General features: G+C 71.9%; 77 protein-coding genes and 1 tRNA gene. 35 read left to right on the top strand and 43 right to left on the bottom strand.

Features of this window, described 5'->3' with window-relative positions:
* Nucleotides 1-411: 411 nt before the first annotated feature.
* Together ACIBQ8_RS48915 and ACIBQ8_RS48910 are read right to left on the bottom strand one after the other, a co-directional pair.
* A complete protein-coding gene (locus tag ACIBQ8_RS48915; RefSeq protein WP_397195625.1) occupies nt 412-1383 on the bottom strand; it encodes a pirin family protein in 972 nt (323 codons plus the stop codon).
* A 65-nt stretch (nt 1384-1448) separates the two neighbouring features.
* The gene (locus tag ACIBQ8_RS48910; protein WP_352326109.1) at nt 1449-2087 is read right to left on the bottom strand and encodes a GntR family transcriptional regulator; all 639 of its coding nucleotides are present in this window, start codon (nt 2085-2087) and stop codon (nt 1449-1451) included.
* Nucleotides 2088-2199: 112 nt separating this feature from the next.
* On the opposite strand from ACIBQ8_RS48910, the gene ACIBQ8_RS48905 reads away from it, so the two are divergent.
* Genes ACIBQ8_RS48905 through ACIBQ8_RS48865 form a run of 9 tightly spaced genes read left to right on the top strand, consistent with a single transcriptional unit; the run spans nt 2200 to nt 13595 of the window.
* Nucleotides 2200-4146 carry a beta-galactosidase gene (locus tag ACIBQ8_RS48905; RefSeq protein ID WP_397195624.1) on the top strand — a complete coding sequence of 649 codons (1947 nt, stop codon included), beginning with the start codon at nt 2200-2202 and terminating at the stop codon, nt 4144-4146.
* Nucleotides 4143-5474: an aminomethyl-transferring glycine dehydrogenase subunit GcvPA gene (gcvPA, locus tag ACIBQ8_RS48900; protein WP_397195623.1), complete on the top strand. Its 1332-nt coding sequence runs from the start codon at nt 4143-4145 to the stop codon at nt 5472-5474. The genes ACIBQ8_RS48905 and gcvPA overlap by 4 nt, the downstream gene beginning before the upstream one ends.
* On the top strand, nt 5471-7027 hold the full coding sequence (gene gcvPB / locus ACIBQ8_RS48895) for an aminomethyl-transferring glycine dehydrogenase subunit GcvPB (RefSeq protein ID WP_397172186.1): 1557 nt from the start codon (nt 5471-5473) through the stop codon (nt 7025-7027). The genes gcvPA and gcvPB overlap by 4 nt, the downstream gene beginning before the upstream one ends.
* 3 nt (nt 7028-7030) lie before the next feature.
* Nucleotides 7031-8215 carry an ATP-NAD kinase family protein gene (locus tag ACIBQ8_RS48890; RefSeq protein WP_397172184.1) on the top strand — a complete coding sequence of 395 codons (1185 nt, stop codon included), beginning with the start codon at nt 7031-7033 and terminating at the stop codon, nt 8213-8215.
* The gene (locus tag ACIBQ8_RS48885; protein WP_352326115.1) at nt 8212-8967 is read left to right on the top strand and encodes an SDR family NAD(P)-dependent oxidoreductase; all 756 of its coding nucleotides are present in this window, start codon (nt 8212-8214) and stop codon (nt 8965-8967) included. Before ACIBQ8_RS48890 ends, ACIBQ8_RS48885 begins: the two co-directional genes overlap by 4 nt.
* Before the next feature lie 34 nt (nt 8968-9001).
* Entirely contained in the window at nt 9002-10291 is a 1290-nt protein-coding gene (locus tag ACIBQ8_RS48880; protein WP_397172182.1) for an ABC transporter substrate-binding protein, read from the top strand.
* A 3-nt stretch (nt 10292-10294) separates the two neighbouring features.
* Entirely contained in the window at nt 10295-11224 is a 930-nt protein-coding gene (locus ACIBQ8_RS48875) for a carbohydrate ABC transporter permease (protein ID WP_397172180.1), read from the top strand.
* A gap of 10 nt (nt 11225-11234) precedes the next feature.
* Nucleotides 11235-12056, top strand: coding sequence for a carbohydrate ABC transporter permease (locus tag ACIBQ8_RS48870; protein WP_397172178.1), 822 nt, complete (start codon nt 11235-11237; stop codon nt 12054-12056).
* A complete protein-coding gene (locus ACIBQ8_RS48865) occupies nt 12057-13595 on the top strand; it encodes an amylo-alpha-1,6-glucosidase (RefSeq protein ID WP_397172176.1) in 1539 nt (512 codons plus the stop codon).
* Here ACIBQ8_RS48865 and ACIBQ8_RS48860 read toward each other — a convergent pair.
* On the bottom strand, nt 13590-14951 hold the full coding sequence (locus tag ACIBQ8_RS48860; RefSeq protein ID WP_397195622.1) for a serine hydrolase: 1362 nt from the start codon (nt 14949-14951) through the stop codon (nt 13590-13592). The two genes, ACIBQ8_RS48865 and ACIBQ8_RS48860, sit on opposite strands and share 6 nt — an antisense overlap.
* A 133-nt stretch (nt 14952-15084) precedes the next feature.
* Between ACIBQ8_RS48860 and ACIBQ8_RS48855 the strand changes: the two genes are divergently transcribed.
* Together ACIBQ8_RS48855 and ACIBQ8_RS48850 are read left to right on the top strand one after the other, a co-directional pair.
* On the top strand, nt 15085-16827 hold the full coding sequence (locus tag ACIBQ8_RS48855) for a histidine kinase (protein ID WP_397172173.1): 1743 nt from the start codon (nt 15085-15087) through the stop codon (nt 16825-16827).
* Nucleotides 16820-17497, top strand: a complete 678-nt coding sequence (locus ACIBQ8_RS48850) for a response regulator (protein ID WP_397172171.1) — start codon at nt 16820-16822, stop codon at nt 17495-17497. Before ACIBQ8_RS48855 ends, ACIBQ8_RS48850 begins: the two co-directional genes overlap by 8 nt.
* 16 nt (nt 17498-17513) lie before the next feature.
* Here the strand turns inward: ACIBQ8_RS48850 and ACIBQ8_RS48845 are convergent, their stop codons facing one another.
* A complete protein-coding gene (locus ACIBQ8_RS48845) occupies nt 17514-18335 on the bottom strand; it encodes a spermidine synthase (protein WP_397195621.1) in 822 nt (273 codons plus the stop codon).
* A 49-nt stretch (nt 18336-18384) separates the two neighbouring features.
* On the opposite strand from ACIBQ8_RS48845, the gene ACIBQ8_RS48840 reads away from it, so the two are divergent.
* The 4 genes from ACIBQ8_RS48840 to lat all read left to right on the top strand — a co-directional run bounded on the left by ACIBQ8_RS48840 (nt 18385) and on the right by lat (nt 22548).
* Nucleotides 18385-19917, top strand: a complete 1533-nt coding sequence (locus ACIBQ8_RS48840) for a penicillin-binding transpeptidase domain-containing protein (protein ID WP_397195620.1) — start codon at nt 18385-18387, stop codon at nt 19915-19917.
* Between the two features lie 47 nt (nt 19918-19964).
* On the top strand, nt 19965-20612 hold the full coding sequence (locus ACIBQ8_RS48835) for a hemolysin III family protein (protein ID WP_357978428.1): 648 nt from the start codon (nt 19965-19967) through the stop codon (nt 20610-20612).
* A 58-nt stretch (nt 20613-20670) separates the two neighbouring features.
* Nucleotides 20671-21213, top strand: a complete 543-nt coding sequence (locus ACIBQ8_RS48830; RefSeq protein WP_397172163.1) for an HdeD family acid-resistance protein — start codon at nt 20671-20673, stop codon at nt 21211-21213.
* Nucleotides 21214-21279: 66 nt separating this feature from the next.
* Nucleotides 21280-22548, top strand: coding sequence for an L-lysine 6-transaminase (lat, locus tag ACIBQ8_RS48825; protein ID WP_397172161.1), 1269 nt, complete (start codon nt 21280-21282; stop codon nt 22546-22548).
* Nucleotides 22549-22599: 51 nt separating this feature from the next.
* On the opposite strand, the gene ACIBQ8_RS48820 is transcribed toward lat, so the two are convergent.
* Entirely contained in the window at nt 22600-23856 is a 1257-nt protein-coding gene (locus ACIBQ8_RS48820; RefSeq protein ID WP_397195619.1) for an NAD(P)/FAD-dependent oxidoreductase, read from the bottom strand.
* Nucleotides 23857-23943: 87 nt separating this feature from the next.
* Between ACIBQ8_RS48820 and ACIBQ8_RS48815 the strand changes: the two genes are divergently transcribed.
* Nucleotides 23944-24612, top strand: a complete 669-nt coding sequence (locus ACIBQ8_RS48815; RefSeq protein ID WP_397172157.1) for a helix-turn-helix domain-containing protein — start codon at nt 23944-23946, stop codon at nt 24610-24612.
* A gap of 12 nt (nt 24613-24624) precedes the next feature.
* On the opposite strand, the gene ACIBQ8_RS48810 is transcribed toward ACIBQ8_RS48815, so the two are convergent.
* From ACIBQ8_RS48810 to ACIBQ8_RS48775, 8 genes are all read right to left on the bottom strand, one after another.
* Complete coding sequence (locus ACIBQ8_RS48810) at nt 24625-24858, bottom strand: helix-turn-helix transcriptional regulator (protein ID WP_352325186.1); 234 nt, start codon at nt 24856-24858, stop codon at nt 24625-24627.
* A 155-nt stretch (nt 24859-25013) separates the two neighbouring features.
* Nucleotides 25014-25089 (bottom strand) — tRNA-His (locus tag ACIBQ8_RS48805).
* 68 nt (nt 25090-25157) lie between these two features.
* On the bottom strand, nt 25158-25751 hold the full coding sequence (gene orn / locus ACIBQ8_RS48800; protein WP_357978410.1) for an oligoribonuclease: 594 nt from the start codon (nt 25749-25751) through the stop codon (nt 25158-25160).
* A gap of 68 nt (nt 25752-25819) precedes the next feature.
* A complete protein-coding gene (locus ACIBQ8_RS48795) occupies nt 25820-27004 on the bottom strand; it encodes a DUF2510 domain-containing protein (RefSeq protein ID WP_397195618.1) in 1185 nt (394 codons plus the stop codon).
* Between the two features lie 46 nt (nt 27005-27050).
* Nucleotides 27051-28454: a hypothetical protein gene (locus ACIBQ8_RS48790; RefSeq protein WP_397195617.1), complete on the bottom strand. Its 1404-nt coding sequence runs from the start codon at nt 28452-28454 to the stop codon at nt 27051-27053.
* A gap of 21 nt (nt 28455-28475) precedes the next feature.
* Entirely contained in the window at nt 28476-30152 is a 1677-nt protein-coding gene (locus tag ACIBQ8_RS48785; RefSeq protein ID WP_397195616.1) for a protein kinase, read from the bottom strand.
* A 114-nt stretch (nt 30153-30266) separates the two neighbouring features.
* Entirely contained in the window at nt 30267-32612 is a 2346-nt protein-coding gene (locus tag ACIBQ8_RS48780; protein WP_397195615.1) for a protein kinase, read from the bottom strand.
* Between the two features lie 85 nt (nt 32613-32697).
* Nucleotides 32698-33336 carry a pyridoxamine 5'-phosphate oxidase family protein gene (locus tag ACIBQ8_RS48775; RefSeq protein WP_397172147.1) on the bottom strand — a complete coding sequence of 213 codons (639 nt, stop codon included), beginning with the start codon at nt 33334-33336 and terminating at the stop codon, nt 32698-32700.
* A gap of 71 nt (nt 33337-33407) precedes the next feature.
* On the opposite strand from ACIBQ8_RS48775, the gene ACIBQ8_RS48770 reads away from it, so the two are divergent.
* Together ACIBQ8_RS48770 and ACIBQ8_RS48765 are read left to right on the top strand one after the other, a co-directional pair.
* Nucleotides 33408-34802, top strand: a complete 1395-nt coding sequence (locus ACIBQ8_RS48770) for a PLP-dependent aminotransferase family protein (protein WP_397195614.1) — start codon at nt 33408-33410, stop codon at nt 34800-34802.
* 41 nt (nt 34803-34843) lie between these two features.
* Nucleotides 34844-35563 carry a hypothetical protein gene (locus ACIBQ8_RS48765; protein WP_397195613.1) on the top strand — a complete coding sequence of 240 codons (720 nt, stop codon included), beginning with the start codon at nt 34844-34846 and terminating at the stop codon, nt 35561-35563.
* On the opposite strand, the gene ACIBQ8_RS48760 is transcribed toward ACIBQ8_RS48765, so the two are convergent.
* Together ACIBQ8_RS48760 and ACIBQ8_RS48755 are read right to left on the bottom strand one after the other, a co-directional pair.
* Nucleotides 35535-36665: a DegT/DnrJ/EryC1/StrS family aminotransferase gene (locus ACIBQ8_RS48760; protein WP_397195612.1), complete on the bottom strand. Its 1131-nt coding sequence runs from the start codon at nt 36663-36665 to the stop codon at nt 35535-35537. The two genes, ACIBQ8_RS48765 and ACIBQ8_RS48760, sit on opposite strands and share 29 nt — an antisense overlap.
* Nucleotides 36662-37744: a GNAT family N-acetyltransferase gene (locus ACIBQ8_RS48755; protein ID WP_397195611.1), complete on the bottom strand. Its 1083-nt coding sequence runs from the start codon at nt 37742-37744 to the stop codon at nt 36662-36664. Before ACIBQ8_RS48755 ends, ACIBQ8_RS48760 begins: the two co-directional genes overlap by 4 nt.
* A 157-nt stretch (nt 37745-37901) precedes the next feature.
* On the opposite strand from ACIBQ8_RS48755, the gene ACIBQ8_RS48750 reads away from it, so the two are divergent.
* The 4 genes from ACIBQ8_RS48750 to ACIBQ8_RS48735 all read left to right on the top strand — a co-directional run bounded on the left by ACIBQ8_RS48750 (nt 37902) and on the right by ACIBQ8_RS48735 (nt 42560).
* A complete protein-coding gene (locus ACIBQ8_RS48750) occupies nt 37902-38939 on the top strand; it encodes a phosphotransferase family protein (RefSeq protein ID WP_397195610.1) in 1038 nt (345 codons plus the stop codon).
* A 16-nt stretch (nt 38940-38955) separates the two neighbouring features.
* Nucleotides 38956-39708 (top strand): SDR family oxidoreductase, encoded by a 753-nt coding sequence (locus ACIBQ8_RS48745; protein WP_397195609.1) that lies wholly within the window; start codon nt 38956-38958, stop codon nt 39706-39708.
* A 90-nt stretch (nt 39709-39798) separates the two neighbouring features.
* Nucleotides 39799-41190 carry a xylan 1,4-beta-xylosidase gene (locus ACIBQ8_RS48740; protein ID WP_397195608.1) on the top strand — a complete coding sequence of 464 codons (1392 nt, stop codon included), beginning with the start codon at nt 39799-39801 and terminating at the stop codon, nt 41188-41190.
* 590 nt (nt 41191-41780) lie between these two features.
* Nucleotides 41781-42560 carry a class I SAM-dependent methyltransferase gene (locus ACIBQ8_RS48735; protein WP_397172133.1) on the top strand — a complete coding sequence of 260 codons (780 nt, stop codon included), beginning with the start codon at nt 41781-41783 and terminating at the stop codon, nt 42558-42560.
* 55 nt (nt 42561-42615) lie between these two features.
* On the opposite strand, the gene ACIBQ8_RS48730 is transcribed toward ACIBQ8_RS48735, so the two are convergent.
* Nucleotides 42616-43191, bottom strand: a complete 576-nt coding sequence (locus tag ACIBQ8_RS48730) for a TetR/AcrR family transcriptional regulator (RefSeq protein ID WP_397195607.1) — start codon at nt 43189-43191, stop codon at nt 42616-42618.
* Between the two features lie 52 nt (nt 43192-43243).
* Between ACIBQ8_RS48730 and ACIBQ8_RS48725 the strand changes: the two genes are divergently transcribed.
* Nucleotides 43244-43705 (top strand): DUF2867 domain-containing protein, encoded by a 462-nt coding sequence (locus ACIBQ8_RS48725; protein WP_397195606.1) that lies wholly within the window; start codon nt 43244-43246, stop codon nt 43703-43705.
* On the opposite strand, the gene ACIBQ8_RS48720 is transcribed toward ACIBQ8_RS48725, so the two are convergent.
* From ACIBQ8_RS48720 to ACIBQ8_RS48655, 14 genes are all read right to left on the bottom strand, one after another.
* Nucleotides 43702-44676 carry an NAD(P)-dependent alcohol dehydrogenase gene (locus ACIBQ8_RS48720; protein ID WP_397195605.1) on the bottom strand — a complete coding sequence of 325 codons (975 nt, stop codon included), beginning with the start codon at nt 44674-44676 and terminating at the stop codon, nt 43702-43704. The genes ACIBQ8_RS48725 and ACIBQ8_RS48720 overlap by 4 nt on opposite strands.
* A 9-nt stretch (nt 44677-44685) precedes the next feature.
* Nucleotides 44686-44952 carry a hypothetical protein gene (locus tag ACIBQ8_RS48715; protein WP_352326042.1) on the bottom strand — a complete coding sequence of 89 codons (267 nt, stop codon included), beginning with the start codon at nt 44950-44952 and terminating at the stop codon, nt 44686-44688.
* On the bottom strand, nt 44952-45290 hold the full coding sequence (locus ACIBQ8_RS48710) for a winged helix-turn-helix domain-containing protein (protein ID WP_352351957.1): 339 nt from the start codon (nt 45288-45290) through the stop codon (nt 44952-44954). Before ACIBQ8_RS48710 ends, ACIBQ8_RS48715 begins: the two co-directional genes overlap by 1 nt.
* 75 nt (nt 45291-45365) lie before the next feature.
* Nucleotides 45366-46571, bottom strand: a complete 1206-nt coding sequence (locus ACIBQ8_RS48705; protein ID WP_397195604.1) for a DUF418 domain-containing protein — start codon at nt 46569-46571, stop codon at nt 45366-45368.
* 70 nt (nt 46572-46641) lie between these two features.
* On the bottom strand, nt 46642-49023 hold the full coding sequence (locus ACIBQ8_RS48700; RefSeq protein WP_397195603.1) for a hypothetical protein: 2382 nt from the start codon (nt 49021-49023) through the stop codon (nt 46642-46644).
* Nucleotides 49024-49823: 800 nt separating this feature from the next.
* Nucleotides 49824-51140 (bottom strand): lipopolysaccharide biosynthesis protein, encoded by a 1317-nt coding sequence (locus ACIBQ8_RS48695; protein WP_397172124.1) that lies wholly within the window; start codon nt 51138-51140, stop codon nt 49824-49826.
* Complete coding sequence (locus tag ACIBQ8_RS48690) at nt 51133-51936, bottom strand: polysaccharide deacetylase family protein (RefSeq protein ID WP_358288009.1); 804 nt, start codon at nt 51934-51936, stop codon at nt 51133-51135. Before ACIBQ8_RS48690 ends, ACIBQ8_RS48695 begins: the two co-directional genes overlap by 8 nt.
* Complete coding sequence (locus tag ACIBQ8_RS48685; protein WP_397172122.1) at nt 51933-52874, bottom strand: glycosyltransferase family 2 protein; 942 nt, start codon at nt 52872-52874, stop codon at nt 51933-51935. The genes ACIBQ8_RS48690 and ACIBQ8_RS48685 overlap by 4 nt, the downstream gene beginning before the upstream one ends.
* A gap of 11 nt (nt 52875-52885) precedes the next feature.
* The gene (locus ACIBQ8_RS48680) at nt 52886-53719 is read right to left on the bottom strand and encodes a glycosyltransferase family 2 protein (protein ID WP_357978338.1); all 834 of its coding nucleotides are present in this window, start codon (nt 53717-53719) and stop codon (nt 52886-52888) included.
* Nucleotides 53720-53869: 150 nt separating this feature from the next.
* A complete protein-coding gene (locus ACIBQ8_RS48675) occupies nt 53870-55000 on the bottom strand; it encodes a GNAT family N-acetyltransferase (protein WP_397172120.1) in 1131 nt (376 codons plus the stop codon).
* Nucleotides 54997-55365, bottom strand: coding sequence for a hypothetical protein (locus ACIBQ8_RS48670; RefSeq protein WP_352327059.1), 369 nt, complete (start codon nt 55363-55365; stop codon nt 54997-54999). Before ACIBQ8_RS48670 ends, ACIBQ8_RS48675 begins: the two co-directional genes overlap by 4 nt.
* Nucleotides 55366-55638: 273 nt before the next feature.
* The gene (locus ACIBQ8_RS48665; RefSeq protein WP_397195602.1) at nt 55639-57198 is read right to left on the bottom strand and encodes a sigma factor; all 1560 of its coding nucleotides are present in this window, start codon (nt 57196-57198) and stop codon (nt 55639-55641) included.
* Nucleotides 57199-57337: 139 nt separating this feature from the next.
* Nucleotides 57338-59110, bottom strand: a complete 1773-nt coding sequence (locus ACIBQ8_RS48660; RefSeq protein WP_397195601.1) for a substrate-binding domain-containing protein — start codon at nt 59108-59110, stop codon at nt 57338-57340.
* 134 nt (nt 59111-59244) lie between these two features.
* Nucleotides 59245-59883, bottom strand: coding sequence for a hypothetical protein (locus ACIBQ8_RS48655; RefSeq protein WP_397172115.1), 639 nt, complete (start codon nt 59881-59883; stop codon nt 59245-59247).
* Between the two features lie 141 nt (nt 59884-60024).
* Between ACIBQ8_RS48655 and ACIBQ8_RS48650 the strand changes: the two genes are divergently transcribed.
* The 3 genes from ACIBQ8_RS48650 to ACIBQ8_RS48640 all read left to right on the top strand — a co-directional run bounded on the left by ACIBQ8_RS48650 (nt 60025) and on the right by ACIBQ8_RS48640 (nt 62129).
* Nucleotides 60025-60810, top strand: coding sequence for a DUF4184 family protein (locus ACIBQ8_RS48650; RefSeq protein WP_397172113.1), 786 nt, complete (start codon nt 60025-60027; stop codon nt 60808-60810).
* On the top strand, nt 60803-61618 hold the full coding sequence (locus ACIBQ8_RS48645) for a TrmH family RNA methyltransferase (RefSeq protein WP_397195600.1): 816 nt from the start codon (nt 60803-60805) through the stop codon (nt 61616-61618). Before ACIBQ8_RS48650 ends, ACIBQ8_RS48645 begins: the two co-directional genes overlap by 8 nt.
* Before the next feature lie 61 nt (nt 61619-61679).
* Entirely contained in the window at nt 61680-62129 is a 450-nt protein-coding gene (locus ACIBQ8_RS48640) for a group II truncated hemoglobin (protein ID WP_397172110.1), read from the top strand.
* 4 nt (nt 62130-62133) lie between these two features.
* Here ACIBQ8_RS48640 and ACIBQ8_RS48635 read toward each other — a convergent pair whose 3' ends face one another.
* Nucleotides 62134-62427 carry a hypothetical protein gene (locus ACIBQ8_RS48635; protein ID WP_397172108.1) on the bottom strand — a complete coding sequence of 98 codons (294 nt, stop codon included), beginning with the start codon at nt 62425-62427 and terminating at the stop codon, nt 62134-62136.
* 196 nt (nt 62428-62623) lie between these two features.
* Here ACIBQ8_RS48635 and ACIBQ8_RS48630 point away from each other — a divergent pair, with 196 nt between their 5' ends.
* Nucleotides 62624-63208 (top strand): hypothetical protein, encoded by a 585-nt coding sequence (locus tag ACIBQ8_RS48630; RefSeq protein ID WP_397195599.1) that lies wholly within the window; start codon nt 62624-62626, stop codon nt 63206-63208.
* 38 nt (nt 63209-63246) lie between these two features.
* On the opposite strand, the gene ACIBQ8_RS48625 is transcribed toward ACIBQ8_RS48630, so the two are convergent.
* Nucleotides 63247-64047: a D-alanyl-D-alanine carboxypeptidase family protein gene (locus ACIBQ8_RS48625; protein ID WP_397172104.1), complete on the bottom strand. Its 801-nt coding sequence runs from the start codon at nt 64045-64047 to the stop codon at nt 63247-63249.
* Between the two features lie 156 nt (nt 64048-64203).
* Between ACIBQ8_RS48625 and ACIBQ8_RS48620 the strand changes: the two genes are divergently transcribed.
* Nucleotides 64204-64395 (top strand): DUF1508 domain-containing protein, encoded by a 192-nt coding sequence (locus ACIBQ8_RS48620; RefSeq protein ID WP_357978304.1) that lies wholly within the window; start codon nt 64204-64206, stop codon nt 64393-64395.
* Here the strand turns inward: ACIBQ8_RS48620 and ACIBQ8_RS48615 are convergent.
* Nucleotides 64392-64910, bottom strand: coding sequence for a DedA family protein (locus ACIBQ8_RS48615; protein WP_397172102.1), 519 nt, complete (start codon nt 64908-64910; stop codon nt 64392-64394). The two genes, ACIBQ8_RS48620 and ACIBQ8_RS48615, sit on opposite strands and share 4 nt — an antisense overlap.
* 154 nt (nt 64911-65064) lie before the next feature.
* Here ACIBQ8_RS48615 and ACIBQ8_RS48610 point away from each other — a divergent pair, with 154 nt between their 5' ends.
* Entirely contained in the window at nt 65065-65580 is a 516-nt protein-coding gene (locus ACIBQ8_RS48610) for a hypothetical protein (RefSeq protein WP_397172101.1), read from the top strand.
* Here the strand turns inward: ACIBQ8_RS48610 and ACIBQ8_RS48605 are convergent.
* The 3 genes from ACIBQ8_RS48605 to ACIBQ8_RS48595 all read right to left on the bottom strand — a co-directional run bounded on the left by ACIBQ8_RS48605 (nt 65549) and on the right by ACIBQ8_RS48595 (nt 70943).
* The gene (locus ACIBQ8_RS48605) at nt 65549-68953 is read right to left on the bottom strand and encodes a BTAD domain-containing putative transcriptional regulator (protein ID WP_397172099.1); all 3405 of its coding nucleotides are present in this window, start codon (nt 68951-68953) and stop codon (nt 65549-65551) included. The genes ACIBQ8_RS48610 and ACIBQ8_RS48605 overlap by 32 nt on opposite strands.
* A gap of 63 nt (nt 68954-69016) precedes the next feature.
* On the bottom strand, nt 69017-70075 hold the full coding sequence (locus ACIBQ8_RS48600; protein WP_397172098.1) for a lysylphosphatidylglycerol synthase domain-containing protein: 1059 nt from the start codon (nt 70073-70075) through the stop codon (nt 69017-69019).
* 49 nt (nt 70076-70124) lie between these two features.
* The gene (locus ACIBQ8_RS48595; RefSeq protein WP_397172096.1) at nt 70125-70943 is read right to left on the bottom strand and encodes a PIG-L deacetylase family protein; all 819 of its coding nucleotides are present in this window, start codon (nt 70941-70943) and stop codon (nt 70125-70127) included.
* Nucleotides 70944-70981: 38 nt separating this feature from the next.
* Here ACIBQ8_RS48595 and ACIBQ8_RS48590 point away from each other — a divergent pair, with 38 nt between their 5' ends.
* Complete coding sequence (locus ACIBQ8_RS48590) at nt 70982-72064, top strand: glycosyltransferase (RefSeq protein ID WP_397172094.1); 1083 nt, start codon at nt 70982-70984, stop codon at nt 72062-72064.
* Here ACIBQ8_RS48590 and ACIBQ8_RS48585 read toward each other — a convergent pair.
* The 4 genes from ACIBQ8_RS48585 to ACIBQ8_RS48570 form a co-directional block, all read right to left on the bottom strand.
* Nucleotides 72061-72852, bottom strand: coding sequence for an NAD-dependent epimerase/dehydratase family protein (locus ACIBQ8_RS48585; RefSeq protein ID WP_397195598.1), 792 nt, complete (start codon nt 72850-72852; stop codon nt 72061-72063). The genes ACIBQ8_RS48590 and ACIBQ8_RS48585 overlap by 4 nt on opposite strands.
* Nucleotides 72853-72883: 31 nt before the next feature.
* The gene (locus ACIBQ8_RS48580; protein WP_397195597.1) at nt 72884-74347 is read right to left on the bottom strand and encodes a DUF2079 domain-containing protein; all 1464 of its coding nucleotides are present in this window, start codon (nt 74345-74347) and stop codon (nt 72884-72886) included.
* Nucleotides 74348-74462: 115 nt separating this feature from the next.
* On the bottom strand, nt 74463-74831 hold the full coding sequence (locus tag ACIBQ8_RS48575) for a hypothetical protein (RefSeq protein WP_397172088.1): 369 nt from the start codon (nt 74829-74831) through the stop codon (nt 74463-74465).
* 89 nt (nt 74832-74920) lie between these two features.
* Nucleotides 74921-75484 (bottom strand): TetR/AcrR family transcriptional regulator, encoded by a 564-nt coding sequence (locus ACIBQ8_RS48570; RefSeq protein ID WP_397195596.1) that lies wholly within the window; start codon nt 75482-75484, stop codon nt 74921-74923.
* 50 nt (nt 75485-75534) lie between these two features.
* Between ACIBQ8_RS48570 and ACIBQ8_RS48565 the strand changes: the two genes are divergently transcribed.
* On the top strand, nt 75535-76629 hold the full coding sequence (locus tag ACIBQ8_RS48565; protein ID WP_397195595.1) for an FAD-dependent oxidoreductase: 1095 nt from the start codon (nt 75535-75537) through the stop codon (nt 76627-76629).
* A 63-nt stretch (nt 76630-76692) separates the two neighbouring features.
* The gene (locus ACIBQ8_RS48560; protein WP_397172082.1) at nt 76693-77805 is read left to right on the top strand and encodes an aromatic ring-hydroxylating dioxygenase subunit alpha; all 1113 of its coding nucleotides are present in this window, start codon (nt 76693-76695) and stop codon (nt 77803-77805) included.
* On the opposite strand, the gene ACIBQ8_RS48555 is transcribed toward ACIBQ8_RS48560, so the two are convergent.
* Nucleotides 77775-78329, bottom strand: coding sequence for a DUF1707 domain-containing protein (locus tag ACIBQ8_RS48555; RefSeq protein WP_397172081.1), 555 nt, complete (start codon nt 78327-78329; stop codon nt 77775-77777). The two genes, ACIBQ8_RS48560 and ACIBQ8_RS48555, sit on opposite strands and share 31 nt — an antisense overlap.
* A gap of 179 nt (nt 78330-78508) precedes the next feature.
* On the opposite strand from ACIBQ8_RS48555, the gene ACIBQ8_RS48550 reads away from it, so the two are divergent.
* Both ACIBQ8_RS48550 and ACIBQ8_RS48545 read left to right on the top strand, forming a co-directional pair.
* Nucleotides 78509-79441, top strand: coding sequence for an anti-sigma factor RsbA family regulatory protein (locus ACIBQ8_RS48550; protein WP_397172079.1), 933 nt, complete (start codon nt 78509-78511; stop codon nt 79439-79441).
* A gap of 10 nt (nt 79442-79451) precedes the next feature.
* Nucleotides 79452-80591 (top strand): low temperature requirement protein A, encoded by a 1140-nt coding sequence (locus ACIBQ8_RS48545; protein ID WP_397172077.1) that lies wholly within the window; start codon nt 79452-79454, stop codon nt 80589-80591.
* Here ACIBQ8_RS48545 and ACIBQ8_RS48540 read toward each other — a convergent pair.
* Both ACIBQ8_RS48540 and ACIBQ8_RS48535 read right to left on the bottom strand, forming a co-directional pair.
* The gene (locus tag ACIBQ8_RS48540; protein WP_397195594.1) at nt 80588-81562 is read right to left on the bottom strand and encodes an aldo/keto reductase; all 975 of its coding nucleotides are present in this window, start codon (nt 81560-81562) and stop codon (nt 80588-80590) included. The genes ACIBQ8_RS48545 and ACIBQ8_RS48540 overlap by 4 nt on opposite strands.
* Entirely contained in the window at nt 81559-81909 is a 351-nt protein-coding gene (locus tag ACIBQ8_RS48535) for a MerR family transcriptional regulator (protein WP_364329775.1), read from the bottom strand. Before ACIBQ8_RS48535 ends, ACIBQ8_RS48540 begins: the two co-directional genes overlap by 4 nt.
* Before the next feature lie 215 nt (nt 81910-82124).
* Between ACIBQ8_RS48535 and ACIBQ8_RS48530 the strand changes: the two genes are divergently transcribed.
* Nucleotides 82125-82742 carry a DUF998 domain-containing protein gene (locus ACIBQ8_RS48530; protein WP_397172073.1) on the top strand — a complete coding sequence of 206 codons (618 nt, stop codon included), beginning with the start codon at nt 82125-82127 and terminating at the stop codon, nt 82740-82742.
* Nucleotides 82743-82827: the final 85 nt, after the last annotated feature.

Raw genomic sequence — 82827 nt, 5'->3', positions numbered from 1 at the left:
TAGCTTCGCTTACGCGGCCGAGCAGGGAGCCTCGACGGAAACGGCCACCGCGCGATGCTCCGAGTACGACCAGTGCCAGGAGGTGTGCGGTGGCCCCCCGCAAGGTCGAGCGCGGCCGGCTCACCGGATGGATGCGGCTCACCATCCCCCTCGCCGAGGCCGTCGCCATCGCCGAACAGCCGTGCTCGATGCGCGTGTGGGAGCTGCTGCACGACGAGCTGGCCGTCGAACTCGGCGCCTATTCCCCCCCGGCCGGCCGGAGTACGGCGGAAACGGGCCGCGTGGTGGCGTCCGGCGGCTGGATGGTCGAGGACGAGGACGGGATGCCGTGGCTTCCCCGCCGGCGCGGCCGCCGTGCTCCCCGGCCTGCGAAGGCCCGCGCGGTGAGCGCGGGCCTTCATGGCAGGACGGTCAGGAGTGGGCGTGCTCGGCCGGGATCGTGCCGAGGCGGCCCGCCTGGAAGTCCTCGAACGCCTGGACCAGCTCGGCGCGGGTGTTCATGACGAACGGGCCGTGGTGGGCCACCGGCTCGCCGATCGGCTCGCCGCCCAGCACGATCACGTCGAGCGTGTCCTTGGCCTCGATCGTGACGGTCTCGCCCAGGGTGGTCAGGCCCGGCCGGTTGCCGAAGCCGTCGAAGACCGCGAGCTGGCCGCCGTGCAGCGGACGCCGCTCGGCGCCGACCGTGCCGCGGCCGGACAGGGCGTACACCAGGGCGTTGTAGTCCTTGCGCCAGGGCAGGGTCAGCCGCGCGCCCGGGGTGATGGTGGCGTGCAGCAGCGTGATCGGCGTCTGCGTGCTGCCCGGACCGGTGTTCCCGGCCAGCTCGCCGGCGATCAGCCGGACCAGCGCGCCGCCGTCGTGGCTGCTCAGCAGCGCGACGCTGGAGCGCCCGATGTCCTGGTACTTCGGCGCGATCATCTTCTTGGCGCCCGGCAGGTTGACCCAGAGCTGGATGCCGTGGAACAGCCCGCCCTTCTGCACGAGCCACTCCGGCGGCGCCTCCTTGTGCAGGATGCCGGAGGCGGCCGTCATCCATTGGGTGTCGCCGTTGCTGATCGTGCCGCCGCCGCCGTTGGAGTCGAGGTGCTCCATGACGCCGTCGATCATGTACGTGACGGTCTCGAAGCCGCGGTGCGGGTGCCAGGGCGTGCCCTTGGGCTCGCCGGCGGCGTAGTCGATCTCGCCCATCTGGTCCATCATCACGAACGGGTCGAGGTATTCGAGCTTGATCGCCGCCAGGGCGCGGCGCACGGGGAAGCCCTCGCCCTCGAACCCGCTGGGCGCGGTCTCGACGGCGAGCACCTTCCGCTCGGGGACGCCCGCCACGGGCGCGGGCACGCGGGGGAGGGTGAGCGGGTTCTCAACGGTGACGGCGGGCATGTCGCGCTCCTTCCAGCGGGATCTGCCCCATGCAACCAAGTTGAGATTTCAACTATTCCACCGCGTCACGGGATGCGGGACATCATCCGCTCCATGCCGTTGATCCAGTTGTCGCGCAGCGCCTGGACGGCCTTGGCCGGCTCGTCGGCCAGCAGGAACTCGGCGATGCGGCGGTGCTCGGCGGCCTCGCGCTCCAGGGGCGCGTCGTCGCCGGCGATCAGGTGCGCGTAGCGGCGCATGCCGGCCTTGACGCTGGTGATGAGGTCGAGCAGGCGCTCGTTGCGGCAGCCGCTCAGCAGCAGGTCGTGCCACTCGTCGTCGTGGCGCTCGATGACCTGCTGCTCGGCCACGTTGTCGGGGAAGTCCTGGGCCAGCTTGAGCAGGTCGGGGGCGATCGAGCGCAGGTGGGCCGGGTCGGAGCAGTCGAGGGCCAGCGACTCCAGGGCGGCCACGATCTCGCACAGCTCGCGGAACTCGCGCCGGCTCACCGGGGCGAACCGGAAGCCGCGCCCCTGGTTGCTCTCCAGGACGCCCTCGCCCGCCAGCGTGATCAGCGCCTCGCGCAGGGGAGTGCGGCTGACGCCCAGGTCGGCGGCGAGGGAGGCCTCGTTGATGTCGGTGCCGGCGGCGAAGTCGCCCCGGTCGAGCCGGCTCAGCAGCTCTTCCCTGATCTGCTCGCGCAACGGTCGCCGCTCGATCGGCATGGGGGACTCCCTCTCGTTCAGGACAACCGAATCTTAACCCTTGACGTGATGCAAAATACTGCACTATGAATTCGGCATACAAAATATTACATTGCATGATCGAGGAGTTCGAGTGGGGCTGACCCGGATACCGGGGCTGCTGTTCGGCGGGGACTACAACCCCGAGCAGTGGCCGGAGGAGGTGTGGGCCGAGGACGCGCGGCTCATGGCCGAGGCCGGGGTCAACATGGCGACCGTCGCGGTGTTCTCCTGGTCGCGCCTGGAGCCCGAGCGCGGGGTCTACGACTTCGGATGGCTCGACCGGGTCATCGACCTGCTGCACGAGCACGGCATCGCCGCCGACCTGGCCACCGCGACCGCGACGCCGCCGCCGTGGCTGGTGCGCGAGCACCCCGAGATGCTGCCGGTCAACGCCGACGGCGTGCGGCTGGAGTTCGGCTCCCGGCAGGGCTACTGCCCGAGCTCGCCGGTCTACCGCGAGCACGCCGTACGGATGGCCACCGCGATGGCCGAGCGCTACGGCGACCACCCGGCGCTGGCCATGTGGCACATCGGCAACGAGTACGCCGACCACACGCTGGAGTGCTTCTGCCCCGAGTCCGCCGCCCACTTCCGCCGCTGGCTGGAAGAGCGGTACGCGACCGTCGGCGGCCTCAACGCCGCCTGGGGCACCTCCTGCTGGGGCCAGCACTACACGTCCTTCGGCCAGGTCGAGCCGCCCAGGACGGCCCCGGGCCCGGTCAACCCCGCCCAGCTCCTCGACTGGCGGCGCTTCTGCAGCGACGCTCTCCTGGAGCTGTTCCTGGCCGAGAAGGCGGCGCTGCGCGCGATCACGCCGGACGTCCCGGTCACCACGAACTTCATGAGCATCCTGCACGGCCTCGACTACTGGAAGTGGGCCGCCGCCGAGGACCTGGTGAGCGACGACGCCTACCCCGACCCGGCCGACCCCACCTCGCACGTGCAGGTGGCGCTCAGCTACGACCTCATGCGCTCGCTGCGGCAGGGGCCCTGGCTGCTGCTGGAGTCCGCGCCGTCCGCGGTGTCCTGGCGCGAGGTGAACGTCCCCAAGCCGCCCGGCATGATGCGCCTGCACAGCCTCCAGGCGCTCGCCCACGGCTCCGACGGCGTGATGTTCTTCCAGTGGCGGCAGGCCAAGTACGGCCCCGAGAAGTTCCACTCGGCGATGCTGCCGCACGGCGGGACGCGTACCCGCGGCTGGCGGGACACCCTGGCGCTCGGCGCCGACCTGCGGCGGTTGTCGGAGGTCGCGGGCAGTGACACCCGCGCCCAGGTGGCGCTGGTGCTCGACTGGCCGAGCTGGTGGGCCCTGGAGGCGCCCGAGTCCATGCCGTCCAACCGGCTCAGGCTCAAGGAGCTGCTGCTCGCCTGGTACGCCCCGCTGCACGCCAGGGGCATCGCGGTCGACCTCGTGCCGCCCGGCCGGGACCTGTCGCCGTACGAGCTGGTCATCGCCCCGAACCTGTACATGTGCACCGCCGAGCAGGCCAAGGCGCTGGAGGCGTACGAGGGCAGGCTCGTCGTGGGCCCGTTCAGCGGCGTCGTGGACGACAGCGACCAGGTGCACGAGGGCGGCGCGCCCGGCCCGCTGGCCGGCCTGCTCGGCATCGCCGTGGAGGAGTTCTGGCCGCTCGCCGACGGGGACGTCCAGCGGACCGGCCTGGGCGAGGCCCGCACCTGGGCCGAGTGGATCAGGCTGGAGGGCGCCGAGCCCGTCGCGCTGTTCGAGGGCGGCGACCTGGACGGCCTGCCCGCCGTCACCCGCAAGGGCACGGTCACCTACGTCGGCTGCCTGCTCGACGACGTCACGCCGGTGCTGGAGCCGCTGCTGGACGGCATCGACCGCATCGACGTGCCGGAGGGCGTGGAGGCCGTCAGGAGGGGCGGCCACCTGTTCCTCCTCAACCACACCACCGCCCCGCAGCCGGTCACGCTCCCGCACCCGGGGACGGACCTGCTCACCGGGGCCGACCTGCGGGGCGGCATCGAGCTGGCCCCGCGCGACGCCGTCGTGCTCAGGATCGAAGGAGACAAGTGACGCACCCGTACATACCCAACGCCGAGCCGGGCGTACGAGCCGAGATGCTCGCGGCGGTCGGCGCGTCGAGCGTCGAGGAGTTCTACGCCGACATCCCCGCGGAGCTGCGGCTCGACCGGCCCCTCGACCTGCCGGCGCCCTTCACCGCCGAGCGCGACCTGGTGCGCCACATGAAGGGGCTGTTCGCCCGGAACACCGACACCGAGGAGGCGCTCAGCTTCCTCGGCCACGGCTGCTACCCGCACCACGTGCCCGCCGTCTGCGACGAGGTCAACTCCAGGAGCGAGTTCCTGACCGCGTACGCGGGCGAGCCGTACGAGGACCACGGCCGCTTCCAGGCCCTGTTCGAGTACGTCAGCATGATGGGCGAGCTGCTGGAGATGGACGTCGTCAACGTCCCCACCTACGACGGCTTCCAGGCCTCGGGCACCGCGCTGCGCATGGCCTGCCGCTACACCAAGCGGTCGAAGGTGCTGGTCACCGGGGCGATCGGCGCCGACAAGCTGAGCAAGCTGCGTGACTACCTGGCCCCCGACGTCACCATCGAGCTGGCCCCGGTGGCCGAGGACGGGCAGATCGGCGAGGTCGCGCTCGACGACACCTACGCCGCCCTGTACCTGGAGACGCCGAACGTCTACGGCGTCGTCGAGACCCGCGGCCGGGAGCTGGCCGACCTCGCGCACGCCGCCGGCGCGCTGCTGGTCGTCAGCGCCGACCCCATCTCCCTGGGCGTGCTGGCCCCGCCGGCCGCCTACGGCGCGGACATCGTCTGCGGCGACATCCAGTCGCTCGGCATCCACCAGAACTACGGCGGCGGCCACGCCGGCTACATCGCCACCCAGGACCACGAGCCGCTGGTCGCCGAGTTCCCCTCGCGCCTGTTCGGCATCGCGCCGACGAAGGTCCCCGGCGAGTACGGCTTCGGCGACGTCTTCTACGACCGCACCTCCTTCGCCCTGCGCGAAGAGGGCAAGGAATGGGTGGGCACGGCCGCCGCACTGTGGGGCATCACGGCCGGGGTCTACCTCGCGCTCATGGGCCCGCAGGGCATGAAGGAGCTCGGCGAGACCGTCCTGGCCCGCACCCGGTACGCGATGGACGCCCTGGGCCGGTCGGTGACCGTCCGGCACGCGGGCTCGGTGCACTTCCGCGAGTTCGCCATCGAGGTGGCCGACTCCGCGGCGCTGCTCGCCGCGCTGCGCGAGCGCGGCATCTACGGCGGCGTCCCGCTGGACGAGCGCACGGTGCTGGTCTGCGTGACCGAACGCCACACCATCGAGGACATCGACCGGCTCGCGGCAGCCGTACAGGAGGTTGTGCAGGCATGAGCGGGCATGGAGCCGAATCCTTCGCCGAGCTGCCGGTGGCGCCCAAGCCGCCGTTGCGCCGCTTCCACCAGGCGCGCTGGGACGAGCCGATCATCTTCGAGCTGTCGCGCCCCGGCCGCCGCGGCGTGGCCGTGCCCGAGCCGGGCGCGCCCAAGGTCGAGCTGCCCGAGGGCGTCGGACGGGCCACCCCGCCGAAGCTGCCCGAGATGTCGCAGCCGCACGTGGTGCGCCACTACCTGCGGCTGTCGCAGGAGAACCTGGGCGTCGACCTCAACATCGACGTCGGCCAGGGCACCTGCACGATGAAGTACAGCCCGAAGGTCAACGACCGGTTCGCCAACGCGATCGCCGAGCTGCACCCGCTCCAGCACGAGGACACCGTGCAGGGCGTGCTGGAGATCTACTGGCGGATGGAGCGCATGCTGGCCGAGATCTCCGGCATGTCGCGGGTGTCCCTCCAGCCCGGCTCGGGCTCGGCGGCCATCTACGCCAACATCGCCATGATCAGGGCCTACCACGCCGCCCGCGGCGAGAGCCACCGGGACCAGGTCATCACCACGATGTTCTCGCACCCCTCGAACGCGGCCTGCGCCAAGGTCGCCGGGTACGAGGTCATCACCCTCATGCCGGACGCCAACGGCCTGCCCGACATCGAGGCCCTGCGCGCCGCCGTCGGCCCGCGCACCGCCGCCCTGATGATCACCAACCCCGAGGACACCGGCATCTACAACTCCCGGATCAAGGAGTTCGTGGACCTGGTGCACGGCGTCGGCGGCCTGGCCTGCTACGACCAGGCCAACGCCAACGGCATCCTCGGCATCACCAGGGCCCGCGACGCCGGGTTCGACCTGTGCCACTTCAACCTGCACAAGACGTTCTCCACGCCGCACGCCTGCGGCGGCCCGGCGGCCGGCGCCTGCGGCGTCTCGCCGGAGCTGGAGCCGTTCCTGCCCGGCCCGGTGGTCTCCTTCGACGGCGACTCCTACGGGCTGGAGACGCCCGCGCAGAGCGTCGGCAAGATCCGGCCGTTCCTCGGCGTCACCCCGAACATCGTGCGCGCCTACGCCTGGATCATGGCCCTGGGCGCGGAGGGGCTGCGCGAGGTGGCCGAGACCGCGGCGCTGAACAACAACTACCTGATGCACAAGGTGCTGCAGATCCCCGGGGCCTCGGCGCCGTGGAACCAGCGCCGGATCGAGCAGGTGCGCTACTCCTGGCAGGAGCTGTCGGAGGAGACGGGGGTGCACTCGGAGGAGATCGGGGTGCGCGCCGCCGACTTCGGCGTCCACTACTGGACCAGCCACCACCCGTACCTGGTGCCGGAGCCGTTCACGCTGGAGCCGACGGAGTCGTACTCGCGGGAGGACCTGGACGAGTACGCGGCCATCCTGGAGCACGTCGCCTCGGAGGCGCGGCGGGATCCGGAGTTCGTCAAGGGCGCGCCGTACAACCAGACGATCCACAAGATCGACCCGACGCCGCTCGACGACCCCAAGCAGTGGGCGCCGACCTGGCGGGCGTACGTGCGCAAGCACCTGGCCGCGGGCGGCTGAGCCATGACGTCCGGAGGGAACGGCGTGATCGGGCTGGTCGTCAACCCGGTCGCCGGGCTGGGCGGGTCCGTGGGGCTCAAGGGCAGCGACGGCGCCGACGTGCAGCGCGCGGCCCTGGCCAAGGGCGCCGAGCCCAAGGCCGGGCGGCGGGCCGCGCAGGCCGTCGCCACGCTGCTCGCCCGCCGTCCCGGGGCCCGGCTGGTGACCGTGGCGGGGGCGATGGGCGAGGACAGCGCCCGCGCCGCCGGGGTCCCGTACGAGCTGGCGCCCTCCGGCGTCGAGGACGACGTGAGCACCACCGCGGCCGACACCCGGGCGGCCGTCGCCGCGCTCGCCGGCGTGGACCTGCTGCTGTTCGCCGGCGGCGACGGCACGGCGCGCGACGTGCTCGACGCCGTGCGGGAGCTGGGCGGCCAGGCGCCGCCGGTGCTCGGGATCCCGGCCGGGGTCAAGGTGTACTCGGGGTGCTTCGCGCTCAGCCCGGCCACCGCCGGGTTCGTGGCCGCCGATTTCGTGGCCCGGCCGGAGAGCGTCGAGGCCGAGGTGGTGGACCTGGACGAGGAGCGCTACCGCCGCGGGCTCGTCAGCCCCCGGCTTTACGGTAGCCTGCGCGTCCCGGCAGGTCGCGCGGCCCTGTCGGGGCGCAAGGCGGGCTCCTCGGACGCGGCTCCGGCCACGGTCGAGGGCATCGCCCGGGAGGTCGCGGCCCGGCTGCGGCCGGGGGCGCGCTACGTGCTCGGTCCCGGCGCCACCACGGCGGCCGTGGGCAGGGAGCTCGGGCTCGCCACCACGCTGCTCGGCGTGGACGTGATCGAGGCCCGCGCGGGCGGTGGCGCCGACCTGGTGGCCGCCGACGTGACCGAGGGGGAGCTGTTCGAGCTGGTACGCGGCCGGGAGACGGTCATCGTGCTGTCGGTGATCGGCGGCCAGGGCTTCGTGCTCGGCCGCGGCAACCAGCAGGTCTCGCCCCGGGTGCTCGACGAGGTGCTCGGTGACGGGTCCGGCGACCGGCTGGTCGTGCTGGCCACCCAGCAGAAGCTGGCCGGGCTCGGGGGACGGCCGCTGCTGGCCGACAGCGGAGACCAGGAACTGGACCGGAAGCTGGCCGGGCACGTACGGGTGATCACCGGATACCGCGAAAGCACGATTTATCGCATTTGTGCGGCAAGTGAGGAGTTCTACGGATGAACAGGCTCGATGGCAAGGTCGCGATCGTCACCGGCGGTGCCTCCGGCATCGGCCGGGCGACGGCGCTGCTCTTCGCCGAGGCGGGCGCCCAGGTCGTCGTCGCCGACATCGACGGCGCCGGGGCCGAGGCGACGGCCAAGGAGATCACGCGGACGGGGGCGGCCGCGGTGGCCGTCCAGGGGGACGTGTCCGCGGAGGAGGACTGCCGGCGCATCACCCGCACGGCCGTGGACACCTACGGCGGCCTGCACGTCCTGTTCAACAACGCGGGCATCATCCGCCGCACCACCGCGCTCGACCTCGACGCCGACGAGTGGGACCGCGTGATGGCGGTCAACGTGCGCTCGGTGTTCCTGATGTGCAAGCACGCCATCCCGCTCATGACCGAGGGCGGCTCGATCGTCAACACGGGCTCCGGCTGGGGCCTCAAGGGCGGCGGGAACGCGATCTCCTACTGCGCCTCCAAGGCGGCCGTCGTCAACATGACCAGGGCGCTGGCGATCGACCACGCCAAGGCCGGGATCCGGGTGAACTCCGTCAACCCCGGCGACACGAACACCCCGATGCTGCGGGACGAGGCCCGTCAGCTCAACGAGGACTGGGCCGCCTTCGAGGCCGACGCCGCCGACCGGCCGATGGGCCGCTCGGGGAGCCCCGAGGAGATCGCCCAGGCCGTCCTCTTCCTGGCGAGCGACGCCGCCAGTTATGTCACCGGTTCCGCTCTCGTCGTCGACGGCGGCGGGCTCGCGTAGCCCCAACAGCACCACCCCCCCGAAGGAGCCCATCATGAAGCGTGCGCTGGCCGTACTGGGTCTGCTCGCCACCGCCGCCACCGCCTGCAGCGGCGGTGGAGGGAACGTTCCAGGCGTGAGCGGGAACGCCGCCGCAGGGCAGGTCACCGTCCGCTGGTCCACGTGGGGATCGGCGGAGGACGTCAAGCTCTACGAGTCCTTCACCAAGGACTTCGAGCAGCGTCACCCCAACATCAAGCTCAAGCTGGAGTCCGTCGCCAAGTACGAGGACTACCACCCCAAACTGCTCGCCCAGCTCACCAGCGGCACCGCCCCCGACGTGTTCTTCGTGGGCGACGACAACATCGGGAAGTTCGTCTCCGCCGGGGTCGTCTCGCCGCTCAACGACCAGCTCGCGGGCCCGGACTCCAAGAGCAAGCCCGAGGACTTCTTCGAGGGCGTCTACGGCGGCGCCAAGAAGGACGGCCAGATCTACGGCGTCCCGAACGACACCAACCCCGAGGTCCTCTGGTACGACAAGAAGGCGCTGAAGGCCGCCGGCATCACCGAGGACCCGGCCGCCCTCAACGAGGCCAAGCAGTGGACCATGGCCAAGTACCTGGACATGAACGCCAAGCTCAAGGCCGCGGGCCTGGGCGGGTCCATCTTCTGGAACTGGTACGGCTCGACGTACTCGGTGGTCAGCGGCTTCGGCGGCAAGGTGTGGGACGGCGGCAAGTTCGTCGCCACCACCGACCCCAAGGCCCGCAAGGCGCTGGAGACCCTGGCCAAGGGCTACCAGGACAAGACGTTCCTGAGCGCGGACGTGCTGCCGGCCAGCAACACCGCGGGCACCCAGTTCATGAAGCACAAGGTCGGCTTCTACGCCGGCGGCCGCTGGGTGATCGACACCATCAAGAAGGGCGGCGAGCTGGACAACTACGACATCGTCCCGTTCCCGTCCGAGACCGGCGAGCCGATGCCCGGCGCCGTGGCGGCCTCCTACCTGTCGCTCAACAAGGGCACCAAGCAGCCCAAGGAGGCCTTCACCTTCCTGACGGAGTTCGTCAGCAAGGAGGGCCAGCTCCTGCGCCTCAAGGACGGCGGCGCGGTGCCCTCGATCAAGGGCGCCGAGCAGGTCGTGCTGGCCGGCAACTACCCCGCGCACGCCCAGACCTTCCTCGACGTGCGGGACACCGGCTTCGCGAACTACCCCGAAGAGGTCTCGGTGCCCGGCCTGACCGCCTCGATCAACGAGCACCTGATGAAGGTCTGGCAGGGCAAGCTCGGCTTCGAGCAGGGCATGACCGAGCTGCAGACCCTCGTCGACGGCAAGCTGGGCTAGCGGATGGCCGTGCTCGCCGGGCCGCGCGGCAAGACCGCCGCGCGGCCCGCCAAGAAGCTGCGCGACCGCGACGGCTGGTGGGCCGCGATCTTCCTCGCGCCGCAGGTCGGCGCGCTGGTGGTGTTCCTGGTGATCCCGCTCGGGTTCGCCGTGGTGCTGGCCTTCATGAACTGGGACGGGCTCGGCGAGAAGTCGTGGGCCGGGCTGTCCAACTTCGCCGCCCAGCTCACCGACCCGCTGTTCGGCCGCGCGGTGTGGAACACGGTCAAGCTGGCGCTGCTGACCGTGCCGTTCGGGCTCGCCCTGGCGGTGCTGATCGCGGTGGCCCTGAACAGCATCAAGGGCAGCAACGTCTATCGGGTCGTGTACTTCATGCCGGTCGTCACCAGTTCGGTGGCCGTCGCCCTGATGTGGCAGGTCATCCTGGCCGGCGACGAGAACGGCGTGCTGAACACCTCGCTCCGGCGGTGGTTCGGCGTCAGCGGCCCCGACTGGCTGCTCGACCCCGGCTGGGTCATCGTGGCGATCGCCGTGGTGACGATCTGGTCCTCGCTCGGCCTCAACGTGGTGATCTTCATGGCCGGGCTGCAGACCATCCCGCCGCAGGTCGTCGAGGCCGCCCGGATCGACGGCGCGAGCCCCTGGCGGATCTTCCGGTCGGTCACGCTGCCGCTGCTGTCGCCCACGATCTTCTTCTCCACCGTGGTCGCGGTGATCAGCTCGTTCCAGGCGTTCGACCAGATCTACGTGCTGGTGGACCCGAAGGACAACGAGGGCGCGCGCACGATCGTGTACCACATCTTCGATCTCGGCTTCAAGAAGTTCGAGTTCGGCCCGAGCAGCGCGGCCGCCCTGATCCTGCTGGTGCTGACGTTGCTCGTGACGCTGGTCCAGTTCGCCGCGCAGAAGCGCTTCGTCCACTACGACTCGTGAGGCGGTACGCATGAGATCACGGCAGATCGGACTGCACGCCGCGCTCACGGTCGGCGGGCTGCTGATGCTGTTCCCGTTCGTGTGGATGTTGCTCACCTCCGCCAAGGGCGTGCGGCAGATGATCAACGATCCGACGGCCTGGCTGCCCGACCCCTGGACCTGGCAGAACTATCCGGACGCGCTCTCGACCATGCCGTTCGGGCTGGCGTACTGGAACAGCTTCTACATCGCCGCGCTCAACGTGGTGCTCACCCTGCTCACCTCGGCCATGGCCGCCTACGCCTTCGCCCGGATCAGGTTCAGGGGCTCGGGCGTGCTGTTCGTGCTGTTCCTGGCCACGCAGATGGTGCCGTCACAGGTGACGATCGTGCCGCTCTACCTGATGCTGGCCAAGTTCGGCTGGATCGACTCGCACCTGTCGCTGATCGTCCCGACGATCGCGAACCCGTTCGCGGTGTTCCTGCTGCGCCAGTTCATCAGGGCGGTGCCGATCGAGCTGGAGGAGGCGGCCAGGATCGACGGCGCGGGCCGGTGGCGGTGCTTCTGGAGCATCGTCCTGCCCAACATCCGGCCGGGGCTCGGCGCGCTCGGCATCATCGTGTTCCTGGCGTCCTGGAACTCGTTCCTGTTCCCGTTGATCTTCCTGAACACGCCGGAGCTGTTCACCGTCCCGCTGCTGCTCAGCCAGTTCGCCCAGCAGCACGGCGCGACCGACTACGGGCAGATCCTGGCGGCCTCGGCCATCGCCGTGGTGCCGACGCTGATCGCGTTCCTGATCGGCCAGCGGAAGATCATCAACTCGATGGCCGCCTCCGGCCTGGGAGGAAAGTAAGTGCTGGACCTGCGCGAACGTCCCTTCACCGAGCGAGGCTCGCGGTTGCTCGTCATGGCGGCCGACGACGGCTCGCTGCGCGTCGCCCAGGCGCTCTACGAGACCCGGCTGGACGAGACGACCGTCCGCGCCGGGCTGCGGTTCTACGCCGGTTCCCGGGAACTGCGCGTCCGCCGGGCCCTGCCCCACCGGGTGGAGTTCGACGGTGACGTGACCCTGGCCTTCGCCGACCCCGACACCCTCGTCGCGGTCGGCGAGGGCGCCAGGGCCGTCTGGGACGGCGGCGAGACCGCCGTGGACGGCTGCGTCACCCTGGCCGGCGAGCGGACCGTCACCGACGGCGCGAAGGTGCTGGCCGAGGCCGCCGAACGCTGGGCGGCCTGGTTCGCCCGGATGCCCGCCGTCCCCGGCGAGCTGCGCGAACGCGCCGAGCAGGCCTGGTGGACGCTGGCCGTCAACCTGGTGCGCATCCAGGGCAGGGAATCGCTCATCCCCTCCAAGTACGGCTACGTCGGCCTGTGGAACTGGGACTCCTACTTCCACGCCATCGCCCTGCGGCACGCCGACCCGGCCCTGGCCAGGGAGCAGATCCGCATCCTGCTCGACAACCAGCGTCCCGACGGCCTGATCCCCGACGTGGTGCACGACCACGGCGTGCTCGCCGAGACCACCGACCTGCCCCGCTCCGACCTGGCCCGGCTCGCCCAGCACGTCGGCGGTGAGCCGATCCGGCACGTCGTGCCCGTCACCAAGCCGCCGCTGACCGCCTGGGCGGTGTGGAAGATCCACGAGGTGGACCCCGACCCGGGCTTCCTGGCCGAGGTCTACGAGCCGCTGGTCAGGTCGCAGCAGTGGTGGTTCGCCCACTCCGACCCGGACGGCGACGGCCTGGCCGAGTACCTGCACCCGTACTCGTCGGGCCTGGACGACAGCCCCATCTGGGACGGGGGCCCGCGCGCCGAGCCCCCGGACCTCAACTCCTACCTGGCCCTCCAGTACGACCGCCTGGGCGACATCGCCGCCGCGCTCGGCAAGGACGCCGGCGAGTGGCGGGCCAGGGCGCAGGCGCTCGTGGACCGCATGGTCGAACGCCGCTGGAACGGCCGCCGCTTCGTCACCAAGGTCGCCGGCGCGGCCGACGCCGACGTGCGGACGCCGCTCGACCTCATGCCGCTGCTCACCGGCCGCCTGCCGGACGAGATCGCCGACCGGCTGGTCCAGGACCTGACCTCGCCCGCCTTCTGGGGCGAGCGGCCGGTCCCCACGGTGGCCTTCGACGACCCGCGCTTCGACCCCGACGCCATGTGGCGCGGCCCGGTCTGGCTGAACGTCAACTACCTGCTGATCGACGGCCTGCGCCGCTCGGGCCACCCGGACGTCGCCGCCGAGCTCGCCGCCCGCACCCTGGCCATGGTGCGCGACGGCGGCGGCCTGTACGAGTACTGGAACCCCCTCACGGGACGGCGGGCGGGCCGCGCCACGACCGGTTTCGGCTGGTCGTCGGCCCTGTTCGTGGACCTCGCCCACGCCGCCCTATGAGGACGTGACGAGCCCGAACGCCCCCCGAGCCAGCACCAGCAGCTCCTGGCCCACCGGGCCCTGCTGGAGGGGGGCGTCCGGGTTCACGGCCGTCGTGGACACCACGTACGTCCGGCCGGCGGCCGTACGGGCGAGGAAGCTCATGGTCAGCAGGCCCGGCTCCGAGCCGCCCTTGTGCCACACGACGGGCCATTTCGCCTTGTCCAGCCGCAGCCCCGCGTCGGTGATCGACAACACCTCGCCGACGCGGGCGTCCTTCAGCCGGGCCAGCCCGGCGTAGGCGCGGCAGACCTGGGCGGGCGTGGCGAACCACTCCAGCCGGTCCAGGTCGCGCGGCTCGGCCCACGGCCGCACCTTCGACAGCGGCACCTTGTCCACGACCCCGGCCAGGTAGGCGCGGCGCGCGGGCGTGCCGAGCGACAGGTACCGCTCGGCGTGCCGGGGGTAGTCGGCGCCCTTGAGCACGAACAGCTCCCGGGTCGTCAGGAACGGCACGTTGCGCCGGTCGCCGCCCCACGAGCGCATGACCCGCTCGACCGCCTTGCGACCGGCCCGGTGGATCAGCAGGTCGGTGGCGGTGTTGTCGCTGATGGAGATCATCAGCCGGGCCGCCTCCAGCACCGTGACCTTGCTGTTGTCCGGGCGGTCCTGGAGCTCGCCGCTCGGCAGGCTCTTCAGCTCGGGGCTGATCGTCAGCTCGGTGTCCCAGCCGAACGCGCCGCTCCTGATGCGCTCGGCCACCGCGCCCAGCACGTACAGCTTGAACATCGAGCCGAGCGGGAAGCTCTTGTCGCCGGCCACCGCGTGGACCGGGCGGCAGCGGCCGTCGCCGGTCAGCTCGGCGGCCAGGAAGCCGGCCCGCGGCGCGGCCCGGCGCAGCCGCTGGTCCAGCTCCGACCAGCTCGCCGGCGCGACGCCGGTGAACTGGATGTAGTCCACCTTCCCGGTGCCGTCCACCCCGAGCGCGAGGGTGAACGCCGTGCCGGCCGCCGTGACGGTCGCCGACAACGTCCGCTCCTGGGCCTGGTCCAGCCGGTCCAGGCGCATGTCCTGGAACCCGGCCAGCGCCTGGTTGAGCTGCGCAGGGGGGATGTGTTCGAGGAAGGTCGGCGCGAAGTGCCCGGCCAGCTCGGCGTCGCCGACGGGCAGCCGGGTGACCGCCTCCATCAGCCAGCGCAGCTGCCGGCCGACGGGGGTGTCGGGGATCTCGACCACGGCGCTCGCCGTCGGCGCGGCGGTGGCGGACCCGGTGATGGTGGCCAGGGCGGGCACGGGCTGCGTCGCGCAGGCCGTGACCGCCGTGACCGCCGCGGCCACGACGGCGGTGGCCAGTACGGGGAACCTGTTGTGAGACATGTGCCCAGCCAACAGCCGCGGCCGGGCCCGCGCCCACCTGATGGGCCGCCGTCCTCGCAGGTGAGGCTGTCCGTACCGAATGTGCGGCTAACCTCATAGACGCCCATAAGGTTCCCCCTGACGATGGTGGTTCATGAGTTCCAGGCTGCTCGCAGGGTCGCTGGCGACCATCGGGGCCGGGGGCGCCCTGGCGGGTGCGCTGCTGGAGTCCGGGCTGTCCGCGCCGCCGCAGGAATGGGCCTTCGGCGTCCTCGGCCTGGTGCTGCCCGCGCTGGGCTGGCTGCTCACCGTCCGCCGTCCCGACCTGCGGTACGGCTGGCTGTTCCTGGCGGCGGGCGCCTGCCTCGGGCTCGGCGCGCTGGGCACGGGCGTGGCCCTAAGGTTCCACCACAGCGGGCCGGTCGTCGTCTGGCTGTCCGCGCTCTACGCCGTGTTCTACGGCCTGACCTGGATCTTCGTCCCGCTGCTCTTCCCCGACGGCCGCCTGCCGTCCCGGCGGTGGCGGGCCGTGGCCTGGGTCGGCGGCGTCGCGATCGTCATGCACACGGTGGGCCTCGGGCTGTTCGGCGCCGATCCGGCCCGGCCCGGCGAGCCGCGGGGCGGGCTGACGCCCGGAACGCTGTTGGCGGCCCTGGCCGGCGGTCTGGGCCAGGTGCTCGTCTTCCTGACGGCCGTCGTCGTCCTGGCCGGGCTCGTGCTGCGCTGGCGGCGCGCCGAGCCGCCCGAGCGCGGCCAGTACGCCTGGATGGTCGCCGGCACAAGCGTCCAGCTCTGCGCGGGCGTGCTGCTGCTGGTCCTGCTGGACGCGCGGTGGTGGGGCGCCGCGACCGTCGGCCTGCTCGCGGCCATGTCGGCGCTGCCGGCCGCCGTCCTGGTGGGGATCGTGCGGCACCGGCTGCTCGACATCCGGCTCGGCCTGCGCGGCTCCCGCCTGCACCTGATCTTCGACGTGCGGCCCACCGTGGACGAGGTGCTGTCCGGCCTCGGCACCGCCCTGGCGGCCACGCCCGAGCCGGTCGAGCAGCTCGGCAGGCTCGCCGCCGCCGTCCGCGACGGGCTGGAGGCCAGGTGGGCGGCCGTGACGCTGGCCGACGGCACCCGGGTGGCCGCGGGCGAGGAGGAGGGCGGGACGGCCCTGACCGTGCCGGTGCGCGGCGGCCTCGGCCGCATCGAGCTCGGCCCGCGCCGCGCCGGACGGTACGACCGGGAGGACCGGCGCTTCCTGGAGGCCCTGGCCGTGCCCGCCGGGCTGGCCGTCCAGAGCGCCGGGCTGGTCGCCCGCCTGGTCAACGCCCAGGAGGCCGAGCGGCGGCGGATCGAGCGCAACATCCACGACGGCGTGCAGCAGCAGCTCGTCGCCCTCATCGCCGGGCTGGAGCTGGCCCGCGTCACCGGCGCCGGCCCCGACGCGCTGGCCCGCCTGCGCGAGCAGGCCCGCCAGACGCTCACCGACCTGCGCGAGCTGGCCGCCGGCATCCACCCGTCGGCCCTCAGCCAGGGCGGCCTGGTGGAGGCCGTCGAGGAACGCTGCTCCGGGCTGCCGGTGCCCACGACCGTCATCGCCGACCCCGGGCTGCGGGCCCGCCGGTTCGCCGACGAGGTCGAGGGCGCGATGTACTTCACCGTCAGCGAGGCCGTCGCCAACGCGCTCAAGCACGCCGCCGCCGCCCGGATCGAGGTGCGCCTGACCCTGGCGCCGGGCCGCGTACGGGCCACCGTCGCCGACGACGGCAGGGGCTTCGACCCGGCCACCGCCGCCCGCCGCGGCCTGGCCACGCTCGCCGACCGCCTGGACGCGCTGGGCGGCGGCATGGAACTCGACAGCGCGCCCGGAGAGGGGACACGCATGCACGCCTGGGTGCCGGCCGATGCCTGAGCCCGTACGCACGGTCGTCGCCGACGACCACTACCTGGTGCGCGAGGGCACCCGGCAGCTCCTCGAACTGTCCGGGGAGGTGACCGTCGTCGGCGCGGTCGGCGACGCCGACGAACTGCTGGACGCCGTGCGCAGGCTGGAGCCGCAGGTCGTCGTCACCGACATCCGCATGCCCGGCGGCGAGTGGCGGCCGGGCTTCGAGGGCATCGACGCCGCCCACCGCATCAGGGCCGGCCACCCCGGCACCGGCGTGGTGGTGCTGTCGCAGTTCTCCGACGCCCTGTTCGCCTTCGAGCTGTTCAAGCACGGGACGGCCGGGTTCGCCTACCTGCTGAAGGACCGCGTGGGCGACCTGGACGAGCTGCTCGGCGCGATCCGGGCGGTCGCCGGGGGCGGCTCGGTCATCGACCCCAAGGTGGTCGAGGGCCTGCTGGCCAGGCGCGAGGTCCGCGGGCAGGGGGAGTCGCTGACCCCCAGGGAGCGGGACGTGCTGCGCGAGATGGCCCACGGCCGCTCCAACGCCGGCATCGCCCGCGCCCTGCACCTGTCGATCTCGTCGGTGGAGAAGAACGTGAACGCCATCTTCACCAAGCTGGGGCTGGAGAACAGCGGCGACGTGCACCGGAGGGTGGCCGCCGTCCTGGCCTACCTGGGCCCGTCCGGCGGCTGAGCGCGCTGCCCCGGGCTCAGCCGAAGACGGCCGGGGGCGGGACCGGGGCGAGCACGGCGTCGCCGTCCTTGATGGGGTGGGCGCCGCCGATGAAGTTCTTCAGCGTCTCCCCGTGCACGCAGCGCGCCTGGGTGAGGCCGCCGGCCGCGCGCCGGGACAGCAGGTCGAGCGGCAGCTCCGTGCGCGAGGCCGCGACGATCAGGTTGCCGAACCGGCGGCCCCGCATGATCCCCGGCTCGGCCAGCAGCGCCACGTGCCGGAACGCCTCGCACACCGTGGCCAGCAGCCGCTTGGCGAACGCCAGGCCCTTGCCGTCGGCCATGTTGATCAGCAGCGTGCCGTCGGGGCGCAGCACGCGGGCCAGGTCGCCCATGTACTCCGCGGTGGCCAGCTCGACCGGCATCGTGGCGCCGGTGAACGCGTCGAGCACGACCAGGTCGGCCGAGTCGTCCCACACCTTGGCCGTGCCCTCGCGGCCGCCGGCCACGATGACCTTCAGCCGGGGGACCGAGCGCAGGTCGAGCTGCTCGCGGACCAGGTTGACCAGCAGGCCGTCGGGCTCGATCACGATGTGCCGGGAGCCGGGGCGGGTGGCCGCGACGTACCGCGGGATCGTGCACGCGCCGCCCCCGACGTGGACGCAGCTCAGCGGCCCCTCCGGCAGGAGGTCGATGACGTCGGCCATGAGCCGGACGTACTCGAAATCCAGAAATGTCGGGTCTTGTAGATCAACGTACGACTGAGGTACGCCATCCTTGGACAGCACCCAGCCGTCCTGCCTGTCCAGGTCCCGGAGAAGCTCGACCTCGCCGAACGTCACCGGATAAAGGCCAGGCATCGGTTCCCGCTGTCCACGTGCCACGCTGATCCCTCCCTGGGAGAACCGTATGCGACGCAAGAGGCTGATTGTGCTCGTTATCGCGGTTGTCGCGATATTGGGGGCGGCCGCCTTCGCCGTTCTGGCCGCCGGGCACGTCAAGGGCAGCGCCGCCCGGACCGCCGCCGCGTACTTCGACGCCTGGCGGAAGGGGGACGTCGCGGGCATGGCCCTGCTGGTGGACCGGCCGCCGGCCGACTTCTTCGACCGGCACCGCGAGCTCTCGCAGAACCTGCACGTCGAGTCGATCCGGCTCACGCCGGGGCCGGTGCGCGGCACGGGGGAGGAGTCGGCCGAGGTCCGCTTCACGGGCGTGCGGGAGCTGACGGACCTCGGGCCGTGGCCGTTCGACAGCACGCTGCGGCTGGGCGTGCGCGACCGGGCCTGGCGGGTGCTGTGGACGCCCGAGACGCTGCACCCGCTGCTCAAGGACGGCGGCACGCTGGAGGTGGAGGAGGTCGAGGCGCCGGCGGCCGAGCTGGTGACCAGGGAGGGCGCCAAGATCCCCAACGACAGCTACGCCGACGCCTACCTCGACCCGCTCAAGCCCGAGTTCGCCAAGGCCAACCACGGGCTGGAGCTGGTGTCGCGGGCGCCGGGACGGCCCGACAAGGCGCTGCTGACCCGCCTGCCGAAGGCGAACGTCGAGCGCACCACCCTGTCGCAGCCGGTCCAGGCCGCCGCCGCGCGGGCCCTGGACGGCGTGGCGAACTCCTCGATCGTGGTGCTCAGGCCGAGCACGGGCGAGATCCTGGCCCTGGCCGACCGGCTGGAGGACAACTTCAGCGCGGTGCGCGACGCCTTCCCGCCGGGGTCCACGTTCAAGACGATCGTCGCCGCCGCGCTGCTGGAGAAGGGGGTCACCACCGGCGAGCAGATGGGCTGCCCGGCCTCGTACGCGCCGGACTTCTCGGCGGCGATCAGCAACGACGGCGACGTGGACCGGGGGACGGTGACCTTCGCCGACGCCTACGCCTACTCCTGCAACACCACGTTCGTCGAGCAGGCCACCAGCCGGCTGTCCATGGAGGACCTGCGCCGGACGGCCGCCCGCTGGGGGTTCGACCGGCCGATGGCGACCGGCGTGGGCGGCCGGTGCGGCACGATGCAGCAGACCGGCGGCACGGACATGTTCTCCCTGGACGTCATCGGCCAGGGCACGGTGGTCGCCACCCCGCTGTGCATGGCCGCCGTGGCCGCCGCCGTGCAGAACGGCACGTGGCGCTCGCCCCGCCTGCTGTCGGAGGACGACGTGCGCCGCGTGGACGGCGAGCCGTTCCCCGACGTCAAGCTGGACGAGGGGGTGGTCGGGGCGCTGCGGGAGATGATGGCCGCCGTCGTTGACCACGGGACGGCGAGCCAGGCCGGCCTGCCGGAGGGCGTGGCGGGCAAGACGGGCACCGCCGAGGTGCAGGACCAGACGTCGCACGGCTGGTTCATCGGCTACCGGGACGACCTGGCCTTCTGCGTGTTCGTCAGGAACGGCGGCTCGGGCCGCTCCGCGGCGGTGCCGATCGCCGTGCGCTTCCTGAACGGCCTGTGACCATCGGCACTTCAGCTCAATCCGTAACCTACGGTACCGTAGGTTACATGACGACCATCACCGTGAAGCCGCGGCTGCGTGGCTGGTTGCACACCGGGGCGCTGCCGGTGACGCTGGTGGCCGGGTTCGTGCTCGTGGCGCTCGGCCCGACCCTGCAGGCCCGGCTGGCGGCCGGCGTCTACGCGATCACCTCGGGGCTGCTGTTCGGCATCTCGGCGACCTATCACCGGGGCACGCTGGGGCCGCGCCTGGCCGAGGTGCTGCGCAGGTTCGACCACGCCAACATCTACCTGATCATCGCGGGCACGTACACGCCGTTCGGGCTGCTCGCCCTCGACGGCGCGGCCAGGGTCGCCGTGCTGTCGGTGGTGTGGGGCGGCGCGCTGGCCGGGGTGCTGTTCCGGGTGTGCTGGATGAACGCGCCGCGCTGGCTCTACACCGTCCTGTACCTGGCGCTGGGCTGGACGGCGATCTTCGTGATGCCGCAGCTGCTCGAAGGGGCCGGGGTGGCCGCCGTCGTGCTGGTGGCCGTGGGCGGGGTCTTCTACTCGGCGGGCGCGATCGTCTACGGGCTGCGCCGCCCCGATCCGTCGCCGCGCTGGTTCGGCTTCCACGAGGTCTTCCACGCCTTCACCATCGCCGCGTACCTGGTGCAGTACATCGCGGTATCGATCGTCGTCTATTCTCACATGTAGGTCGACATTTGACCCAAAGCTGGTCTCTTTTCGCACGAATCACGGAAAGCAGACCAGTATGCAGGAACTTTCGCGTTCGTGGTGGCTGCTGCTCGTCCGCGGCATCGCCGCAATCATCTTCGGTGTGCTGGCGTTGATCTGGCCGGGGATCACTCTGCTGGTGCTGGTGATCTTCTTCGGTGCGTACGCCATCGTCTCCGGCGTCTTCGAGCTCTTCGCCGCCTTCCGGCATGGCGCCCGGTCGCGGGCCTGGCTGATCTTCTCCGGCATCGTCGGCATCGTGGCCGGCATCATGGCCTTCGCCTGGCCCGGGATCACCTCGCTCGCGCTGCTCTACCTCATCGCCTTCTGGGCCATCATCTCCGGAATCTCCGAGATCGTGGCGGGCGTGCGGCTGCGCAAGTCCATCGAGAACGAGTGGATGTTCATCATCGCCGGCATCCTGTCGGTGATCTTCGGTGTGCTGCTCATCATCTGGCCCGGCGCCGGAATGCTGAGCCTCGTCTGGCTGATCGGCATTTTCGCGATCCTGTATGGAATCGCGATGATTGTGCTGTCACTTCGTTTGAAGAAGTTCACTCGCGGGGCAGGAATACCGTAAATTTTACGGATACGACCGGGTTCCCTGTATGGAACCTCCGGCCTGTCTCACGACATTGGAGAAGGCATGGACGTACACACCCGCCTTGCCCGTCACCTGCTCGTCGATGGCTACCGTCTCGTCCTCGATCTCGAACTCAGCCGTGGCTCCTGGTTGGTGGACGCCCGCAACGGCCGCCGCTACCTGGACTTCTACACCTTCTTCGCGTCCGCCCCGCTCGGTGTGAACCCGCCCTTCGACCCCGACTTCGCCGCCCTGCTCGGCCAGGTCGCCCGGAACAAGCCCGCCAATCCCGACATCTACACCGAGCACCTGGCCGACTTCGTCGACACGTTCGTCCGCGTGCTCGGCGACCCGGAGCTGCCCCACCTGTTCTTCGTCGAGGGCGGCGCCCTGGCCGTGGAGAACGCGCTCAAGACCGCCTTCGACTGGAAGAGCCGGCGCAACGAGGCCGCCGGCCGCCCCCGCGACCTGGGCACCAAGGTCATGCACCTGACCCGCGCCTTCCACGGGCGCAGCGGCTACACGCTGAGCCTGACCAACACCGAGCCGGGCAAGACCGACCGCTTCCCCAAGTTCGACTGGCCGCGCATCGACGTCCCGGCCGTCCACCTCGGCGACGTCGAGGCGGCCGAGGAACGCGCGCTGGCCCAGGCCAGGGCGGCCTTCGAACGTCACCCGCACGACATCGCCTGCTTCATCGCCGAGCCGATCCAGGGCGAGGGCGGCGACAACCACATGCGCGGCGAGTTCCTGCGCGCCATGCAGGCCCTGTGCCACGAGCACGACGCCCTGTTCGTCCTGGACGAGGTCCAGACCGGCGGCGGCACCACCGGCACGCCCTGGGCCTACCAGCAGCTCGGCCTGGCCCCCGACGTGGTGGCCTTCGCCAAGAAGGTGCAGGTCGGCGGGATCATGGCCGGTCGCAGGGTCGACCTGGTGGCCGACAACGTCTTCCGGCTCAGCGGCCGGATCAACTCCACCTGGGGCGGCGGCCTGGTGGACATGGTCCGCAGCCGCGGCATCCTGGAGATCATCGAGCGCGACGGCCTGATCGCCCGGGCCGGCACGCTCGGCGGCGTCCTGCTCGAACGGCTCACCAAGCTGGAGGCCGAGCACCCCGACACGGTCTCGGGCGTGCGCGGCAGGGGCCTTATGTGCGCCTTCGACCTGCCCGACCAGGCCGCCAGGGACGGCTACGTCACCCGGCTCAGGGAGGAGCACGGCGTGCTGGCACTGCCCTGCGGGCCCCGGTCCGTCCGCCTGCGCCCGGCGCTGAACATCCCCGAGGCCGACCTCGAACACGGCCTGGGCGCGCTGTCGGCCGCGCTCTGAGCGCCGCTCACCCGGTCGAGGCTCGCTCGTCCAGGCTCATTCGGTCGAGGCTCATTCGGTCGAGGCGATGCTGGTGGCGCTGCGGCGCGGGCCGCCGTAGCGCCAGAAGAAGTTCAGCAGCACGCTGACCCGGTTGCGCCCGCCCAGCAGGTACGCCACGTGCACGAAGATCCAGGCCAGCCAGGCGGGCAGGCCGCGCATGGTCAGCCCGTTGCGCAGCTGGAGCACCGCCTCGGCCTTGCCGACCGTGGCCATGATCCCCGGGTCGCGGTAGGAGAAGGGGCTGAGCGGCCGCCCGTGCGCCGCGGCCAGGATCTGCCTGCCCACGTGCTTGCCCATCTGGATGGCCGGCTGGGCGAGCTGGGGCAGCGGGTCCGGCTGCCCGGCCAGGTCGCCGGCCACGAAGATCTCCGGATGGCCGGGCACGTTGAGCGCGTCGGTGAGCGTGATCCGGCCGCCCTTGCCCTGCGGCAGCCCCCAGTCGGTCACCTCCTTGGGCGCGGTGACGCCGAGGGCCCAGACGGTCACGTCGCTCGGCAGGCGCGTCCCGTCCTCCAGGATGACGGCGTCCGGCTCCACGCCCGCCACCGTGGCTCCCAGGCGCATCCGGACGCCTCTCCTGCGCAGCGCCTCGGCCGCCGCGTCCCGCAGCCGCGGCTTGTACGGCGCCAGCACGTAGTCGAACCGCTCGACCAGCGTGACGCTCGTCTGGTCGGGCCGGATCTCGGGATGCGTCAGCGGCACCGTACGGCGGCGCAGCTCGGCCAGCGTGCCCGCGGTCTCCACGCCCGTCGCGCCGCCGCCCACCACCACGACGTGGGCGCTCTCGCGCCGGCCCGCCGCGGTGTCCTCCAGGCAGTGCTGGAGGTGCCGGCGCAGGTCGGCCGCGTCGCGCAGCGAGTAGATCGGCAGCGCGTTCTCCTCGGCGCCGGTCACGTGGACCCAGTTGGTGGTGACGCCGGTGGCGATCACCAGGTAGTCGTAGTCGAGGGTGGAGCCGTCCGCGAACTCCACCCGCCGGTCGGCCGGGTGCACCTTGCTCAGCGCGGCCCGGTGGGCGCGGACGTTCGGCCACTTGGCGGCGAACGTCCGGATCGGGTAGGAGACGTCGGACGTGCCCATCCCCGCCGTGGCCACCTGGTAGAGCAGGGGCTGGAAGGTCGAGTAGGGGTTCCGGTCCACGAGCGTGACCAGGGCGCCGCCCTTGGCCAGTTCCCGCGTCGCGGCCAGGCCGGCGAAGCCCGCCCCCACGACGACGACGCGCGCTCTCCGCACCATGACCACGTCCCTTCCCGGATTGTGTTCCATGGTCCATATGGCACCCAGAGCATCGGTTAAACCATTTCTGCCATGGACACCACCGGGAAGTGGGGAGATCCGGGGTAGGGCACCGGTATGTCTGAGCAAGTGACCACGATGGAACGCCTGGGCCGCCGGATAGCCGAACGCCGCGAATCGCTGAACCTGAGCCGGCAGGAGCTGGCCGAGAGGTCCGGCGTGGCCGTCGGCTACGTCGCCTATCTGGAGGACCAGTCCGGCATCTCGGTGCGCGAGGCCCTGGCCCGCCTGGCCGAGGCGCTGGAGACCACCGTGGAGGGCCTGCTCGGGGAGGTGGCCGAGCCCGCCGGCGCGGGGCCTGCCTCGGCGCACCCCACGCTGGTGCCGCTGACGGAGGAGGAGTGCCTGCGCCTGCTGCGGCCCGGAGGAGTGGGCCGGATCGCCTTCGAGGGCCGCTACGGCCTGACCGTGCTGCCGGTGAACTTCCGGATCTCGCAGGGCGCGATCGTGTTCCGCACCGCGGCGGGCGGCAGCACCGACGAGGACCTGAGCACGGGCGTGGAGGACGTCGAGTACGAGGTCGCGTTCGAGGTCGACCGCATAGAGGAGCTGACGCGGGGCGGCTGGAGCGTGCTCGTCCACGGCTCGCTGCACCACGTCACGGGCGAGGACGAGCAGGCCGAGGCGGAGAGCACGGGCGTCGAGCCGTGGGCCGGCGGGCGGCGCCAGCACTACCTGAAGATCAGGCCCACCCGCCTGACCGGCCGCCGGATCACGACCGGCTGAACCCCCGCCGGGTCAGGAGCCGTCCTTCCTGAGCGACAGCCACAGTCCGATGGCCGTGACCCGGGAGTCGACGCCGAGCTTGGCGTAGATCCGGTTGACGTGGTTCTTCACGGTCTTCTCGCTGAGGAACAGGCACTGGGCGATCTGGCCGTTGGACCGGCCCGCGGCGATCAGATCCATGACCTCGGCCTCGCGTTTGCTCAAGGACGTGATCACGCTGTCGAACGCTGCGTCGTCGACTCTCATCCGGCCTCCGGGGGCGCGCAGACGGTCTGATCGCCGATGGCCCCCGTGCTTCCGGCGTTAGCGGTAGACAGCGAGCATAACTCGCATTGTCCTGATTTGGGGGCGTTGCCGGGAGAAAACGACAACAGCCGGTCCCGAGGGACCGGCTGTGTGCTTGGGGTGAGTGAAGGGACTTGAACCCTCGACATCCAGGACCACAACCTGGCGCTCTGCCAACTGAGCTACACCCACCATGGCCGCCCGCTCCGTGACGGCACAGGAAAAGTGTAGCGGGGTTCGGGAGTCTTTACGCCATCCAATTAGCCGCTGACCCGCTCGGCGAGTTGCCGGGCGGTCGCCGAGTCGGGGCCGGGCTGCGCCACGAAGATCGCCGCGCGGTAGTAGCGCAGCTCCCTGATGCTCTCCTTGATGTCGGCGAGCGCGCGGTGGCCGCCCTGCTTCTCGGGGGCCGCGAAGTAGACCCGCGGGTACCAGCGGCGCACCAGTTCCTTGATCGACGACACGTCGACCATGCGGTAGTGCAGCCAGGCGTCGACCCCGGGCATGTCCCTGGCGATGAACGTGCGGTCGGTGCCGATCGAGTTGCCGCACAGCGGCGCCTTCTTCGGCTCCGGCACGTGCCGCCGGATGTAGTCGAGCACGAGCGACTCCGCCTCGGCCAGCGTGACGCCGCCCGGCAGCTCGGGCAGCAGGCCCGAGGCGGTGTGCATCTCGCGCACCACCTGCGACATCTGCTCCAGCGACTCCGGCGGCGGCTTGATGACCACGTCGACGCCTTCGTCGAGCTGATTGAGCTCGCTGTCGGTGATGACACAGGCCACCTCGACCAGCGCGTCGCGCCCCAGGTCGAGCCCGGTCATCTCGCAGTCGATCCAGACCAGCACGTCACTCATTCGATCTCCTCGCCCAGCGGCTCGGAGCAATCCGCCCGCTTGTTACCCCACCAGCCTAGTGCCCCCGCTTACGCGGGCTTGAGCGAGCCGAGAACCTTCGCCACCACGTCGGTGCCCAGATTGTCGGGAACAGAGATGTACAACAACGTCGGACGCTGCCCCGCCCCGCGGTCCATGAGCACGATCGCGGCGTTCTCCTTCTTCCACTTGTAGCCGTTCTTCTCCGCGACGGCGGTGAAGTCGAGCTGGAACTGCATGACCCACGCGTCGTGGTCGCCGATCTTCGTGGCCTTGTTCTCGATCAGCTTGGTCGTGTGCTGCGGCTCGTAGAACTGGGTGCTGAACTGCATGAACAGCGCCTTGGCCGTGTCCTCCAGCGCCGAGGCGCCGGGGTAGGGGATGAGCGCGGCCAGCGGGCCGGCGTAGGCGTTGCCGATCCAGTCCTTGTCGCCCTCGTAGTTCTCCTGCGAGCTGGCCTGCACGCCGCTCGTCCACATCTGCTGGGACGGGTCGGTGCCGTTGACGTCGCCGTACGCGGGCACCTTCCAGCCGTCGGGCACCTGGTAGGACAGGCCGCTGCGCGGGTCGGTGATGCGGCCGTCCTGCGGCTGCGGCAGCTCGCCGCCCTGCGGGGGCAGCTCGGTCGGCGGCCCGGCGGAGGGCGGCTCGGCCGTCGGGAACGGCTGCGGCTCCTCGGTGGTGGGCGAGGCGACCGGGGTGCTGCTACCGCGGTTGAGGAAGAAGATCCCGGCCACCACGATCAGCGCGACCACGACCAGCGCGGCCAGGCCGCCGAACACCCACGGCAGCGGGTTGCCCTGCTTGGGCGGCGGCGCCAGGCCGGGGCCGGGCAGCGGCCCGCCGGCCCACTGGGCGTGCTGCTGGGTGGGCTGCTGTCCGAAGGCCGGCTGCTGGCGGGTGGGCTGCCCGTAGGCGGGCGGGCCCTGGGCGGGCTGCCCGCCGTAGGGGGGTTGACCCTGCGCGGGCTGCTGGTCGGCGGGCTGCCCGTAGGGCGGCTGGCCGGGGGAGGGCCGGCCGTACTGGAGCGTGGGGTTCGCCGGGGTGGCCGACCAGTCGGGGGACGACGGGGGCTGCGGCCCCGGGCCCGGCTGCGGCCCGGAGGACGGCTGCTGCGGCTGAGGCTGCCGCTCCTGCGCGTGGGTGGCGTCCGTCCATTGGTTGCCGTCCCACCAGCGGAGCTGCGGCTCTCCGTACGGGTCGGGGTACCAGCCCGCGGGGGTCTGCGTGGTCATGCCCGTCAGATTAGTAAGAACCGCTTTGTTGCGCATTCAGGGAAGGTCAGCACTTGTAGGTGAAGCTCGCCTTGTCGGTACGCGCCGGGCCCGGCGAGAGCACCTTCAGCGTGGCCGTGGCCTTGACGTTGCTCTTGCCCGACAACGTCCAGCGCAGCGGCACCGCGTAGGACGTCTTGTCGGCGCTCGTGCGCAGGCTGCCCTTGACGACCTCCTTGTCCAGGTTCTTGCGCCACTCGTAGCGGATCTCGCCCACGCCGCCGTTGGTGACCACCGTCCCGGTCAGGACGATCGCGCCGCCGCAGCCCAGCGTCTTCTTCGGCGCCACCACGTCGATCGACCGCACCGCCAGCTCGGGGGCGTCCGTCAGCCGGAACCAGGCCACGATCGCGCCCGCCATGACGACCGCGAAGAGCGCCGTGGACAGGATCGTGCGCCGCCGCCGTCGCCGCGACACCTTGGCCACCCGGCCCTGGGACCGCTTGTCCGGCCGGTGAACGGTCGCGGCGCCGTCGCGCCCCTCGCGCCAGATGCGTTCGGCCGTCGTCTCGGGCTGCCGCACGGTGCCGGCACCGGCTCCAGGGCCTGCTCCAGGGCCGCCCACCCCCGGGCCGAACTGCAGGCGCGGCGGCGACCCCGACGCCGGCACGTGCAGCAGCGTGACGATGTCGCCCTCGTCCTGGGGCGCCGGCGGCGGCTGCGCGGCGAACGACGGCGGCTGCGCGAACGCCGACCTGCCGCGCGCCGCCCGCGCCAGCGCGTCGCGGCTGATCAGGCCGCCGGGCAGCGCCGCGCGCTCCTGGCTCAGCATGGCGCGGGCCGGTTCGAGGCCGAGCGTGGTGGCCGTGCCCGCGGCCCGTTCGAACAGGCCGGCGGCCCGCGGCGCGGTCTGCGTGAAGGACGCGGCCAGCCCCCGGGCCAGCGACGCCCAGCCCGCCGCGTCCCGCTCGCGCGGCGAGACCTGGCCGCGGATCGCGTCGGACAGGCCCCGCTCCGACAGCAGCGCGGCCCCCTCAGCAGTGATCACCACCGTGCCCGGGTGCACCGAGCCGTGCGTGACCCCGGCGGCGTGCAGCGCGAGCAGCGTCTGCGCGGTCTCCGTCAGCACCGACGCCGCCCCCGCCGGATCGACGGGCGCGCCGGCGAGCAGGTCGGCCAGCGTGGGGCTGACCGCCTGCGCGGTGAGCAGCCACACCTGGTCGCCCGCCGCGACCACGTCGGCCACCGGGATCAGCCCGCCCATGCCGCCCAGCACGAGGTGCTGGTCGGTCATGACCGCGTTCACCACGCGCTCCCGGACGCCGGGCAGGCCGATGACCCGCGGGTCGAACAGCAGCGCCCCGGCCCTGCGGCCGTCCGGCGAGATGGCGTCGATCCAGTTGCCGAGCTCGGTCATCCACGTGTGCTCGGTCAGCCGGAACCCCGCGATGCCGTTCCTGTGGTTGTCCATCCCCCTTGCCCCCCGGCGCGTCTAGCGCTGCTTTCTGTGGCGTCCTGCCATGCGACGTTTCACCGCAAGTGTGACCGGAACCGCGCCGGACGTCATCAGGCCGAGCGCGAGGAGTCCGGCCTGCGCCTTGCCCACCGTGTCCAGGGTGGGCGTCTCGGTGACGCCGTCACCGCCGCCGCCGTCGTCGGTCGAGGTCCTTGTCGGCGTCTGCGACGTCTCCGAGGGGGCCGGGCTGGTCGGCGGCTGGCTGGTCGGGGGCGTCCTGGTCGGAGGAGGCGTCCTGGTGGGCGGGGCGGAGGTCTGGGTGGGCGTGGGAGCGGCCGAGGTGGGCTTGCTGCCGTCGCTGGTCGTGCTGTTCTTGCCGGTGATGTCCGGCTCGGGGGAGTCGGTCGGGGTCGGCTTCGGCGTCCTGACCGGCCGCCTGGTCGGCTTCCGCGTCGGGGTCGGCTTGGGCGTCGTGGACGGCGAGGCCGCCGCCGTCGCCGTCGGCAGGACGGGCGGCGGGGTCGAGACGGCCGGGTCCACGGAGGTCGGCGTCGGGTCCGGCTCCGGGGTGGTCTCCTCGGGCGTCGCGGTCGGCTCCTCCTCCGTGGGCTCCTCGTCGATCACCGGGTCGGTCGCGCTGGGCGTGACCTCGCTCGTCTGGGCGCGCAGCACCGGCTCGTCGGAGGAGGAGTTGACCAGGATCACGCCCACGGCCACCACCACGCCCACGGCGACCGCGCCGATCGCGACCTTGGCCGACAGCTTGCTCAGCAGGCGTCCGGGGTCGCGGAAGCGGGTCTCGGTGAGCGCGGTCTGCGTCTCGGCGGCATCGTGCAGAGGGCTCGGGAACAGCAGGATCAGCAGGCCCGCGAGCGCGGCCAGGCGGCGGCGTCCGCGCTCCTCCCAGTCGGCGCCGTACGCCTCGGCCGCGATGGCCTCCAGCTCGGTCAGGAACGCCTCGGCGGACGGCGGACGTTCCCCCGGCTGCTTGGCCAGGCCGCGTTCGACCAGGCTCTGGAGCGCCGAGGGCACTTCCTCGACGGGCGGCGGCGCGCTCTGGTGCTGGCGGGCGAGCGCGGCGATGTTGGGCGCACGGAAGGGCCGGGTGCCGGTCAGGCACTCGAAGAACACGACGGTGGCGGCGTAGACGTCGGTCGCCGGCCCGGCGGCCCCGCCCGCCCACTGCTCGGGCGCCATGTACGGCGGCGTGCCCGCGGCACTGGCCCCCTCGCCGGCCCGGACCGCGATGCCGAAGTCCACCAGCTTGCTGACCCCGTCGCCCTGGACCATCACGTTCTCGGGCTTGAAGTCGCGGTGGACGACGCCGATCGCGTGCGCGGCGGCCAGCCCCTGGAGCGAGCCCTTGAGCACGACCAGCGCCGCCTCGGCCCCGGTCGGCCCCTCGGAGCGCAGGATCTCGCGCAGCGAGACGCCGTTGACCAGCTCCATGACGATCGCCGCGCCCTGCCCCGACTCCACGTAGTCGATCAGGCGCGCATGGTGCGAGCTCTGCAGGGTGCCGAGCAGCCGGGCCTCGTGCCGGAACCTGGCCACGAAGCCCATGTCGGACCTGAGCTCGTCATTCAGATATTTGATGGCGACTTCCACGCCGTCGTGGTCGCGCGTGGCAAGGACCACCCGGCCGGCGGCACCGCTGCCCAGTTCCCGGACTTCGGTGTAGCCGGGGACCCCCCACTGCCCTTCGCCGTACATAAACGGTCTCCTCTGGAGTCATTCGGGCCCCCACCCGCATCAAACGCTGCGTAGCTTAACCAGAGGGAAGGGCTTTCCCGCCACCGATATGCCGATATGGCCGAATTTGCGAGATTAGTCCACTGTGTCGGACTTATCGGGTTGTGGGGTTTCTTGCGGTTTGGGCGTTTCCTGTGGTTTTGGGGTTTCTTCGGGCTTGGGTGTCTCTCTGGGGCATTCGGGGGTTTTTCCGCTCGCCCGGTCCGGGCCGCCGGCCGCCTCCGGCGTCGTGCTCGCCGTGACGGTCCAGGTGGTGCCGCACGGGACGGTCCGCAGCGCCCGGCTCACCGTCCTGGTGTACGTGGTGTCGCCGGACAGCGTGACCCGCTCCGAGCCGGCCGGCTCGCCGCCGATCAGGAACCCCACGTCCAGCGTCACCGGCCGGTCGTCGGCGGTGACCACCGAGACGGTCGCCACCAGGCCGCCCTCGCCCAGCCCGGCCCTGACGATCGAGACCTGCCGCACGGCGGGCGGGCAGGCGACCTCGGCGCGGGCGGTCCTGACGCGGTCGCCGGCGCGGACCCGTACCGACAGGGTGGAGCCGCAGGGGCGCGCCCGGAAGGCGTGGGTGAAGACGCGGGAGTAGGAGGTCCGGCCGGACAGGGTCGCCGTACGCGTGCCGACGGTCTCGCCGTCCACCGCGAACGCGGCCTCGACCGGGATCGCGCCGGTGCCGTCGGCGGTCACCCCGACCTGGGCGCGCGCGGTCAGGCCCGGCGCGGCGGGCATCGCCAGCGAGACGCGCAGCCCGCTCACCCGCGTCGGGCAGGCCGGCACCGACACCGAGGACGACCGGGCGCCGCCCGGCGCGGCGGGTGCGGTGACGACGGTCAGCGTGACGGTCCTGCCGCACGGCCGTTCGCCGATGTCCCAGGTGAAGGCGCGGGTGTAGGACGTCGCGCCGCTCAGCCGCAGACGCTGGACGCGGCCCTCGCCGCCCGGCGCGGTCCACGTGCCGGTGGCGGTGACGGGGGCGCCCCCGGCGGTCCGGACGGTGACGGAGGCGCGCGCGAGGCCGTCGCCGTCGACCGTGACGTCACCCACGCTCACCCCGAGGACGGCCGCGACGGGCGTCGGCGTCGGAGTGGGGGTCGGGGTGGGGCGCGGCGTCGGGGTCCGGGAGGGCGTCACCGGGGGCTTCGGCGTGGCGGTCCTGGTGGGCTTCCTCGTGGGCGCGGCCGTCGGCGTGCGCGGCGCGCGGGTGGCGACCGGCGGCCTGGAGGTCGTCGGCGGCGGCAGCAGCTCGGGCGAGGACGCCGGCGTCGGCGGCCCCTCGGCAGAGGTCCGCGGCGTCGCCTCGGGCGTGGTCGGCGGCGCGAGCACGGCCTCGGCCGTGCTCGGCGGCGCGGTCACCGCCTCGGTCGTGGCCGGCGGCACCGCGACGGCCGCGCCGACCGGCTGCTCGGGCGGCTGCCGCCGGGCGGCGAGCGCGACCACCACCGCCACCGTCACCACGGCCACCAGGGCGGTGCCCATGCCCACTCGCACCGCGTTGGACCGCAGGCCGTGGAAGACCGTCCTGGCCAGGGACGTGGTGACCTCGGGGGCGGGCTGCGGCGGGGCCGGCAGGAGCAGGGCGAGCAGGGCCACCAGCGCGGCCAGACGCCGCCTGCCCCGCTCCTCCCAGTCCTCGCCGTACGCGGCCCGCGCCGTGGCCTCCAGCTCCTCGACGAAGGCCAGGGCGCTCGGCGGCCGGTCCCGCGGCTCCTTGGCCAGCCCGCGCCGGACGAGCGCCTGGACCGGCTCGGGCGCGTCGTGGAAGGGCACCGGCGCGTGCACGTGCTGGTAGCCGAGCACGCTGGGCTCGGTGGACCGGTACGGCCGGTGCCCGGTCAGGCACTCGAAGAAGACCGCGGTGGCCGCGTACACGTCGGTCGCAGGCGAGGCGGGCCGGCCGGCCCACAACTCCGGCGCCATGTACGGCGGCGTCCCCTCCGGATGCGTGGCCGTGCCCTGCGGCACCGCGACGCCGAAGTCCACCAGCTTGCTCATCCCGTCGTCGCGGACGAGCACGTTCTCGGGCTTGTAGTCCTTGTGCACGACCCCGGACGCGTGGGCCCTGGCCAGGCCCAGCAGCGAGCCCTTCAGCACGACCAGCGCCGCCTCGGGCTCGGTCGTGCCGTTCTCACGCAGCAGGGCGCGCAGCGAGACGCCGTTGACCAGCTCCATCACGATGCAGGCGCCGTTCGGCTCCTGGATGTACTCCCACATCGTGGCGATGTTCGGGTCGCGCAGCGAGGTCAGCACCCGCGCCTCGGCCTGGAAGCGGGACAGGGCGGCGGGGTCGCGCAGCAGCGCCTCGGAGAGGTACTTGATCGCGACCTTCACGCCCGTCTCGTCGTGCACGCCCAGCACGACGCGTCCGCTCGCGCCCGCGCCGAGCTGTCTGATCTCCGTGTAACCGGGAGCACTCCACTCCATCGCCCTCTCCCATCAGGAGCCGGCCCACCTGATGAGACGCGTGATCAAGGAGTCGGGTTTGCCAGGTGGTTCCGGAATTATGGAACTACTCCCGACGGAGGATGTGAACCGGTATATCGATACCTTCTGGAAGTGCCGGATCCGGTTGCGGTTCGCCCCAGGTCGTGACCAGCGGATGCACCCCGGCCCAGACCGGCAGCGCGTAGTCCTCCTCCTCGTCCTCCGGCGCCCCGCTGCGGATCTTGACCGACGCCTCGGCCAGCGACAGGGCCAGCACGGCGGTGGCGGCCAGCTCCTTGCGCGTGGGCGGCCGGACGTAGTCCCACTGGCCGGGGGCGAGCTGCTCGGTGAGCGCCCGCAGGGCCGCCAGCCGCTCGTCGGGGTCGCTCACGAGCCGGGCGCGGCCGTAGACGATCGCCGAACGGTAGTTGATGGAGTGGTTGAAGACCGAGCGGGCCAGCACGATGCCGTCCAGGTGGGTGACGGTGACGCACACCTCGGCGCCGTCGCCGGCCCGCAGCGAGCGCGCGCCGGTGGAGCCGTGCAGGTAGAGGGTGTCGCCGATCCGCCCGTAGCCGGTGGGCACGACCATGGGATGGCCGTCGGACACCACGCCGAGATGGCAGACGAGCCCGCTGTCGAGCACGTCGTAGAGATCGTTCCGGTCGGTGCTGCCGCGGTGCTTCTCTCGGCCGAGAGCCGTGCGCGGGGTGGAGGAGAGCATGATTCGACGCTATTCGCGAAGTGGACCTATCCTGTAGGGCCACTAACCGACCCTTCCTAGAGACCACTTTCGTGCGCACCCATATTGACCTGCCGGTATCCCTGTCCCGCGACTCGGCCGTCCCGCTGACCACCCAGCTCGCCGGCTGGCTGCGGCACGCCATGATGGGCGGCGCGCTCGCGCCGGGCGAGCGGCTGCCGTCCACGCGGGCGCTGGCCGACCAGCTCAAGGTGAGCCGGACGGTCGTCACCGAGGCGTACCAGCAGCTCTACGCCGAGGGCTGGCTGGAGGGGCGCCACGGGTCCGGCACGTTCGTGGCGGCCATGGAGTCGCACGTCCCGCCGCGGGAGAGCCCGTACGAACCGGCGCCGCCCGCCCGGCGTCCCGAGGGCGAGTGGATCGACCTGCGTCCCGGAGACCCCTGGGTGCGCGACTACGACCGGGCCGCCTGGAAGCGGGCCTGGCGCCGGGCCGGCGAGCTGCCGCCCGGCGACTCGCCCGACCTGCACGGCCTGCCGCGCCTGCGCGAGCTGCTCGCCGATCACCTGCGCAGGGCCAGAGGCATGGCCGTCGGCCCCGAGAACGTCCTGGTCACCAGGGGCACCGGCAACGGGCTCGACCTGTGCGCGCTGGCCCTGCTGGCCGGCGGTGGCCGGGCGGGCGTCGAGGACCCGGGCTACCACGTGGCCCGCACGGTGTTCGCCGCCAGGGGCGCCGAGGTCGTGCCCTGCCCGGTGGACGAGGACGGCGTGATCGTCGACGACCTGCCGCGCGACCTGCGCGTCCTCTACACCACCCCCGCCCACCAGTACCCGCTGGGCGGCCGGCTGCCGATCCCGCGCCGGGAACGCCTGCTGTCCTGGGCCAGGAGCACCGGCGCCACGATCGTCGAGGACGACTACGACGCCGAGTTCCGCTACGACGTCGCCCCCCTGCCCGCCCTCTACGGCCTCGACCCCACCCGCGTCGTGCTGCTCGGCTCGCTGTCCAAGACCCTGGCCCCCGACGTCGGCGTCGGCTGGCTGGTCGGCACGCCCGACCTGGTGAGCCGGATCGCCGCCATCCGCGGCGCGGTCTCCGACCGCACCAGCGGACCGGTCCAGCAGGCCGTCGCCACCCTCCTGGAACGCGGCGACCTCGACCGCCACCTGCGCAGGATGCGCCTGGAGTACGCCCGCCGCCGGGCCGCCGTCGTGGAGATCCTCGGCCCGGTCTGCCGCCTGCGCGGCGACACCGCCGGCCTGCACGTGCTGGCCGAGCTGCCGACGGGCGACGTCCAGGAGGTGGTGGAGCGGGCCAGGGAGCGCGGCGTGCTGCTCGACCCCGCCGACCGCCACCACCACGACCGCGCCCGCCTGCACGGCCTGGTCCTCGGCTACGGCTCGGCCTCGCTCAGGGACGTCCGGCGCGGCTGCGCGGTGCTGGCCGCCCTGATCCGGGATGCTCAGACCGGATTGAGTATCTGAGCGCTTCCGGCGGCCGGGCCGCCGCCTGCAGGGTGGCGGGCATGAAACCCTGGCTCCTGCCGGCCTCGCTGATCGTCACGGCGGTCACCGCGTGGCTCGTCCTGTACGCGGACGTGCCCCTGTCCACCCTCCTGTCGCTGGGCCTGGGCGCGATCTGCCTGGTCTGGCTGGTCGTCCTGCTGACCTTGCCGTGGAACCTGTCCTTCGCCGCCCGGCAGGTGGTGCGCGACATCGCGGTCTCCCGCGAGACCGGCATCGACGTCCCGGCCCGCGGCGAGGAGGAGGCCAGGACGATCGCCCGCCGCATGCTCGTCCTCGCGGTCGCCGGGCACGTGGTCTCGGCCGTCGTGGTCGCGGTGGTCACGTTCTTCTCCGGGCGGCAGATCGGCTACTACTTCGCCGGGTTCTACCTGCTGGCCACCGCGTTCCGGCCGGCCGGGGCCTACGTCGGGCACCTGCGCGAGCGGGTCAGGACACTGGGACGCGAGGTCCGCTACCCGCGCCCCGACGTGATCGCGCTGCGCGACCAGGTCGAGGCGCTGTCCGCCGCCGCCGAACGGCTCACCCGGCAGGCCGAGGAGTTCGGCGGCGAGCTCGCGGCCGCCAAAGCCGGCCTGGAACGGGCCGACCACGACCTGGAGCGCCGGATCACGCTGATGGCCCGCCGCTTCGAGGAGACCGTGGACGGCCTCAACGACAACCAGGAGATCATCACCGGGCTGCGCGCGTTCCTCAGACTGCTTCGCGCGGACCCCGCATAGGCGGCTCCAGACCGCGCAGGACGGGCAGCGAGCGGGCCGCGTACAGCGGGTCCACGGGCAGCACGTGCCGGGCCCACCAGCGCGCGGGGCCCGGGTCCGGCGAGGCGTCGGTGAAGCCGAGCGCGTACTCGTCGTACGGCGGGTCGTACAGGTAGCCGGTGGCCACCCCGCGGCGCTCCAGCTCGGCGACGGCCGCGTCCCTGTCGCGCACCAGCAGCGGGACGCGGAACAGCGGCTGGTCCAGGTTGTCCAGCACGGCGGGCGCCACCGTGGGCAGCTCGGCCAGCCGGGCGATCCCGGCCAGCCGCCGCGCCCGCTCGCCGGGCACCTTGGCCAGGCGCCTGGACTGGTACCAGCGGACCACCCGCCCCCGCCGGGCGCGGTAGGCCGCCAGGTCGGCGCGTACCCACGGGTCGAACGGCGGCAGCGCGGGCACCTGCTTGAGCGCCAGCTCCAGCGCGTCGGGCTCCAGGGCGATGCGGTAACCCTCCCGCTCCTCCTGCATGCCGAGGGCGCGCATCAGCGCGAGCGCCGGACGGACGAGGCCGAGCCTGAGCGCCGCCTGCCGGGCCATGGAGGTGGCCACGCTGAACAGGTCGGCGCGCAGCGCCCCGGGGACGAGCAGCTCGTCGCGGGCGCGTTCGAGCGCTTCGAGGTCGGCGCGGTCGGTCACCGCCAGCACGCCGCCCGAGCCCGCGCCCGGATGCTTGGACAGGCTGAAGACCCCCGCCTGGCCGAACGTGCCCAGCGGGCGCCCGCCGGGAGCGGTCTCCAGGGCGTGCGCCACGTCCTCGATGAGGATCTTTCCCGCGAAGGCGGACACCTGGTCGGGCAGGCCGTACAGGTTCGTCGTCAGGACGGCGTCCACCGTGGACAGGTCCACGCGGGAGACGTCGATGTTGCCGTCACGCGGGGACAGCGGCGCGATCACCGGGCGCAGACCGGCCGCCAGCACGAGGAAGAGGATTTCGTCGGCCGAGACCGGAGACATGAGCAGCCGCTGACCCGGCAGGCACCAGTGGCGCAGCGCGAGGTAGAGGCCGAGGCGGTTGGATGGGAGCCACAGGCAGTGCCGCCCGGTGCGCTCCGCGATGAGTCTCACCCTTGTAGGACGGTACGCAATCGCCCAAAGGTTTTCAACGCTTTGTCGGCGGTCTTGAGCAGTAGCGGATTGGCCATCACCGTGGCGCGCGTCTTGCGCACCGGCACCCGCATCATCCAGTGGACGCCGGCCGCCACGCCGGCCCTGGCCACGCGGCCCTCGGCGACCTCCAGCTCGCCGTTCTTGAGCTTCTCCTTGTACTCCTTCTCGCCCCGGCCCATGTCGATCACCTGGACGCCCGACGCGGCGGCCGCCTCGGCCATCGCCAGGTGGTGGATCAGCCCGGGGGAGTACTTGGCGTAGGCGGTGTCGTAGGCCGGGAACCAGCCGGCCAGCGTCGTGCGGGTGCGCACCCCGAAGTGCCCGGCCACCGGCACGTCGTCGACGTAGACCATGTCGAGGACGCCGGCGAAACTGTCGGACCGGGTGGCCAGCAGCCGCTCGACCAGCTCGACGATCCACCGCTGCGAGAACCGGTCGGTGCGCCCGGTACGCCGGTACTGGTCGGTCTTCCAGCCGAGCAGCGTGTGCAGCGGCCCGGTCTCGGTGATCGCGTAGTCGTGGCGCAGCGGCCCCGACTCGCGCTGCAGCTTGCGCGACTTGGCCAGGGTGGACTTGTACGTCTTGCCGGACCGGGCGCGCAACGTCTCGGTGTAGGGGCCCCAGCCGTCGCGCAGGTCGATGATCGGCGAGGGGTGGGTGGTGTGCCGCCCGTCGAGCAGCGGCTGACCGGAGACCAGGTGGTCGAACTCGTAGACCGACAGCCCGCAGCCCTTGATCAGCCGGTGCGGGTCGAGGTCGAGACCCTTGGCGTGGACCAGGCCCTGGGCGTCGGTCAGCCCCGCGGCGACCGGCTTGCCGATGCCCAGCGGATGGCGTTCGAAGGGGAAGAAGCCGACGATGTCCGGCCCGTCGTACAGGACGGCCACCCGGACCAGGTCGCGGAGTTCGCCCACCGTGACCGTGAACTCCGGGGACAGGAAGGGGTTGTCGAAGGCGGCGTCGGACTCCTGCAGCGCGCGCCATCGGCTGAGTTCGGGCTGTCCCAGATCGCGAGGGTGGGCAACGGTGACGCGCATGGGCTCCTACTGTCGACTCACCACAACCTGACCAGCATGCGGTCAGAGGTGTATGGCCAGGTTAAAGGATGGCCGTCCATGCCTGGGATGTGCCGGGCCTACTGTTATGCAACTCTCAGCTGGCTTTCAGGACCGAGTGGCGTTCTAATGTGTGTCCATGACCGTACCAGGGATCGACTGGCCGCGGCTGGTCTCGTGGCTGGGCAGGAACGTGCCGGACGCCGGGGAGCCGCTGTCCGTCTCGCTGATCTCCGGAGGCAGGTCGAACCTGACCTACCTGGTGGAGGTGCGCGAGCGCCGGCTGGTGCTGCGCAGGCCGCCGCTGGGTCACGTGCTGCCCACCGCCCACGACATGCGTCGGGAGTGGCGGGTCATCTCAGCGCTGGCGCCGACGCCCGTCCCGGTGCCCGAGCCCGTCGCCTTCTGCGCCGACGAGGAGGTGGTCGGGGCGCCGTTCTATGTCATGGGGTACGTGCCCGGCGCCGCCGTCCAGACCAAGGACGAGCTGGGGCAGCCGACGCCGGACCAGACGCGGCGGTTGTCGGAGCGGCTGGCCGAGGTGCTGGCCGCCATCCACGCCGTCGACTACCGCGAGGTTGGGCTCGGCGACTTCGGCCGTCCCGAGGGGTACCTGGCCCGGCAGCTCGACCGGTGGTGCCAGCAGTGGGAACGGTCGAAGACCGCCGACCTTCCCGACTACGACAGCCTCGTCCGGCGGCTGCGCGAACGGCTGCCCGCCGCGTCCGACAGCACCCTGGTGCACGGCGACTACCGGCTGGACAACACGCTGGTGCGCCTGGCGCCGCCGCCGGCCGAGATCGAGATCATGGCCGTGGTCGACTGGGAGATGTCCACGCTCGGCGACCCGCTGGCCGACCTGGGGCTGACGCTGACGTACTGGCACGACCGCGGGGACGACGAACGCGCCCGCATCCCCGTGTCGGGGGACGTGACGGTGGCGCCGGGGTTCATGAACGCCGCCGAGTTCGCCGCCCACTACGGCAAGGTCTCCGGCCGCGACATCTCCGACCTCGGGTTCTACGTGGCCTTCGGCAACTTCAAGCTGGCGGTGATCGTGGAGGGTATCCACGCCCGGTTCAAGCAGGGTAAGACCGTGGGGGAGGGGTTCGACCGCATCGGCGCGGCCGTGCCGACGCTGATCTCCCGCGCCCATCGCATGCTCGACCAGCCCTGACCCCGCAAGGAGCCCCATGAGCACAGTTGCACTCATCACCGGAGCGGCCAGTGGCATCGGCGCCGCGGTGGCCCGGCGGCTGTCGTCGGGCGGCGCGAAGTGCGTCCTCGTCGACCGCGACGGCGAGGGCGTCGAGCGGGTGGCCAAGGAGGTCGAGGGCGCGTGGCTGGCCGCCGACGTCAGCACCGAGGAAGCCTCCCTGGAGGCCGTCGCGCTCGCCGAACGGCGGTACGGCCGCCTCGACCTCGTGCACCTCAACGCCGGCATCTCAGGGGGCGTGGACCTGGCGGACTTCGACCTGGAGCGCTACCGCGCGACCGTCGGCGTGAACGTGGACGGCGTCGTCTTCGGCGTGCGCGCCTGCGTGCCGCTGCTGGTCAGGTCGGGCGGCGGCGCGATCGTGGCCACGTCCTCGCTGGCCGGGCTGGTGGCCTTCGCCGGCGACCCGATCTACACCATGACCAAGCACGCCGTCGTCGGCCTGGTCCGGGCGCTGGCCGAGCCGCTGGCCCAGCAGAACATCCGGATCAACGCCGTCTGCCCCGGATTCACCGACACTCCGCTGGTGGCCGCCGCGCGGGAGATGTTCGTCGACGCCGGATTCCCGCTGCTCACGGCCGAGGACGTCGCCGCCGCCGTCGAGTCCGCCTTCTACGCCGAGACGCCGGGCACCCTGCTCATCGTGCAGCCGGGCAGGCAGCCGGTGCCGTACCGTTACTCGGGGGTTCCCGGGCCCGCGGGCGGTCAGCGTCCACCCGCTTCCGATTGATAGCAAGTCTGCTGCAAGCGGAACGATTACCGTCATAAGGGCCGGGCACTGCCTGGCCCTTGTACGTTGCGTGATGGTAAGGAGCGTTCCGTGATTCCCACCGAGGGCAGACACGCGCGCAAACGGTCGCCATGGCCGATCGCCCTGGGGGCCGGCGTCCTCGCGGTCGTGCTCGTCGTCGGCATCATGGTCTACGCGGGCATGCGGTCGAGCTCGCGCGAGGGCTTCAGGGGCGGCGAGGTGGCCGAGGTCGGGCCCACCCAGGCGCCGCCGCGGCTCGAACAGCCGCCCGTGCTCCACGACTGGCCCCGGTGGGGCATCACGCACACGCAGTACAGCACCGAGACCGAGCCGCGCCAGGTCGTCGAACAGGCCAGGGGCATGCTCGGGCGGGTGCCGATGCTGCAGAACCAGCACATCATGGGCTGGGGCGTGGGCAACCCCGAGCCGAGCCCCGGCCAGTTCAGCTTCCGCGACCTCGACCGGCGGCTGACGTTCATGGCGTCGTCGCGGGCGGTGCCGGTGATCACTCTGTGCTGCGCGCCCGACTGGATGAAGGGCGGGCAGCCCGGACGTACCGACTGGAGCAAGAACCACACCGTCGCCCCCAAGCCGGAGCACTTCGACGACTACGCCAAGCTGGCCGCGCGGGTGGCCCGGCAGTACCCGACCGTCAAGTACTACATGGTGTGGAACGAGTTCAAGGGCTTCTGGGACCCCTCCACCAACCGCTGGGACGCCGAGGGGTACACCCAGCTCTACAACAAGGTCTACGCGGCGCTGAAGAAGGTCGACCCGCAGATCAAGGTGGGCGGGCCGTACATGCCGATCGAAAGCGGCTCGGGCGGCGGGCCGTCCGAGCTGAAGGGCCCGTGGGGGACCGTCGACCAGCGGGCGCTCGACGCCATCGAGTACTGGATCGAGCACAAGAAGGGCGCCGACTTCATCGTCGTGGACGGCGCCTCGATGACGACCGACAAGGGGAACGTTCCCGACGACTTCGGCGCGCTCGGCAAGTTCGGCGCGATCACCAAGTGGCTGCGGGAGAAGAGCGGCGACCTGCCCGTCTGGTGGGCCGAATGGTACGTCGAGCCGGAGAACTCCGGCTGGAGCGAGGAGCGGCGCACGGCCGTGCAGGCGGCGGCGATGATGGAGTTCGCCAGGAGCGGCGTCACCACCGCCCTGTACTGGAACCCGCAGGTGAAGGGGACGGGCCAGTGCGACGGCTGCCTCTGGGCGCCCGGGCGTGGGGACGAGATGCCGATGGCGGGGCTGCTGAGCGGGTTCACCCGGTGGTTCCCCGTGGGGGCGCGGCTCGACAGCGCGGTGACGTCGTCCGACCCGAAGGTGCGGGTGCTGGCGCAGGAGCAGCAGGTCGTCATGGTGAACACGTCCGACCGGGAGGTGACGGCCACGGTGGACGGCAGGACGGTGACACTGGGGGCGTACGAGATCAAGTGGGCGGGAAGAGGCGGCGCCTGACGCCCCCGGCGCCTCCGGCGCCCATGGTCCACCCGGCCCGTTGCCTGGTTACCGGGTGGGCCTGCTGGAGCCCGCCCAGGGGGAGGCGCCTGCGGCGCTGGTGGGATTGCGCCCTGGCGTCTTCGGGACTCCTGGAAAGGCGCCTCCGGGGCCTCTGGAAAGCGGCTCAGGACCCCCGGGGCAGGCGCTTCGGCACCCTTGGGCGCGCCGTTGCTCAAATACCGGCGAAGTACTGCTACAGCCCTCCCCTCGGCTCCTGAGCCTGGCCACCAGCCTGCAACACCGTCGCCGCAGCACCCCGTCACTGCAACACCGCCATCGCAACACTGTCACCGCAGCACTGTCATCTCTCCGGCCGAACCCCCGCGAGCCTCCTCCGGCACCGCCCCCACCCACTTCCCCCGTCCTGCCCCCACCCCGAGGCGACCCTCGACGCCCAGCCCCCTCCCACCTGCCCCCACCTTCACAACCCTGACCGTCCCGGGCCGGCCGCCTGGCACGGTCCACCGCTTCACCACCCCCCGCACCCATGAACGTAGAGTGGTGCTCCATAAGCCGAAAGTGACTGACTTGTGATGCCGGGGACCGTGATGACCGACAGCAACGCCGAGCCGCCCATCGTGCACATCCTCGACCCGATGAGCGCGGCCTACGACGCCGCCTTCGCCACCTTCCTGGCCCACACCGACCAGAAGATCCGGGCCCGCGAAGAACTGGCCCGGGTCGTGGGACGGCTGCCCCACCGCCGTACGTTCATCGACGCCGGCGCGGGGACGGGCGAGACCACCGCGTGGCTGGCTCCCAGGTTCGACCGGACGATCGCCATCGAGCCGAACGAGCACCTGCGGGCGGAGCTGGCCCGCCGGTGTCCCGAAGCCGCGATCCTCAGCCAGGACATCGCCACCGCCGATCCGGAGGAGACCGCCGACCTGGTGCTGTGCGCGCACGTCCTGTACTACGTGCCGCAGCAGACCTGGCTGCACCAGCTCCAGCGGCTGGCGTCCTGGACGGCCGAGGGCGGCTTCGCCGTGGTCGTCATGCAGAACCCCGACAGCGACTGCATGCGCCTGCTGCGCCGCTTCACCGGCCACCGCTACGACCTGGACGCCCTCGGGCGCGCCTTCGCCGCCACCGCCGGAGCCGAGTGGGAGATCGGCATCAGCACCGACCCGGCCTCCGTCACGATGCCGGACCTGGAGACCGCGCTGGCCGTCGCGCAGTTCATGCTGAACGTCGTCCCGCTGGAGCGGCCGCCCGCCATGGACGAGGTCGCCGCCTACCTCCAGGAGCACTTCCGCACCCCGGACGGCTACCGCCTGAGCTGCGACCAGGACTTCCTGGAACTCCAGCGCAACGGCCCCAACGCCTGACAGCCGGCCGCCCGAACAGCCCGCCGCCGCCGGCGCGGACCTCCGCGATGGGGCCTCAGTCGCCCTGGGCGGGCGGCGGCGTGACGGCCATCGTGAAGGCGGTCTCGTTGAGGAGCGCCTGGTCGAGCGGGATGTGCGGCCGCGTGCCGCGTTCGAGCTGCTGGAGGCCGACCACCACCGCCAGCGCGAGCAGCGCGCGGCGTTCGGCCTCCTCCTCGTCGAAGCCCAGCCCCACCAGCAGCCCGGCGACGAAGTCGACCCGGCGGCGGGTGACCCGGGTGACGATGTCGGCGACGCCCTCGCGGTCGGCGTCGAGGTAGAGGCGGCTCTCGCCGCCGCGCCGTCCCGCGCGGGCCGCCACCGTGCCGAACAGGGCCCGCAGCCGGGCGCGCGGCTCGGCCTCGGCGGCGGCGGCCGCGATGATGTGCTCGGTCTCCTCGGCCTCCCAGCGTTCCATGACGGCCCGGACGAGCGCCCCGCGGTCGGCGTGGTGCCAGTAGAAGGAGCCCTTGGTGGTGCCGAGGTCGCGGGCGACGGCCTCGACCCGCACCGAGTCCAGCCCGATCGTGGTGAACCGCGCGTAGGCCGCGTCCACCCATTGTTCCGCCGTGATCCGGCCCCCTTGCGCCATGCGCCATACGGTACCGTATAGTCCTCACCATACGGCACCGTATGGAGGCGTCATGAGAACACCTGTCTACTGGTCGTCCGCCCTGGACGACATGCCCGCGCCCGACTACGCCGACGTGATCGTCGGCGTGCTGCCGCCGCGGGCGACCGACGACCCGCGGGCCTGGGCGAAGGCCGTCTTCTCGGTCAGGTCGATGCCGCGCTGGATCGCCGCGGCCCTGTGGCTGCGCCAGGCGGTCGTGCCGCTGGCCGGCATCCCGCGCGCGCCGCGCGACGTCTTCCGGGTCGCCCGTGTCGAGGGGGAGGAGGCGCTGATCGCGGCCGACGACCGGCACCTGGACTTCCGCTGCGGGGTGGGGGTCGATCGCGAGGCCCGGCTCGTGCGGGTCACGACCACCGTCCGGCTGAAGGGCCGGCGCGGCCGGCTCTACTTCTGGCCGGTACGCCTCGTGCACCCGATCGTCGTGCGGGCCATGCTCCGCTCCGCCCAGCGCCGCCTGGGAGCCGGCATCTAGAGGGTGACGACGACCTTGCCCGTGGCGTGGCCCTGCTCGACGTGGGCGACGGCCTCGGGCACCTGGTCCAGCCGGTACGTCCGGCTGACGACCGGGACGACCTCGCCCGCCTCGACGAGCCCGCGCACGGCGGCCAGCGTGTCCCGGTTCTCGGCCGTGACGAAGTTGACCATGCGCTGCCGGACGAACGGCTTCGTCGCCAGGACGCGCAGGATGCGCCCGGACGGCCCGAGGAACGACCCGCCGCCGGAGCCCGAGTTGGGGACATAGGCGCCGGTGGGGGTCAGGGCGCGCCGGCAGTCCGCGAGCCGCCGGTCGCCGACGTTGTCGAGGATGACGTCGTACCGGCCGGTGTGGCGGGTGAAGTCCTGCCTGGTGTAGTCGATGACCTCGTCGGCCCCCAGGGACGCGACCAGCTCCGCCTTGCCGCCGCTGCACACGCCGGTCACCTCGGCGCCCAGCGCCTTGGCGATCTGCACCGCGAACGTCCCCACCCCGCCCGCCGCACCGACGACCAGCACCTTCTGCCCGGGTTTGACCTCACCTCTGGTGGCCAGGGCCTCGTACGCGGTCAGCGCCGCCAGCGGCACGGCCGCCGCCTGCTCGTACGTCGACCCGGCCGGCTTCTCCAGCAGCACCTTGTCCTGGGGGACGGCGACGTACTCGGCGAAGGCACCCCGGAAGTGGCCGAACACCTCGTCGCCGGGTTTGAGCCGGGTGACGTTGCGGCCCGTCGCCTCGACCTGCCCGGCCAGGTCCATGCCGAGCCCGCCGAACGAGGGCCGGCGCAGCCCGGAGACGGCCCGCAGCACGTAGGGCAGGCCGCGCACGAAATGCCAGTCGCCCGGGTTGACGGCCGCGGCCCGCACCCGGACCAGCACGTCGTCGTCGCCGACCGGCGGCGGATCGACCTCGCGCAGTTCGATGACGGTCTCGGGCGGCCCGTAGGCGGCGTAACGGATGGCCTTCATGGCACGCTCCTACTCGACGGTTCTGAGGATCTGCTCGATCGACGCCGTGCGGGCGCGCAGCTCGGCCAGATCGGCGGCCGAGCGCTGCTGGGCGTCAAGGGTGTTCTCGGCGAGCTGCTCGAACCTGTGCACGAGGCGGCGCAGGTCGTCCTTCTGCAGGGCCTCCAGCTTCGCCTTGCGGAAGTCGAAGAGGCCGACGATGACCAGGCAGATCAGGAAGCCGGTCACGAGCAGCACGCCGAGAATGAAGATCACCTCGGGCCAGGCGGTGGGCATCAGGGGCGCTCCTTGGGCTCCGGGTCGGGCGCGGTGAGGGTCTTGGCCGCCTCGGCCAGCGCCGCTGCGGTGAGGTGGACGTCGAAGTCGGTGACTTCGTAGTACTTCATGGCCTTGCCGTCCTCGGAGAGCTCCAGCGTGCCGACGATCAGGCCGGCCGCTTCCAGCCGCCGCAGGTGCATGTGGAGGAGCGGACGGCTGACGCCGATCTCGCGGGCCAGGTGGCTCACATAGTCGCGCCCGGCGGCCAGGGTCGCGACGATGCGCACCCGCAGGGGGTTGCCCAGCGCCGCCAGCATCTCGACCAGCTCGTCACCGGTCGGCCCGGCATCGGTCATGGTTTCCCGTCACGTGAAAGATTTTCCTTACACGTGAGAGCGTACCTCGCCCAAGGGGTCTTTGGGCAGATGTTCTCAGACGGTCTGTGCGGATTCGGCGGTCTTGTGCCGCTGGCCCGTGGGCCTGCGCCAGTACGTCAGGAAGCGCAGCACCCACTCCACCGGCCCGTACCGGTGCCCCTTGAGCCACCAGTGGCTGTAGAGCACCTGGACGGTGAAGATGGCCAGCGCGATCAGCACCTCGACGGGAGGGCTGACCCGGTCCACCAGGGCCAGGCCGTAACCGGTGAAGATCAGCGAACAGATCAGCGACTGGCCCAGGTAGTTCGACAGGGCCATCCGTCCGGGGGCGGCCAGGGCGCGGCCCACCCGCGGCAGGTACGGCAGCACCCGCAGGAACGTGGCCGCGTACGCGGCGGCCAGCAGCGGCGCGGTCACCAGGTCGATCGCCTCGCCCAGGAACTTGTTCACCGTGCCGTTCCAGGCCGACTGCGTGTAGACGAAGGCGCCGGCCAGCCCGACCGTGAACCCGGTCCACTGCAACCGGCGCAGCGCCACCTTGTGCGCCGACAGGTCCCGCAGCACGCCCAGCTTGCCGACCGCCAGCCCGATCAGGCACGCGGCCAGCACCGCCGGCCCCTGGAACAGCACCCGCAGCAGGACGATCAGCGACAGCTTGCGCATGTGCTCGGAGATGATCTGCCAGAACACCCCGCCGAGGGCGGTGTCGGACCGGGCGGCCTCGGCGGTGCCCTCGGCGACCGTGCCGGAGGCGTCCAGGCCGACCATCGCCAGCAGGGCCAGCATCAGGAACCCGAACGCGAGCATCAGGGTCAGCAGCCCGGCCAGCACGATCGCCGTCTTGGGCCCGATCCGGCGCAGCACCAGCAGCGCGATCCCGACGAACGCGTACGTGGTCAGGATGTCGCCCGGGAACAGCAGCACCGCGTGGGCCAGGCCGATCAGCAGCAGCCCGCCCAGGCGGCGCAGGAACATCGGCACGAACGCCCGCCCCTGCCGGACGGCCGAGTCGAGCTGGAGCGTGAAGCTGTAGCCGAACAGGAAGGAGAACAGCAGGTAGAACTTGTTCTCCATGAACAGCGTCACGAGCCAGCGCACGACCCAGTCGAGCGAGGAGTCGAAGCCGGGCTCCGCCATCCCGGCCATCCGGTAACCGGAGGCCAGGAAGGCGATGTTGACGACGAGGATCCCCAGCAGCGAGAAGCCGCGCAGGGCGTCCACAGAAGTGATCCTCGCAGCCGCGAGTCGTGCATCGGGCATGGCGGGAAGTGTCTCCTGTGTCCTCATCAGGTCTACATCATCCCGCAAAACCTTAGCGTTTCCTGTGAATTCAGTTATTTAGTGCGATGTGGATAAATCTCTCCACGATCACTGCTATGGAGATCAAGAACGCCGGAATGGCCAGGAACATCAGCCCCCTGCGCGCCCGTCGCGCCCGGTTCGGCCCGTTCAGCCCGATGACCTCGTAGCCGAACAGCGCCACCCACGTCACGACCAGCGCGCCGATGCCGACGGGCGTCCACGGCGAGGTGGGGTCGCCGCGTCCCTTGTAGGGGTTGGGCTCGGGGATCTCCGTGCCCTTCACGAACTTCTTCCAGGTGTAGAGCGCGGCGTCGTCGTTGGAGAAGACCTTCTTCAGGTCGGGCGAGGCGTCCAGCGCGGCCCGGAACCGCTGCCCCCAGTCCTCCGGGAAGCCCTCGTTGAGCTGCAGGTAGCTGACCTGCCCGCGGCTCACCATCAGGTACGAGTTGCGCGGCTGCTCCTTCAGCTTGGCCACCGCGTCGGCGATCTGCGTCGGGTCCTTGTGCACCAGCGCCTGGACGCCGAAGTTGACCAGCTCGACGTCCCGCTCGCCCCACGGCAGGGTCGGCGTGACCTCCGGGCCCTCCTTGGGCACCAGGTAGAGCACCTTGGCGCTCGGCTTGTCGTGGTCGTAGACGTAGTGCAGGGCGGCGACCTCGCCGGTGGTGACCCGCTCGAACTTCTCGTTGCCGTACCGGGCCAGCAGGAAGGCGAAGGCGAACAGCACCGCGAAGCAGGCCGCGAGCACGACCGAGATCTTCCTGGTCAGCTCGGGGTTGAAGCGCACGTTCCGCCTGCGCAGCGGCACGGTCTCCTCGCGCACGTCCGCGCTGTCGGCCGGCAGGTTCGGGAAGAACGCGTAGGCGGCCAGCAGGCAGGAGCCCGGCAGCGCGAACATGTAGATGCGAAGCCCGATCTCGCCGCCGTAGCTCTGCAGCCCCAGCGCCAGCACCGGGACGCACAGCAGGATCAGCGCGGACCGGTCGAACACCCCGCGGCGCAGCCGCCGGAACAGCCCGGCCGCCGCCAGCGAGAGGATGACCCCGAGGATGCCGAGCCGCGCCTGCAGCACCAGCGCGTGCGCCGGGTCGCTGCCCTCGACGCGGTCGGACGTGGCGCTGCCGATGTTCTGCAGGATCTTGCCCAGGCCGCCGAAGATCGCGTCGATCTGGCCCGCCCAGAACCCGACCGTCATGTAGCTGATCCACGCCAGCGTCACGAGACCGAGGAAGAACGGCAGCGCCCACGTCAGCGAGGTCCGCTTGAAGATCAGGAACGCCGTCACGACGCCCATCATCATGAACGGCGTGATCTGGTGCGAGGCCACCGACGCGAAGAACAACGCCAGTAGCATCAGCAGCATCAGCAGCTTGTCGGCCCGGTAGGTGCCGGTGTTCACGATCTCGCCCGGCGTCATCGCGTCGAGCTTGCCCAGCAGCTTGCGCAGCCCCTTGGGCGGGATCGGCTTGGTACGCGGCTCCACCCGTCCGAACCAGCGCAACAGGATCGCCACGAACGCCAGATACAGGGCGAAGGTGAACCCCTGCGGCGAGAAGTAGTCCTGTCCGATCCACTGCACGAGGATGAACAGCAGCGCCGCGAACCAGCGGGCCCGCGTCGTCGCCACCACCTGGCGCAGGATCAGGACGAACGGGAGCAGGTAGAGCAGGTTCGACAGGAGCGGCGTCCACTGCAGGATCGTCGTCATGTCGGTGATGCCGGCGGCCTTGGTGACGAACGCGAACAACGCGAAGAAACCCGGCCAGCCCATGCGGGCGTCGATGCTGATCGCCGTCTCGCCCGTCCGGGAGATGAACTCCACGAAACCGGCGTGGATGTAGGCCGTGGGGAAGCGCGGCTCGGTGGCCACCAGGGCGCCCGCGCCGTGCAGGGCGAACGTGATGGCGGCGATCTGGAACAGCAGCAGGAACTTGCGGTCGGTGCTCTGGGCGACCGTGACGAAGAACGACACGATCATGATCAGAATGGCGATGAACGCCGTCGCCGGCAGCGCCGAGATCAGGCCCAGGCCGTTGATGTTGTCCGGGTCCACACCCCGCAGCGGGCCCGGGGGCACGCGCAGGGCGAGGATGTACATGAGCAGGCCCTCAAGCACGAGGACGACGGGCAGCCACTTGGGCGCGCTGGCGATCAGCGCCCCGACCCGCCCTCCGGCGGCCCGGCCCTTCTGCCCCGCGGTCACGGCTTCGCCGCTCCGCGGGCCGCCCACGATCTGCCCGTCGGCGGGAGCCGCCGGGGCCCGCTCGACGACCGGCGCCCCGGCCCCGGAGGCCGCGACGGGACCGGCCGTCCGGGCGGCAGGCGCCCTGAAGGCGACGGTCCGGCCGTCACTCTCCTCGTCACTCTCGACGGCGGCCGCTTCGGGCCGCTTGCCCTGAGAACCGGACACCCCGCCGCCCGCCTCCCCGTCCGGCGAGGCGCCACCCGAGCCGGAGGAGCCCCCGGAACGAGCGGCCTCCGTCGCGGTCGTTCCAGAGGAGGCCCCGGAACGGGCAGCCTCCGTCACAGGAGTTCCGGAGGAGGCCCCGGGGCGAGCAACCTCCGTCGCCCCCGATCCGGCCGGGCCGGAGCCCTTCGGGCCGTCTTTCCGGGGTGCCGCGGGGCTCTTCGAGGGGCTGTCGCCGCTGTCGGCAGTGGTGGAGGAGCCGCCCTTGGCGGCCCCGGAGGCGGGAGTCGGCGAAGACTCCGCCACGGGCATCGGCATGGTCCCGGCGGCGGACGCCCCCTTCGCCTCCGAAGCCGCGCCCTCCCCGGACGCACCCTCAGGGCTGGACGGCTCGGCCGCCGGCGCCGGGGCGTGGGGCGCCCTGGCGGTGAACGCGTTGGGCCCCACCGGCTTGGGCCGGGCCTCGCCTGCACGCTCCGCGAACGCCTGGGAAGGCCCGGAAGAAGGCTCGTCAGTCGTGGGAGGGTGGCCGATGTGCACGGTTCCGGGGACGCGGAAGGCCGTCGTCGTCTCGGCGTTCACCTCCGCCGGGGAGCCGGACGCCTCGGACGCCTCCTCGTCCGACTCCGGTGGGGACGCCGGAGCGCCCTCTTGACCGTCGTCGAACGTCAGCCGCGGGATCACCCCCGTGGCCTCCGGATCGAAGGGCGTCTCTGTCTCCTCCCCGGCGTCCTTGCGAACGTCGGAGGAGCCGGTCTTCCCCTTAGTCATGCCATCGCCGTCCCGTTGCCTCACGTTGACCATCATGCGGCCCCGGACGACCCCTGAGTGACAGTCGGCTGCCCAGTTTCACCAAAATTGAGTATTTTGCGTAGATTTCCGAAGATCAGAAGTGCCACCAGCAGCTCGCTGAAGAGCAGCCCGTAACCCACCGCGTTCACTCCGAACTGCGGGAAGAGGGCCACCGTGGACACCAGCACCAGCACCGCCAGCCCGATCTGCACGAGCGCCAGCGTGCGCGCGTGGCTCTGCGCCCGCAACGCGCTCAGGTACACCTCGATCAGCACCCGCGGCAGCACGGCCAGCGCCATCAGCCGCAGCAGCGTGGACCCCTCGTCGGCGAACTCGGCGCCGAAGACGGTCAGGATCAGCGGCGCCCCGATGATCGCCACCGCGATGATGGGAGTCACGATCATGAAGCCGCGCCGCAGCGCCCGCCGGCAGTTCAGGGCCAGCTTGGAACGGTCGAACGAGCCCTCGACCGTCAGCGACACCGCCATGTTCATGGCCAGCAGCTCGATCATGCTGGCCAGCGTGTGGGCCATCGAGAAGCGCCCGAACGTGGCCTCGCCCACCTTGGTCGCCACCACCACGGGCACCAGGTAGACGATCGCCAGGATCGACAGGGTGCCGGGGAAGTCGCCGGCCAGGAAGCGGCCGATCTGCCGCAGGCCGGGCGGCTCGTGGGCGGTGCCGAGGCTCTTGACGTGCCGGGGCACGACGACGCCGAAGATCAGCCAGTTGACCGGGATCAGCGCGAGCGCGGTGGGGATCATCCACGAGACGAAGATCCCGCCGTCGGGCAGCGCACTGGCCAGCGCGACCAGCAGGCCCATCTTGACCAGGCCGAACACCAGGTTGTTGACCGGCACCCAGGTGGCCTTGCGCAGGCCGGTGAGCACGACGTCCTGGAGTGTGAAGACGGCCCACACCAGCACCGAGGCCAGGAAGAACAGCCCCGGCCCGAACCCGGCCAGCACCGAGTACGTCTTCCCCCACAGCGGCAGCGTCAGCAGGAAGCCGAGCGCCGCGACCCCGCCCGTGGCGGCGGCCAGGCCGTAGCCGCGCAGGATGAGCTCGGGCGTGCGCCGCCCGGCCACCGGCAGGAAGCGGGCCAGCGCGCCCACGAAGCCGAGCGCGGTCAGCGACGCGAACAGCCGCATCGCGGTGATCACCGCCTGGCCGCGGCCGAACTCCTCGGGGGTGTAGAAGTGCGCCGCGAGCAGCCAGTAGCCCATGCCGAGGGTGCCCGTGACGACCGTGTTGGCCATCAGGGCGTAACCCTGGCGGAAGAGCGGATTGCTGAGGTCGCGGAGGAGCTTTTCCCGCAGGCTAGACATTTCCGCGCACCCGCTGCAGCCCGTACCTCGTCCGCCGGACGACCGCGTACCCCTTGGTGAGGATGCGTTCGCGCAGGTAGATGAGAGGTACGGCGTTGCCTTCGACGGCGCGCTTGAACATGCTGATGGTCGTCGGCTTGCCGACCGTCAGCCGGGGGATGGCGAGCATGTCGTGGCGGTCGGCCGCGATGGTGTTGCTCACGGCGCAGGCGGCGAAGTAGCCGGCCTTGCGCACCTCGTGGCGGACCCGGGCGCTGGAGTAGCCATAGGGGTAGGCCATGGTGGCGACCGGCGCGCCGATCTTCTCCTCCAGCAGGCCCTTGTTCCTGCGCAGCTCCTGCCGCAGGTCGTCGGTGCGGAGCTGGTCGAGCTGCGGGTGGCTGTGGCTGTGGCCGCCGATCTCGATGCCGTTCTGGGCGGCCTCGCGGGCCTGGCCCCACGACAGCATGTCGTCGAGCGGACGGCCCGCCGCGTCCTTGCCGGCGTCGGACACCCAGCCGCTGGTCAGGAAGACCGTGGCCGGGAAGTTGTAGCGGTCGAGCAGGGGCAGCGCCTGGCTGTGGAAGTCGGCGTAGCCGTCGTCGAAGGTCAGGACGATCGGCTTGGCCGGCACCGTACGGCCGTCGATCTTGTTCAGCGCGGCCACCAGGTCGCCCAGCGTGAGCGGGGTGAACCCGCTCTCCGACAGGTAGGCGAGCTGCTCGGCCAGGTCGGACGGCCGCACGGCGTGCGGCCGGGTCTCGTCGTTGGGGCTGTCGCTGACCGAGTGGTACATCAGGATCGGAATGCGGATCATGAGCGTGCCACCTTCAGCCGTGCCGTGCCAACCACGTAACCCCAGGTCGTCCAGGCCAGGCCGACGACGATCGCGGCGGCCCTGCCGAGCCCGGACGGATCGCCGCGCAGGGCGTCGCCCAGGCCGCGCAGCGCGCCGAGCGGCAGCGTCTTCATGGCGTGGGCGCGCTCGCTGGCCAGGCCGTCCTGGGTGCCGACCTCCCGCGTGACCAGGGCCTTCGACAGGCCCTCCGCGTAGCACCTGGACCTGAAGTAGGCGAAGCCCTCGCGCTGCCTGGACACCTTGTGCCCGATGACCGCGCGGGGCTCGAACAGCATGACCGAGCCCGGCTTGCGCTGGCTCAGCCTGATGCAGAACTCGGTCTCCTCGCAGCCCAGCGGGCGCGACTTGCGGCCCTGCACGCTGCGGCCGATGCCGCTGTGGAAGCCGCCGACCTCGGCGACGACCTCGCGCAGGAAGGCGGCGTTGCCGCCCATGACGTTGCGGATCGGGGCGCGCACCGCGGGCATGCCGCGGTACGTGCACCCGACCGTCCAGTCGAACTCGTACGGGAACCAGCGGGGCCGGCGCTTCGACGCCCACAAGGGGTCGGTACGCCCGCCCACGCCCACCACACCGGATTCCTGGAAGCCCTCCTCCAAAGCCTCCAGCCACCCCGCGTCGGCGACCGCGTCGTCGTCGAGAAACGCGACGATCTCACCGGTGGCCGTGGCCACGCCGGTGTTCTTGCCGCCGGACAGCCCCTGCTCGTGCGTGTTCTCCACCACGATGGCCTGTGGATAGGCGCGCTTGAGCTTCAGGTGCAGGTCCGGATTGTGGTCGACCACCAGGATCAGCTCGTGTGCCGGGCGGCTCTGGTTCTCGACCGACTCGACTGCCTGCCTGATGTCCTCCCAGCGCTCTTCTGTGTAGACGCAGATGACAACAGACGTGTTCACAACGGTTCCTCTTACGCGACGCCTCGGTCAGCGGCGGGAGTGGCGGTGGGCTCAGGCTGAGGGGCGGAGGGCTGGCGGCGCCACTCCTTCAGGATCGTCTTGAGCACACGGAAGCCATCTCGTACGGCACGCAGGTTGCTCTCGCCGTGAATGCGGTTGCGCTCGTGGCTCGGCACCTCGTGCACCTTCAGCCCGGCCTTGGCCGCCCGCACGTTCATCAGGGTCTCGACCTCGAAGCCGTCGCAGTCGAGGTCGAGCACGTCGAGGTGACGCGCCCAGAACGCGTTGTAGCCGTAGCACAGGTCGGTGTAGCTGGTCTTGTACATCACGTTGACGATGCCGGTGAGGACCTTGTTGCCCAGGCGCCGGTTGAGCGTCAGGTCGTCGCTGCCGCCGCCGGCGGCGTAGCGCGAGCCCTTGACGAAGTCGGCCCCGGTCACGAGGGCGCCCACGAACGAGATGATCTCGCGGCCGTCCGTCGAGCCGTCGGCGTCGATCATGACGATGATGTCGCTGGTGCACGCGGCGAAGCCGGCGGACAGGGCGTCGCCCTTGCCCTTGCCGGTCTGCGTGACGATCTTCACGTTGGGCCGCAGGCGCTTGGCGACCTCGACGGTGTCGTCGACGGAGTTGCCGTCGACGAGCACGATCTCGTCGACCCACTGGGGGATCGTCGCGAAGACGTGCGGCAGGTTCTCGGCCTCGTTCATCGCCGGGACGACCACGCTCACCGTAGGGGAAATGGCCAGGTGAGGGGTGACCGGCGTGAAGCTCGAAGGGGGCGGCATGGAACGCAAGGGGGACTTCTGGACCTTGCCGTTGTGCTTGGTGATCTCGGGACTCATGGCGAGGGATATCCTTCCGGGACCCGGCCCTGCTCACCGCACGGAGTCATCCCCGGGTGCTGCGGGAATGGCGGAGCCGACGAGCGGTGCATTGTTGGGTCCTGTGGAGTGAGGGTGTGTGCTGGTGCCGGGGGGTGGTGCCGGGAGCGCTCAGCCGGCTCCCGTTGGTTCCTTGACTACATTGGGTGACTCCTGCTGCTGCTGCATCGAGGTGCGCACCCGACCAAAGCCCTTGAGGACGCGGTCGGCCGCCTTATAGAGAGACGGTCGATCCAACACGATTGTTCGAGCTTTGTTGAAAGGAGTTCGGCCCATCCAGTGGACGGCCGCTGTCGCGGACGGACGGGAGATGCGGCCCTCGGCAACGTACAGGACCCCGCTCTTGAGCCAGTCTTTGTACTCCTTGCCGCCCTTGCCCATGTCGACCATGTGCATCCCGTCGTTCGCGGCGGCCTCGGCCATCTGCAGATGGTGGACGATGCCGGGCGAGTAGCGGGCGTACTCGGTGTCGTAGGCGGGGAACCACCCTACAAGCGTCGTGGCGGTTCGGAGACCGAAATGCCCGGCGACGGGCACGTCCCCGGCATAAAGCATGGTGAGGATGCCCGAGAAGTCCGATGACTTCTCGGCATGCATCATGTCGATGAGTTCGACGATCCAGGGCTGGGCGAACCGGTCGACCCGGCCGGTGCGCCGGTACTGGTCGGACTTCCAGGCCAGGAGCGTGCGCAGGACCTCGGGGTCGGTGGCGTTCCACTCGAAGCGCAGCCCGCCCTGCTCCCGGCCGAACTTGCGCTCCTTGTAGCGGACGGTCTTGAGGTTCTTGGGGGAGTTGGCCTTGACCTGCTCCAGCCAGGAGTCGAAGCCGGAGGTGAAATCCATCACGGGGGCCGGGCGCACGTCGGCCTCGTACGGGGCGAACGTCGGCTGGCCGGCGACCAGGTGGTCGAAGTCGAACACGCTGAGCTTGCAGGCGCGCAGCAGCTGCTTGGCGTCGAGCTGCAGGTCGGGGACCGCGATCAGGCCGTGGCAGGTGGTGAGGAAGCCGCCGAGCGGCTTGCCGATGCCGAAGCTGTGCCGCTCGTACGGGAAGAACCCGGCGATGCGGTTGCCGTCGGAGATGACCGCCACCCTCACGTAGTCACGCAGGCGGTCCATCGCCACGGCGAACTCGACGGACAGGAACGGGTTGTCCAGACTCGGATCGGCCTTCTGGAGCTCGCGCCATCGGGCGCGTTCGGAGTCTCCGAGGTCTCTCGGGCGTACTACCTGGATGTTCACCTTGCCCTGGCCCCCTGTTCGGTCTGCATGTTCTTCCCCCGGTACAACACGCGAAGCACGTACATGAACCCGCCGAGCACGGCGACCGTCGCCACGCCGGCTCTGGGCGACCATGCGTTGAACAGCAGCATGGCTTCGGCGAGGAGCACGTTCAGGACGAGGCTGGCCGCGGCTCCTACTGATAGTGCGGCAAGGGGGTCACGATCGCGCAACAGTCCCACCACCGCCGCCCCCGGCACCACCATGAGGAACAGGGAGATCAAGAACGGGCGCAGCGGGGTGTCGAGGTCGAACAGCGCGACCACGGCCCCCGCTATGCAGGCGAGCGCCAGCAGCCATGCCAGCGCTCTGCGGTGCTTGAGCATCTCCTGTTTCTCTCCTGCTCTTTCTGGTCAAGACATGGTTGATCGAATTTCATGGGACCAATCCTGGTCCGGGCACGTCAATGCCGACGCTTGGTGAGCCCTTGAGGTTCACCGGCATGGCGAAGTTTGTCATGTGACTTCCGCCACACGACGTGGTGACTCCGGGTTTCCGGACGTGTTCCCCAAGCTAACCAGAATGCCCTATGTGGCCTATGATGTTCGAGCCAGGGTCCTGTTTATCCCGTTATGTCGCTTCTGCTGGGGAGTTGTTCGTCACCCTTGTGGTGCCGCGTCCACATTCGAGGTCTGCCCCTCGCTCGGCGCCTCGGACGGCTCGGCGGTGGGCGTGGGCGGATCGGCGGGTGGATCGGACTCCGGGGCGCGGTCGGCGTTCCAGGCCAGCGAGCAACTGGCGGCGCCGCCGTTCGAGGTGAACGAGACGCGGCCGCGGCCGCCGGAGCTCGGGTCCACGACGGTCACCCAGATCGACACCGAGCCTCCGGCCTTGACCAAACCGCTGGCGGGAAAGACGTCCAGGCCCTGTGAGGCGGTCGCCACCCAGGAGACCGCGGCGTTGCGGGCGCGCAGCCCGATCTTGGCGGCGCCCGCGATCGAGGCGGGGCACGTCGTGCCGAGCCGGGCGACCGGCGCGGGCCTGCGGCGGCTCACCGTCGGCGCGGCCGGCCCGCCGCTGGGCCGCCGGGCGGGCCGCCGGACCGTCGGCGTGGCGGACGGTGACGTCTCCGGCGGGTCGGCGCTCGGCGTGGGCTCGGGCGTCACGTCGTGGTCCTCCTCCGGCACCGGCTCCGGCGTGCGGTCGGCGGAGGGGGAGAGAGCGGGGGTGGGCGTCAGGGTGAGCGCGGTCTGCGCGGCGTCGCCGCCGTTCATCACGACCACCGCCCCGGTCGCGGCCAGCACGCACGCCCCGGCCAGCACCACCGGCCCGAGACGGCGCGGACGGCGGCGGCGCGAGCGCCGCCCGGCGGCCACCGGGAAGCCGGTCCGGTCGAAGTTGTCGCCGCGGTCGGTGATCAGCGTCCTGGTCTGGTCGCGCCCGGGATCGACGCAGGTGTCCACCACCCGGCGGCGCAGCGAGAGCGACGCGAACTCGACCGGCACCAGGTCGAGCAGGCGCGAGGCCGCGACCTGCCGGTGCTTGCCCTCGGTGCACACCTCGCACCCGGCGATGTGCCCCGACAGCCGCCGCCGCAGCAACGGCGTGAGCGGCCCCTCCCAGGAGTCCACCATCGCCGACAGGTCCGGGCAGTGCGCCCGGCCCGTCTTCGCCAGGACGACCGCCGCGGCCGCGTTCTCCAGCTGGTCACGGGCCCGGCCCAGCCGGCCGGCGGCCTGACGGGAGGTCAGCCCCAGCACCGAGCCCACCTCCACCGGCGTCAGGCCGTGCCGCAGCGACAGCAGGACGATCTCGCGCTCGTTCCCGCTCAGCTCGCCCAGCGTCTCGCGGACCAGCCCGGCCAGCTCGGAGTCGGGCTCCCCGGCCGGCGCGGCGGACGGATGCGCCTGCGGCAGGCCCCCGGCGGGCGTGCCGCGGTGCGCCATCCTGGCCCGGACCTGGAACCTGGTCAGCGCGTACACCCAGGCGCGCAGGCGGCCGGCCTCCTTGAGCCGGTCCACGCAGCCCTGGGCGGTCACCAGGGCGTCGTGCACGGCGTCGGCGGCCGAGTCCCGGTCGCCGATCAGGCAGAGGGCGTAGTCGTAGAGCCGTTCGCCGTAGGAGTCGTACAGGGCGGCGGGAGCGTCGGTGTCGGCGCGCCGCAGAGCGGCGACCAGTTCCTGATCGTCGGCGCGGCCGGCCGTCGGCCATCCAGGCACGGATTCCCCTCCCCGCGGGTGGAACGGGCGTTCAAGCCCCCACGCGGGAGAGGACGCCGCCTCGAACGGCCAGGTTGACCGGCGCGGCCGCGGTCATGCCCATTCGGCATGACGTCGTGATCGGTGTGACGGGAGTGGCTCAGCCGTCGCAGTCGGGGGCGCAGAGGCGGCGTTCCATGCCCTGGAGGAAGAAGTCGCGGACCTGGAGCACGTCCTTGGCGATGTAGGCCTCGCCGCCGGTCGTCTTGGCCAGCGTGTCCATCTGCTTCCTGCCCGCCTCGGCCTCCGGGCCGAAGGCGATGAGCAGGATGCTGATCGGCCGCTTCGGGTTGTAGGTCTTCTTGAGGTACTGCAGGATCTGGGCGTTCGAGACGCCGCCGTCGGGGTCGTCGTTGCCCGCGCCGTCCGTCAGGATCAGCAGGGTGTTGATCTTGTCTTCCTGGTACGTCTTCGTCAGCTCGCCGTAGGCGGCCTTGATGGTGTCGTTCAGGCCGGTGTCGCCGGTGGCCTTGGCCTGGATCTGCCCGAACTGCCGGACCAATGCCTGCTTGCGCAGCACGCCGTTGGTGGACTCGGCCAGCGGGCCGACGGAGACGAGTTCCTGCCAGTCCTTGCCCTGTCCGTCCATGTGGGTGGAGAACGTCCACAGGCCCAGCTCGGAGTCGGCCGGGAACAGCCCCAGGCCCTCCATGGCGATCTTGTTGATGGCCTGCATGCGGGTCATGTTCGTGCCGGGTACGGGCAGCGCCATCGTGCCGGAGACGTCGAGCAGGGTGAGCAGCCGGGTGCCGAGGTTCAGGCGCGACCAGGTCTGGACCATCGAGGCCACGCTCTTGGCGTCGGGCCTCGGCAGCGCCTCCGGCTTGTCGGGGACGAACCCCTTCTCCTTCGTCAGCGCGTCGCCGGCCTTGCCGTCGGGGCTGCGGAAGCCCGCGTCGCGCAGGATCTTCTTGGCCGCGTCCGTGCCGAGGTCCTGCCTGAAGTCCGCGGCCGCCTTCTGGACCGCCGGGTCCTTGGTGACGATCGTGATCGGGTAGTCGAGGCTGAGCGTGCCCTCCTTGGGATAGAGGGCGACCACCGGGGCCTCGGGCTTCTTGGCGTTGTGGGCGTAGACGGCCTGCTCGGAGGCGACGCCGACCGGCACCTTGCTGCCCGACTTCACCGTCAGGCTGGCCAGCAGCGCCGCCGGGTCGGAGGCGAGCTGGCCGGAGATCTCCTTCAGCGCGCCCACCAGCGCCTTGTTCTGCCCGGCCTCCTTGGCCGAGGTGGCGGCGGCCAGCAGCGCGGCCAGCCCGGCGGAGTTCTTCTGCGGGTCGAGCGCCAGCACCCGGACCTTCCTGCCGGGGCCGTCGGGGTTGGCCACGTTGGCCGCCGCGATCATGCCCGCCCAGCTCGGCGTCAGGCTGCCGGACAGCTTCGCCGCGGCGGACTTGGCCGCGGCCAGCACGACGGGCGACAGGGCGACCGAGCCGGCCGGCTCCGGCAGCGCCGAGCCCGCGGGGGAGTTGCGGAGGTTGTTCACCAGCAGGCTGGAGTCGGCCACCCACACGTCCGCGCCGGACTTGCCGGCGGCCAGCCCGTTCGCGGTCTTGGCCGCCGCCTCCCTGGTCACGGTGACCTCGACGCACTTGCTGTCGATCGAGTGCAGGGCTTTGGTGTAGTTGGCGGCGATCTTGCCGAGCGCGGGGTGGATGTCGGGGGTGGCCACGACGCGCAGCGGCAGCTTGCCGGCCGAGCAGTCGTGCTCCCGATTGAAGATCACGAACGCCGCGACACCGAGGAGCACAGCCAGCGCGACGGCCCCGGCCAGCGGTACGAGCACCCTGCCACGCCCGCTGACCGACCGCCTGCGGGAGGGTGGTTCCTGGGCTCGGTAGCCGCCGTCGAGCTCGTCTGTCCGGTGTCGCCCCACGATGTCCTCTTAGGTGTGTTGAGACCTTCCGGAGACCCTAGCGGGAGTTGCTCCGCAATACTCCGGGAACACTACTCGGTGGGCTCTGTGTGGCAAAACCACTCTTTTGGTGCACCTATTACGGAGAGTCGCGGTCAATGGCAGCAGGCGTGACCGCGCCAGGCGCGCGCTCCCTCACGCACCGCGACCGCCGCGAGGGCCACCGCCATGGCCGGATCAACCCACCACCAGCCCAGCGTGTTCAGCCACAGACCGGCCAGCACGCCGGCCGCCATGGCGGCGCAGATCAGGTTCTGGGTGCCCTCGCCGGACGTCGCCGCCGACGCCAGCCGCGCCCCCAGCCGCCGCTTGACCAGCCCCAGCGCGGGCATGCTGAGCAGGCTGACCGTCGTGACCACGATGCCGAGCGCGGTCGGCGTGGCCCGGTGGCCGGCGTCGAGGTCGTGCGCGACGTGCACGACGAGGTAGGGCGCGAGCAGCCAGAAGCTCACCGCCACCGCGCGCCTGGCGGTGGTCTCGGCGTGCGGCGAGAGCGTGCGCGCGCCGGTGAAGCGCCACACCACGATCAGGCTCGCCCCGGCCTCGGCGAAGGCCGACAGACCCCACCCGATCAGTGCGACGGAATGCGCCGACAGCCCGGCGGCCAGGCCCAGCGTGCTCTCCACCGCCAGCCAGGCGAGCGTGGCCACCGACAGCGCACGCGCGGCGCGGGCGGCCCGCAGCCAGTCGGCCGTCGCGGCCGGATGCTCATGAATCCGCTGGTCAGACACCATGAACCCCCGAACTCCCGGCTATCCGGCCGTCGACAGCGTTACGTAACGTACCCATGACCCAGAGTGACCTTAAGCCCTGTGCGGCAAAGGATGTTCAAGATTCACCGGATAATGGCGGTGATCGCGTCCGGGGGAGGGATCGTGCCGTTCACGCCCAGTCACATCGCCGCCGTGCTGCCCTTGATGGCCTCCGGACGGGCGCGGCGGTTCGCCGATCCGTGGGCGCTCGCGCTCGGGGCGATGGTCCCCGACCTGCCGATCTTCCTGCCATTCCTGCCGGTCTACGGCGACTGGCACTCCTGGCAGGGCGTGCTCACCCTCGATCTGGCCGCGGTGCTGCTGCTCCTGCCGCTGTTCCATCTCGTGCTGCGCGATCCGCTGATCTCGCTGCTGCCGCCGTCCCTGGCGGGGCCGGCCGCGGCGCTCCTGCGGCCCGGCCGGCTCAGGATCCTGCCGGTGGCGGCCGGCGGCGTGATCGGCTCGGCCACCCACCTGTTCTGGGACTCCTTCACCCACTCCTACGCCTCCGCCCACTGGGGCTCCTGGCCGGACACCCCCGTCTTCGGCACGACCAGGCTCTTCAGCGTGCTCCAGTACACCTCGTCGGCCGTCGGGCTGGCCGTGGTCGTGTGGTGGGCCTGGCGGGCGTTGTCCCGCGCCGAGTCTCGTACGGAGTCTGCCGACGTGCCGGGCCGGCTGCGGCTCGCGCCCGCCGTACGGTGGGCCGTGCTGGCCGCCTGCGCGCTCGGCACGGTCGCCGGCGCCCTGCTGTGGCCGCTGGTGGACGAGCCCAACCCCGCGTTCGGCTTCCGCAGCGTGCTCACCAAGACGGGCGCGGGCACCGTGGTCGGGCTCTCGGCCGTCCTGGCCTGCTACGCGATCGTCTGGCAGGTCAGGCGGCGCATGGCAGTATCGGAAGGTGCCTGACTACGTGTTCGACGCCGACGACCCCCGAATCGCCGACTACACCCGGCTGCGGGACGTCGAGCTGCGCAAGAGCCTGGAGGCGGAGCGCGGCCTGTTCCTCGCCGAGGGGGAGAAGGTGATCAGGCGGGCCATCGCCGCCGGCTACCCCATCCGCTCGGTCCTGACCACCCGGCGCTGGTACGAGTCGCTGTCCGACGTCATCGGCGACGCCACCGTCTACGAGGTGAGCGACGAGCTGATGACCGGCATCGCGGGCTTCCAGATCCACCGCGGCGCGCTGGCCTCCATGCGACGCCTGCCGCTGCCCGCGGCCGAGACCCTGATCAAGGGCGGGGCCCGCCGGCTGCTCGTCCTGGAGGACCTGGTCGACCACTCCAACGTCGGCGCGATCTTCCGCTGCGCCGCCGCGCTCGGCGTGGACGGCGTCCTGCTCTCGCCGCGCTGCGCCGACCCGCTCTACCGCCGGGCGGTGAAGGTCTCCATGGGCGCGGTCTTCTCGATCCCGTACGCGCGGCTCGACGACTGGTACACCGGCCTCGGCGAGCTGCGGGCGGCGGGGTTCCAGACCCTGGCGCTGACCCCCGACCAGAGCGCGGTCCCCCTCGACCGGGTCCCGATGGGCGAACGGGTGGCGCTGCTGCTCGGCGCCGAGGGCGACGGCCTGTCCTCCCACTGGCTGCACGAGGCCGACCACGCCGTGTGCATCCCCATGAGCCCGGCCGCGATGGAGGCCGGCGTCGACTCGCTCAACGTGGTGGCCGCGGCGGCGATCGCCTGCCACGGGCTGATGCGCTCGGCCGCGCGCTGACCGTCCGAGGGCGCGTGAATGGGTCTGGTGGCGCTTCGAACAGGGGTGTAACCCTGTAATCATGCAGACCCTGTTCGAGCACGCCGGCGGCGAAGAGGGCTTACGCCGCTTCATCGAGATCTTCTACCGCAGCCTGCTGGCCGACCCGCTGCTCCAGCCGCTCTTCGGCGAGGGCAAGGCGAGCCACGTCGACAACCTGACCGCCTTCACCGTCGAGACGTTCGGCGGCCCCGACACGTTCTCGGCGGAGATGGGCGGCTTCCCGCTGCTCATCGAGGCGCACCGCGGGCTGGGCATCGAGGAGGCCCAGCGGCGGCGGTTCGTCGAGCTGTACATGGAGGCCGCCGACGCGGCCGGGCTGCCCGGCGACGAGCCGTTCCGGGCCTCGCTCCGCTCGCACGTGGAGTTCGGCACGCAGGTTGCGTTGCAGAACTCCCACGCCGAGACCGACGACCAGCTCCACCCGCTGCGCGAGGTGCCGCGCTGGGAGTGGGAGCGGCCGCCGGAGTAGCCGGTCAGGGGCGGTCGGTGTCCTCGGTGAGCCAGTCGGGGTAGGCGTCGATGTCGTGCAGCACCGGCTGGGCCTCGACGGCGCCGGCGCCGCCGTTCGCGCCGATGTGCGCCGCCAGCTCGGCGGCCTGTTCGCGTGGTGTGACGAGGGTGAGCTGCCAGGAGACCCCGGCCTTCGCGGCCGGGACTTCCGCGATGTCGATCGAGGTGGCCAGCCCCGCGAGCAGGATCGTGTGCGCGAGCGCGGCGGCCTGCTCATGGCCCTCGATCGTCGTGCGGACTTCGATGAATTCCGCCATGATCTTCCTTATTGCGGAGGGGTACATTCACCACCCTATCTGCGTGAATCGACCGTGGGGTCGGCTTCCGGCGGCGGAAGTCCGCCTGGGTGGCGTCGGTTGCGACGAGCCGTTACCCGAGATCGGCAGCCTCAATCACGACGGGATGCGGCAAGATGTGATCCGCCGATCACCCAGAGCGACCGACGGAGGCCCTGTGAAGCCGACCTGGATCATCGCGGCCGCGGTCGCGGCCACCCCGCCCGCGCTCACGATCTCGCCCGTCCGGACGATCCCGCCCGCGTTCGCGGCTGCGCACCCGTGGGGCGCCTCCGCCGACCGCAGCGCCCTGACCTGTGCCGTCAGCTCGCCGGCCGGCCGGCCGCTGACCTTCAGCCCGCGCATCGGCCTGACCGCGAAGCCGGTGTCGGCCCGCGGCAACCTCCAGCTCACCGGCTGCCTGTCGGGCGACGGCTCGGCCCCCTACCTGCGCTCGGGCTGGGTCACGCTGAAGAGCGTCGGCCGGGCCTCGTGCGCGAGCGCCCGGCAGGTCCACGGCACCGCCCGCATCACCTGGTTCGGCCTCGACGGGCGGCCGGTCGGCACCTCGGAGGTGCGCACGCGGGCCGACCGGATGGCCACCCAGAGCCCGGCCGACAGCTTCCTGACCGGCACGGTCGTGTCGGGGCCGCTGGCCCGCGAGCGCGTCAGCGGCACGATCACGCCCGCCATGGGCCTGCTGGCCTGCGCGACCGGCGGCCTGGGCACGCTGTCGGCGGCGGGCCGGCTCACCTTCGGCTGATCCGCGGCCGACCCGCGGGCCGGGCGGCTCCCGGAGGGTCAGCCGCCGGCGATCTGCTCGCCCGCGAAGTCCAGCAGTTGCTCGGCGGTGCTGAAGCGGCGCTCGTCCCCGTCGTGGAGCAGGACGCCGAACACGCGCCTGCCGCCGCGGTCGCCCGCGAACAGCAGGCAGTACTGCGCCGCGTTCGTGTATCCGGTCTTGACGCCCAGGACGTCCGGGGAGCGGCCGAGCAGCTTGTTGGAGTTGCGCCAGGTGTGCGCCCCGTGCAGGCCCGACTTGGCAACCTTGTACACCTTGCTGCCCACCACCGTGCGGAAGACCGGGTCGGCCATCGCCCGCTGCGCCAGCTTGACCTGGTCCACGGCGGTCGAGTAGCCGCCGTTGGCCGGCGTGGGCAGCCCGTCGGGGTTGGTGTAGCGGGTGTCGCCGAGGCCGAGCGAGCGGGCGGCCCGGTTCATCTTGGCCACGAACGCGGTCTTGCCCGGCCCGTACTTCCTGGCCAGGGCGTTGGCGGCGTCGGCGCCCGAGGGGAGCATGAGGCCGTACAGCAGGTCCCTGGCGGTGAGGCGCTCGCCCTTCCGCAGGCCGGCCGTGGTCGCGCCGTTGCTGGTGGCGTGCTTCGTGTCGGCGGCGGTGACGGTGATCGGCTCGTTCAGGCGTCCCTCGCGCAGGACGACGTAGGCCGTCATCACCTTGACCAGGCTGGCGACCGGCACCCGCCGGGTCTCCCGCTTCGCGAAGTGGATCGTTCCGTCCGAGTCCACTACATATGCCGCCTCCGCCTTCACGGTCGGGACGTCGGCGGCCCGCGCGGCGGACGCCGGGTAAGAGATCCCCACAACCAACGCGAGTACGGCAGAGCCGATGAAACCCCCAATACGCATGCCAGACATGTTCGCAGGAGATCAAGGGTTGGTTTGCGAAACTCGGCCGTAAGTGGCCCTCAGTTGGGGGTAAATGCTTGATAGATCCGACATCTGCGGGGAGACGAGGCCGTGGCAGGCAGATTCATCATCAGTCAGGACGAGCGGGGCACGTTCCGTTTCGCGCTCGTCGCGAACAACGGGCAGACGCTGGCCGTGGGCGAGGGCTACCCGAGCAAGGCCGCCTGCGTCAACGGCATCGAGACCGTGCGCAGGAACGCTCCCGAGGCCGCCATCGACGACCAGACCCCGGCCGCGATCTAGGAGGCCAGGGCCTTGCGCCGGCGGCGGACGAAGAACCAGGCCACGCCGGCCGCGACCGCGAGCAGCAGCACCAGCGCGCTGACGGGCGAGCGGGCGGCCAGTTGCAGCCAGCCCCACACCAGCGCCGTGAGCCCGAACCACCAGATGGGCGCCCAGGTCAGGCAGCCGAGCGCGCTCGCCACCACGTACCAGGGGTAGGACACCCGCAGCGCGCCCGCCACCCACGGCAGCGTGTGCCGCAGCATGGGCACCCAGAAGCAGCCGTAGACGGCCAGCGCGCCCCACTTCTCGACGACGCCCTCGATCCGCTCGATGCGCTCGCGGCCGAGCCGCACGCCGACCTTGGACTCGTAGAGCTTCTCGCCGAGCTTGCGGCCGACCCAGTAGTAGACCTGGAACGCGCCGAACAGGGCCAGGATGAGGACGGCCCCCACCAGCCAGTACGGCAGCCCGAACCAGAACGGCCGGGCGGGATCGGGGAGGGCGGCAGCCGCATGCCACATGAGCCCGCTCACCCCCACTCCACGTCTTAGGTCAGCCTTACCTTAGTCAAGGAAGAGGCGTTCCGCCACATCAGCTTGCAAGGCCGGGCCACCGGCTGCAAGTAGCCGACAACCACCCCTCAACCATCTCGCCCTATACCTGAACTGAGCAAAAGGGGTATTGATCATGTCGTCGAGAAGTGCGGTGGTCCTGGCCGGCGGTACCGCCAACGCGGTCAAGCTCTTCGTGGCCGCGCTCGCCTTCACCAGCGCATACGTCGGCCTGTCCGCCTACAGCAGCGCCGGATCGGCCGCCGAGCCGGTGCGGACCGTCACCCTCTCGGCCCGCGAGCTGCCCATCACCGCCCCGGCCCGGCAGAGCGCCCCCGTCCGGGCGGGCGAGATCGCCCTCAGCGCCCTGACCGACGGCGCCCCCGGCTGCGGCAAGTCGTTCCTGGCCCGCGGCCTGCTGGTCAACCCGCGGCCCGGCACGACGGTCCTGTACCGCTGGAGGCTGTCGCGCTGGAGCCCGGCCACCGGGACGTGGCGCACCTACCTGGCCGACCACTCCGGGTTCGCCGGCGGCAGCCGGAGCGTGGAGTGGCAGCCGCAGATCTCCGGCAACGCCGGGTGGTACCGGGTCGAGCTGATCGCCCGGCCCGGCGGGACGGTCACGAGCGAGCGTTTCCAGGTGAGCTGCTGACCGAGCGGCGCGCCGCCTCCACCCAGCGCGGCACGCCCACCCGCTGGGCCACCTCAAGAGCCTTCTCGTAGTGCTCGCGGGCCGCGTCGGGCTGGCCCAGCCGGATGGCCAGGTCGCCCAGGGTCAGCGCCACCGGCCACAACGCCACGACGCCCGTGCCCGCCCCGGCCACCCGGTCGGCGAACGGCTTGAGCTTGTCGTAGCAGTCGACCATGCGCTCGCGGTCGTCGAGCAGCATGCCCGCCAGGGCCCGCCAGGTCATCACCAGCTCGTACAGGAAGTCGGGCCGGACGGGCGGGCGGGTGGCGGCCACGGCCCTGGCGTCGTTGAGGTGCCCGGCCGAGGCCAGGGCGAGGGCGTAGGCGTCGAGCGTCCACTTGGCGCCGCGCTGGTGGGCCGCCGCCAGCAGGTCGACGGTCTCGGCCGCCCGGCCGTCGACCAGGTGCAGGCAGAACGCGGTGATCAGCGGGAGGTCCTGACGGCCTTCGAGCATGCCGGCCCGCGCGGTCATCCTGGCGGCCTCGCGGTAGGCGCGCTCGGCGCCCGCGTAGTCGCCGGCGATCATCAGGCGCTGACCGGCGTACCAGACGACGACGGCCGCGGGCGCGGACAGGTCGTACTGCTTGGCCAGGCGGTCGGCGGCGGCGGCGTGCTCGTCGGCGACCGCGAACTCGCCCCTGGCCGCCGCGCACTCCAGCAGCACCAGGTGGGCCAGGGCCTGCGTGGCCATCTGGCCCGAGCGCTGGGCGACCTCCAGCAGCTCCCTGCCGATGCCCTCGCGGGTGTCGACCGCCGGGATGTCGTAGGACTGGCGCAGCCGGCCGCTCAGCGCCGCCGCGATCAGCGTCGGGTCGCCGCTCTGCCTGGCCAGCTCCAGCGCCTCCAGCGACGCCTGCCGCCCGCGCTCGGGCGCGGAGGAGCCCTCCAGCTCCAGCGCCAGCGTGGTGAGCAGGCTCGCCCGCAGGCGCTGCTCGCCCGCCGGCAGCTCCATGAGCGCCTTCTCGGTGACGTCGACGATCTCCCACGCGGTACGGGTGAAGTCGCGCGCCATGCCCTTGTGCGGCACCGCCAGCGACGCGGCCACCTTCGCGGTGATCTCCAGGTCGCCGAGCGGCAGCGCGGCGTCCATGGCCTGGCGGCGCAGCAGCCTGGCCGCCGTCATGTCGCCGCACAGGGCCAGCGCCTTGATCTGCCGGAGCATCAGCCGCAGCCGCTCCTTGGCACGCTCCGGCTCGGACTCGCGGCCCTTGTCGTCCTTGCGCGGACCGCCGCGGTCGAAGGCCGCGATGGCCTGCTCCCACAGGGTGGCCGCCTCGCGGTGGGCGAAGCGCCGCTCGGCCTGCTCGGCCGCCAGGCCCGCGTAGTGGACGGCCTTCTCGGCCGCGTCGGCCAGGAAGTAGTGGTGGGCCAGCGCCGCCACGTCGGAGGACGTGCGCTGCTCGATCACCGCGGCGACCGCGGCATGCAGGCGGGTGCGGCGCAGGCGGGAGGCGTCGGAGTAGATCGTGTCGCGCACCAGGTCGTGGTCGAAGCGCAGCAGCCCGGGACCCGGCTCGGTCACCAGCCCGGCCAGCAGCGCGGCCTCGACCGCCTCGATCACCGCGTCTTCGTCGCCGGCGACCGTGACCAGCACGTCGAGGTCGACGTCGCGGCCGATCACCGCGGCCTGGAGCAGGATCTGCTGGGCGCCGGCGGGCAGCCGCGAGATGCGCCGCCGCAGCACGTCGCGCACGCCCGAGGGCACGCGGGAGAGCACCTGCGTGGCGCTGGCCCGGTCGGCCGCGCCCTCGGCGTCGAGCAGCCGGACGGTCTCGCGCACGAAGAACGGGTTGCCGCCGGTGCGCTCGACGATGGACTCGACCGCGTCTTCGTCGATCTCGCGGACGCAGGTGGCCTTGACCAGCTCGGCCACGGCCTTGGGGTCGAGGCCGGACAGGCCCACGCGCAGCGGCTCAAGCCGGGCCAGGGCGGCCAGCACGTCGGACTGGCGGTCGTCGAGCTCGCTCTCCCGGCACGTCACGACCAGCAGGACGCGGCTGGTGGCCAGCAGGCTCGGCAGCGCGCGCAGCAGGGCCAGCGTCTGGTCGTCGGCCCAGTGGAGGTCCTCCAGCGTCAGCAGCACCGGCGCCCGGCGGGCCACGCCGGCCAGGTAGCCGCCGACCGCGCGGTGCAGGCGGAAGCCGCCCGAGACCTCGTCCTCGTCGGGGTCGGGGGCGGTGTCGTCGAGCAGGGGGGCCAGGAGCTGGGCGTACTCGCCGGCGCCGGTCGTGCCGATCAGCGAGCGCAGGATCTCGACCCAGGCCCAGCCCGGCGGGGTGGCGCTGGAGTCGGGGCAGGCGCCGGAGGCGGTGATCCAGCCGTCGGCGCCGAGCCTGCCGTCGAGCTGGCGCAGCAGCGTGGTCTTGCCCGCGCCCGCGACGCCGGTCACGATCGCGACCTGGAAGCGGCCGGTGCGCGAGGCGGCCGTGGTCAGCCTGGCCAGCTCGGCGTCGCGGCCGACGAACGGCTCGGGCTCCAGCGGCGGCGGCTCGACGTGGGCGGCGGCCGGCCGGGGCGGCCAGGTGTCGGTGACCGGGGCGGGCCGGGCGGGCCGCGGCGGCGCGGCCAGCTCCAGCTCGGGGGCCTGGGCCAGGATGTCGGACTCCAGCTTGCGCAGCGCCGGCCCGGGGTCGATGCCCAGCTCGTCGGCCAGCATGTTCCTGGCCCTGCGCAGCGCGGCCAGCGCGTCGCCCTGCCGGCCGCAGCGGTAGAGGCCCAGCGCCAGCAGCCGCCAGCCCTCCTCGCGCAGCGGGTGCTCGGTGGTCAGCGCCTCCAGGTCGGGGACGGTCTCGGCGTGCAGGGCCAGCCGCAGGCCGGTGTCGGCGTGCCGCTCGCGGGCCACCAGGCGCAGCTCGGCCAGCCGGTTGACCTCGGCCTCGGCCCAGGGCTGGTCGGCGAAGTCGGAGTAGGGGGTGCCGCGCCACAGCCCGAGCGCCTTCTCCAGGCGGCCGCGGGCGGACTGCGGGTCGCCCTCTTCCAGGTGCTCGCCCGCCGCCCTGACCAGCTGCTCGAAGCGCAGCGCGTCGACCTGCTCGGCGGCCACGCGCAGCGCGTAGCCGGAGGCGACGGTCACCAGCAGGCGGTTGGGGCCGCCGCGCGGCCGGCCCGGTTCGAGCACCCTGCGCAGGCGGGAGATGTAGACCTGCAGGCCCGACTGGGCGCCCTTGGCGGCGTCGTCGTCCCACAGATCGTAAAGAAGCGTGTCAACCGGCACGACCTGACCTCTGGCCACGAGAAGTCGGGCGAGGACGGCCCGCTGCCGCAACCCGCCGAGGTCGAGTTCGTCGTCGTGTTCGTACGCCTCGACTGGCCCCAGAACCCGGAACGCCACCATGTCAGCCGCCACGCTATGCGGGCTTCCGAAGGGCGCACAAGGTCTTTGATGGCTTTGGGATTGTCACTGCGGGGCCTTCGAGATCGCGGGCGGGGGTTCCGCGGCGGCGTTCCGGCCGTTGCGCCTGCGCAGGAGCGCCCACGCGCCGAGCGCGAGACCGCCGAACGGGATCTCGATAGTGTAAGTCCAGAAGCCGAAAAGTAGTGCTGTCGCGACGGCCGGAGTGCCCGGCACGCCGAACGTGATCAGCAGCGCGGCGACCCCGCTCTCCATGATCCCGGCCCCGCTGGGCGTGACCACGGCGCTGGTGAGCACGCGGGACAGCGCGAAGACCGCGATCGACTGGGCCAGGCCCGGCCAGGCGCCGGTGGCCGTCATGCAGGCCGCCATGATGGCCCACTGGAAGCCCAGGAAGAACACCATGCCGAGCGACAGGCCGAGCGCGCGCGTGCGGACGACCTCCGCGGTGTCGGCGCGCAGCCGGTGGAAGGCCTCGGAGGCGTGCACCTTCAGGCGCAGCAGCCGGGTGAGCCCGTCGAGCGCCCGGCCGAGCACGGCGGCGGCGCGGTCCCAGTAGAGGGCGACGGCCACGACCAGGCAGAGCACCAGGATGGAGATCGCGCCCGTCCAGCCGGCCTTGACGAACGTCGGGTCGAGCACCTCGCCCGCCATGAGCAGCGCGATGATGCCCACGGCCGGCAGGATGAACCTGAACAGCGTGTTCCAGATGCCGCTGACCAGCGTCATCACCACGATGGGCCGGTTGGCGAAGCCCCAGCCCCTGGTCATGGCGAACGACAGCGCCACCCCGACCGCGCCGCCGAACGGCAGCAGGTTGCTGACCGCGCTGCCCGCCGCGTTGAGCGTCAGGCCCTGGAGGTTGTTCAGCCCCGGCAGCGAGTTGGTCAGCACGAACGTGTACGCCAGCAGGCTCAGCAGCCACAGGGCCGTCATCAGGGCGATCTGGCCGAAGCTGAGCGCCCCGAAGACCGCGCCGATCTCGTGCCAGGAGACCGGCTTGCCGGTGAGCGCGCGCACGATCTGCGGCAGGTAGACCACGAGCAGCACGGCCAGCCCGAGCGACAGGACGGACAGGGCGATCTGGAGCGGCTTGTTCTTCATCGCCCACCAGTCTGACGGGTCGCCGGAGCCGGCACGTCACCCTCAGGTGCTACTTCGGCCATGGGTCGAAAGGGTGAGTCAGGCGAGCGCCCGGGGGCAGGTCGCGGCGTACGAACCACTCGGTGCCGAAGACCAGGCGGTAGAGCGGGCCGGGGACCTTCAGCATGACGGCGAGGGTGCGGTCGCTGTCGCCGCCGCTGGCCTGGGACGCGTGCGCGGCCATCGAGGCGCGCTTCTGCCGGGCGTAGCGGCGGACGTTGACCCGGTGGGTGATCGTGTCGCTGGCCGAGTACGCGCTCTCGAACGTGCGCACGTCGAACTCCGGCGGGAACTTGTACACCCGGCCCGCCATGCGCAGCAGCCGCACCAGCGGGTCGCGGTTGACCGTCGCCTCCAGGACGATCTCCGTGCCCGCGATCTGCGCCGCCCGCTTGCCCACCCGGTGGACCTGGACGTGGTCGGGGTGGCCGTAGCCGCCGGCCGGGTCGTAGATCGACAGCAGGTCGGCCTTCTCCTCCTCCAGGATCGCCGCGAGGGCCCTGGCCGCCGCCTCGGTGTCAGCGTCGATGAAGGCGTTGTCGGGCCGCTCCTCGGCGACGCCGCCCTTGGGGCTGAGCCCGGAGTCGCCGTAGCCCAGGCACTCGACGCGGGCGCAGCCGAGCAGCGCGGCCGACTCGTAGAGCTCCTTGAGCCTGGTCTCGCGCAGCTCCTCGCCGGGGCCGATCTCGGCCAGGCCGCGCTCGCCGGCGGTCGCGACCACGAGCACCACGCGGTGGCCCTCGGCCGCGAGCATCGCCATGGTGCCCGCCGTGAGCAGGGCCTCGTCGTCGGGATGGGCGTGGAAGAAGACCGCGGTACGTGGAGGCACACGCCCAGATTAGTCTGGGAGGGGTGCGGATCTTTCACGTGAGTGACTGTTACCTGCCGCGACTCGGGGGGATCGAGGTCCAGGTGGCCGACCTGGTGCGGGCGCAGCGCGAGGCCGGGCACGACGTCGTCGTGGCCACGGCGACCAGGGGCGAGGCGCTGCCGGGCGTGCGCAGGGTCGTCGCCAGGATGCCGTTCGACCTGCCGGTGCATCCGTTCGGAGTGGGGCATCTCACTCGGGGCGTCTCCGTCGTCCGGCCCGACGTGGTGCACGTGCACACCGGCGCGGTCTCGCCGTTCGCCTGGATGGGGGTGCGGGCGGCGCGGCGGGCGGGGGTGCCGTGCGTGGTCACCGTGCACAGCATGTGGGACCCGGTCACCCGGGCGCTCTACCGGCTGCTGCGGCTGGCGTTCGGCTGGCAGCGCTGGGGGCTGGTGGCCACCACGGTGAGCACCGCGGCGGCGGCGCCCATCAGGGCGGTGGCCGGGCCCGGCGTGCCGGTGCGGGTGGTCTCCAACGGCCTCGACCTGTCGGGCTGGGCGCCCGCCCCCGGCGTGCCGCCGGAGCGGGCGGAGGTGCACGTGGTGGCCGTCGGCCGGCTGGCCCCGCGCAAGCAGCCCGTACGGCTGCTCAGGCTGCTGCGGGCGGCGCGGGCGCGGGTCCCCGCCGGGATCCCGATGCGCGCCACGATCGTCGGCGACGGCCCCGCGCGCGCCCGCATGGAACGTTTCCTGGCCGAGCACGGCATGACCGGCTGGGTGTCGCTGCCGGGCCGCTACTCGCGCGAGCAGATCGCCAAGCTGCTGGAGTCGGCCGACGTCTTCGTGGCCCCGGCGCCCAGGGAGTCGTTCGGCATCGCGGCGCTGGAGGCGCGGGCGGCCGGCGTGCCGGTGGTGGCCAGAGCCCAGAGCGGCGTCGCCGACTTCGTCAAGGACGGCACCGAGGGGCTGCTCGGCCGCACGCTCGACGACCTGGCCGGGGCGGTGGCGCGGCTGTGCTCCGACGCCGGGCTGCGCCGGGAGATCGCCGCCCACAACCGCTCGACGCCGCCCGTCGCGGGCTCGTGGGCCGGGGTGCTGGAGGGGTTCGACCGGGCCTACGAGCAGGCGATCGGGCGTTAGGCCAGCCCGCCCCTGCGCAGCGTGTACTCCGGCGCGGCGAAGTCGCCGCCCTGCGGGACGCCGTCGGCGAAGAAGGCGGCCGGCGTGCCGGTCACGCGGGCGGCGTACGACTCGGCGTCGTCCTCGGGCTCGTAGCCGAGCTCGGGGGAGAGCAGCCAGAAGCGGCGGGTGTTGGCCGAGACGGCGTAGGCGGCCAGGAAGCGCAGGCCGGGCGTGGTGACGGCGGCGTGCACGAACCCGGCGCAGTCGCGCGGGCTCAGCCAGGTCGCCAGGTGACGGACGTCCTGGGGCTCGGGCTCCAGGCTGCCGATGCGCAGGCAGACCACTTCGAGGCCGAACTTGTCGGCGTACAGGCGGCCCAGGGCCTCGACGGCGGCCTTGCTGACGCCGTACAGGCCGTCGGGGCGCGGCGGCAGGTCGGGGGAGATCGCGGCGGTGGCCGGGTACATGCCGGTCAGGCGGTTGCTGCTGGCCAGCACCACGCGCGGCACGCCGGCCAGCCTGGCCGCCTCCAGCACGCGGTGGGTGGTCAGCACGTTGCCGTCGAGCAGGTCGGGCAGCGGCGCCTCGTCGGGCACCCCGGCCAGGTGCACGATCGCGTCGGCGCCCTTGACCAGCGCCACGGTCCCGGCCAGGTCCGACAGGTCGGTGCGGACGGCCTCCTCGCCCGGCCCGGCCTCCATGGGCGCCCGGTCGGCCAGGACGAGCCTGGTGGCGGACCGGCGGAGCCGCTCGCGTACGGCGCCGCCCACCATGCCGGCTGCGCCGGTGAGCACGATCATCTCCATGCCGACATTGTGCGGCATCGGGGCCATGCGGTCAGTTCCGCCGGAGGACGACGTACCCGTCGCGTTCGAACACCTTCGTGTAGCCCTCGGTCTGGAGCTGCTCGACCCGGGTGCGCTGGTCGTCGGCGGAGCCGAAGGGGAACTCCCAGCGGGCGGTGTCGGCCACGATCCAGGGCGCGCCGCGCGGGGCCGCGCTCCACAGCAGGACGGTGGTGCGCGAGGACAGCGCCGGGCCCACGGAGTTGACCGCCTCGACCGTCACCCCCGAGGGCACCCTGCTCACCGCCTCGGCCGCCGCGGCGGCCTTGTCCTCCTTGTAGAAGGCGGGGTGGTAGAGCTGGTCGAGCGCGTACCTGGGCACCAGCGTGAGGGCGACGGCGCAGACCGCGGCCGCCCAGGCGAGCCTGAGCCCCTGCCGGTCGGCGCGGCCGGTCCAGCGCAGCAGCCTGGCCAGGCCGTCCACGCCCGCGCAGAACAGGATGATCACGGTGAACGCGCTGTACTGGAAGTCGGCCTGCCACCATTGGGGGCGGTCGGACAGCAGGCGTTCGAGCACGTGCGGCAGCGCCGCCAGCGACAGCGGCGACAGCAGGCACAGCAGCAACGTCGGCCAGGCCAGCAGGAACAGGGTGTCGACCTTGGCCTCGTCGCTGAAGGGCAGCAGCAGGGCGGCGAGCGGGTCGCGCAGCATCGCCAGCAGCGCGGCGGGCGCGTCGGGGCCGAGGTGGCCGTAGGCCCAGAAGTCCTTGCTGTCGCCGCCGAACGAGGTGATCAGCAGGCCCCGGACGAGCACGACGGCCCCCGCGCCGACCAGCGCGCACACGACGCCGCGCAGCCGGTCGCCGACGACGAACAGGTACAGCCCGGCCCCGATCACCAGCAGCCCCATGTCCTCCTTGACGAGCAGCAGCCCGAGCATCGCCAGGAAGGCCGGCAGCACGCGTCCGGCGTGGTAGCGCTCGATCATGATCGCGGTGAGCAGCGGGACGAACATCACCTCGTGCGCGTCGAAGGCGACGGCCTGGGCGATCGGCCACGACAGCGCGTACGCCACGGCGACCAGATAGGCGGGCCCGGCGCCCAGCACCCGCCGGGTGAACAGCCACAGGAACGGGATCGCCCCCGCGAACAGCAGCGCCTGGGCCACGACGAGCGTCTCGGGCCCGTCGTGCACCCAGTAGAACGGCGCGAGCAGCGCGTAGATCGGCGAGAAGTGGTCGGCGAGCTGGAGGTAGTCCGTGCCGCGCCCGTGGAAGACGCCGAGCACCGGCACGTACGGCGGCCGGAGGCGGGCGTAGTTGCGCACCGCCTGGTCCACGATCACCAGGTCGAACGTGGTCGCCCGGAAGGTGGCCAGCTTGACCAGCCCGAGAACGGCGTACGCCACCGCGGCGAGCAGCGCGATGGCGCCGACCCGCACGCGGTGGCGGAAGAGCACTCTGGCGGGGAGTGCGGTGCCTGCCGGAGGCCGTGCGATCACCGTTTCGTCGGTCACGGCAGCAAGCGTAAGGGGATCATCCGGTCCTGTCCGTACCCCGTTGCGGCGGACCGGATGAGGCGGTCACCGCGCCGACCTGCCCCCCGCAGGCGGTGCGGCGACCGCGGACCGGTCAGGAGCAGGCGGCGGTGATCTTCGAGGTGAAGCCGCTCATCTTGCCGCTGAACTCGGTCGCCTTGCTGATGTCGCCGCTCTGCAGGCTCTCGAAGCCGGCGGCGAAGTCGTTCAGCGCGGCCGCGACGTCGCCGTCGTACTTGCCGGCGAGCTCCTTGGTCTTGGCGGCGGCGGCCTTGGAGGCGTCCCCGAGCGCCGCGGTGTCCGTGGCGTTCTTCGTGATGGCGCCGCTCCACTCGGTGGTGATCTTCGAGAGCTCGTTGACGGCGCTGTTGCAGTCAACGGCCTGGCCGACACCGCAGGCGGTGGACAGAGCGGCAAGGGAGATCGTCGCGACTGCGAGGGCGAGTCGGCGAGGGGGAGTCATTTTTGGTGCCCTTCGTTGGTTTTCCGTACGAGGAGGACATTAGCGATCTCTGGTTGATCCCCGCTTGCACGCCGCTAACATTCCGGCCGTCAGTTGGGCGTAAAGCCGCGCAGCAGCACGTGGACGACTTCCTCGGCGTCGGGCATGGGCAGGTCGAGCAGCCCGCGGTAGGCCACCAGGCCGGCGAACAGGTCCGTCAGGAGCTCCAGGTCGGCGTCCGGGGACAGCTCGCCGCGGTCGATCGCGCGCTCGTAGACGACCTGCGAGCGCCGCATCCGGGTGCGCATGCCGGTGCGGACGATCTCGGCCACGGCGGGGTCGCGGCCGGCCTCGCCGTACAGCTGCCTGGTCAGGCGGGCGACGCCGGGGTGCCGCCACAGGGCGAGGGTGTCGGAGACCACCACGCGCAGGTCGCCTTCGAGCGAGCCGGTGTCGGGGACGGCGACGTGCGTGTCCATGAGGCCGCCGATTGATTCGAGCAGCATGTCGCGTTTGGTGGCGTAGCGCCGGAACACGCTCGCCCTGCCCACGCCTGCCGTCTTGGCGACGTCGTCCATGGTGAAGTCGAGGCCGTGGGAGAGCAGCAGCTCGGTGACGGCCCGCCTGATGCGGTGGTCGACCGTGGGATCGGGCTTGCGGCCGCGCGCGGGCATTGTGATACTCCCAGTATCTGATACTTGCAGTCTCTTGAAGTGAGGCTTCTATGAGGGTAATCGTGGCGGGGGCCGGGGTGGCGGGGCTCGCGGCGGCGCGCGGGCTGCTGGCCGCGGGTCACGACGTCGAGGTCTACGAGCAGGCGCCCGAGCTGCGCACGGCGGGCGGGTCGGTGACCCTCTGGCCCGGCAGCACGGCCATCCTCGACGAGCTCGGCGTCGGGTACGCGGGCCTGGGATGGCGGCTGGAGACCATGGAGTCGTGGGCCGACGACGGCCGTCTGCTGGTCACCGTCGATCTCACCGAGGCCGAGCGGCGCTACGGGCATCCGTGCGTGCACGTGGCTCGGCGCGAGCTGGTCGAGGCCCTGTCGGCGGGCATGCCCGTCGTCTACGGCGCGGGCGTCGAGCACGCCGAGCCGGAACGGGCGCAGGCGCGGCTGACCGGCGGCCGCACCGTGCGCGGCGACCTGCTGGTGGGAGCCGACGGCCGCCGGTCGGCGGTGCGCCGCGCCCTGTGGGGCGAGGATCGGGCCGCGTTGAGCGGCTGGGTCACCTGGCAGGGCTTCACCGCCGCGCCGACCTCGCTGACGCGCTCCCGCCGGGCTGTGATGATCGCCGGACGGCGGGAGCTGTGCGGGCTGATCCCGGCGGGCGCGGGCCGGTTGCTGTGGTGGTTCGACGTCCAGGCGTCGCCCGGCGGGCCGTTCTGGCAGGACGACCCCGACATCGTGCCGCGGCTGCGCGAACGGTTCGGCGGCTGGGCCGACCCGGTGCCCGCGGTGCTGGAGGCGATGGAGGACGTCGGCTTCTTCCCGCACCACCGGCAGGCGATCCCCCGGGTCTGGGGCAGGGGCCCGACCACGCTGGCCGGGGACGCCGCCCACACCATGCCGCCCACCATGGCCCAGGGCGCCAACCAGGCCCTGGAGGACGCCTGGCTGCTGACCCGGGCGGCCGGCGGCGACCTGCGCGCGTACGAGCGGGCCAGGGCGCGGATCGCGCGGCGTCCCGCCGTGATCGCCGGTGCGGAGGTGACCAACCGGCAGCGCTCGTTCGCGGGCCTGATCCCCGACTGGATGGCGACCAGGATGCACACGGCGTCGCTGCGCAGGTTCAGCACCTACCTCTTGACAGCCTCCTGAAGGCCGCCGGACGATGTCGCATATAGAGCAACTCGGTGCGTAATACGCAACAAGGGGTGTCGGTTGACCACCACGTCGAGCTTGATCTCCACGCTTCCCGGCCGCTCCTACACCGACCCCGCCCTGTTCGCCGAGGAACAGGCCAAGATCTTCGAGAGCATGTGGTTCTGCGCCGTGCGCGCCGGCGACCTGCCGAGACCCGGCGCGTTCCGGACCGTCCAGGTGGGCGCGGAGAGCGTGCTCGTGGTCCGCGGGCGTGACGGGCTGCTGCGCGCCTTCCTCAACGTCTGCCGCCACCGCGGCGCGCGGCTGTGCGTGGAGGAGCGGGGCGAGGTCAGAAGGACGATCAGGTGCGCCTACCACGCCTGGTCCTACGACCTGGACGGCAGGCTGGCCGCCGCCCCCAACCTGGCCAGGATGCCCGACATCGACCGCGTCGAGTACGGCCTGGTCCCGGTGAGCCTGCGCGAATGGCTCGGCTACGCCTGGGTGTGCCTGGCCGACGAGCCGCCGTCCTTCGAGGACACCGTCGCCTACGCGGCCACCGAACGCCTGGGCGACCCGGCCGCCATCGAGAACTACCACGTCGACCGGCTGGCCCTGGGCCGCCGCGTGGTCTACGACGTCAAGGCCAACTGGAAGCTGATCGTCGAGAACTTCATGGAGTGCTACCACTGCGCCACGATCCACCCCGAGCTGGTGGCCGTGCTGCCCGAGTTCGCCGGCGGGTACGCCGCCCAGTACTACGTCGGCCACGGCGCCGAGTTCGCCGAGCGGGCCGAGGGCTTCACCGTGGACGGCGGCGCGGGCTTCGGCCGGCTCCCCGACCTGGCCCCGGAGCAGGACCGCCGCTACTACGCGATCACCGTCAAGCCGCAGGTGTTCGTCAACCTGGTGCCCGACCACGTGATCCTGCACCGGATGTTCCCCATGGCCGCCGACCGCACGGTGGTCGAGTGCGACTGGCTCTACCACCCCGACGTGGTGGCCTCGGGGGCCGACCTGACGCCGTCGGTCGAGCTGTTCCACCGGGTCAACGAGCAGGACTTCGACGCCTGCGAGCGGACCCAGCTCGGCATGGGGTCACGCGCCTACCGGGCGGGCGGCGTGCTGGTGCCGAGCGAGCACCACATCTCGGCCTTCCATCAGTGGGTGAACCAGCGCTTGCGCGGATAGCGCACCCGCAGGCCGCCGTAGTTGGCCCGCCCGCCGACCACCAGGTAGAGGCCGCCGGGCCGCCGCCTGCCCGGCACGTCGCCGACGACGGTCTGGCCCCAGTCGGTCCGGAAGGCGTCGACGTTCACCGCGGCGCCCTCGGGCACGGTGATCCTGGCGGAGCCGTACGTGAGGTCGAGTTCGAGGTCGACGACGGGGTGGGGGATGACGGCCTGGGACAGGTCGAGGTCGACGCCGCCGTACTGGGAGGAGATCCGCAGCCGCCGCGGGACGGCCCAGTCACCCGAACGGCGCACGTGCCCGCTCTTGGACTCCAGCTCGACCACGTCCTCGACCGGGGCCGCCGGGGCGGGCAGGTCGGTGATCAGGCCGCGCAGGTCGCCGTAGGTCCTGGCGGTGAGCGCCAGCCCGAGCCGCTCCTCCAGCTCGGGACGCGTCAGGCGGCCCTCGACGAAGGCGTGCCGGAGCCGCTCCGCCGTGCGCTCCCGGTCCTCGTCGGAGACCCGCATGTGCATTTCCGACATGAACCGAGCATAGGTTCGCGGCGGTCAGAACGGGAGGCGTCGCCCGGAAGGGGTCCGCAGATCGAGATGGGAGTACCGGCGCCCCCGCAGGGGCCTGCGCACGAGCTGAAGTCGCTTCACGCCCTGTAAATACCCATTTGATTGTCTAAGAGTCCTCATGCGGAGGTACCGTGTGCCTGATGTCGGCGGACCCTTTCGTGCATCCGGCCCTCTTCTACCGAGGTGACCCGGAATATGTGGCTGCCACCACGGATTTCGTCCGCGAGGGGCTGGCCGCCGGGGAGCCCGTGGCGGTGGCCGTGCCCGCCGCGAACCTGGCCAAGATCGAGGCGGGCCTGGGGGCCGACGCGGCCCGGGTGACCCTGCTCGACATGGGCGTGGCGGGCCGCAACCCGGGGCGGATCATCCCGGCCGTGCTGCGGGCCGTGGCCGACCGGCATCCCGGCGAGCACGTGCGGATCATCGGCGAGCCGATCTGGCCCGGCCGCTCGGCGACCGAGTACCCGGCCTGCGCCCAGCACGAGGCGCTGATCAACCTGTCGTTCGCCGGGCGGCGCGTCACGATCCTGTGCCCGTACGACCTGGCGGGGCTGACGCCCGAGGTGCTGCGCGAGGCCGAGCGCACCCACCCGGTGCTGCGCGACGCCTCCGGCGAGCGGCCCAGCCCCGGCTACGCGCCCGACGAGGTCGTCGCGCGGCACAACCAGCCGCTCGCCGAGCCGGCCGCGTGCGTCTCGCTGCGCTTCGACCACACCAACCTGGCCTCGGCCCGCACCCTGGCGGCCGCCCAGGCCGAGGCGGCGGGCTTCGGGGACGACCGGCTCGACGACATCCGGCTCGTGGTGGCCGAACTCGGCGCCAACAGCCTCGACTACGGCGGCGGCGCCGGCCTGATCAGGGTCTGGATCGAGGACGCGCGGCTGGTCTGCGAGGTCGCCGACGGTGGTCACATCACCGATCCGCTGGCCGGGCGCCTGCCCGTCGAGGCCCGCCGCTCCGGCTCGCGCGGCCTGCTCATCGTCAACCTGCTGGCCGACCTCGTACGCGTCCACAGCCGTCCCGGCGCGACCGCGGTCCGCGCCTACTTCGACCTGCCGGTCTCCCTGGTGTAGACATCGGAGGATGATCCGGCTGCGGCCCATGCGGGCGCGCGACGCGGGCGAGTCCCACCGCGTCGCCACCAACCTGGAACTCTTCTTCGACCTGTGCTTCGTCGTCGCGGTCTCGTTCGCCGGCTCCCAGCTCCACCACGCGCTCAGCGAAGGGCACCTGGCCGAGGGCGTCCTCGGCTACCTGACGACGTTCTTCGCCGTCTGGTGGGCCTGGATGAACTACACCTGGTTCGCCTCCGCCTACGACAACGACGACTGGCTGTTCCGGCTGACCACGCTCGTCCAGATGGCGGGCGTGCTGGTGCTGGCCGCCGGGGTGCCCAGGGCGTTCCAGGAGCACGACTTCCGCGTCGTCTACGCCGGATACGTGATCATGCGCCTGGCCATGGCCGCCCACTGGCTGCGGGCGGCCTGCGGCGACCGTCCGGGCCGGCGGACGGCCGTGCGGTACGCCGCCGGCATCTGCGTCGCGCAGGTCGGCTGGATCCCGCTGCTGGTCGTGCCGGGGGAGTGGTACCTGGCGGCGTTCGCGCTGGGCGTCGTGCTGGAGCTCGCGGTGCCCGTGTGGGCCGAGCGGGGCAGCCCGACCGCCTGGCACCCGCACCACATCGCCGAGCGGTACGGCCTGTTCACGATCATCATGATGGGCGAGAACGTGCTGGCCGCCACGGTCGCCTTCCAGGCCGAGGCGCGCACCGCCGGACTGCGGCCCGAGCTGATCGTGCTGGCCCTGGGCGCGCTGGTGATCGCCTTCGCCATGTGGTGGCTCTACTTCGACCCGCCGACCGCCGAGATCCTCGACTCCACCAGGCGCGCCCTGCTCTGGGGGTACGGCCACTACGCGATCTTCGCGGCGGTCGGGGCGTTCAGCGCCGGGGTCGAGGTGAGCATCGACCACGCCTCGGGCACGTCCCACCTGTCCGCCACGGGCGCGGCGCTGGCCGTGGCGGTGCCCGTCGCGGTGTTCCTGTCGATGGTCTGGCTGCTGCACGTGCGGCCCCACCGCTACGGCCCGGCCGACAGCGCGGCCTTCCTGGGCGCGGCCGTGCTCGTGCTGCTGTCGGCGCTGACGCCGGCGCCGATCCCGCTGACGGCGATCGTCCTGGTCGCGCTGGTGGTCGTGACCGGCGTGACCAGGCGCGCGGCCTAGCGCTCGACCTCCGACATGTTCGGGTAGCGGGCGCCCCGGACGGCGTCCGCGGGCACCGCCCTGGCCAGGGCGTCGAGCTGCTCGGCGGTCAGCGTGACGTCGGCCGCGGCGGCGTTCTCCTCCAGGTACGCCAGGCGTTTCGTGCCGGGGATCGGCACCACGTCCTCGCCCTGGGCCAGCAGCCAGGCCAGCGAGAGCTGGGCGGGGGTGAGCCCGGCCGCCCCGGCGATCTCGCGCACCCGCTCGACCAGGCGGGCGTTGTGCTCGGCGTGCTCGCCGGACATGCGGGGCAGGTGCTTGCGGAAGTCGTCGTCGGGGAGCCGGTCGGCGCTCGGTAGCGCGCCGCCGAGCAGGCCGCGGCTGATCGGCGAGTACGCCACCACCGCGGTGCCCACTTCCCTGGCCGCGGGCCGGATCTCGGCCTCCAGACCCCGCGTGAACAGCGAGTACTCGCTCTGCAGCGCGGCGATCGGGTGCACGGCGGCGGCACTGCGCAGCGTGTCCGCGCTCACCTCCGACAGCCCGAGATGGCCCACCTTGCCCTGCTGGACCAGCTCGGCCATGGCGCCGACCGACTCCTCGATCGGCACGTCGGGGTTGCGGCGGTGCATGTAGTAGACGTCGATGTGGTCGACGCCGAGCCGCCGGAGCGAGGCGTCGCAGGCCGCCCTGATGTACTCGGGGCTGTTCTCGACCGTGCGGGTGCCGTCGTGGCGGTTGATGCCGAACTTGGTCGCCAGGACGACCTCGTCGCGGCGGTCCTTGACGGCGCGGCCGACCAGCTCTTCGTTGTGGCCGCGTCCGTACATGTCGGCTGTGTCAAGAAAATTCATGCCAAGGTCGAGGGCGCGGTGGATGACGGCGATCGACTCCTTCTCGTCGCCTCGGCCGTAGAACTCCGACATGCCCATGCAACCCAGGCCGAGGGCCGACACCCGCGGGCCGCCGGTCCCCAGAACGCGCGTCCTCACATCCGCTCCCGATAGTTGTCGATCTTGTGGTCGAGGACGTCCATGTCCGCGCTGAGCTCGGCGATCCTGGCCCGGACGCGCTCGCGGTGCAGCTCCAGCATCGCCAGCCGCTCGGCGGAGGTGTGCTCGCCCATGCGGCGCAGCTCCGCGTAGCGGCACATGTCGGCGATGGGCATGCCGGTGGTCCGCAGCTTGGTGAGGAAGTCCAGCCACCGCAGATCCGCCTCCGCGTAGTCGCGATGCCCGCTGACGTTGCGGCCGACCGAGTGGATGAGCCCGATGCGCTCGTAGTAGCGCAAGGTGTGGGCGCTGAGACCCGAACGCTGGGCGGCCTCTTGGATCGTCATGTATCCAGAGTCACCCTTCGAGTGCACTCCAAGTCAAATCGGGGTGCCGCCGACTGCACCCACCCTGAGGAGGCAGACCCTACCCAGGGTCGTCTTCCCGCAGGTCACGGGCCCGTCCCCGGACCCTGCCGACCAAGGTATTAGGGGATGGATCAGGGCCCGCTGGGGGCTCATCTCCGATGCCGGTCAAGGCCGCCTTACGCGAGCTTTAAGGCATGAGGGGATTGCTTGTCAGCGGATTCACGGCCATCGGCACCGGAGCCGGCGCGATGCTCACCTTGCACGCCGAAGCGGGCCTCGACCCGTTGCACAGCGTGATCAGCGAGTACGCCTTCCAGGCGTCCGGCTGGCTGCTGCCGGCCTCGCTGACGCTGTTCGCCGTGGGATCCGCGCTGATCGCCGAGGCGCTGCGCCGCTCCGGCGCCAACCGCTGGGTCGTCGCGCTGCTGGTGGCCTGGGGGGCGAGCATGTTCCTGATCGGGGCCTTCCCGACCGACCGTCCCGGGGTGCCGCTCTCGTTGTCCGGAGGCATCCACCGCTACGCCGCCTTCGCCGCCTTTCTGGTGATGCCCGCCGCGGGGTTCCTGCTGGCCAAGGCCCAGATCCGGTACGCCAGAGCGATGCGCGTGCTGAGCGGCGTGGCACTCGGGGCGCTGTTGCTGGTCGTGGTCCCGTACGTCGTGCGCATGTTCGGCATCCCCCTGAGCAACGACGACATCCCGGCGGGCCTGACCCAGCGCGTGGTGGTCGTGACCGAGATCGGGGTGCTGGCGCTGGCGGGCCTGTCGATGCTCAGGCCGGCGGCGCGGCGGGTGTCGGCCGTGCTGGCCTGACAGTGATGATGTAGATGAGTGCTTCCCGCCAGGGTTTGACCCATGGCCTGACTGACCTCTGGGTCCTCAACGGGATCTGTCGGCC

The sequence above is a fragment of the Nonomuraea sp. NPDC049646 genome, from assembly GCF_044465525.1.
Lineage (GTDB): Bacteria > Actinomycetota > Actinomycetes > Streptosporangiales > Streptosporangiaceae > Nonomuraea.
Note: the sequence above shows the minus strand (reverse complement) of the source record. Positions and strands in the feature narration are given on the sequence as shown.

Bases quoted from the DNA above. Each gene is read 5' to 3' on its own strand.
- ACIBQ8_RS48910 (WP_352326109.1), bottom strand. From the start codon at position 2,087: ATGCCGATCGAGCGGCGACCGTTGCGCGAGCAGATCAGGGAAGAGCTG.
- ACIBQ8_RS48745 (WP_397195609.1), top strand. From the start codon at position 38,956: ATGAGCACAGTTGCACTCATCACCGGAGCGGCCAGTGGCATCGGCGCC.
- ACIBQ8_RS48880 (WP_397172182.1), top strand. From the start codon at position 9,002: ATGAAGCGTGCGCTGGCCGTACTGGGTCTGCTCGCCACCGCCGCCACC.
- ACIBQ8_RS48790 (WP_397195617.1), bottom strand. From the start codon at position 28,454: ATGGACAACCACAGGAACGGCATCGCGGGGTTCCGGCTGACCGAGCAC.
- ACIBQ8_RS48720 (WP_397195605.1), bottom strand. From the start codon at position 44,676: ATGAAGGCCATCCGTTACGCCGCCTACGGGCCGCCCGAGACCGTCATC.
- ACIBQ8_RS48680 (WP_357978338.1), bottom strand. From the start codon at position 53,719: ATGAGTCCCGAGATCACCAAGCACAACGGCAAGGTCCAGAAGTCCCCC.
- ACIBQ8_RS48810 (WP_352325186.1), bottom strand. From the start codon at position 24,858: ATGAGAGTCGACGACGCAGCGTTCGACAGCGTGATCACGTCCTTGAGC.
- ACIBQ8_RS48835 (WP_357978428.1), top strand. From the start codon at position 19,965: ATGACGACCATCACCGTGAAGCCGCGGCTGCGTGGCTGGTTGCACACC.
- ACIBQ8_RS48885 (WP_352326115.1), top strand. From the start codon at position 8,212: ATGAACAGGCTCGATGGCAAGGTCGCGATCGTCACCGGCGGTGCCTCC.
- ACIBQ8_RS48600 (WP_397172098.1), bottom strand. From the start codon at position 70,075: ATGAAGAACAAGCCGCTCCAGATCGCCCTGTCCGTCCTGTCGCTCGGG.
- ACIBQ8_RS48735 (WP_397172133.1), top strand. From the start codon at position 41,781: ATGACCGACAGCAACGCCGAGCCGCCCATCGTGCACATCCTCGACCCG.
- ACIBQ8_RS48530 (WP_397172073.1), top strand. From the start codon at position 82,125: ATGAGGGGATTGCTTGTCAGCGGATTCACGGCCATCGGCACCGGAGCC.
- ACIBQ8_RS48890 (WP_397172184.1), top strand. From the start codon at position 7,031: ATGACGTCCGGAGGGAACGGCGTGATCGGGCTGGTCGTCAACCCGGTC.
- ACIBQ8_RS48565 (WP_397195595.1), top strand. From the start codon at position 75,535: ATGAGGGTAATCGTGGCGGGGGCCGGGGTGGCGGGGCTCGCGGCGGCG.
- ACIBQ8_RS48850 (WP_397172171.1), top strand. From the start codon at position 16,820: ATGCCTGAGCCCGTACGCACGGTCGTCGCCGACGACCACTACCTGGTG.
- ACIBQ8_RS48765 (WP_397195613.1), top strand. From the start codon at position 34,844: ATGAAACCCTGGCTCCTGCCGGCCTCGCTGATCGTCACGGCGGTCACC.
- ACIBQ8_RS48655 (WP_397172115.1), bottom strand. From the start codon at position 59,883: ATGGTGTCTGACCAGCGGATTCATGAGCATCCGGCCGCGACGGCCGAC.
- ACIBQ8_RS48870 (WP_397172178.1), top strand. From the start codon at position 11,235: ATGAGATCACGGCAGATCGGACTGCACGCCGCGCTCACGGTCGGCGGG.
- ACIBQ8_RS48535 (WP_364329775.1), bottom strand. From the start codon at position 81,909: ATGACGATCCAAGAGGCCGCCCAGCGTTCGGGTCTCAGCGCCCACACC.
- ACIBQ8_RS48725 (WP_397195606.1), top strand. From the start codon at position 43,244: ATGAGAACACCTGTCTACTGGTCGTCCGCCCTGGACGACATGCCCGCG.
- ACIBQ8_RS48875 (WP_397172180.1), top strand. From the start codon at position 10,295: ATGGCCGTGCTCGCCGGGCCGCGCGGCAAGACCGCCGCGCGGCCCGCC.
- ACIBQ8_RS48715 (WP_352326042.1), bottom strand. From the start codon at position 44,952: ATGCCCACCGCCTGGCCCGAGGTGATCTTCATTCTCGGCGTGCTGCTC.
- ACIBQ8_RS48845 (WP_397195621.1), bottom strand. From the start codon at position 18,335: ATGCCTGGCCTTTATCCGGTGACGTTCGGCGAGGTCGAGCTTCTCCGG.
- ACIBQ8_RS48755 (WP_397195611.1), bottom strand. From the start codon at position 37,744: ATGCGCGTCACCGTTGCCCACCCTCGCGATCTGGGACAGCCCGAACTC.
- orn (WP_357978410.1), bottom strand. From the start codon at position 25,751: ATGAGTGACGTGCTGGTCTGGATCGACTGCGAGATGACCGGGCTCGAC.
- ACIBQ8_RS48820 (WP_397195619.1), bottom strand. From the start codon at position 23,856: ATGGAACACAATCCGGGAAGGGACGTGGTCATGGTGCGGAGAGCGCGC.
- ACIBQ8_RS48570 (WP_397195596.1), bottom strand. From the start codon at position 75,484: ATGCCCGCGCGCGGCCGCAAGCCCGATCCCACGGTCGACCACCGCATC.
- ACIBQ8_RS48815 (WP_397172157.1), top strand. From the start codon at position 23,944: ATGTCTGAGCAAGTGACCACGATGGAACGCCTGGGCCGCCGGATAGCC.
- ACIBQ8_RS48555 (WP_397172081.1), bottom strand. From the start codon at position 78,329: ATGTCGGAAATGCACATGCGGGTCTCCGACGAGGACCGGGAGCGCACG.
- ACIBQ8_RS48830 (WP_397172163.1), top strand. From the start codon at position 20,671: ATGCAGGAACTTTCGCGTTCGTGGTGGCTGCTGCTCGTCCGCGGCATC.
- ACIBQ8_RS48640 (WP_397172110.1), top strand. From the start codon at position 61,680: ATGCAGACCCTGTTCGAGCACGCCGGCGGCGAAGAGGGCTTACGCCGC.
- ACIBQ8_RS48750 (WP_397195610.1), top strand. From the start codon at position 37,902: ATGACCGTACCAGGGATCGACTGGCCGCGGCTGGTCTCGTGGCTGGGC.
- ACIBQ8_RS48795 (WP_397195618.1), bottom strand. From the start codon at position 27,004: ATGACCACGCAGACCCCCGCGGGCTGGTACCCCGACCCGTACGGAGAG.
- lat (WP_397172161.1), top strand. From the start codon at position 21,280: ATGGACGTACACACCCGCCTTGCCCGTCACCTGCTCGTCGATGGCTAC.
- ACIBQ8_RS48775 (WP_397172147.1), bottom strand. From the start codon at position 33,336: ATGCTCTCCTCCACCCCGCGCACGGCTCTCGGCCGAGAGAAGCACCGC.
- ACIBQ8_RS48780 (WP_397195615.1), bottom strand. From the start codon at position 32,612: ATGGAGTGGAGTGCTCCCGGTTACACGGAGATCAGACAGCTCGGCGCG.
- ACIBQ8_RS48605 (WP_397172099.1), bottom strand. From the start codon at position 68,953: ATGGTGGCGTTCCGGGTTCTGGGGCCAGTCGAGGCGTACGAACACGAC.
- ACIBQ8_RS48710 (WP_352351957.1), bottom strand. From the start codon at position 45,290: ATGACCGATGCCGGGCCGACCGGTGACGAGCTGGTCGAGATGCTGGCG.
- ACIBQ8_RS48730 (WP_397195607.1), bottom strand. From the start codon at position 43,191: ATGGCGCAAGGGGGCCGGATCACGGCGGAACAATGGGTGGACGCGGCC.
- ACIBQ8_RS48705 (WP_397195604.1), bottom strand. From the start codon at position 46,571: ATGCCCGATGCACGACTCGCGGCTGCGAGGATCACTTCTGTGGACGCC.
- ACIBQ8_RS48840 (WP_397195620.1), top strand. From the start codon at position 18,385: ATGCGACGCAAGAGGCTGATTGTGCTCGTTATCGCGGTTGTCGCGATA.
- ACIBQ8_RS48855 (WP_397172173.1), top strand. From the start codon at position 15,085: ATGAGTTCCAGGCTGCTCGCAGGGTCGCTGGCGACCATCGGGGCCGGG.
- ACIBQ8_RS48635 (WP_397172108.1), bottom strand. From the start codon at position 62,427: ATGGCGGAATTCATCGAAGTCCGCACGACGATCGAGGGCCATGAGCAG.
- ACIBQ8_RS48785 (WP_397195616.1), bottom strand. From the start codon at position 30,152: ATGTACGGCGAAGGGCAGTGGGGGGTCCCCGGCTACACCGAAGTCCGG.
- ACIBQ8_RS48915 (WP_397195625.1), bottom strand. From the start codon at position 1,383: ATGCCCGCCGTCACCGTTGAGAACCCGCTCACCCTCCCCCGCGTGCCC.
- ACIBQ8_RS48550 (WP_397172079.1), top strand. From the start codon at position 78,509: ATGTCGGCGGACCCTTTCGTGCATCCGGCCCTCTTCTACCGAGGTGAC.
- ACIBQ8_RS48610 (WP_397172101.1), top strand. From the start codon at position 65,065: ATGTCGTCGAGAAGTGCGGTGGTCCTGGCCGGCGGTACCGCCAACGCG.
- ACIBQ8_RS48860 (WP_397195622.1), bottom strand. From the start codon at position 14,951: ATGTCTCACAACAGGTTCCCCGTACTGGCCACCGCCGTCGTGGCCGCG.
- ACIBQ8_RS48585 (WP_397195598.1), bottom strand. From the start codon at position 72,852: ATGGAGATGATCGTGCTCACCGGCGCAGCCGGCATGGTGGGCGGCGCC.
- ACIBQ8_RS48695 (WP_397172124.1), bottom strand. From the start codon at position 51,140: ATGTCTAGCCTGCGGGAAAAGCTCCTCCGCGACCTCAGCAATCCGCTC.
- ACIBQ8_RS48545 (WP_397172077.1), top strand. From the start codon at position 79,452: ATGATCCGGCTGCGGCCCATGCGGGCGCGCGACGCGGGCGAGTCCCAC.
- ACIBQ8_RS48575 (WP_397172088.1), bottom strand. From the start codon at position 74,831: ATGACTCCCCCTCGCCGACTCGCCCTCGCAGTCGCGACGATCTCCCTT.
- ACIBQ8_RS48670 (WP_352327059.1), bottom strand. From the start codon at position 55,365: ATGCTCAAGCACCGCAGAGCGCTGGCATGGCTGCTGGCGCTCGCCTGC.
- ACIBQ8_RS48690 (WP_358288009.1), bottom strand. From the start codon at position 51,936: ATGATCCGCATTCCGATCCTGATGTACCACTCGGTCAGCGACAGCCCC.
- gcvPB (WP_397172186.1), top strand. From the start codon at position 5,471: ATGAGCGGGCATGGAGCCGAATCCTTCGCCGAGCTGCCGGTGGCGCCC.